The following is a 113,225-nucleotide window of genomic DNA, read 5'->3' on the forward strand; positions in this document are numbered from 1 at the left end:
TCTCCTCTGGTTGTGCTTCGACCACAACACGTCGACTGCTACCGCGGCAGCGTCGCTTGTGGGGTCTCACTGGGCGGGGGGCAGGTGCGGTCGATGATCTCATCACATGGCCGCAGAAGCCCGAATGGCGTAGTAGCGGAACCTATCTCGGGATCGGATTCGGGATTCTCATCTGTAGCGCGCCGCTGATCAAGCTGCTCCGTTCGATCTCCGAGGACGGACGGGAGTTCGGTGGGTTCGACATGGTGCTCGTGGGAGCCGGTGCCGTCATGACGGTGATCGTCCTGATCGTGTGGGCAGTGTCGGTCTTCTCCTGGCGGTCGCCGAGTCCTGAGGAACGAGCGCAGTTCGACCGGGATCTGAATCGCGCCCGCGGTGAGATTGTGGAACGCGTGCGACAGGGCAATGTTCTGGCAGCGGTCGAACTCTCGGCGTTCGATCAGCGGCTCTCTGAGGTCTCCGCTAGATCGGGTCCACCTCGAGTCGCGTGACGAGGTCGATGACCAACTGTATGCATTCGTCGATGGCCCCTGCCCCGACGCGGTCGTGGGCCTGCAGGCAGCCGATGCCGGTGTAGAGCAGCACGGAGGCCCGCGCTTGGGCGTCGGCGGCCGAGAACCCGATGTCGCGCAATGCGTCTGCACTGACGTCGAGGATTCGCTGATCCAGCAGTGCGACCGAGCCGGCGAGAATCGGGTCAACATCGGCCCATCGACGCAGGGCGGACTCGACTCGCCATCGATGCGGGTCGGCGAGCATCGTGCGCATCGCGTCGAGTCGATCCCCGGGCGGAAGAGTCGTGAGCCCGTCGAGCCGTGCGACGAACGCTTCGTGAGCGCCGGCGCACTGCTGCGCGAGTGCCGACTTCATTGCGGCGATGTCGGCGAAATGCCAGTAGAAGCTGCCTTTGGTCACGCCGAGGACCGAGCTGAGACGAGCCACCTTGAGGGCGTCGACCCCCTCCTCGACCAACAGACGCAGTCCGGCGTCGAGCCAGTCCTGGACGCCGAGACGGGTTGCCGGACGAGATCGCGTCACTTGCGGCGTGCTCCCTCCGGTGATCGGCCCGAGACGGGCAGAAATTTGCCAACGTGAACTAATCGATCACATCGGTTGATTACTTGTCATCGTTACACATTCTGGTCGGTTGTCCAGGATCTCTCAGCAAATCGACAGATTAGGTGACCCTAAGTAAATCGGCGGAAGAGCGTAAGGTGGTCGGCGAACAGGAGGTTTCATGGCCAAGCGCGTGAACACGATGACGGTGCTGCGCACCGAGCGGCTCAGCCCGCACTTTGTCCGGGTCTACCTCGGCGGCGAGGGTTTTGACGACTTCGCCCCGGCGATCGGGAAGTCCGGGAAACCGGATACCGACATGTACGTGAAGATCATCTTCACCCCGGACGGGGTCGAGTACCCCGAGCCGTTCGACCCGCAGGAACTTCGCAAGACACTGCCGCCCGAGCAGCAACCCATTCTCCGGACGTACACGGTCCGGTCGGTGGATTCCGAGCGCAGGGAACTCGCGATCGATTTCGTCGTGCACGGTGACGAGGGCATCGCCGGGCCGTGGGCCGCGTCGGTGCAGCCGGGCGAAACCGTGCGGTTCCTCGGGCCGGGTAGTGGGTACCAACCATCGGCCGACGCGCCCTGGCATCTGCTGGCCTGCGATGAGTCCGGCCTGCCCGCGGTGGCCGCGGCACTCGAGGCGCTGCCGTCGGAAGCGGTGGCCAAGGTGTTCATCGAGGTCGCCGGTCCCGATGATGAGATCCCGCTGACGGCTCCCGCGGGTGCCGAGGTCGTGTGGGTGCATCGCGGCGGTGCCGCGGGAGAGGTCGGCGACGAGGTGGCCGGGGATAACGCGCCGCTGGTGGCCGCGGTCCGCGCAGCCGAATGGCTCGACGGTGAGCCGCATGTCTTCATCCACGGTGAGGCGCAGGCCGTGATGCACAACCTGCGCGCCTATGTCCGCAAGGAACGCGGCGTCGGCGCCGCCAACGCGTCGATCTCGGGCTATTGGCGACGCGGACGGACCGAGGAGGGCTTCCGGCAGTGGAAGGCACAGCTGCGCGAGACCGAAGAAGGGGGCGGCCCGGTCAAGAAGCTCGCCGGCGTCTTCCGTCGCTGATCGGCGGGGCGTCAGAAACCTGTTGGCGTCCGGCATCGATCCGGTCACGCCGCGCGTGTGCGGTTGCGAATGACCGGTGGCGCGGGCAGCGTCGTCGGCGTGCTGGATGAGTTCGCCGACCATCTGCGGCTGGAGATGGGCCGCAGCCCGCACACCGTGCGTGCCTACGTCGGTGACGTGCGTGGGCTGATCGCCTTCGCCGGGGCCCGCGGTGTCGCGACCGCCGACATCGACCTGACGTTGCTGCGGGCCTGGCTGGCCGAACACACCCGCCGTGGCGCCGCGCGCACGACGATCGCCCGGCAGGTCTCGTCGGTGAAGACGTTCTGCGCGTGGGCGGTTCGCGAAGGGCTGATGTCCGATGACCCGTCGCACCGGTTGCGCGCGCCGAAAGCCCACCGCACGTTGCCCGCCGTGCTCGCGCCCGCTCAGGTACCCGACGTGATCGCCGCGGCAGCTGCGGAGCGTCCGCAAGGTGATCCGATCGCCCTGCGCGACACCGTGATCGTCGAGGTGCTCTACGCCGGCGGGATTCGGGTCGGTGAGCTGTGCGGACTCGACGTCGACGACGTCGATCGCGATCGCCGCGTGCTACGGGTGATCGGTAAAGGCGACAAGGAACGCACCGTGCCCTACGGGGCGCCTGCCGCAGTGGCCCTCGATGCCTGGCTGCGACACGGTCGCCCGGCGCTGGCCACTGAACGGTCCGGTGCCGCGCTGTTGCTCGGCGCACGCGGCGGACGCCTCGATCAACGGATGGCCCGCACCGTCGTCACCCGGGCGGTCGAGCAGGCCGGCGGCCCGGCGATGGGTCCGCACGGGTTGCGGCACAGCGCCGCGACCCACCTGCTCGAAGGTGGGGCGGACCTGCGCGTCGTGCAGGAACTTCTCGGGCACAGCTCACTTGCGACCACCCAGATCTACACGCATGTCAGCGTGGAACGGCTACGGGCGGTACACAATCAGGCTCACCCGCGGGCGTGAGGGTACCCGCGGCGCAGGCCGGGGGAGTTCAGGCCGGTTCATCGATCGGTTTGAGCCGTACCCGGACCGCGCCGATCAGCCCGAGCGGGTCCAGATAGCGCGCCGAGCGACCGGCGCCCACACGTGCGCCCCAGTGCAGGCAGGTCGCCACCGGACACCCGGGATGGCCGGTCACCAGGGTGCCGATCCGCTGGCCCCGGCGCACGTGGTCGCCATCGGCGACCGTCGGACGAACCGGCTCGTAGGTGGTGATCACCCCGTCGGCATGCTGAATCGACACGACCGTGCGCCCCGCGACGTCACCGGCGAAGCGCACGGTACCGCTGCCCGCGGCCAGGACGGCGACACCCGGACCGCCGGCGAGGTCGACCCCGCGGTGACCCGGCTGCCAGCGGCGTTCCGGATTCTCGAAGGCGCGCACCACGGTGGGCCGCGGGGCGAGCGGAACCGAATAGCGCTCGGCCGTGGCCATCGCGACCGGGGCCATGACCACGGCCGGAACCGCCCACAGCAGCGCGACGGTGATCAGGAGCTCGACGACGGTGCTCTGCAACCATCGGCGTAGCCACCGGGGGTGCACACCGGACGAGCGCAACGTCGTGATCGGTCCGAGCGGGGTCATCATACCGGTTTAGACGCACGTCGCCGGCATCCGGATCCGTCCGTCGGCGTTTTGGTTTTCACCGGCTGACCGGCGTAAAGTCGGGGCCGCACCTCATCGGCTTCGGTGAGGTGACTTCGCGCGCCTGAAACGCGCACCGCGAACACACCGAGTGAGCAGTCCCGGCCCGGGTTCGTCCCGGGTGGGTGTCACCGGTCTCAGGCGCCAGGGTCGATCACCGCCGGTGATCGACGTCAACTGCACACAAAGGAATGACTCATGGCTGTTGTGACCATGAAGCAGCTGCTCGACAGCGGCGCACACTTCGGGCATCAGACCCGCCGTTGGAACCCGAAGATGAAGCGATTCATCTTCACCGACCGCAACGGCATCTACATCATCGACCTGCAGCAGACGCTGACCTACATCGACAAGGCGTACGAATTCGTCAAGGAGACCGTCGCCCACGGCGGCACCATCCTGTTCGTCGGCACCAAGAAGCAGGCCCAGGAATCCATCGCCGGTGAGGCCACCCGCGTCGGCATGCCGTATGTCAATCAGCGTTGGCTCGGCGGCATGCTCACCAACTTCTCCACCGTCCACAAGCGTCTGCAGCGTCTCAAGGAACTCGAGACCATGGAGCAGACCGGTGGCTTCGAGGGTCGCACCAAGAAGGAAATCCTGATGCTGACCCGCGAGAAGAACAAGCTCGAGCGGACCCTCGGCGGTATCCGCGACATGGCCAAGGTGCCGTCCGCGGTGTGGGTCGTCGACACCAACAAAGAGCACATCGCCGTCGGCGAGGCCCGCAAGCTGGGCATCCCGGTCATCGCGATCCTCGACACCAACTGCGATCCCGACCTCGTCGACTACCCGATCCCGGGCAACGACGACGCGATCCGCAGCGCCGCCCTGCTCACCCGCGTGGTGGCCTCGGCGGTCGCCGAAGGTGTGCAGGCCCGCGCCGGCCAGGCGTCCGACGACTCCAAGCCGGAGGCCGGGGGCGGCGAGCCGCTCGCCGAGTGGGAGCAGGAGTTGCTGACCCAGGCCGCGGCGCCCGCGGGCGACGCCGGCACGGAGTCGACCCCCGCTCAGTAGTCGCCCGCGACCGAACAGCACACCACTTTCTCTGACAAGGAGGCTCGCCGACGATGGCGAACTACACCGCAGCCGATGTGAAGCGACTTCGCGAACTCACCGGCGCTGGAATGCTGGACTGCAAGAACGCGCTGGCCAACAACGACGGCGACTTCGACAAGGCCGTCGAGGAACTGCGCATCAAGGGTGCCAAGGACGTCGGCAAGCGTGCCGAGCGGTCGACGGCCGAAGGTCTCGTGGCCGCCAAGGACGGCGCGCTCGTCGAGATCAACTCGGAGACCGACTTCGTCGCCAAGAACGCCGAGTTCCAGGCGCTCGCCGATCAGATCGTCGAGGCCGCCGCGGTGGCCAAGACCAACGATGTCGACGAGCTGAAGAAGGCTCCGCTCGGTTCCGGCACCGTCGATGAGGCGGTTGCCGCGCTGTCGGCCAAGATCGGCGAGAAGCTCGAACTGCGCCGGGTGGCGTACTTCGACGGCCCGGTCGCGGTCTACCTGCACAAGCGGGCGTCGGATCTGCCGCCCGCCGTGGGCGTGCTGGTGTCCTACTCGGGTGACGGCGATGCCGCAGCGGAGGCCGCTCGCGGCGCCGCGATGCAGGTCGCCGCGCTCAAGGCCCGTTACGCGACCCGCGAGGAGGTGCCGGCCGACGTCGTCGAGAACGAACGCCGCATCGCCGAGCAGACCGCCAAGGAAGAGGGCAAGCCGGAGAAGGCTCTCCCGAAGATCGTGGAAGGCCGCGTGAACGGCTTCTACAAGGACGTCGTCCTTCTCGACCAGCCGTCGGTCCAGGACTCCAAGAAGACCGTCAAGGCGCTGCTCGACGAGGCCGGAGCGACCGTCGACGGATTCGTCCGGTTCGAGGTCGGCCAGGCCTGATCGGCCACCCACCGACAAGCGACCCCGCATCACCCGAGGTGATGCGGGGTCGCTTGGTTTCGGTCGCACGCGCCGGGTTCGGTCCGCCCGCAGAGCTCAGCCCGCCGTCGGCGGTCTGGTTCGCGTCATGCTCAGCGCGAGAACCGCGATCACTGCGGTGGCGCCGGCCAGGGCCCAGAGGGTCGTGCGAAAGGCGCTGAGAAAAGTGCGTGCGGCCACCGAGCGGCCGGCGGCATGGAGTTGATCTCGCGCCTCGTGTGCGATTCTCGCGGCCACAGCAGACTCGCCGGCGGGTGATTCACCGGTATTCGAGTTGCCGGCGTCCGGGGCCACCGCATCCCGGGGCCGGCCGGTCGGGATGGGCCGAGGTGAGCTGCGCGGTCGCGCAGTCGGCGAACCGCGCGCCGACGGCACCGCGGAACATCGGATCGACTGACGAATTGTTCAGGGACACAGCGAGTTCGGCGGTCGTGGTCGATACCGCGGGAGCCGCCTGGGCGGACACCTGGGTGAAGAAGAACAGCGTCACCACGGCGAGGCCGATGGATGCGCCGATCTGCTGCACCGTGGGCACACACCCCGAGGCGGAGCCCATGTTCGGCTCGGAGGTACCCGACAGAATCGCCGCTTGCAGCGGGGCGACGAACAGGCCGGTGCCGATTCCGCCGAGTACGGAGGGGGCGATCACCATCGGGAACGACATGGTCGCGGTCTGCGGGTCCAGTGTCATCGCGAGCCAGGCAAAACCGAGCGCGGTGCCCAGTGCCCGGCACTCAGGGTCGGACCGGGACCGACACGCGTGACGAGGAACGGCGAGAGCAGCGAACCGACGGCCGCGCCGACGGCGAACGGGAGCATCAGCAGACCGGTGTGCAATGGCGAGAAGCCCAGACCGAATTGCGTGGAGACCGACACGGTGAAGAAGAATCCCGCGAACACGCTGAAGAACAGCAGTGACAGCACCAGCCCGGTGGTGAACCGGCGCGAGGTGAACAGATCCAATCGCAGCATCGGCGTCCCGCCGCGTGCCGCGACGCGATGTTCCACAAGGACGAACGCCGACAACGCCACCCCGGACGACGCCATCATCGCCCAGAGGTGCCATCCCCAGCCCTGCTCGCGCCCGACGGCCAGCGGGTACAGGAGCAGGAACAACCCTGCCGTCGAGAGAGCGGCGCCGATCAGATCAGGGGCAGCCGGGTCGGTGACCCGCAGCTCGGGCAGCCGCCGGCCGGCGAGGATGCACGCGATCATCCCGAGCGGCACGTTGACGAAGAAGATCGTCCGCCATCCCCAGCCCAGCAGGTCGGCGCTGATCAGCAAGCCTCCGACGAGCGGTCCGAGGATCGCGGCCAGTCCGGCGACCGCACCGTAGATTCCGAAGACGACGCCGTGGCGGGAGCGATCGAACAGTCCGGCGACGAGCGCGAGCGTCTGCGCCGACATCAGGGCGGCGCTCACCCCCTGCGCGGCACGCCATCCGATCAGCTCGACCGGCGATTGCGCGAGGCCGCACAGCGCCGAGGTCACCACGAAGGCGATCATGGCGATCAGGAACAACCGACGACGCCCGAACCTGCCACCCAGGCTCGCCCCGATGAGAAGCGTGCACGCGAAGGCCAGCGTGTACACGCTGAGCACGAACAGCTGCTCAGCGGTGGAGGCGCCCAACTCGGTGGTGAGGCCGGGGAGCGCGATGTTGACGATGGTGGTGTCGAGCATCTGCATGAACACCCCGAGCAGGCAGCCGAGAAACGGCGTCCAGGCCGATCCCGCGATCGCCACCGGAGCGGCCGCTCCGGACGAGGTGTCGACGCTGCTCATCCGGTCAGGGCAGGAGTTGCGGGGGTGTGATCTCCGTGGGTCGCGACGTCGGTCAGGATCTCGATGAACCGCTCGGCGTATGTGCGCACCGATGAATGTGCGATCTCGGTGTCGGGGTAGAGGTAGGTGAGTGAGGTGACGTCGTTGAAGCGGTTCACCCACATGAAGACCTCCTCGCTGCTGCCGCGGTTGCCGTACAGGCACCCGTTGATCGCGTCGAACATGTCCACGCCCGGCAGCTTGCGGACGTCGACGTAGGAGATCATCGGCACCGACCAGCCGGCAGGGATGTGCACGTCGTCGGCCGGCGTGAGGAGTTCGGCCACCCGGTGCAGGGAGACATCGGTGAGCTCCTTGCCTGCCTCGTAACTCGTCGCGGCCTCGCGCAGCGCCGAGGTGAAGGTGGTCCGGTCGTCGATGGTCACCGGCACCGGGATCAGACTCGTGAACCAGCCGACCGAGTTCAGCTCGGGACCGGGCGCCCGGGTGCTCTTCGGGGTCATCCCGAGATAGCCGGTGGCGGAGGTGAGTTCGTGATAGGTGAGGGCCGCGACCGCCATCAGCCCGGCGGTGACGTTGGCGCCCTGGGAGCGGCAGACCTGCTCGAAGGCCAGCGCTGAGGTCTCGTCGCACACCGTCGTCGAGAAGTGTGCGCTGCGGGTATGACCTGCGGTGTCGCCGCCGAGCGGGAGCGGGAACCGCGGGAGGTGGCCGCCGTGCGCGGTGAGCAACTCGATCCAGCGTTCGACCTCCGGGGAATGTCGATCCAGGGCGCGAGACACCGCGCGTTCGCGTTCGCAGTACCCGAGATAGCTGCCCACCTCGGGCAGCGGATTGTCCATCCCGAACGCCTCGTTCATGTACAGCGTCACGAGTTCGACGCACGACAGCGCCTGGGAGATGCCGTCGGTGTTGAGGTGGTCGACCGCGCCGTAGAGAGTGAACCGTCGTCGGTCTCGATGGCGCCGAAGGTGAAACAGTCCCAGTCGAAGGGGCCCGGTGTCTGCGCCTGGACATGGGCGCGGATCTCGGCGGGGTCGGCGTAATCTCCGTGCTGCTGCGGGCGAAACTCGATGACCTCGGGGTCGACGATGTGCCGGACGATCGCACCGTCGTCATCGGCGCGGAACCAGGTCCAGAAGGTGTCATGCCGCCGGACGAATGCCGTCACCGCGCGGGTGAGCGCATCGACGTCGAGCGGGGCCTGGAAATCGAAGCCTCCAGGCACAGACGGGAGAATCGGAACTGTGCGTCGGTGTTGCGCAGATACTCCTCCTGTTGGTGCGACGGTGGGATGGAACTGACCGGCGCTTGGCGCCCTTGGGCTTTCGCTTCGGGTGACATCGTCCAGCTGGTCAATCGACCGGGACGCGGGTTCCACTCCTCGATGAGTCCGAAACTGACCATGCGCCTACCTCGATTTGTCAAAGTTGTTGCACAGCGGATATTTCCGCCGGCTCTGATCGCGGATCTGCTCTCGGTGAACACTCTCCGAGAGGGCGATGCGGGCTTGCCGCTGCCGGGTTGCGCTACGGTAACCTAAGCTGGACCGCAACAGGTTTCGGCAAGTTTTCTCATCGAAAAGCGTTGGAAAGCAACCATTTATATGGTCAATCGACCAACTGGGTGCTCCAGTGAGCTGGTGGTTGACCCCGTCGACGAGGTGCGGCACACTCTCCCCATCGCGGGGGTGATACTCAATCGGATTCTGGGGGAAGAGCAGTGCGCGACAACGTGTCGAACTCGGGTGAATCAAATCCTCGCGCAACGGGTCATGGTCGTTTGTCCCACTGACGATCGACGATCCTCGGATGTGTCTCGGGGGTGCTGCTGTTGTGTATTACAGTTCCCGGCAACGCATTTGGTGACAACTCCGTTCGAATAGAATCGGAACACGTTGTCTCGCAACGAGAGTTGATACTGTCGGTTCATTCGGCGGCGATGGGCAAGGCGATCGAGGTTCGGGTCATCCCGGCCGTCGGTGGCCGGTCGGCACCCACCCTGTACCTGCTCAATGGCGCCGCCGGTGGCGAGGGTGCCAGTAGCTGGTTCGACCAGACCGACATTCGGTCGTACTTCGCGCGGGAGAACGTCAACGTGGTCGTCCCCATGGGCGGCGCCGCGAGCTACTTCGCCGACTGGCGTCGAGCGGATCCCGTTCTCGGGGTGCAGAAGTGGGCAACCTTTCTGTCCCAGGAACTGCCGCGGGTCATCGATCGCCGGTTCGACGCCAACGGCCGCAACGCGATTGCCGGTATCTCGATGGCCGGCACGTCGGTCTTCCAGTTGTCGATGCGTGCGCCGTCGCTCTATCGCGCCATCGGGTCGTTCAGTGGGTGCGCGCAGACGAGTGACCCGGTGGGCCAAGCCGTGGTGCGACTGGTCGTCGAAGGCCGCGGCGGTGGCAACACGATGAACATGTGGGGTCCGCCCACGGATACCGCCTGGCGCCGCAACGATCCACTACTGCACATCGACCAGTTCCGTGGCAAGGCCGTCTACGTGTCCAACGGCACCGGCTCGCCCGGTCGATACGACACCCTCGATGGCCCCGGTATCGACGGCAACACCAGCAAACTCGCCGAGCAGATCGCGGTGGGGCGGTCATCGAGCGGGCGACCCTGGCCTGCACGATCACCCTGCGGCAGAGCATGATCGCCCACGGCATCCCGGCGACCTTCCACCTCTACCAGGGCGGAACGCACGCCTGGCCGTACTGGCAGGACGAACTGCACCGAGCATGGCCTGAGTTCCGCACCGCGCTCGGGGCGTGACGGGGTGACCTGCACGATCTCATGACCCGTGTGCCCTAACAGCAGACCGCAACGGCAGACCGCAACGGCAGACGACCAACAGAGAGGCCGATACATGACCATCGCCGCGATGTCGGGATCTGCGACCTGGCTCGAATCCAACACGTGGGATCACCCGGCGTGGACGGTGGACGAGTTGTGCGCACTCAAGCGCGGCCGGCGGGTGTCGGTGGTCCTGCCGGCGCTCGACGAGGAGGAGACCGTCGGGTCGGTGGTGTCGAGCATCATGGGCCACGTCGGCTCGCTGGTCGACGAGATCGTGGTGGTGGACTCGGGTTCACGGGATGCGACGATCACGCGAGCACGGGCCGCCGGTGCGCGTGTCGTGACCCGGGAGTCGGCCCTGCCGAAGGTGGCCGTCCGGCCGGGAAAGGGCGAGGTGCTGTGGCGGTCACTCGCCGTCACCTCGGGTGACGTCGTCGCCTTCGTCGACAGCGATCTGATCGACCCCGACCCGATGTACGTTCCCCGTCTGATCGGTCCGCTGCTGCGGGATCGGGCGCTGCAGTTGGTGAAGGGCTACTACCAGCGGCCGCTGACCGGCTCCCACGGCGAGGACGCGCTGGGCGGCGGTCGCGTCACCGAGCTTCTCGTCCGGCCCCTCGTGGCGGCGCTGCGACCCGAACTCGGTGGGGTCATCCAGCCGCTGGCGGGTGAGTACGCCGGCACCCGCGAACTGCTGACCTCGATTCCGTTCGCACCGGGGTACGGGGTCGAGATCGGATTGCTCATCGACACGGTGAACAGAAGCGGGATCGATGCGGTCGGTCAGGTGGATCTCGGTGTGCGCCGCCACCGCAACCGGCCGATCCACGAACTCGGCGTGATGTCCCGGCAGATCGTCGCGACATTGCTGGACCGGCTGGGGATCGGCGATTCGGGTGAACCGCTGACACAGTTCCGGCTGCACGAGCAGGGCATGACACTGCAGCGCACCTACCCGGTTCTCGACGACCGTCCGCCGATCCGGCAGATCGTCACCGATCTGGTGGCCTCTTCGCGCTGATCGCGGGGACTCGCCTGCGGGTGTCCCACCAGTGACCGTCGTCCGCCGACTCCCGATCGATGTGCTCCGTGAATGACGCCGTGTGCTGCGCGGTTCGTCGATCGTGCACCGTTTGGCCATGCACTCCCCGGAAGTGTTCACCCGGGGACATAAGATGTGAGCGGACCCGACCAGTGAGGATGTTGATGAGCGAGATCCCCGAGCCGCAGCCGTCGAAACGCCCCGGCTACAGCCGAGTGCTTCTCAAGCTGGGCGGCGAGATGTTCGGTGGCGGGGGGGTCGGTCTGGACCCCGATGTGGTCGCCACCGTCGCTGATCAGATCGGTGAGGTTGTCGCGACCGGCGTGCAGATTGCCGTCGTCATCGGCGGCGGGAACTTCTTCCGGGGCGCCGAACTGCAGCAACGCGGCCTCGACCGGGCCCGCTCGGATTACATGGGCATGCTCGGGACCGTGATGAACTGCCTGGCCCTGCAGGACTTCCTGGAGAAGCGGGGCGTGACCACGCGTGTGCAGACCGCCATCACGATGGGTCAGGTGGCCGAGCCGTACCTGCCCCTGCGGGCGCAGCGGCATCTGGAGAAGGGGCGCGTGGTGATCTTCGGCGCCGGAATGGGTATGCCGTACTTCTCCACCGACACCACCGCGGCCCAACGGGCACTTGAGATCAAGGCGGAGGTGGTGCTGATGGCCAAGGCGGTCGACGGCGTGTACAGCGCCGACCCCCGGATCGACCCGGACGCGACGCTCTACACCGAGATCTCCCACCGCGAAGCGTTGGACAAGGAACTCAAGGTGGCCGACGCGACCGCCTTCAGTCTGTGTATGGACAACAAGATGCCGATGCTGGTGTTCAATCTCTTGGAGCAGGGAAACATCGCCCGCGCGGTCGCGGGCGATCGGATCGGGACCCTGGTGCGCACCTGACATGCCGCACCGCATCCCAACAGACCCACACAACCTGGAACGGGGAAGAGCATGATCGACGACGCTTTGTTCGATGCCGAGGAGAAGATGGAAAAGGCGGTGAGTGTCGCCAAGGATGACATGGGTTCCATCCGCACCGGTCGCGCCAACCCGGCCATGTTCAACAAGGTGGTCATCGAGTACTACGGCGCGATGACCCCGGTCACCCAGGTCGCCAGCATCAATACCCCGGAGCCGCGGCTCGTCGTCATCAAACCGTATGAGGCGTCGACGCTGCGGGACATCGAGACCGCCATCCGCAATTCGGACCTCGGGGTCAATCCGACCAACGACGGAAACGTGATCCGGGTGGCCGTTCCGCAGCTCACCGAGGAACGACGCCGCGACCTGGTCAAGCAGGCCAAGGGCAAGGGTGAGGACGCCAAGGTCTCCATCCGCAACATCCGTCGCAAGGCCGTCGACGAACTCAAGCGTATCCAGAAGGACGGGGAGGCCGGCGAGGACGAGGTCACGCGCGCGGAGAAAGAACTCGACAAGACCACCGCCGGGTATGTGCAACAGGTCGATGAACTCGTGAAGCACAAAGAAAACGAATTGCTCGAGGTGTGAGCGCGGCCCCGCAACGACGCGGCGATCGCCGGACACCGCCGACGTCACCGGACTCCTCGGAGGAGCCGAAGAAGTCGCGAGCCGGGAGAGACCTCCCGGCCGCGCTCGCGGTCGGTTTCTCGCTCGGCATCGGGATCATCCTGATTCTGCTGTTTGCTCCGCTGCTCTGGTATCCGCTTGTCGCCATCGCCTTCCTGGTCGCCACCTGGGAGGTCACCAAACGTCTCCGCGACGGTGGTTACGACGTCGCCTTCTGGCCGTTGCTGGTGGGCGGGCAGGCCGTCATCTGGGCGAGCTGGCCGTGGGGACAGACTGGGTCGATAGCCGCCTTTGCTGCCACCGTGCTTGTGGTGATGGTGTGGAAGTTGTTGTCGCAGGGGCTTTCTCATGCCCCGCAGAACTATCTCAAGGACCTGGCGGCGTCGGTGCTGGTGCTGGCCTGGCTACCGCTGCTGGCATCGTTCGGTGCCAACCTGGTGATGGCCGACGACGGTGCCGCCCGGGTGGCCACGCTGATGGTGGTGGTGGTCTGCTCCGACGTCGGGGGTTATGCAGCCGGCGTGCTGTTCGGCAAACATCCGATGGCGCCGGCGATCAGCCCCAAGAAATCGTGGGAGGGGCTGGTCGGTTCGCTGGTCGTCGGGACCACCGGCGCGGTGTGCTGCGTGATATTCCTGCTCGGCAGCCACTGGTGGATCGGAGCGGTGCTGGGCCCGATCCTGGTGGTCTGCGCCACTCTCGGCGACCTGGTGGAGTCGCAGGTCAAACGCGACCTGGGCATCAAGGACATGGGCACGTTGCTGCCCGGCCACGGCGGCATCATGGATCGCCTGGACTCACTGCTGCCGTCGGCTTTCGTCGTCTGGGCGGTCCTCACCGCACTGTTGTGACGACCCTCAGGTGCGGGCCTTGCGCAGCGCGCGGCGCATCTGCAGCATCCGCAGCCCGCCGATGAGCGCCACCAGCAGTGCCCCGGCGATCGCCGCGATGAGCAGGCTCACCCCGACCGGGAGATTCACCTCCCAGAAGATCAGCATGATCTGCTGGGACTCCAGATTCTGCAGGATAAAGACCAGCAGCAGGATCAGGATGATCGCGCCGATCACCAACCCGAAGTAGGTGGCGCGCGTCCGGGTGTGTTCGACGTCGCGCACGGTGTCGCGCAGGGCGTCGCGCTCGGCGAGCAGTGCCTGGCGTTCGGCATCGGCATGCTCATCCGCCGACGGCACCGGGGGTCCCGGATCGACCGGATTCGCCGGGTCAGGGCCGGGGTATGCGGGATCTGGTGTCTTCATGGGTTCATCATGACATGCGACAATGGCTCCATGACGTCATTGCCACTCGTGTTCGACGCGCCTCGTCGAGGCCGCCCGCCGACACACTTCGCCGACCTGGATGCCCAGGCTCGGGTGGCCGCCGTCGCCGAACTCGGGCTGCCGAAGTTCCGGGCGAATCAGCTCGCCCGTCAGTACTACGCACGCCTCAACGGGGACGTCGCGGAGATGACCGATCTGCCCGCGTCGGCCCGCGATTCGGTGGGTGCGGCGCTGTTCCCACCGCTGCTCACGCCGGTCCGCCACATCTCGTGCGACGACGGCAGCACCCGAAAGACCCTGTGGCGCCTGCACGACGGGACGCTGCTGGAGAGCGTGCTGATGCGCTACCCCGACCGCAACACGCTGTGCATCTCCAGTCAGGCCGGGTGCGGGATGGCCTGCCCGTTCTGCGCCACCGGCCAGGGCGGACTCGACCGCAACCTGTCGACCGCGGAGATCGTAGACCAGGTGCGTTGCGCTGCACGGTCATTGCGGGACGGCGAGTTCGGGGAACCGGGCCGGCTGTCGAACGTCGTCTTCATGGGTATGGGTGAGCCGCTGGCCAACTACACGCGGGTGGTGAGTGCGGTGCGCCAGATCACCTCACCGGCGCCCGACGGCCTGGGCATCTCGGCGCGGTCGGTCACGGTCTCCACCGTGGGTCTGGCGCCGTCGATTCGGCGGCTCGCCGACGAGGGTCTCGCGGTGACGCTCGCGGTGTCGCTGCACACCCCCGACGACGAGCTGCGCGACACCCTGGTCCCGGTGAACAACCGCTGGTCGGTCCAGGAGGTGCTCGACGCGGCCCGCTACTACGCCGACACCACGGGTCGTCGGGTGTCCATCGAGTACGCACTGATCCGCGACGTCAACGACCAGCCGTGGCGGGCGGACATGCTGGGCAAGAAGCTGCACAAGGCACTGGGGTCACGAGTCCACGTGAATCTGATCCCACTCAATCCCACCCCGGGGTCAGAATGGGACGCCAGTCCCAAACCAGTCGAGCGGGAATTCGTCCGGCGGGTGCGCGAACAGGGTGTGTCGTGCACGGTGCGCGACACCCGCGGTCAGGAGATCGCGGCGGCCTGCGGTCAGCTCGCGGCCGAGGAACGCTGAGCCCGACGGCGCGTTGCGAGAGGTCAGGACCACTTGTTTCGGTTCATGACCACGCCGCGCACCACGAAGTAGATCAGCACCGCTGCGAAGCCGATGAGGTAGATGTCCTCGATGTGGCCGTGATGATTGCCGATGATCATCGCCACCAGGGCCAGGGCGCAGAACACGGCGGCGATGTAGGAGGTCTTCATGCCCACGCCGTGCCAGCCGAAGCGGGCCGAGGGAGCGTCGGCGGGTTCGCGAACCCAGCCGGTGTCGACGGTGTCGTGATGCTCCACCTCGGTGCTTGCCACGATGACTCCTCGCTGCACGGATGTCAGAACTCTGACGATCGGTAGTAGTTCGGAGATCAGCATAGCGGTAGCGACCTTCACGCGGTGCGGGTGGCTCGCCGGCCAGCACGACGACTCGCGTCGCCCGGGCCATCATTCGGTGACAGAATGCGCGCATGTTCGAGTCCCCCCGAGCGCTGTCGGATTACCGCGCGGAGAACTACCCGCGGGACATGATCGGCTACGGCGAGCACACCCCTGACCCGCACTGGCCCGGCGATGCCCGGATCGCGGTGCAGTTCGTCCTCAACTACGAGGAGGGTTCGGAGAACAACGTCCTCGAAAACGACCGGGGGAGTGAGACTTTCCTCTCCGAGATGATCGGGGCGCAGTCGTTTCCCAACCGGCACATGAGCATGGAGTCGCTCTACGAGTACGGGTCGCGCGCCGGGGTCTGGCGCATTCTGCGACTGTTCACGCGGCGGGGACTGCCACTGACGATCTTCGCCGTCGCCCAGGCGATGGCCCGCAATCCGGAGGTCGCCGCGGCCTTCGTCGCCCGCGGCGACGAGATCGCCTGCCACGGGTACCGGTGGCTGAGTTATCAGATGGTCGACCCGACGGTGGAGGCCGAACACATGGCGGCGGCGGTGTCGTTGCTGACCGAGATCACCGGCGCCGCCCCGCTGGGGTGGTACACCGGCCGCGACTCACCCAACACCCGGCGGCTCGTCGTCGAACACGGTGGTTTCGTCTACGACTCGGACAGCTACGCCGACGATCTGCCCTACTGGGTGCGGGTTGGCCGTCAGACCGCTGGTGTGCTCGAGGCGGTCGATCACCTGGTGGTGCCCTACACACTCGACACCAACGACATGCGCTTCGCCTCACCCGGCGGCTTCCCGTCGGGCGAGCAGTTCTTCACCCACCTCCGCGACGCCTTCGACGTCCTCTACCGGGAGGGAATGGAGGGTTCACCCAAGATGCTGTCGGTGGGGTTGCACTGCCGACTGGTCGGCAGGCCGGCGCGGCTGGCCGCCCTGGAACGATTCCTCGACCACCTGCAAGCCCATGAGGGTGTGTGGATCGCGCGCCGCATCGACATCGCCGAACACTGGCGCAGGGTACATCCGGCGGGCGAATGACGTCGGCGTCGGCGCGAGGGGCCCCGTGGTCCAGAATGGAGGGGTGCCAACTCGTGTGCTCATCCTCGGTTCGACGGGTTCGATCGGCGTGCAGGCGCTCGAGGTCATCCGCGAGCATCCGGATCGGTTTCGCGTCGTCGGACTCGGTGCGGGCGGCTCGAACGCGGCCCTGCTGACCGCCCAGGCGACCGAGTTCGGGATCGGGCCCGACCGGATCGCGGTTGCCGATCCGGTGGCCGCGCACCAACTCGCGGACGATCTCGGCGGTCCGGTGATCGCGGGCCCCGACGCCATGTGTGAGCTGATCGACAGCGTCGAGGCCGACGTGATTCTCAACGCCGTCGTCGGGTCGATCGGACTCGCACCGAGCCTCGCCGCGTTGCGGACCGGGGCCCGCCTGGCGCTGGCGAACAAGGAATCTCTGGTGGCGGGCGGGTCGCTGGTGCTCGACGCCGCCGCGCCCGGTCAGATCGTCCCGGTGGACTCCGAACACTCCGCCATCGCCCAGTGTCTGCGGGCCGGCAGTGCCGACGAGGTCGACCGGCTGGTCCTCACCGCGTCGGGCGGGCCCTTCCGGGGCTGGACCCGCGCTCAGCTCGAGGACGTGACACCTGAACAGGCAGGCCGGCATCCGACGTGGTCGATGGGCCCGATGATCACCCTCAACTCGGCGACGCTGGTCAACAAGGCACTCGAGGTCATCGAGGCACATCTGCTGTTCGGAGTGGATTACGACCACATCGACGTGACGGTTCACCCGCACTCGATCGTGCACTCGATGGTGACCTTCGTCGATGGTGCAACCGTCGCCAAGGCGTCGCCGCCGTCGATGAAACTGCCGATCGCGCTCGCCCTCGGCTGGCCCGACCGGGTCCCCGGCTCGTCGTCGGCGTGCGACTTCTCGACGGCCGCGCAGTGGACCTTCGAACCGGTCGACAACGAGGTGTTCCCGGCGATCGACCTCGCCCGAGATGCCGGACGGGCCGGCGGCAGCATGACCGCGGTGTTCAACGCCGCCAACGAGGCCGCTGCGGCCGGCTTCTTCGACGGCGTCATCCGCTTCCCGCGCATCGTCGAGATCGTTGCCGAGGTGCTCGGCGAGGCCGATCAGTGGTCGTCTGCGCCGGGTAGTGTGGAGGAGGTCTTCGCAGCCGATCAATGGGCCCGTGATCGCGCCGCGGTCCTGGTGCTGGATGGAGTGAGTACGTGAGTTTCGCGATCGGTGTCACCTTGTTCGCGGTGACACTGCTGCTGTCGGTCGCCTGGCACGAATGCGGCCACATGTGGGCGGCGCAGGCGACGGGCATGAAGGTCCGCCGCTACTTCGTCGGCTTCGGGCCCACGCTCTGGTCCATCCGGCGCGGAGAAACCGAGTACGGCGTCAAGGCCCTTCCGTTCGGCGGCTTCTGCGACATCGCCGGCATGACCCCGCACGAAGACCTCGCCCCCGACGAACGCGACCGGGCGATGTACAAGCAGAAGGCGTGGAAACGTCTCGTCGTACTCGCCGCGGGACCCGCCCAGAACCTGATCCTCGGGTTCGTGCTGATCATCATCGTCGGCCTCAGTTTCGGGTTGCCCGACCTGAGCCCACCGCCGGTACCCGCCCGGGTGGCCGAGACCCAGTGCGTGTCGTCAGCCATCGACATCAAGAACAACAAGCAGACCCAATCGCCGTGTACCGGAACAGGTCCCGCGGGTGCCGCCGGGCTGCTACCCGGTGACCAGATCGTCGCGGTCGGCGGCCGTCCGGTCGAGAAGGCCGCCGACCTCACCCCGGTCATCCGGGAGAGCACCGGGCCCATCGTGCTCACCGTGGAACGCGACGGGCGCCGCTTCGACGCGACGATGACCCCGCAGCCGGTGACGGTGACCGCCACCGACTCGAAGGGCAAGGTCGAGTCGCAGACCTACAACATGGTCGGCATCGCCTACGACGTCCCGCCGGCGATGAAGCAATACGACGCGCTCAGCATCGTGCCCGGCGCGGTGGTGTTCACCGGAGACCTGTTCCGTGAGACCTGGAACGCGCTGCTGCGGCTGCCCACCAAGATCGGTGCGCTGTGGACCGCGGTCACCGGTGGTGAACGCTCGCTGGACACCCCGGTCAGCGTGTACGGGGCGTCGGTGCTCGGCGGTCAGGCCGTCGAACGCGGACTCTGGGACATGTTCTGGATTCTGCTGATCTCGATCAACTTCTTCCTGGCCCTGTTCAACCTGATCCCGCTGCTGCCGCTCGACGGCGGACACATGGCCATCGTCGGCTACGAGAAGGGCCGCGACACGGTGCGGCGCTGGTTCGGCCGGGCGCCCGGCGGTGCCGTCGACTACTTCAAACTGTTGCCGGTCACCTACGCCGTGGTGCTCGTCATGGGCGGATTCATGGTCCTGACCCTGACCGCCGACATCATCAACCCCATCAACCCCTGGTGAGGATCAGCCCCCACTCATCAGCCGCTCAACCAGTCACCCGAGGTGAAACGATGAACGCGCCCACTGATTCCGCAGTCCCGATCGGGCTCGGTATGCCCGCGGGACCGCCGCCGGTCCTGGCGCCGCGCCGCACGACCCGGCAGATCCAGGTCGGCTCCGTCGGTGTCGGGAGTGACCACCCGATCTCGGTGCAGTCGATGACCACCACCAAGACCCACGACATCAATGCGACCCTGCAGCAGATAGCCGAGCTCACCGCGTCCGGCTGTGACATCGTCCGCGTGGCCTGCCCACGCCAGGAGGACGCCGACGCGCTGCCGATCATCGCGAAGAAGTCGAAGATCCCGGTGATCGCCGACATCCACTTCCAGCCGAAGTACATCTTCGCCGCGATCGACGCCGGCTGCGCCGCGGTCCGCGTCAACCCGGGCAACATCAAGGAATTCGACGGACGCGTCAAAGAGGTGGCCAAGGCCGCGGGTGACGCCGGGATTCCGATCCGCATCGGCGTCAACGCCGGTTCGCTCGACAAACGACTCATGCAGAAGTACGGCAAGGCGACCCCGGAGGCGCTCGTCGAATCGGCGCTCTGGGAGGCGAGCCTGTTCGAGGAACACGGCTTCGGCGACATCAAGATCTCGGTGAAGCACAACGATCCGGTGATCATGGTCGAGGCCTACCGCCAGCTGGCCGCGCAGTGCGACTACCCGCTGCACCTCGGGGTGACCGAGGCCGGACCGGCCTTCCAGGGCACCATCAAGTCCTCGGTGGCCTTCGGCGCCCTGCTGAGTCAGGGGATCGGCGACACGATCCGCGTCTCGCTCTCGGCGCCGCCCGCCGAGGAGATCAAGGTCGGCGACGCCATCCTGCAGTCGCTGAACCTGCGGCCCCGCAAACTCGAGATCGTGTCCTGCCCGTCCTGCGGACGCGCTCAGGTGGACGTCTACAAACTCGCCGATGCGGTCACCGCCGGGCTCGAGGGCATGGAGGTCCCGCTGCGTGTCGCCGTGATGGGCTGTGTGGTCAACGGTCCCGGCGAAGCCCGCGAAGCAGACCTCGGAGTCGCCTCCGGAAACGGCAAGGGCCAGATCTTCGTCAAGGGTGAGGTCATCAAAACGGTCCCCGAAGCCGAGATCGTGGAGACATTGATCGAAGAAGCGCTGCGGATCGCGGCCGAATCGGGAGAAACTGGTGACGGGTCGCAGGTCGGGTCACCGGTGGTGACCGTCTCGTAAGACCCCGACGACAGTGAAGGAGCGGTGGTGCTGAAGCTTCTGGGCGACAAGCCGCTCGGTGCGCGTGACGCACCCGTCGTCGATCGTGTCCTGACCACCGACCCGGTGGCGATGTGCATGGTCGCAGCCCGTTTCGAGGTGCACGGCATCACCCCACGCCTTCTCGGTGGCGAACTGTGGACCGCCCACGACCCGACCACCTCGCTGTGCTTCTCGGGGGCCAATCTCATCCCGTTGCTCGGCGCCCCGGGTGACCTCGATTACTTCGCCGACCGTGCGATCGCCGCGCCACGGCTCTGCTCGTCTATCGTCGGGCGAGCCGAGCTGGTCATGCCCATGTGGGACCAGCTCGAACCGGCGTGGGGCCCGGCTCGCGAAGTCCGTTCGGTGCAGCCGTTGCTCGCACTGCCCGGTCCGCCTGAGGTCGCCGCCGATCCGGGCGTGCGGATGGTCACCATCGACGACCTCGATGTCTACCTGCCTGCCGCGATCGACATGTTCATCGGCGAGGTCGGGGTCGATCCGACCGCGGGCGACGGCGGACGGTCCTATCGTCGTCGTCTTACGTCGCTCATCAATGCGCAACGCGTCTTCGCCCGCTTCGACGACGGGCGAGTGGTCTTCAAAGCCGAGATCGGCTCACTGTCGCGGCGGGTCGGGCAGATCCAGGGTGTGTGGGTGGCACCAGACCGGCGCGGTGAGGGACTCGGGATCGCGGGCACCGCAGCGGTGGCGCAAGCGGTGAAGTCGCACGGACGCATCCCGAGCCTGTACGTCAACAGCTTCAACCTGACCGCGCGCGCCGCCTATGAGCGCGTCGGATTCACCGAGGTCGGGACCTTCGCGACGATCCTCGTCGACTGACTGCACGCTGTCCCCGCGAGCCGTGCTCGTCGTGGGTACGGCCGAGACTCGTCGATGCCTCGACCACCCTGCCTTCCGCGTGGCATCCGGGTATCGGCAGCGGCGGGCCATAGGATTCCAGATTGATGTGGCAACAGCGGTGGCGCGGGATACGGGCGGTGAGTGTGGCCGTCTGTGCGCTCGTGGTGCTCGGAATCGCCGGTTGCACAACCGATGAGGACGACGGACCACGTCGCGCCGCTGATCGCTTTCTCAGCGCCTTCGGGGCCCACGACGTTGCCGCTGCCGCGGGAATGACGGACGACCCGCAGACGGCCGCCGCCGCGATGAACAGTGCGTGGGAGGGGTTGGCCGCGCAGTCGATGCAGGCCGATGCCGGGCGGGTGCGGATCACCGGAGACACCGCCGACGTCGACGTCAACTATCACTGGCGCCTGCCACGCGGACGGGACTGGACCTATCCGGCGACCGTGCGGCTCGTCCGCTCCGACAGCGGCTGGGGTGTGCGCTGGATCTCCACTAACATCCATCCGGCACTCGGCGCCGATCAGCGCCTGGAACTGAATATCACCGAACCACCTCGCGCGACGGTCAACGAGGCCGACGGTTCCGAGGTGATGGTCAACGGAACGGTCATCGGGGTCACCTTCGACGCCCATGAGGCAGCCACACAGGGATCGGTCGCCGACTCGGTCACGCGCCTCGTCGACGTGCTGCGCCCGTACGACAGGTCCCTGTCCGCGCAGGTGATCGCCGAGGAATCGACCGCCGAGAACGGGCCGTACCCGATCACCCGGCTCAGTCGCGCCACATTCGATCGGCTACGCGACCAGTTGGCCATCCCCGGCGTGGAACACAACGAACAGGCCGAGCTGGTGGCCCGCGACCCCAGATTCGCGCCCGCTCTGCTCACCCAGGTCAAACGCGTCGTCGACGACGAGGTCGACGGGCGTGTCGGCTGGCGGGTGGCGACGGTGAATCCCAATGGACTCGACGCCGACATCCTCTCCGACCACGCGCCGCAGGCCGCGCCGTCGATCTCGCTGTCGCTGTCGCGTCAGGTGCAGAACGCGGCACAGCGAGCGGTCAACGCCTCTAACCGTTTTCAGATCGCGATGGTCGTCGTCCAACCGTCGACCGGCCGGATTCTGGCGGTCGCGCAGAATTCTGCTGCCGACCGCAACGGGCTGATCGCGACCACCGGTCTCTACCCACCGGGTTCGACCTTCAAGATGGTCACCGCCGCAGCAGCCATCGGTCGTAACCTCGCGCACCCGGACACGATGGTGCCGTGCCCCGGCGAGATCCAGATCGGGCCGCGCCTCATCCCGAACTACGATGCCTTCTCGCTCGGCACCGTGCCGATGCTCACCGCGTTTGCCCAGTCGTGCAACACCACGTTCGCGAAATTGGCCAGCGAGATGGGACCCTCGGATCTCGCCCATACCGCCGCTGCGATGGGCGTGGGTCCGCGGTACGGGATCGCGGGCCTCGAGAACGTGTCCGGCTCCGTACCGATTGCCAACGAACTGGTGGCACGCAGTGAGGACGGATTCGGTCAGGGCAAGGTGCTGGTGAGTCCGCTGGGCCTGTCGCTGGTGGCGGCCACCGTGGCCAACAACGGCAAAGCGCCTGTCCCACAACTGATCCTGGGCAAGCCGACGACGGTGCAGGGTCCCACGGCGCAGCTGGGGCCCGGCGTCGTCGGCCAGTTGCGTCCGATGATGCGCGCGGTGGTGACCAGCGGTACGGGTACGGCGATCGACGGTCTGGGGACCATCTTCGGCAAAACCGGTGAGGCCGAGTTCAACGGCGGGTCGCATGCCTGGTTCGCCGGTTACCGCGGCGACCTGGCGTTCGCGACACTTGTTGTGCGGGGCGGGGATTCGAACAACGCGGTCGGTGTGACGCGGGACTTCTTCAGCTTCCTGCCGCCGGGTTACGCCGCCTGATCGGCGCGCGGCTCATCGGTGCGGCAGGACCACCAGCCGGCCGTCGTGCTCGATCACCTGCACCGGATGATCGTAGGTCTCGGTGAGCAGTGCCGGAGTCATGACCTCCCGGGTGGGTCCGACCGCCAAGAGCCGGCCCTGTTTCATGACGGCGACGCGGTCGGCGTAGGCGGCGGCCAGCGACAGGTCATGCACCACGAGAAGCACCGCGGCGCCCGAATCCCGGTGGGCACACAGGATGTCGAGGACCTGTTCCTGATGGCGGATGTCGAGTGCGGCGGTCGGCTCGTCGAGCATCATCACCGGCGTGTCCTGGGCCACCGCCCGGGCCAGGGACACGCGCGCCTGCTGGCCCCCCGACAGCTGGGAGAACGGCCGGTCGGCGATGTCGGTGAGGTCGCACAGGCGGATGGCCTCGGCGATGATCTCGGGAGAGCGCTGGGCCTGCGGTGTCCGCAGCCACGGGTAGCGGCCCATCTCGACGACCTCGGCGACGGTGAAGGGGGTGTCGGTGCGGTTGTGCTGGGTGACCAGTGACCGGTGGCGGGCCAACTCGCGCACCGGGACCGATGCGAGGTCGTGACCGTCGATCCACACCCGGCCGCGGCGCAGCGCCCGGGTGCCCGAGAGGACCGACAGCAACGTCGATTTTCCGCACCCGTTGGGTCCGACCAGGGCGACCAGCTCACGCGGATGCACTTGCACGGACACCTCGCGGACCACGTCCCGACCGCCCAGTTCCACCGATACGTCCTGGGCCGCGATTCCCGCGGTCGCGGTCTCAGGAGTCACCAGCCCGCTCCGGCGTGGCGGCTGCGGCGCAGCAGGATGAAGAAGACCGGGCCGCCGATCAGTGCCGTGAACACGCCGAGTGGGAGTTCGCCGTCGCCGAGCACGGTGCGCGCTGCGAGGTCGGCCGCGGTGATCACCAGTGCGCCACCGATCACACTGGTGGGCAACAGGATCGAATGCCGCGGTCCGACGATCAGGCGCATCACGTGCGGGACCACCAGGCCGACGAACATGATGATCCCGGCGAAGGCGACTGCGGCCGCGGTCAGGATCGACACCAGGACGATTGCCTGGCGACGCACGAGCTCGACGTTCACGCCCAGCGAGGCGGCCTGGATCTCACCGAGGGCGAGCAGGTCCAGCTTGTGCACCAGCAGCAGTGCGGTCGCGATCCCCGCGACGATCAGCGGCGCCGACACCCAGACCTCGTTCCAGCCCTTGCCGGCCAGCGAACCCAACTGCCAGAACACGATCTGCTCGCGCTGCTCGGAGTTGGCCACCGAGGTGAGGTAGGCGATGATCCCCAGAGCGAAGGCGTTGACGGCAATGCCGGTGAGCACCAGCATGATCGCCGACGACGAGCCGTCCCGCAGGGACAGGATGTAGATCGCGAACGCGGTGAACAGGCCGGACACGAAGGCGGCACCGGCGATCGCCCAGTTCGCCGAGAGGCTGCCGGCACCGGCGCTGGAACCGCCGGTCAGCACGATCATCAGGCAGGCGCCCACCGCGGCACCCGAAGAGACCCCGATGACGCCGGGTTCGGCCAACGGGTTGGCGAGCACTCCCTGTAACAGGCATCCACCGGCGCCGAGCGCCGCGCCGACGAGGAGCCCGAGCACGATGCGTGGGAAACGCACATTCCACAGGGCCGCCTCACCGAGCGGATGGCTGGGCAGCGGTCCCACATCCAGATAGAAGTGGTGCAACAGGGAACCGAGAACCTCCACCGGTGGGATCACGACCTGGCCGGTGCCGGCCGAGATGATCGCCACCAGCGTGGTCGCGGCCACCATGATCGCGACCACGATGACGTTGCGGGTGCGGTGACGGTGCTGCCGGGCCGGTCGCGCGTCGGAGGCGGTGGGGGCGCTCACCGATAGACCGCCCGGGCCAGTGCGGCGAGCACTTCTCCGACGTCCGGGCCGAAGGCGAGGATCTTGGACTGATCCATCTGGACCACCCGCCGGTGGCGTCCGGCGTCGGTCTCGGCGATACCGGGGAGCGCCAGCACGCCATCGGGCCCGCCGACCGTCGCGGCACCCTGGGTCATCACGAGGATGACGTCGGGGTTGGCGGCCAGCATGACCTCGGCGTTCACCTGGGTGAGTGCGTCGGTGATGTGGGCCACCTCGGCGGCGTCGCGCCCGCCGAGCCCGGCGATGAGGTCGTCGGCACCCGAACCGGGTCCCAGCAGGTACAGGATCGACGGCCCGCGAATGTAGATGAACGCCATCACCGGGTCACCGGACGGCGTGGGAACCAGCCGTCGAGCCGCCGCGAGTTGGGCGTCGGTGCGGGCGGCGAGCGCCGCGCCCTGAGGAGCAACTCCCAGACTCGTGGCGACCGACCGGATCAGCGCGTCGTTGGAGGCGAGGTTGCGCGCACTCGGGAAGACGACGACGGTCACGCCGGAGTTGCGGATCTGATCGACGGTGGACTGGGGCACCGTGGCATCGGTGACCAGCAGGATCGTCGGGGCCAGGGCGAGGACCGCCTCGGCGTTCAGGGTGTGACCCCGGTTGGTGACGAGCGGCAGCTCGGCGGCCGAGGGAAAAGCTGTCGACATGTCGCGGCCCACGACATTGGCGCCGAGCCCCAGGGAGAACACGATGGTCCCGAGCGTTCCGTTGAGATCGACCGCGACGATGCGGCTGACGTCGGTGACGGTGACCTTGCCGTAGCGCAGCGAGTCGACGGTCACCGGCAGACGAGGAGGCGGATTCGTGGCGACCGGCTCGACGTCGGAGGAGGGGAGCGTCGCGGTCTGCGGGCCCTCGCGCAGATGCTCCGACGGCGACACCGTGGCGGACTGCTCGATGGGGGTGACAAAGCAGCCGGTGATGGTGAGTGCGATCGCGGCGAGAACGGCCACCACGGACAGCATTCGTGTCAGCTGCCCGATCCGCCTCATGAGTGTCACCTTAGTTCCCGGTGCCGGGCGCCTGGTGGCCGGGAGCTGACCGGTGGGCCCGCTCCGTTCACGACGTGGGAGATAGGCTGGGCAGCATGCCAGTCCGTGCTCCGCTGTCCCCGGGGGTCGTGTCACCGACCCGGCCGGTTCCCGATTCGATCGAACGACCCGAGTACGCGTGGAAGTCCACCGTCAACGAGGGCCACGAACCCTGGGTGCAGACGCCCGAGACCATCGAGAAGGTGCGGATCGCGGGGAAGATCGCGGCCAACGCGCTGGCCGAGGCCGGCAAGGCGGTCGCTCCCGGAGTCACCACCGATGAGCTGGACCGCATCGCCCACGAGTACATGATCGACCACGGCGCCTACCCGTCGACGCTGGGTTACAAGGGCTTTCCGAAGTCGTGCTGCACCTCCTTGAACGAGGTGATCTGCCACGGGATACCGGATTCGACGGTGATCGCCGACGGTGACATCGTCAACATCGACGTCACCGCCTACATCCATGGTGTGCACGGCGACACCAACGCGACCTTCCTCGCCGGTGATGTGTCATCGGAGGCCGCGGATCTGGTCGAACGCACCCGCATCGCCACCGAACGCGCCATCAAGGCGGTCAAACCCGGCCGGGAACTCAACGTCATCGGACGTGTCATCGAGTCCTACGCCAATCGCTTCGGCTACAACGTGGTCCGCGACTTCACCGGTCACGGGATCGGCGAGACCTTCCACAACGGACTCGTGGTGTTGCACTACGACGAACCCAACGTGGACACCGTCATCGAGCCGGGGATGGTCTTCACCATCGAGCCGATGATCAACCTCGGCGGGCTGCCCTGGGAGATGTGGGACGACGGTTGGACCGTCGTCACCGCCGACCGCAGGTGGACGGCGCAGTTCGAGCACACCCTGGTCGTGACCGACGACGGCGCGGAGATCCTCACTCTGCCCGACTCCTGACCGCGTCTGTCGATCGGCAGATCTTGCGTACACAATCCGCTGGTGACGCGCGTATCTGTCGTCCCTGGACGCCTGACGATGCGTAGAGTCACCGCTGATACCGGTCGGCGGAGCGTCGGTCGGGGGTGAACGACGACAGGGAGGATCGGACCGTGGGCAATCCTTACGACCCGAATCAGCAACAGCCGGGCCAGCCCCAGTATCCGGGCCAGCCCCAGTACCCGGGTCAACCCCAGTACCCGGGTCAGCCCCAGTACCCCGGTCAGCCGGGCGGTCAGCCGGACCCGTGGGCGACGCAGGCGGCACAGCCCGGTCAGTACCCACCCGGGCCCCAGCCCGGACAGCCCCAGCCCGGACAGCCCCAGCCCGGACAGTGGGCGGGTCAGCCGGGCGGGCCCGGATACCCGCCACCGCCGGCACCCCGAAAGAGCAAGAAGGCGTGGTGGATCGGCGGTGGTGTCGCGGCCGTCGTGATCGTGGCCGTCATCGCGGTGGTCCTCGCGTTCACGCTTGGCGGCGGTGATGATGACGCGCTTCCGACGCCGACCGCTGCTGCCAAGGACCTGATCCTGCCGGAGGCGGATTTCCCGCAGATCAGCGGTGGCAAGTTCACGCTCAAGTCCGGAGACGACGACAGTTCGACGGCGATCTCGGTGGACAAGCAGGAGTGCAAGGAACTCTTCAAGGACACCGACGACCCCGCGGTCGACAAGGTCACCCGGGAGTTGGAGGCCGACGACAGTTCGGCGGGCACCCTCGACAACGTCACCTACGGCGTCGACCTCAAGAAGGCGAAAGATCCCAGTTACACAACGGATTTCGGGACCATTCTGGAAAAGTGCGGCGATCTGACCCTGACCCTCACCGAGAGCGGTGAGCGACTGCCGGTGCAGGTCCACATGGAACGACTCACGGTGTCCGGTGTCGACGGCGACTACAACGGTGTCGCGATGACCGGGACCTTCGATGTCAGCGGTATCCAGGTGAAGATGCTGATGAACTTCCTGCTCGGCGTCGAGCGTGGGGTGTCGTTTCAGACGACCTACGTTCACCTGACCAACGGGAGCGGCACCGTCGGCGACGAGGTGAACAATAACCTTGTGAACATGTTCAACAAGCAGCGCACCCGCATCTCCTCGGCAGACTGATCAGGGGTTCGTCGCCCATTACCGTGGATCCGCCCGATCCTGTGGGCGGGTTGTGACAGCATCGATGGCGGACGACGATCCGACGAGAGGTCCGCGACATGATGGCACCGAAAAGCATGAATCAGTAACGCGCACCGCGTAACTCGATGAGACGCGCCTCGACGGTGTTCGTGGCTGTCGCCGCTCTCGGTGCGGCGCTGACCCTCGGTGCGTGTGGCGACGACAGTTCGTCGTCGTCGGCGTCGTCGTCGGTGTCGAGCACTCCCTCCGCGGAGACCTCGGCATCCTCGACCTCGACCTCAGCGTCGGTGGCCGCCGTCCCGACGGTGTCCGCGTCGGAACTGGTGTTGCCGGAGGGTGACTTCCCGCAGGTCAGCGGTGGCAAGTTTTCACTCGAGGCCGGCGCCGACAACGACAATGACGACGACGTGGCCGTCGACAAACCGGAATGCCGCGACCTGGTCGCGTCCTCCCACGAAGACGAACGCGGTGTCGATCAGGCCGAGCGCGAACTCGAACTGCCGCAGACCAACGGCACCTCACCGAGCTACAAGGCCAAGGTCAAGAAGCGTATCGATCCCGACTACACGGAGAATTTCGACCGCATCCTGGCAGCCTGCGGTTCGTACACGCTGACCGTGCGTGACGACGGCCGGGACATCCCGGTGCGGATGACGATGGAGCGGCTCTCCCCGGCGGGAGTCGACGGCGCGTTCAACGGAGTGCGCATGGTCGGCACGTTCACCCAGTCCGGCACGGAGATCTCACTGGTGCAGCATCTGCTGCTCGGCGTGGACCGCGGCACCTCCTTCCAGGTGTCCTACGACATCACCAGCACGGGTGGTTCCACCGTCGCCGCGGACGTCGAACGCAACCTCGTCCAGATGTTCAACGCCCAGCGCACGCGGATCACCGCCGCCAACTGAGCGTCCGCTCGTCGCATCCCCTGGCGCGCGGGCCGGTGCGGACCGTACGCTGACCGGCGTGGACGAACTCCGCGGGGCAGTGCTGATCGGTGGCACCAGCAGCGATGCGGGTAAGAGCCTCGTCGTCGCCGGATTGTGCCGTGCACTGGTCCGAGAGGGTGTCCGGGTGGCGCCGTTCAAGGCGCAGAACATGTCGAACAACTCGGTCGTCACACCCGACGGCGGTGAGATCGGTCGTGCCCAGGCGCTGCAGGCCTATGCCTGCGGGCTGGAGCCCTCCACCCGGTTCAACCCGGTGCTCCTCAAACCCGGCGGTGACCGCCGATCCCATGTGGTGCTTCGCGGTCAACCGGCCGGCGACGTCGGCGCCGCCGACTACCTGACCTGGCGGAACCGTCTGCGCGAGCTTGTTGTGGACGAATTCACTTCTCTCCGAGGTGAATACGATGTCGTCGTGGTCGAGGGGGCAGGGTCGGTCGCTGAGATCAACCTCCGCGACAGCGACATCGCCAACCTCGGATTGGCCCAGGGCTGCGGGCTGCCGGTACTGCTGGTCACCGACATCGATCGCGGCGGTTCGCTGGCGCATCTGTTCGGCACCACCGCCATCCTCGACCCCGCAGATCAGGCCCTGATCGCCGGATTCGTGATCAACAAGTTCCGCGGTGACCCGGCCATCCTGCAGCCGGGACTGGACCGGCTGGCCGAACTGACCGGACGACGCACCCTCGGGGTGGTGCCATACGCGACAGACCTGTGGATCGACGCGGAGGATTCGCTGGCCGCTCCGGTGGGGCGGCGGGTGGGACCGGCCCTCGCGGGTTCGGACCGCGACGACGCGGCGCCTTCCGGCTCGGGCCGCCTCACCGTGGCCGCGATCCGGCTGCCGCGGATCTCCAACTCGACCGACGTCGAGGCGCTGGCCTGTGAACCCGGTGTCGACGTCACCTGGGTCGACGACCCGGGCAGCGTGGCGGCAGCCGACCTGGTGGTGGTACCCGGCACGCGTGCCACCGTCGCCGACCTCACCTGGGTACGCGAACTCGGTATCGGGGACGCCCTGGCCGCCCGTGCGCGCCGGGGTGGTCCGATCGTGGCGATCTGCGGCGGCTTCCAGATGCTCGCCCGCACCATCGACGACCCGGTGGAATCCGGTACCGGCCGGGTGGACGGCCTCGGCCTCCTCGACATCGACATCGTCTTCGGAGAGCAGAAGACACTCCGGCAGGTACATGGGACGGTGGGCAGGCGTCGGGTCACCGGATACGAGATCCACCACGGTCAGGTGGTGGACTCGGCCGAACAGTCCTGGATCGATGCCGACGGTGCGGGAGAGGGCGCCGTACGCGGTGCGATTCGCGGCACCCACTGGCATGGATTGCTGGCCAACAACGACTTTCGCCGCGACCTGCTGATCTCGGTGGCCGCTGCGGCGGGTGCATCCGGCTTCCGGCCGGCGCCCGACACGGACGTCGACGCGATCCGCCAGGCACAGGTCGACCTCATCGCCGACCTCCTGACCACACACCTCGACATGGATGCCGTCGCGCAGATCATCAGCGGCCCGCCGGCTGCGATGCCGACCATCGTTCATCGGCTCGTCGGCTCCTGATCGGCTGCCGCCGCCTCGCTCACCGACGAGTCCGGATTGTGCACCCGGTGTCACCGCAGAGCCGGCGTCCGTCACCTATCGTGGGGCGGGTGGAGACAGAACTGCGGTCGGTGACCGTCGGAGACCTCACCTTCGATGTCCGGGTCGGCGGACCGGACCGGGGCCCCTGGGTCCTGTTATTGCACGGCTTCCCGGTCAACGGGAGTTGCTACGACGACGTCGTGCCGCGACTGCACGAATCGGGGCTGCGCACGATCGTGCCCGACCAGCGGGGGTACAGCCCGGGCGCGCGTCCCGAGGGCGTCGAGCCCTACCGGCTCGATCACCTCGTTGCCGACGCCATCGGCATCCTCGATGCGCTCGAGGTGCGCTATGCAATCCTCGTCGGGCATGACTGGGGTGGCATCGTGGCATGGCATCTCGCGGCTCGGCATCCGGACCGTTTCACCGGGCTGGTGGTGGCCTCCACCGGGCACCCGGTGGCCACCCGGGAGGCGTTGGCCAACAGCGATCAGCGTGAACGTTCTTCTTACATCAAGGATTTCGTGACCGACGGCTTCGAGGAGAAGCTCCTCGCCCGCGACGGCGTCCTGCTGCGACGGGCCGGGGTGACGGCCGAGGAGCTCGCACCGCTCACCGAGCCGGGTGCCCTGACCCCGCCGCTCAACTGGTACCGCGCCAACTTCCTCGGCGACATCAAGGCGACCATGTCGTGCCCGCCGGTGGAGATCCCGACGACGATGGTGTGGAGCGACGGCGATCCGGCCCTCGGCCGCGAACAGGCCGTGGGATCGGCGCGCTATGTCTACTCCGACTTCAGGTTCTGTGAGCTGCCCGGGATAGACCACTGGATTCCGCAGAAGGCCTCCGCGGCGTTGGCCAGCGAGATCGCTTTGCGCTCAGCGGTTTTCTGACCAGCACGAACTCGTCGTAGCAGGTCACTCCAGGCGTGACCGGCTACGACGAGTCGCGATCAGATCTCCAGACCCAGCAGGGCGTTCTCGAGAACCTCGGGCATCGCCGGGTGAATCCAGTACTGCCCGCGCGCCATGTCGGTGGCCCGCAGCCCGAAGTGCATCGCCTGGATGACCGGCTGGATGACCGTCGGTGCCTGCGGCCCGATGATATGACACCCCAGCAGCTCTCCGGTGCCGCGCTCGGCGATGATCTTGCAGAATCCGGAGGTGTCCTCCATCGCCCACCCGTAGGCCACGTCGCCGTATGCCTGCACCTTCACGGTGATGTCGCGTCCGGTGTCTCGGGCCTGCGCCTCGGTCATCCCGACGTAGGCGATCTGGGGGTGGGTGAACACCGCCGCCGGTACATACCGGTGATCGAAGCTCACCAGATCTGTTGCGTCCCAACCCTTCAGCAGGTTCTCCTGAACCACCCGCTCTTCGTGATTGGCGACGTGTTTGAGTTGATACGGCGAGCTCACGTCACCCAGCGTCCACACGCCACGGGCCGCGGTGCGGCCGTGCGCGTCGCACACCACGCGACCCTCGGCGTCGAGTTCGATGCCCACCGAGTCGAGATTGAGACGGTCGCCGTTGGGTTCGCGCCCGGTCGCGACCAGCAGCGCATCGGCCTCGAGTTCGGTGCCGTCGTCGAGGGCGAGGCATACCCCACCGCCGGGCCGGTCGGCCGCACCGGACACCTGCGCGTTCAGATGCAGGTCCCAGCGGTCGCCGGCCAGTTCGGTGAACCGCACGGAGACGTCGTCGTCGAGTTTGCGGAGCAACCGGCCGCCCCGCGCGACGATGGACACCCGACTCCCCAGCGCCCCGAAGACGTGCGCGAATTCGGCTGCGATGTAACCGCTTCCGACGATCACGAGGTGCTCGGGCAGTGCCGACAGACGCATCACGTCGTTGTTGGTGTGATAGGTGACATCCGAGTCGGCGATCGCCGACGGCACCGTGGCCCGCGAACCGGCCGCCAGCACCACCTCGCGGGCGAGGACCACGTCGTCGGCCGTCACCAGGCGGTACCGCCCCTGCTCGTCGCGGCCGTCGAACTCGACGTGCGCCGAGTAGACGGTGATGTTGTCGCACCGGTCCTCGCGGTACTCCTTGCCGCCCGCGGACAGCGGGTCGATCCGGCCGAAGACGCGGTCGACGATGGCGGGCCAGTCCACCGAATCGACGTGGGCATGCACCCCGAGACGGGCACTGTGCCGGGCGATCTCGGCGACCTCGGCGGCATAGACAAACATCTTGGTCGGAATGCAGCCGACATTCAGGCAGGTCCCGCCGTAGACACCTTCCTCGAAAATGGCGATCGAGGTGCCGGCGAACCGGTCGTCGGGGATGGAGTTCCCGCTGCCGGAGCCGATGATGGCCAGGTCGACGATCTGTGTCTCGCTCATGCCAGGGCCCCTTCATCCGTGGTGGCACGCTCGGCGCCGTCTCGATCGGTGGTCATCGGCGACGTGGCGCGCAGCCAGGCGGTCACCTCGCGGTAGGCCTGCTCACGGGCGGCCTCGACGGACAGGAACACGTCGTGGCGGGCGTCGGGAATCGGGACGCAACTGATTCGGTTGCCCAGGCAGCCGCACCAGCGTGCGATGTGCCGGACGTCGACCACCACGTCGGCGTTGTCCACCGTGCCGCGCCGGATGGGATCGAAGTAGGTCTTGTCCGACCGCAACACCAGCGACGGCACCCCGACGTCGATCCCGCGATGCAGCCGGGCATGCCCGCGCCGTACCGCGCCGAGGAAACCGAAGGTGACCGGAAAGCCGCCGAGCGGCTTGAGTGAGAGTTCGTAGCTCCATTCACCGTTGCCGCTCTCGTGGATGCTGCGGCCGTAACCGTCGGAGAGCCGGCGGGGGATCACCCGCCGCGGGCACAGCGCGGCGGCGCGAATGATTGCCGACACGATGGGTGTGCGCAGAACCGGATGGCCCTGCAGATCGAACCACGGGCTGTTGAGCACGAGTCCGCAGACATGTGCGTGTCGATGCGGATCGGTTGCCCGCAGGCGATCGAGCCACAGCGGGGCGATGAGCCCGCCGGTCGAGTGCGCGACCACCAGCACCGGGCCACCGGTCTCGGCGACCACCATGTCGAGGGCGGCGCCGAGTTCCTCGTCGTAGGCGCGCAGATCGGTGGTGAAGTGTGGCGTGTGGTGCCCGGCCAGCGAACGGCCGGATTTGCGCAGGTCCAGCGCGTAGAAGGCGTAGCCGTGTGCGTGGAAGTGCTCGGCGAGCGGTTCGTGGAAGAAGTAGTCGGTGAACCCGTGTACGTAGAGCACCGCGCCGTTGCGGGCGGGTTCCGGGCCGGCCTTGCGGACCAGGCTCGCGGTGATCGGATCCTCGTGGTCGGGGTCGTCGGCCAGCGCGATGGTGCGGGTCTCATAGCGGTCGAGCAGGCGGTCCGGACGCCAGTCGGGAGGCGCGGAATTCGTACCCAGTGCGGAGGTCACGGGCTCCACCTTAAACACCCGCGCGCGCCGGGACCGGTGTCGTCCAGCCCACAGTTGTCACGGTCGATTCCGTTCCCGCGGCATCGATGGGGAACAATGAACGTTGAGACGAAAGTCCTCACGCGACGAACGACCTCAGCGAAGTGGAGTCCAGGTGTCGAAAGCGACGATCAAAACGGATGTGGCCCTCGTGGGTGCGGGCATCATGAGCGCCACCCTCGGTGCCCTGATCAAGCAACTCCAGCCGGATTGGACGATCTCGCTGTTCGAGCGTCTCGACGCCGCCGCCGCTGAGTCCAGCGATCCGTGGAACAACGCAGGCACCGGTCACTCGGCGCTGTGTGAACTCAACTACACCCCGCAGACCGCCGACGGTGACGTGAACATCGACAAGGCGATCTCCATCAACGAGCAGTTCCAGGTGTCGCGCCAGTTCTGGGCTCACGCCGTCGACCAGGGCATCCTCGGCAGCCCGAGCGAGTTCATCAATCCGATCCCGCATGTCGCGTTCACCCACGGTGACGCCGGTGTGGAGTACCTGCGCAAACGCTACGACAAGCTGTCGCGGGAAACCCTCTTCGAGGGCATTGAGTTCATCGACGACCCGACCGAATTCACCAACCGCCTGCCGCTGATGTCGGCTGGGCGTGATTTCTCCGATCCGGTCGCGCTCAACTGGTTCACCCAGGGCACCGACGTCGACTTCGGCGCGCTCACCCAGCAGCTGCTGAACTTCGTCGGCCAGGGCGGGGACATCTTCTACGGCCACTCGGTGACCAACCTGTCCAAACAGTCCGACGGCAGTTGGATCGTGAAGGTCAAGAACCGTCGGACCGGCGAGAAACTCAAGGTGCACGCCAAGTTCGTGTTCGTCGGCGCCGGTGGTGGCGCACTCAACCTGCTGCAGCGTTCGGGCATCAAGGAGGCCAAGGGCTTCGGCGGCTTCCCGGTGTCCGGCGAGTTCTTCCGCTGCACCAACCCCGACCTCATCGACGAACACCACGCCAAGGTGTACGGGCAGGCCGCGGTCGGGGCACCGCCGATGTCGGTTCCGCACCTCGACACCCGCGTCATCAACCACAAGCCGGGTCTGCTGTTCGGCCCGTACGCCGGGTGGTCGCCGAAGTTCCTCAAGAGCGGCAAGGTCACCGACCTGCCCGCCTCGATCAAGCCCGGCAACCTGCTGCCGATGGTGTCGATCGCGCCCAAGGAATTCGGTCTCCTCAAATACCTGATCAGCGAACTCGCGGCGACGCGCGCCGATCGCGTGAACACGCTCTCGGAGTTCGTGCCGCGCGCCGACGGCGCCGACTGGGAGATCATCACCGCCGGTCAGCGCGTCCAGGTGATCCGCAAGACCGGTGTCGGCGGCACTCTCGAGTTCGGCACGGCGGTCGTCGCGGCCGCCGACGGCACCATCGCCGGACTGCTCGGCGCATCGCCGGGTGCGTCGACTGCGGTGCCCGCGATGCTGTCGGTGCTCGAGAAGTGTTTCCCCGCGCAGTACGGGGGCTGGTCGTCGAAGTTGTCGACCATGATCCCGTCGTTCGGGCAGAAACTGTCGGGCAACCGTGATCTCTACCGGCAGGTCTGGGACTGGACCAACGCGAGTCTGCAGCTCACCGAGGACAACGTCGCGCCGGCAACGTCGGAGACGCTGGCACCGGCGTCGGCGGGCTGATCCGTCGCGAGATGGGCAATCACCGGCGGGTGTGATAGTGACGACATCATGAGTCATCCCGTAGGGCAGGTGCACCGCGGCTGGACGGCCGACCTCGATCTGGCGACCTTCTACCGCATACTGCGGCTGCGAGTGGACGTTTTTGTCGTCGAGCAATCGTGTCCGTACCCCGAACTCGACGGCCGCGATCTGGAACCGACGACGCGTCAGCTGTGGATCGCCGACGACGACGGTGCCGTGCTGGCCACGCTGCGGCTCCTCGAGGACGGACCGGCGCCCGACGGTGATCCCACGTATCGGATCGGCCGCGTGTGCACCGATCGCGCCCACCGCGGCCAGGGGCAGAGTGCCCGCCTGATCGAGACCGCATTGGCCGAGGTGGGGCGGCGACCCTGCCGGATCGAGGCGCAGACCTACCTGACATCGATGTACGCCCGGTTCGGCTTCGTCGCCGAGGGCGAGGAGTATCTGGAGGACGGAATCCCGCATGTGTCCATGGTTCGGAACCCCCGGTCGTGACGGCGAGAAGCGATGACCGCCCCGGTGATCCGGTGACCGGCGAAGCGCGTTTCCCGTTCAGCGCGGTCGTCGGACAGGACCGGCTCAAGCTGGCGCTCATCCTGTCGGCCATCTCACCGGGGATCGGCGGCGTGCTTATCCGCGGTGAGAAGGGCACCGCGAAGTCGACCATCGTCCGTGGGCTCGGACCCCTGCTGGCCGCAGGCAATGACGAGCACGACGACGGACGCGGCCGGGTCGTCGAGTTGCCCATCGGCGCCACCGAGGACCGGGTGATCGGCTCATTGGATCTGACCTCGGTGCTGCGTGACGGCCGGGCCGAGTTCACCCCCGGTCTGCTCGCCCGGGCCGACGGTGGGGTCCTCTACATCGACGAGGTCAATCTGCTGGCCGACCATCTCGTCGACGTCCTGCTCGACGCCGCGGCCAGCGGGCGAGTGACGATCGAGCGAGAAGGTGTGTCGCACACCCAATCTGCGGTCTTCGTCCTCGTCGGAACCATGAATCCAGAAGAGGGTGAACTGCGTCCGCAGCTGCTGGACCGGTTCGGTCTGGCGGTGGACGTGGCGGCCGGCAAGGACATCGACGAACGGGTCGAGGTGGTTGCGCGGCGGATGGCGTTCGACGCCGACCCGCACGCCTTCGTCGCGGCCCACGCCGACGCCGAACGCGAACTGGCGGCCCGGATCGCGGCCGCGCGTACGGCACTTCCCTCGGTGACGGTGCCGACCTCGGAACTGCGCCGCATCGCCGGCATCTGTGCCCACCTCGTCGTCGACGGACTCCGCGGCGACATCGTCGTCGCACGGACCGCGGCCGCGCACGCCGCCTGGCGTGGGGCCACGAGTGTCGACGAGTCCGACGTCCGCGCCGCCGTGGAACTCGCGTTGCCGCATCGTCGGCGGCGCAACCCCTTCGACGAGTCCGGGCTCACCGACGAACAGCTCGACGACGCCATGAACGCCGGTGCCGAGGCCACCGGCCCGGACGACCCCGGTCCCGACGATCCCAACCCCGACGATCCCAACCCGGACGACCGCGGCCCCGATGACGACGGCCCCGGCGGGGACGGTCTCGATGGTGCAGCCGATGGTCCCGAGCCGTCGCCGAACACCGCGACCGACACCCCTGAACCGCCGGATTCGGCTGCCGGAGAAAATGATTCGTCATCGCAGCCGCAGACCGTGCCGGGCCCGAGGTTCGGCCCCGCCACCACCCCCACCGGTCGGCGCCTGCGGACCCTGCGAGTGGCGGGAGTCGGTGACGGCGAGCCGGGACGACGGTCGCGGGCCCGCAGTCGGCGTGGGCAGACCACCCACGCGATCGACTTCGAACGCGGACGTCCCGTCCATCTGTTCGCCACGGTGCTCGGCGCCGTCGTGCGAGGCGCACAGACGGCCGGGCCCACACCTGCGTTGACCGGCACGCTCGTCACCGAGGACGACCTGCGCGCCGCGCAACGCATCGGTCAGGAGTCCAATCTTGTTGTCTTCGTTGTCGATCTGAGTGGATCGATGACAGCCCGACGACGTCTCGCCGCGGTCTCCGAACTGTGCGTCGACCTGCTCCGTGACTCCTACACCCGACGTGACCGCGTCGCCGTCGTCGTCGCGCGCGGCTCGCGGGCATCCCTTGTGGTGCCGCCCACCAAGTCGGTCGACATCGCCGTCCGGTGCCTTGCCGACGTCCGGACCGGCGGCCGGACGCCGCTCGCCGAGGGGCTGCTGGCGGCAGCCGAGGTCATCGAGCGGTCGCGGCGCAGCGAGCCCGACCGGCGTCCGCTGCTGGTGGTGCTCACCGACGGTCGCGCGACCGCCGGGGCGGACGCCGCCGGCCGGGCGCGGCGCGCGGCGGGCCACATCGCCCGGCGCGGCGTGGACAGCGTCGTGGTCGATTGCGAGCAGGGGATGGTGCGTCTGGGAATGGCGGCGCAGCTGGCGGCGCACCTGTCCGCCGATCTCGTTGCCATCGACGACCTCTCGCTCTCGGCCCTGGCCCACCGATCCCGACCCGCCGCCTGACCGGCGCGATCAGTCACACCACAAGGGAGACACACTGTGCCGCAAGGCGTTCCGACAACCGTTCCGGACGACGGCCTGACCACCCGGCAGCGCCGCAACATGCCGGTCCTCGCTGTGCACACCGGTGAGGGCAAGGGCAAGTCGACGGCGGCCTTCGGGATGGCGATGCGTGCCTGGAACGCGGGTCTGCGGGTGGCGGTCTTCCAGTTCGTGAAGAGCGCCAAGTGGAAGGTGGGCGAGGAATCGGCGCTGCAGGCCCTCGGCGAGGTCCACGAGACCACCGGCCGCGGCGGACCGGTCGAATGGCACAAGATGGGGCAGGGCTGGTCGTGGTTGCGCTCCAACACCGAGCACGCCGAGGATCACGCGACCGCCGCCCGGGCCGGATGGTCGGAGATCGCGCGGCGCCTCGCCGCCGAGCAGCACGACTTCTACGTCCTCGACGAGTTCACCTATCCGCTGGACTGGGGGTGGGTGGACACCGCCGAGGTGATCGACACCCTGGCCGGCCGGCCCGGCCGTCAGCACGTGATCATCACCGGACGCCGCGCCCCGCAGGCCCTGACCGACGCCGCCGACCTTGTCACCGAGATGCGCAAGGTCCGTCACCCCATGGATGCCGGGCGCAAGGGACAGAAGGGGATCGAATGGTAACCGCGACGGTGGTACCGGCGCCGTGGTAGCCGCCCCCGCCGTGGTCATCGCCGCGCCCTCCTCGGGCAGCGGGAAGACGACGGTGACCACCGGCCTGATCGGCGCACTGCGTGCCGCCGGGCATCGCGTCGCGCCGTTCAAGGTCGGACCCGACTACATCGACCCCGGATATCATGCCGTCGCCGCCGGCCGGGTGGGCCGCAACCTCGACTCCAATCTCGTCGGCGCCGAACAGATTCCGGCCCTGTTCGCGGCCGGATCGGCCGGCGCCGACATCGCCGTCGTCGAGGGGGTGATGGGCCTGTTCGACGGCCGGATCACCGACGACGCCGATGCCGACTCGCTGGGTACCGGGTCCACCGCCCACGTGGCGACGCTGATCGGTGCCCCGGTGATCCTGGTGGTCGATGCCGCCGGACACAGTCAGTCGCTGGCCGCGGTGCTGCATGGATTCCTGGGCTACGAGCCGTCGGTCCGCATCGCCGGGGTCGTCCTCAACCGGGTCGGATCACCGCGACACGAGCAGGTGCTGCGACAGGCGTGCGCGCGGGTGGGGGTGCCCGTCTTCGGCGTCCTGCGCCGCGATCCGTCGTTGGCCGTGCCGTCCCGGCACCTCGGATTGATCCCGGCGGCCGAACGCACCACGGAGGCCGTCCTCGCCGTCGACGCGATGACCGCCGGGGTGGGGGCCGCGCTCGATCTGCCGGCCATCGTTGCGGCCGCCTCGAGCAGCACTCGGCGGATGGCGCCCGCGTGGTCGGCATCCGACGCTCTGAACGCGCAGGGCCCACCACCTGAGAACCGGCCGCTGATCGCGGTTGCCGCGGGCGCCGCGTTCACCTTCGGCTACGCCGAGCACACCGAGATGCTGCGCGCCGCAGGCGCCGACGTCGTCGAGTTCGATCCGCTCGCAGATCGTCTACCCGTCGGATGTGCCGGCGTGGTGATCGGCGGCGGATTCCCGGAGGAACATGCAGAAGCCCTGTCCGCCAACGATTCCCTGCGTCGTGATCTGCGTGAGCTGACGACCCGTGGCGGCCCCGTACATGCCGAGTGCGCCGGCCTGCTCTACCTGGCCGCCCGCCTCGACGGACATCCGATGAGCGGTGTCCTCGACGTCGACGGACACTTCGGGCCGACTCTCACCCTCGGTTACCGGGACGCGGTCGCGGTGACCGACTCGGTGTTGTACCGGTCGGGCGATCGGGTCACCGGTCACGAGTTCCATCGCAGCCAGGTGACCGCGCGGGCGGCGAGCCTGCCGCCGGCCTGGGGGTGGTCGGGAGCCGACGGGCGGCCGTCGGTGCACGGCGTGGCAACGGGGTCGGTGCACGCCTCCTACCTTCACGTCCATCCGGTCGCGGTGCCCGCGGCCATTCGGCGGTTCGTGCACCGTGCTGCGCAGACCGCGTCGATCGTCGCGCCCGGCGGCGACGCCGAGACGGTGAGGTGACGCCATGCGGGACAGCGGTTTACGTGATGCTCTGGACGCGGTTGCAAGGCACGGAGCCGACGACCCGAGCCTGATGCGCGACCTACTCGAGGCCGTCCTGGTGGTCGGGCAGGGACTCGATCTCGACGATGCGCTGCAACGGATCGTCGAGGTGGCCGTCGGGGTGGTCGATGCGCGCTATGGTGCGCTCGGTGTCCGCGGACCCGACGGCGACCTGCGCGCCTTCGTCTACACCGGCATCACCCCCGCGCAGCGGGCGCAGATGGGTCACCTGCCGGTCGGGCGCGGCGTGCTCGGGGTGTTGATGGACGATCCGCATATTCTCCGGATCCCGGACCTCGCACAGCATCCCGCCTCCGTCGGCTTCCCGCCGAACCACCCGCCGATGACCACGTTCCTGGGCGCTCCGGTCATCATCCGCGGGTCCATCTTCGGACGGCTGTACCTGACCGAGAAGCGATCGGCGGACGCGTTCACCGAACTCGACGAGACGCTGATCGCCGTGCTGGCCGTCGCCGCCGGCATCGCGGTGGACAACTCGCAACTCTTCGAGCGGGCCCGCACCCGGCACCGCTGGATGCAGGTGGTGGCCCGGCGGGGTTCGGAACCACTCGCCGGTATCGCCTTGTCCGACACCATGTCCCGGCTCTGTGACGACGTGGCCGAACTCGTCGGCGCGGTGGATGTGTTCATCGTCACCGACGAGGGGGGCACGGCGCAGATCCGGGGACACACCGGCGCGGCGACCGACCCGGAGACCTTCGACAGCCCGACGGTGACCTCGCTGACGGTACAACCCGCGGGGGAGATCTCACCGTCGCTGGTGCGCCGCGGTGCGCTGTGGACCACCGTGCAGCCGCTGCAACGGGCCGCCGGGGCGTTCGGCTGGATACTGATCACCCACCGCGATCGGCCGCACTGGGAGCCCGAGGAGATGGCGGGTCTCGCGGGTGTGGCCGAGGTGGCCTCGCTGGCCGTCGTCTACGCCGAGCAGCAGCAGGTGGCCCGCGACTTGGAAGTCCTGGAGGACCGGCACCGAATCGCCCGCGACCTGCACGACCACGTGATCCAGAGATTGTTCGCCGTCGGCATGTCGGTGCAGACGCTGCTGGCCCACGCCGCGGCCGGAACCGCCCCCGACCCCGATCAGGTCAACGAACGACTCGAACAGATCTCGACCGATCTCGACCGCACGATCGCGCAGATCCGGACGTCGATCTTCGACCTGCAGACCATTCCCGGACAGCACGACACCTCGACCCTGCGCCGCCGCGTCCTCGACATCGTCTCCGAACTGTCGGTGCACGCACCGATCTCGCCGAGCGTGTCCTTCGACGGGCCGGTGGACACCGTGGTCCCCGAATCGCTGGGCCCGCACATCGATGCCGTGCTGCGCGAAGGACTGAGCAACGCGCTGCGCCACGCGCACGCCGAACACATCGGGGTGTCGGTGAGCGCCGACGACGTCCTGACCGTCGAGATCACCGACGACGGTGTGGGTATCGGCACCGACGTCACCTACCGCGGGCTGGACAACCTGACCCGCCGCGCCGACGAGTGCGACGGGAACTTCACCGTCGTGACCACCCCGCGGCGCGCCCGCCACCCCGGCGGGACCACGCTGACGTGGTCGGTGCCGCTGGCGGCCGGTTGATCGCGCGATGGGCGTGATCACAACCACTTATGCTGGTGACATGAGTGTTTCGGCGCCGGGCGACACGACAACTCTCGCACGACGAGGGTGGACCTCGTATGCGCTCTTCGCGAAACTCTTTGTCGAGCGAGCCGAGATCGGCGACGACCCGTCGTTGGCGGTCCGTGTACTACGTGAAGTGGTCCGGGCAGCCCGAGCCCTGGATGCGCAGGCGGAGATCGACGCCTTTCATGCCGAGCCCCCGACCACCGGATCGGACGGGTGGGACGCCTTGCTCGCCGGTGTCGCCGTGCTGACCGGCGCCGGGCGGACGACCCCGGGAGTGCTGGACTGGTGCGACGCCCCAGGCCGGTGGTGCGTCGAACTCTTCGATCCCCTCGACTCCGGCAAGTACTTCCTGCTGGAGATGCTGCGAACGCCGGCGCCGATCCGCGAGCGCAATGTCGTGCTGGCAGCGGGCAATCTGCTAGGGGTGTGAGGACATGGTCGACGTGGTCCTCACCGCCGATGACATCGAAAAGCTGCTGACCGCGCTCGAGTCCGCACTTCGGCGAAAAGGGAGTGAGGGCCGCATCTTCATCGTCGGCGGTGCGGCGATGGTGCTGGCTTACAACGCGGGTCGTTCGACAGGCGACATCGACGGGGTCATGCAGCCGCGGGAGGTGGTGCTCGATGCGGCGCGTGAGGTTGCCGCGACGTATGGCCTGCCCCAGAACTGGCTGTCCGACGGGGTCCTCCAGATGCACATGCCCCCGCGTGCGGACGACCATCCGCTGTCGCGGCGCATCGGTCCTGCACTGACGATCGAGATCGCCTCGGCCGAGTACGTACTCGCCATGAAGGCGATGTCGACCAGATTGTCCGACGGTGACCTGAAGGACGCCGCACGGCTGTGTGCCATGCTGGGCTTCACCGACGAGGCGGAGATCGAGGCAGTCATCCGGCGCTACTATGGTTCAGCGGATGTCTTTGGGGCACAAGAGCTCTGGTTTGAGCGAATCATCGCGGCCGCCGCAGAAGGCGATTTCTAGTGTCCCGTGTTGGAGATTCGTTTGCGCGAGTCCGGCGATCCAGGTGGATGCATCGCAAGGCGGCGGAGGACGCAGCTACTGGTTGTACCTGCGACGACGCCAACGCAGCGAGGCGCCGCCTGGGCGTCGGAATCGTCAACGAATTTCCAACACGGGACACTAGGGCGTCTTCCCGTCGCGCAGCTTCGTCGCCATCACCGCGACCTGAGTGCGCCGCTGCATGTCCAGCTTGGCCAGGATGCGTGATACATAATTCTTGATCGTCTTCTCCGCCAAGAACATTCGCTCGGCGATCTGCCGGTTGGTCATGCCCTCGCCGATGAGGTTGAAGACCTCGCGCTCCTGACTCGTGAGTTCGGCGAGCGGGTCGGGCCGGTCCTTGCCGTCGCGGAGCTTGGCCAGCAGGGCGGCCGTACTCCGGTCGTCGAGCAGCGAACCGCCGCGTCCCACCGTGCGCACCGCGGCCACCAGGTTGTGGCCGAGGATCTGTTTGAGCACGAACCCGGAGGCGCCGGCCAGGACCGCGGCGAGCAGTGCGTCGTCGTCGGCGTAGCTGGTCAGCATCAGGCAGTGGATGGACGGATTGGCGGCGCGGACGTCACGGCACAGCTCGACACCGTTCCCGTCGGGCAGACGGACGTCGAGGACGGCCACATCGGGTGTGGTGGCGCTGATACCGACCTTCGCCTCGCGCACCGACGCGGCCTCGCCCACGACCTCGATGTCACCGGCCGTACCGAGCAGATCGCGTAGCCCGCGGCGGACCAGCTCGTGATCGTCGACGAGGAAGGCGCGCACGGGCGTATCGGCTGACATATCTCGAAAATACCCGAGGAGCCTGCGCGATTCGCGACGTCGGTCCCGGCGCATTCGGGACTTTGGCCCCACGATCATCAGCCGTCACACGCGCAGAGTGACGATCGCACCAGTAACAACTGACACAGGAGTGTGTGCGTTGACCATCCTCATCGGTTCGCCCGAACTCAATGACACGGGAATGACCGGCTCCGACCTCCTCCGGGAACTGCTCCCGGTCTGCGAGAGCGAAGTCGAACGGCACATGAAGATGACCAAGGACTGGCACCCGCACGACTACGTGCCGTGGGACGACGGACGCAACTTCGCGGCCCTCGGTGGTGAGGACTGGGACCCGTCACAGTCGCAGCTGTCGGAGACGGCCAAGGCCGCGATGATCACCAATCTGCTGACCGAGGACAACCTGCCGTCGTATCACCGGGTGATCGCCGACAACTTCAGCCTCGACGATGCGTGGGGATTCTGGGTCGGCCGGTGGACGGCCGAGGAGATGCGGCACTCGGTGGTGATGCGCGACTACCTCGTCGTGACCCGGGGGGTGGATCCGGTGGAGCTCGAGAACATCCGCATGGAGCACATGACCCACGGTTTCAACCCGCTGCCCGAGGACGACGGTCAGCGCGACCACAGCTTCGACATGCTCTACGCCGTCGCCTATGTGAGCTTCCAGGAGCTCGCCACCCGCGTCAGCCACCGCAACACCGGGAAGGCCTGCGGCGACCCGATCGCCGACCGCATGCTGCAGCGGGTGGCGGCCGACGAGAACCTGCACATGCTCTTCTACCGCAACATCGTCGCCGGCGCGCTGGACCTCGTGCCCGACCAGACGATGGCCGCCATCTACGCGATCGTCTCGAACTTCCAGATGCCCGGTGCCACCATGCCCAACTTCCGGCGCAACGCCGTCCTGATCGCCAAGGGCGGGATCTACGATCTGCCACAGCATCTTTCGGAGGTCGTCATGCCGGTGCTGCGTAAGTGGAGGATCTTCGAGCGCGACGACTTCGGTCCGCTCGGCGAGCACTACCGGGAACTCCTCGGCGAGTTCCTCGAGCAGATGAACGTCAAGGTCGAGAAGTTCGAAGCCGCCCGCGAACGCGCCATCGAGCGGGCCCGTGCGAAGGGGATGGCATGACCATCATGGAGCCGTTGAACCTGCAGGTGCTCACCGATCTTCCCGACGACGACGAGTGCACGGGATGCTGCGGAACCTGCGAGCAGCCGCGCGAGGACGCACCTGGGGTCCTCGCCGGGTTCGACACCGCCATCGCGATGGCCGAAGCGGCCGCCGACCACAACCCGACGTGGTGGAACGACATTCGCACGCGCGCGCAGGATGCGTCGGCGGCGGAGTACTGCTCGTCGATGCTCCTCGGCGCACTACTGCAGTCCGCGGCCCACCGCCTCGGCGTGCCGGCCGCCGATGTCTGGGCCCACATCCGCCGGACGGGTGAACTGCCTCTCTGAAGCTCTGTGCGACTCGGCCGCCGACCGGAGCGCTCGGTAAGGTCTCCGTATGCCTGAGACACCGCCTGTGAACGCGGGATTCGCCGCCGGAGAAGGCCACTATCTCGTCGGTCTCGACCTGGCCGGACGCAAGGTCGTGGTAGTCGGTGGCGGGTCGGTGGCGCAGCGCCGCCTGCCGAACCTGGTGTCCTCGGGTGCGCAGGTCCACGTCATCGCGATCGACCCGACGCCGGCCGTCGAATCCTTCGCCGGTGTGCACGTACATCAGCGTGCCTACGCCGACGGTGACCTCGACGGTGCCTGGTATGCGATGGCCTGCACGGACGATCCCGCGGTGAACGCGGCGGTGGTCGCCGAGGCCGAGCGCCGGCACACCTTCTGCGTCCGCGCCGACGACGCCCGGTTCGGCACCGCGGTCACCCCGGCGTCCGGGCGGCACCGCGACGTCCGGTTCGGAGTGCTGGCCGGCGGCGATCACCGGCTCTCGGCCGCTCTGCGCGCGGCCATCTCGCGGGCCCTCGCCGACGGTTCATTGACCGTTGAGGACGACACCCGCCGTCCCGCCGGGGTGGCGCTGGTCGGTGGTGGACCCGGCGACCCCGACCTCATCACGGTCCGCGGCCAACGTCTGCTCGCCGACGCCGATGTCGTCGTCGCCGACCGGCTGGCCCCGCCGGAGTTGCTCGCGGCCCTGGGACCGCAGGTCGAGATCATCGATGCTGCGAAGGTGCCCTACGGGCGGGCGATGAAGCAAGAGGCCATCAACGACGTCCTGGTGGCCAAGGCGCGGGAGGGCAAATTCGTCGTCCGACTCAAGGGCGGCGACCCCTATGTCTACGGCCGCGGCTTCGAGGAACTGCAGGCCTGCGTGGCCGCCGGTGTGCCGGTCACCGTGGTGCCCGGGATCAGCAGCTCGATCGCGGCGCCTGCCTCGGCCGGTATCCCGGTCACCCATCGCGGGGTCACCCACGAGGTGGTCATCGCGTCGGGACACGTACCGCCCGGACATCCCGATTCACTCATCGACTGGGCGGCGCTGGCCAAGCTGCGCGGGACGCTGGTGCTGATGATGGCGGTCGAGCGGGTCGAGGTGTTCGCCGACGCCCTCCTCGACGGCGGACGTCCGCCCGCCACGCCGGTCGCGATGATCGAGAACGGCTCACTGCCCACCCAGCGGGTGTTGCGCACCGATCTCGCGCACGCCGGCGAGGTTGCCGCGCAGGAAGGACTGCGGCCGCCGGCCATCGTCGTCATCGGCGAGGTCGCCGGCTTCACCGACGCCGCCGGCTGACCCCCGGATAGGCACGCAGTGGAACAAGCGATCAGAACAATGAGGATTGGCATATGACCGCCGTCGCCCGGTAGCGTCGTCCGTTATGGCGACATCCGGAACGTGGCAGCATCACGCGCCCACGGCTGGCCCGGAGTACCGCAAAGTGTTCGGTCCCGCGATCCTCGTGCTGTCCGGGATGCAGTTGCTCATGGTGCTCGACGGCACGGTCGCGGCGCTCGCCCTCCCGCGCATCCGGGAGGCCCTCTCGCTGTCGGAGGCCGGCGCCAACTGGATCATCAGCAGCTATGTTCTCGCCTTCGGCGGCCTCATGCTGCTCGGTGGGCGTCTCGGCGACACCTTCGGCCGCAAACGCATGTTCATCGTCGGCGTGTGGGCGTTCACCCTTACCTCGCTGCTCTGCGGGGTCGCGCAGAACGAGGCGATGCTCATCGTCGGACGCGCCCTGCAGGGCGCATCGGCGGCAATCGCCGCGCCGACTGCGATGGCGCTGGTGGCGACCACCTTCGCACCCGGCAAGCCGCGCAGTCAGGCGTTCGCGATCTACGCCGCGATGACCGGTGTCGGGTCGGTGGCCGGACTCATCCTCGGAGGCGTCCTGACCGAGGTGTCGTGGCGGCTGGTGTTCCTCATCAACGTCCCGATCGGCATCATCGTCGCCTTCGGCGCGATGCTGGTGCTGCGTGAGGCGCAGGGTGAGCGGCTGTCGCTGGACATCCCGGGCGCGGTCCTCGGCACGCTCGGGTGCACGCTGCTGGTCCTGGCCGTCAACGAGGGCCCCAACGGCTGGGGACGGCCGATCGTGGTCGGTTCGTTCGTGCTCGGTGCCCTCGCGCTGATCGCCTTCGTCGTCGTCGAACGGCGCGCGGCCAACCCGATCCTCCCATTCTCTCTGTTCGACAACACCAGTCGGGTCGCCGCGCTGGTGGCCATCCTGCTGGCCAGCATGATCATGATGTGTATGGCGGTGTTCATATCGCTGTACCTGCAGGGCATTCTCAAGTACTCACCCATCCAGAGCGGTCTGGCCGTGGTGCCGTTCGCCTTCGGGCTCGGGATCGCCGCCGCCATCGCCTCCAAGGTGTCGCTGATGATCCAGCCGCGCTGGCTGGTGCTGACCGGCGGGGCGGTCATCCTCGCCGGGTGTCTGTACGCGGCGTCGATCGCCACCGACATGCCCGGGTACTTCCCGAACATCGCGCTGCCGGTCGTGGTCATCGGGTTCGGCGTCGGCCTGGCCGTCATCCCGTTGACGCTGTCGGTGGTGGCGGGGGTGGGACCCAACGAGATCGGTCCGCTGACCGCGCTGGCTCAGGTTGCCCAGAACCTCGGTGGCGCCATCGGCCTCGTCGCGGTGGGCGCCATGGTGACCTCACGCGCCCTTTCGCAGGGTGGCACCACCGGCCCGGTGGAAGACATGAATCCCGCACAGCTGGCCGCGCAGGCCGACGGCTACGGTCTCGCCTTCGCCTGCTGCGCCGGGATCGCCGTGCTCGCCGCGGTCGTGGTGATGTTCATGCGCTTCACCCCGGAACAGGTCGCCGAGGGCCAGGCCGCCCAGGAGGCCGCCGACGCCGGACTCGACGCCGATCCCGGACAACATCGCTGAATCGTCCTGTCTGCTGACCGCCGCCGGGCCGGTGGCCGGTGCGGCCCTCACATCCGGACGTGCCGTAGCCCGACGGCAAGGCGACGCAGCTCGTATCGGGCAGGCCGAAGTCGTCCGGACGTCAGGGTGAGTCCGGCGTCGCGGGCGATCGTCTCGACCACCTCGTGGACGGAGAGGTCGTCGGTGTCGATGTGGGTGGCGAAACGATCGGTGGCAAGTGCCGAGACACACCGGTCGATCTGTGCCATCGCCCACGATTCCGATCGGCCGGTCATCCGGGCGGCCAGATGGCCGCTGCGTACCGACAATCGTCGCCGCAACGTGTCGGGCGACGCGGTCAGCGCGTAATGCCGGACGTCGACGCCGGATGCCGCCAACCCGGCCATGACCTCGTCGAAGTAGGCCGGTTTCACCAAGGTCATCGGCACGATGACCGGCCCGTCCGACACCGACACCGCGTCGGTGAGGGTCGCGACAACTGCGCTACGCCACTGCGGGCGGTCCTGGAAGTCGCCACGCGCCGACGCAGGCAGCATCTTGTGGATGCCGAAGCCGATGAGTTCTGGGTCGGCGACGTGTGATGTGTGCACGCGTCTGTGCAGTTCGAATGCGGTGTGTGTCTTACCGGCGCCGAACGCCCCGTTGATCCAGACCAGCACGGTGCCCAGCGTAGCCGTCGTGGGAGCGGTCTCAGGCTTCGGTGAGAACGACTATCTGGTCGTCGCGCACGATCTCCACCCGCTGGCCGGCGTCGGTGAGCACCGCCGCCAGACCGTTGACGTCACGAACGTTGCGTCGGGTGCGGACGAGTTCGCGGGCAACGAGTCCTTTGTGGTGCTTGTTGAAGTGGCTCACCACTTTTCGCGTGCCGTCGGGTTGCTCGGTCATCACCGTCGCGGTCACCGCACCACGCACCGGGCCGAGCTGGAGGTAGGCGCCGGAACGGAGATCCACGACGAAGTCGTCGACGGCGTCGAGCGCATCGGACAGCTCCGGTTTCCACACCGAGGTCAGCGTTGGCATCGCCGGCAGCTTGGAGCCGCCAGAGAGCCGATAGGCGGGAATCATGTCGCCTGCCCGCACCACCCCGAAGAGCGCCGACCCGATGGCCAGACGATCGGCCGCCTTGCTCTTGGCCGCCCGGGTCAGCGAGGCGTGGTCGAGGGCGTCGTAGAGCACGCCGGTGTAGCGCTCGACGGCCGGCCGGGTTGGGGCGAGCCAGAGGTCGGCGTTGCGGTCGATCTCGGCGAGCTGCGTGACCCCGAGTCCCAGGGCGGCGCGACTGGCGTCCAGATCGGTGGCCAACTCGACGATGGCCTCACCGAGGCGCTTGCGGATCGGGTTCAGTTCGGTGAACGAGAGGGTGTCGAGGTCCAGTGGGGCACCACGCCCGCCGTCGGACTTGGTCTCGGAGGGAGGGAGGATGACGAGCACCGCACCACCCTAGCCAGTGGTCCGTCGCAGAAATATGCGCCGGTCGCTCCACCGGATACCGGTCACCTCCTTCTGAGACAGGCCACTAGACTCCACAGTCGTGATCACACGCATGTCGACCCTGTTTCTGCGGACCCTGCGCGACGACCCGGCTGATGCCGAGGTACCCAGCCACAAGCTGCTGGTCCGCGGCGGTTACGTGCGCCGCGCCGCGCCTGGGGTGTACACCTGGCTGCCGCTGGGACTGCGGGTGCTCAAGGCGATCGAGAACGTGGTGCGCGAGGAGATGGACGCCATCGGTGCGCAGGAAATCCTGCTGCCGGCGCTGCTGCCGCGCGACCCGTATGAGACCACCGGCCGCTGGACCGAATACGGCGACGCCCTGTTCCGTCTCAAGGACCGCAAGGGTGCCGACATGTTGCTCGGCCCGACCCACGAGGAGCTGTTCGCCAACCTGGTGAAGGGTGAGTACTCGTCGTACAAGGACCTGCCGGTCATCCTGTATCAGATTCAGACGAAGTACCGCGACGAGGAACGCCCACGGGCCGGGATTCTGCGCGGACGTGAGTTCGTGATGAAGGACGCCTACTCCTTCGACCTCGACGACGACGGACTCAAGGTCTCCTATCAGGCGCACCGCGAGGCCTACCAGCGACTCTTCGCACGGCTCGGCGTGAAGTACGTGATCGTCGCCGCCACCTCCGGCGCGATGGGCGGCAGCGCGTCCGAGGAGTTCCTGGCCGAGAGCGAGGTCGGCGAGGACACCTTTGTGCGGTGCCTGGAATCGGGGTACGCGGCGAACGTGGAGGCGGTCATCACGCCTGCGCCCGAACCGATCCCGTTCGACGGACTGCCCGTGGCGACGACCTACGACACCGGTGACACGCCGACCATCGACACGCTGGTCGCCTGGGCCAACGATGCTCTGGACGGCGAGTTCACCGGCGCGGACACGCTGAAGAACGTGCTGGTGAAGGTGCGTGAACCGGGTGGCGACTGGGAACTGCTCGGTGTAGGTGTCCCCGGTGACCGGGAAGTGGATTTCAAACGCCTCGAGGCGTCCGTCGAACCCGCCGAGGTGGAGTTGCTCACCGAGGCCGACTTCGCCGCCAACCCCTTCCTCGTCAAGGGTTACATCGGACCGAAGGGATTGCAGGACAACGGGGTTCGCTACCTCGTCGACCCGCGGGTCGTCGACGGCACATCGTGGATCACCGGTGCCGACGAACCCGGCAAACATGTCGTGAACCTCGTCGCCGGTCGCGATTTCACGCCCGACGGCACCATCGAGGCAGCCGAGGTTCGCGACGGCGACCCGTCGCCGGACGGCAAGGGTCCGCTGGTGTCCGCCAAGGGAATCGAGATCGGCCACATCTTCCAGCTCGGCCAGAAGTACACCGACGCCTTCGAGGTGGACGTCCTCGGTGAGAGCGGCAAACCGGTACGTCTGACGATGGGGTCCTACGGGGTCGGGGTGTCCCGACTGGTGGCGGTCATCGCCGAGCAGTGCCACGACGACAAGGGCCTGCGGTGGCCGCGCGAGGTGGCCCCGTTCGCCGTGCACCTGGTGATCGCGAACAAGGACGACGCCGCCGTCACCGGTGCGGGCGAACTCGCCGAGGACCTCGATGCCGCCGGCGTGTCGGTGCTGCTCGACGACCGCAAGGCGTCACCCGGGGTGAAGTTCAAGGACGCCGAACTCCTCGGCATGCCCACCGTCGTCGTGGTGGGACGCGGATATGCCAACGGCACCATCGAGATTCGCGACCGCTTCACCGGCGAGACCACCGAGGTGGCCGTGGACAGTGCCGTCGACGCGATCGTCGCGGCGACCCGCGGCTGAGACGCGGCACCGTCTCACTCGCCTCCGTCAACCGCGTCAACCAGGTGACGCGGAAGCGGGTCAGCGCGTGCGGCTGCCCGGAAAGGCCAGCGTCACCGGCGACATGTTGAGTGCGGCCCGCCAGTACGCGATCCGCCCGGCCGACTCGGTCAGTCCGTCGACACCGGTGCCGCGCAGCGCCGCGGAGTCCCCGCGTTCGATGAGCGATCGGTAGGCGACGGCGCAGTCGGTCTCGGCCGCGAGCGCAGCCCGCGCCGACGACACCGGATCGGTCACGTTGACCGGCAGGGTGTAGCCGGCCGCGGCCGGCGGCGGCGTGTCACCTGCGGCCACGATGGCCGCGTTGATCTCGTCGCGTCGTGCGCGGTGTGCGGCAAGTTGATCGGCGATCGTGGAGCGCCTGGCGGCCGACACATAGGCGCTGATGACGCCATAGGTGAAGATCGCCGCGTTCTCCGCATCCGCGACGGCGTTGCGGGCATCGGACGTCTCGCTCACGACAACTGCACCTCGATCATCGATGTCACCGACGCACTGACCGCGCCGGCGAGACCCGCCGGATACCCGCTGTGCGCCACCGCCGTGTCCCGGGCCTGACGCGCGGAGGCGCGCAGCTGGCCACGCAGTCCGTCGACCGACATCGTCGAGGTCGGATCGCCGCCGCCCGGTGCCGGCGTGACGCTCCCCGAGGCCGGTGTGTCCAGCTGAGCCGCGGTGTCGCGGTGTAACCGGGTGATCTCCTCGCGCAGGGCCCGGGCATGCGCGCCACGCTGATCGGCGACCACGGTCAGCGCCGCGGAGTAGGTGGGGTTGGTGGCCGTCATCCCGCGCGCGGTGGTCTCGTCGGCGAGTGCGGTGCGCGCCAACGGAATCAGTGCCTGCGCGGTCAGCTGCTGTGGGTCCGGCCCGTCGTCACCGCAGGCGGACACACCGGCCAGCGCAACACCGGCGGTCACGGCGAGACCGCCGCGTAGGACGGCTCGTCGGCTGAGGGCTTGTCTCACCCGACACATGATGCCAGTTGCACGATGGTCACCGGCGCCGGGTGAATCCACTACGATGTGATCCAGCGTTGTGGCCGACCGCCGCGACCGGCAGTGTCCACAACCGACGAGCGCACGCCGCAGGACCCACAAGTGAAGACGAGGAGAGTGACATGCCGATCGGTTCGCCCGAACTGAACGACCTCGTCGAAAAGGTGGTCACCGACCGGGGTTTCGACCTCGAGGACGTGGTCGTCCGGCGCCGTGACGGGCGCGATGAGTTCTCGGTCGTCGTCGACCGTGACGGGGGAAGCGACCTCGACGTCCTCGCCGAACTGAGCACCGAGATCGGTGAGGTGCTCGACGCCGTACCCGCGCTTGCCGACGCCGCCTACACACTCGAGGTCACCTCACCCGGGATCGACCGCCCGCTCACCGCACCACGCCACTGGCGCCGGGCACTCGGACGCCGGGTCCGGATCGAGCGCGACGGGTCAGACGCCGTCGTCGGGCGCGTCGGGCAGGTATCCGGGGACGACGTCGCGATCGTCGTCAACCACAAGGGCCGCCTCGCCGTCGAGACGGTCGGCTTCGACTCGGTGACGCGGGCCGTGGTTCAGGTGGAGTTCTCCCGCCCGAGCGTCGCGGAACTCGAGATGTGCGGCCTCGGTCCCGACGAGATCGCCGCCCGCCGCGCCGACGCCGGACACTAGGCGAGACCGACCGGACCCAAGCGACACACCTGACCATGCGACACAAATGAATACGACAGCCGACAAGTGAATAGGAGCGCAGCCCGCATGAACATCGACATCAACGCCCTTCGGATGATCGAGGCCGACAAGGGAATCTCGATCGACACCGTCATCACCGCGATCGAGACGGCCCTGCTGACGGCCTACCGGCACACCGAGGGATTTGCGCCCCACGCCCGCATCGATGTGAACCGCAAGACCGGTGCCGTGCGCGTGATGGCTCAGGAACTCGACGACAACGGCGACGTCGTGCACGAGTGGGACGACACGCCGGAAGGCTTCGGGCGCATCGCCGCGACCACCGCCCGCCAGGTCATCCTGCAGCGCCTGCGCGACGCGGAAAACGAGAAGAACTTCGGCGACCTGGTGACCCACGAGGGCGAGATCGTCGGCGGCGTGGTCCAGCAGGACGCCCGGGCCAATGCGCGCGGGATGATCGTGGTGCAGATCGGCAGTGACGCCAACAGCACCGAGGGAATCATCCCGCCCGCCGAGCAGGTCCCAGGGGAGAGCTACACCCACGGCGACCGCATCAAGTGCTACGTGGTCGGTGTCTCCCGCGGGGCCCGCGGCCCGCAGATCACGCTGTCGCGAACCCACCCGAACCTCGTCCGCAAACTGTTCTCGCTCGAGGTGCCCGAGATCGAGGACGGGTCGGTCGAGATCGTGGCCGTCGCGCGTGAGGCCGGACACCGGTCCAAGATCGCGGTCCATACCGGGGTGGCCGGACTCAATGCGAAGGGCGCGTGCATCGGCCCGATGGGACAGCGCGTCCGCAATGTGATGAGCGAGCTGGCGGGGGAGAAGATCGACATCATCGACTTCGACACCGATCCGGCCGTCTTCGTCGGGAATGCACTCTCGCCCGCGAAGGTTGTGTCCGTCAGTGTGGTCGACCCGACCGCCAAGGCCGCCCGCGTGGTGGTCCCCGACTACCAGTTGTCGCTGGCGATCGGCAAGGAAGGGCAGAACGCCCGCCTCGCCGCCCGACTCACCGGGTGGCGTATCGACATCCGGTCCGACGCCGATCCCGCGCCGGAGTCCGACGTGGCCGCACAAGCGCGGTGACGGCCGATTGTCCCGGACGGACCGATGCAGGCTAGACTGATCGATGGTTCAGCGAAAGTCGTCGGCACCACCCGGTGCCGACCGACATGATCGTCCCGCCCGCCGCGGGCCCGTCCGGACATGTATCGGATGCCGGCAGCGGGCGCAGGCCTCGGAACTGGTCCGGATCGTTGCGGAAGTACGTGACGACTCGCCGGTGATCGTGGTCGATCCAGCGAAGACCATGCCGGGACGTGGCGCCTGGTTGCATCCCCGCGCGGACTGCGTGTCCGCGGCGATGCGACGCAGAGCGTTTGCTCCGGCACTTCGGGTGCACGGCCTGGCCGTGGACCCGAGCGACCTCACCGAACAGCTCGGCGTGGTCACCGACACAGAAGGCTCCGCCCGGAGCCGGAACAGGTAGCAGAAGACATGAGCACACCGTGAAGTCTCCACGATGAGCACGTTTCGGACGTAAACCGAGGTCGTAGCGGGCAGCCCGCTCGACCTCCAAGTGAGGAGAGCAGTGGCAGGCAAGGCCCGCGTGCATGAATTGGCCAAAGAACTCGGCGTGACGAGCAAGCAGGTGCTCGAGCGGCTGAAGGAACAGGGCGAATTCGTCAAATCAGCGTCGTCGACAGTGGAGGCCCCCGTGGCCCGTCGACTCCGCGAATCCTTCCCCCAGAAAGACGGGGGTTCCCCCAAAGACGGCGGTCAGCCGTCCCCATCCGGAGCCAAGCCCGGCCCACGTGCCACCGGCTCCGCACCCAAGCCCGGCGCGTCGGCGCGTCCGGCTCCCGGTCCCAAACCCGGCGCACCCAAGCCCGCACCGGTTGCCGAGGCACCGGCCCCCACGCCGGCACCGGCTCCGGCCGCCCCGGCCCCTGCGGCTCCCGCCCCGGCGGCTGCCGAGGCGACCCCGGCCAGTGCACCGGCCGCCCAGGCGGCTCCGGCGCCGACGGCCAAACCGGCCGGCGGTGCCGCTCCGGGTCCGCGCCCCGGCCCCAAGCCGGGTCCGCGCGCACCTCGCGTCGGCAACAATCCCTACTCGTCGGCTCCGGCTCCCGCGCCGCGTCCGGCACCCCGTCCCGGCCCCGGCCAGGGCGGACCCCGCCCCGGCGGCGGCCGTCCCGCGCCCGGTCAGGGCGGTCCGCGACCCGCTGCGGGACGCGGCGCCCCAGGTCAGGGTGGGCCTCGCCCCAGCCCCGGCAGCATGCCACCGCGCCCCAACCCGGGCGCGATGCCCAGCCGTGCCGCACGTCCCGATGCCGGTCGTCCCGGTCGCGGCGGACCGGGTGGCGGTCGTGGCGGCGGAGGCGGCGGTTACCGCGGTGGCGGTGCACCCGGTGGAGCTCCGGGCGGACCTCCCGCCGGTGGCTTCCGCGGACGTCCCGGTGGTGGCGGCGGTGGCCGCGGTCGCGGTGGCGCTGCAGGTGCCTTCGGTCGTCCGGGTGGTGCGCCCCGCAAGGGCCGCAAATCCAAGCGCCAGAAGCGTCAGGAATACGACTCGATGCAGGCGCCCGCCGTCGGCGGTGTCCGTCTGCCGCGCGGCAACGGCGAGACCATCCGGCTCGCGCGCGGTGCGTCCCTGTCGGACTTCGCGGAGAAGATCGATGCCAACCCGGCATCGCTGGTCCAGGCGTTGTTCAACCTCGGCGAGATGGTCACGGCCACCGAGTCGGTGAACGACGAGACGCTCGAGCTGCTCGGCTCGGAGATGAACTACTCCGTGCAGGTCGTCAGCCCCGAAGACGAGGATCGTGAGCTGCTCGAGAGCTTCGATCTGTCCTACGGCGAAGACGAGGGCGACGAGGAAGACCTCGAGCAGCGTCCGCCGGTGGTGACCGTCATGGGTCACGTCGATCACGGTAAGACCCGACTGCTCGACACCATCCGTAAGGAGAACGTCCGCGAGGGTGAGGCCGGCGGCATCACCCAGCACATCGGTGCCTACCAGGTGAACACCCACCTCAACGGTGAGGATCGCCTGATCACCTTCATCGACACCCCGGGTCACGAGGCGTTCACCGCCATGCGTGCCCGTGGTGCCAAGGCCACCGACATCGCGATCCTGGTGGTCGCCGCCGACGACGGCGTCATGCCGCAGACGGTGGAGGCCATCAACCACGCGCAGGCAGCGGATGTGCCGATCGTGGTGGCGGTCAACAAGATCGACAAGGAAGGCGCCGACCCGCAGAAGATTCGCGGTCAGCTCACCGAGTACGGCCTGATCCCCGAGGAGTACGGCGGCGAGGCCATGTTCGTCGACATCTCGGCCAAGCAGGGCACCAACATCGATGCGCTGCTCGAGGCCGTGCTGCTGACCGCCGACGCATCACTGGATCTGCGGGCCAACCCGGACATGGACGCCCAGGGTGTGGCCATCGAGGCCCACCTCGACCGCGGCCGTGGCCCGGTGGCCACCGTGCTGGTGCAGCGCGGAACGCTGAAGGTCGGCGACTCGATCGTCGCGGGCGACGCCTACGGACGCGTCCGGCGCATGGTCGACGAGCACGGCGACGACGTGCCCGAGGCACTGCCGTCGCGTCCGGTGCAGGTCATCGGCTTCACGTCGGTGCCCGGCGCGGGTGACAACCTGCTCGTCGTCGAGGAGGACCGCACCGCCCGGCAGATCGCCGACCGGCGCAACGCGCGCAAGCGCAACGCGCTGGCCGCACGCAGCCGCAAGCGCATCAGCCTCGAGGACCTGGATTCGGCGCTCAAGGAGACGAGCCAGCTCAACCTGATCCTCAAGGGTGACAATGCCGGTACCGTCGAGGCGCTCGAGGAGTCGCTGCTCGGCATCGAAATCGACGACGAGGTGCAGTTGCGCGTCATCGGTCGCGGTGTCGGTGGCGTCACCGAAACCGACGTCAACCTGGCGGCGGCCTCGGATGCGATCATCATCGGCTTCAACGTGCGCGCGGAGGGCAAGGCCACCGAGCTGGCCAATCGCGAAGGCGTGGAGATCCGGTACTACTCGGTCATCTACCAGGCGATCGACGAGGTGGAGGCAGCGCTCAAGGGTCTGCTCAAGCCGATCTACGAGGAGGTCGAGCTCGGCCGTGCCGAGATCCGGGCGATCTTCAAGTCGTCGAAGGTCGGCAACATCGCCGGCTGCCTGGTCCAGTCCGGGATCATGAAGCGCAACGCCAAGGCACGGCTGCTCCGCGACAACGTCGTGGTCGCCGAGAACGTCACCGTCTCGTCGCTCCGGCGCGAGAAGGACGACGTCACCGAGGTTCGCGAAGGTTACGAATGTGGTCTCACCCTGACGTATTCGGACATCAAGATCGACGACGTCATCGAGACCTACGAGCTCCGCGAGAAGCCGCGCGACTGATCACAACGCGCTGACTCCCCTTCCCGGCGCGGGCGTGCCAACCGGCCGCACCGCGTCGGGAAGGGGAGTACTTTTTGACACATTCGTGTGCGCCGCGCGGGCGTAGGCTCGGCGAGCGGCACCGCCAGGAAGGACAAGGACATGGCTGATCCGGCGAGGGCACAGCGCCTGGCCAAACGGATCTCGTCGATCGTCGCCACGGCGATCGCCCACGAGATCAAGGACCCGCGGCTGGCCTATGTGACGATCACCGACGCGAAGGTCACGGGAGACCTGCACGACGCCACCCTGTACTACACGGTGATGGGCGAATCCCTGGACACCGAACCGGATTTCGAGGCAGCGGCGGCCGGATTGGCCAAGGCGACCGGCGTCCTGCGTTCCAAGGTCGGCGCGGGCACCGGCGTGCGGTTCACGCCGACGCTGCGATTCGTCCTCGACACCGTTCCCGACGCGGCACGGCAGATGGAAGAACTCGTTGCTCGTGCACGCGCCAGCGACGAACTCGTCGCCCGGCAGGCGCGTGACGCCCAGCCGGCGGGGGAGCCCGACCCCTACCGTGCGCCCGAGGGGGCCGAGGGCGGTAACGACGAGTGACTGCCTCCACCGCCGCGGCCATCGCCGCCGAATTGTCCGCGGCCAGCGCTGTGACGATCCTGTGTCACGTGCGCCCGGACGCGGACACGATCGGCAGTGGACTCGCACTCGGACTCGCGCTCGATCGGATGGGCACCGACGTCGAGGTCGCCTACCCCGGCAACGAGGCGTTGCCTGCGGTCCTCGGCGAATTGCCGGGACGCAAGCTGCTCGTCGGTGAGAGCGAGGTGCGTGGTCATCCGGTGGTGGTGTCGGTGGACGCGGCCACCGTGGACCGGTTGGAGTCGCTGGCGTCGGTGTTCGGGTCCGCGCGCAAGACCATCACCATCGACCATCACGCGTCGAACGTGGGGTTCGGTGATCTGGACTTCATCGACCCCCATGCGGATTGCACCGCAACCCTCGTGCTGCAGGTCCTCGACGGCCTGCGCGTCGACCTCGACGTGGACGTCGCGACCTGTCTCTACGCGGGGTTGACCACCGACACCGGATCGTTCAAATGGGCTCGGCCGGAATCGTTTCGGATCGCCGCGCGGCTGCTCGACACCGGGGTCGACGCCCGGCGGTGGAGTCGGGCACTGTTCGACACCCACCCCTTCGCCTGGTTCGGGATGATGTCGGAGGTGCTCGGGTCGGCACGACTCGAACCGTCCGCCTGCAACGGTGAGGGACTTGTCTACGCCGTCGTCGACCAGCACTCGCTGGCCGGAATGAGCTGGTCGGAGTCGGAGAGCGTCGTCGACATCGTGCGCACGGCCGTCGAGGCCGAGGTGGCCGCGGTGTTCAAGGAGATCGCGCCGGGCCGGTGGACCGTGTCCCTGCGATCCAAGGACATCGTCGACCTCGTCCCGATCGCCCGCGCACACGGTGGGGGCGGTCATCGGCAGGCCTCCGGCTACAGCGATGAGGGAACCGCCGACGAGGTCGTGGCGCGGCTCGTGGAGTCTCTGCGACCGTGACCGACACCCGGTCGGACTCCGATCCGGGAAAGCTGGACGCCGGCGTTCGACGGATCGCGACGCTCACGGTCTCGGCTCTGGCCGTACTCATCGCGCCGCCGCTCTACCTGCTGCTCGATCTCGCGGTCGTCGGGCGGCTCGGTGGTGATGAACTCGCCGCGCTGGCCGTGGCGACGCTGGTTCTGTCCATCATCAGTACCCAGCTCACCTTTCTGTCCTACGGAACCACCGCGCGTTCGGCGCGGCGGTTCGGTGCCGGTGACCGCCCGGGCGCGATACGCGAGGGCCTGCAGGCGAGTTGGATCGCACTCGGGGCGGGCGTGCTCATCGTCGCGGTGGCCTATCCGCTTGCGCCGCCGGTGATGCGGGCGCTGGTCGGGACGTCGTCGCCGGATGCCGGCGTGGTGGCCGCCGACGCCGCCGAGTGGGTGCGCATCGCGGTCTTCGGGGTACCGCTCATCCTGTTGTCGATGGCCGGCAACGGCTGGATGCGTGGTGTCCAGGACACGCGTCGGCCGGTGATCTACGTGGTCCTCGGGCTGAGTGTTGCGGCGGTTCTGGTCGTCGGGTTGGTTCATGGTGTCGGTCCGTTCCCGCGTCTCGGACTCCCCGGCAGCGCCATCGCCAACGTGATCGGGCAGTCGGTGACCGGCCTGTTGTTCGCCGCCCGCGTCCTACGCGAAAGCCGTTCCGCAGCAGGAGAATCGGCGGCCGACGAGTCTGCGACCGGCTGGCTTCGTCCTCAGTGGTCGGTGATCCGCGCGCAACTGGTGATGGCCCGCGACCTCATCGTGCGCAGCCTGTCGTTCCAGATCTGCTTCATCTCCGCGGCCGCGGTCGCCGCGCGGTTCGGCGTCGCCGAGGTCGCCGCCCATCAACTCGTGTTGCAGCTATGGGAGTTCATGTCGCTGTTCCTGGACTCCCTCGCGATCGCCGCGCAGGCACTCGTCGGTGCGGCGCTGGGGGCCGGCACGGTCCGCGTCGCCGGATCGGTGGCCCGCCGGGTCACCGTCGTGTCCCTCGTGGCGGCCGCCGTCGCGGCCGGGGTCTTCGCGGCCGGGGCGACACTTATCCCGCGAATCTTCACCTCCGACGACGCGATACTCGACGCCATCGGCGTGCCCTGGTGGTTCTTCGTCGCGATGCTGCCGATCGCCGGAATCGTCTTCGCCCTCGATGGCGTGCTGCTGGGTGCCGGGGACGCCGCCTTCCTGCGCACCGCGACCCTCGCCGCTGCGCTCCTCGGCTTCCTGCCGCTGATCTGGCTCTCCCTGGCCTTCGACTGGGGCCTGGCCGGGATCTGGTCGGGGCTCGTGGTGTTCATGCTCGTCCGGCTGGTGACGGTGGCGTGGCGGATCCGGTCGGGACGATGGCGCAGGGTCGGGGTCGGCACCACCTGACCGCACTCACCAGCGTGCGCGCGGGCGATTCAGGACGCGCTCGGGTCGTCTCGAGGTGTCCTGGCGGGTCATTCAGGTGACCGGCCGAGTACCCGCATCTTCTCGGCTGCGAACTGGGCGTCGGTGAGTCCGGCGCGAACCACATCGCCACCGTAGAAGACGAGGGCGATCACCGCCCCCCGTGACCAGTACGAACACGAATCCACTGATACCTGGTCCCGGCGCCCGCGCCCGTTCTGGCACGATGGATCCTCGTGGCAACTCTGTGGGCGATCAGCGATCTGCACATCGCGCATCGAGGCAACGAGCACATCATCGACATGATCCGGCCCGCCTCACCCGACGACTGGCTGATCGTCGCCGGCGATGTGGCCGAACGCACCGACGACATCATCGACACCCTGCGCAGGCTGCGTACCCGCTTCCATACGGTGATCTGGGTGCCGGGCAATCACGAGCTCTACACCACGGCCAAGGACCCGCTGCAGATCTTCGGGGTGGCCCGCTACGACTATCTGGTGCAGGCGTGCCGAGACCTGGGTGTCATCACGCCGGAGGACATCTACCCGCGCTTCGATCCCGGTGACGGGACACCGCCGGTCCGCGTCGTGCCGATGTTCCTGCTCTACGACTACACCTTCCGGCCCGAGGGCACCGCGAACAAGCTGACCGCGCTCGCGCTGGCCCGGGAACGCAACGTGGTGGCAACCGACGAGTTCCTGCTCTCCCCGGAGCCGTTCGGAACCCGCGACGCCTGGGGGCGTGCTCGCATCGAGGCCACGCGCAAGCGGCTCGAAGCGCTCGACCCGGCCGAGCAGACCGTCCTGATCAACCACTGGCCGCTGCGCCGCGAGCCCACCGATGCGCTCTTCTACCCGGAGTTCGCGCTCTGGTGCGGCAGCGAACTCACCGCCGACTGGCACACCCGGTTCAACGCGGCCTGCTGCGTCTACGGGCACCTGCACATTCCCCGCACCACCTGGTACGACGACGTCCGGTTCGAGGAGGTCTCGGTCGGCTATCCCCGTGAGTGGAAGCGTCGGGGCCTGCCGGAACCGTTGCTGCGCAAGATCATCCCCGACGACGGACTACGCGAATCCGACCTTCCCGAACACGGCGCCCGATTCGAGTTGCCGCCGGACTACGCCGAACGCGCAGCCGAGTTCCGGCGCCGCATCGAAGAACGACGAGCACGACGGACCGGAGGTGAGAGCACGTGATCGAGCAACTGATGCCCGCGGGGGTCGCCACGGCCGAGGCCTTCGAGGATCCGCCCGGCATCGAACCCCTGCCCGCCGAGCGCAGCCTGATCGAACGCGCCGTCGAGAAGCGTCGCAAGGAGTTCACCACCGCGCGCCACTGTGCCCGACAAGCGCTGGGGGAGTTGGGCTTCGAGCCGGTGCCGATCCTTCGTGGTGACAGGGGTGCGCCGGTGTGGCCGAACGGGATCGTCGGGAGCCTCACCCACTGTGATGGGTATCGGGCGGCGGTCGTCGCCTACGCGATGCAGGTTCGATCCCTCGGCATCGACGCCGAACCGCACGACACCCTGCCCGACGGTGTCCTCGAACACACCAGCATTCCCGCGGAACGCGACGTCCTCGCGACTCGGTCGTCGGACCTGCACTGGGACCGACTTCTGTTCTGCGCCAAGGAAGCCACCTACAAGGCCTGGTTCCCGATCACCGGTCGGTGGCTCGGATTCGAAGACGCGCACATCACCTTCGAGCAGACCGGCCCGGCGTCGGGCACCTTTGTCTCGCGAATCCTGATCGATCCGGCCGCATCCGACGGGGGAGCGCCGCTGCTGGAACTGCCCGGTCGCTGGCTCATCGAACGAGATCTGATCACGACGACGATCGCGCTGGTCTGAGATGGCCGATTCGTCCATCGAGAACGCCGGTCTGCTCATCGTGGACAAGCAAGCCGGTATCACGAGCCACGACGTCGTCTCACGATGCCGCAAGATCTTCAACACCCGCCGGGTCGGTCACGCCGGCACCCTCGACCCGATGGCCACCGGCGTCCTCGTGATCGGAATCGAGAGGGCCACAAAACTGTTGGGGCTGCTGTCGCTGACCACCAAGTCGTATGAAGCGACCATTCGGCTGGGTGCGGCGACCACCACCGACGACCTTGAGGGCGAGATCATCGCGAGCGCCGACGCGTCGGCGGTCACCGACGAACAGATCCATTCGGTGGTCGCCGGCCTGACCGGTGACATCGAGCAGGTACCCGCCAAGGTGAGTGCCATCAAGGTCGATGGTCGCCGCGCACACGCTCTGGTGCGCACGGGTGCTGAGTTCGATCTTGCCGCCCGGCCGGTCACCGTGCGGCGATTCGACGTCGTCGACACCCGCCGCGACGGGCACTTCGTCGACCTCGACGTGGTGGTGGACTGTTCGGCTGGGACCTACATCCGTTCGCTCGCACGCGATCTCGGAGCCGAGCTGGGTGTGGGTGGGCACCTCACGGCGTTGCGTCGCACAGCCGTCGGGCCGTTCACCCTCGAGCACGCCCTGACCCTCGACGAGGTCCGGGAACGCCCGCACGTGAGCCTCGACATCGACGAGGCGGTGAAGATCTCCTTCCCGCACCGCGACATCGACGACGACGAGGCCGAGTCGATCAGTCAGGGACGCTGGCTCGACCCGATCGGGATGAAGGGGATCTACATGGTCGTCGACCCCGCTCAGCGGGCCATTGCGCTGGTACAGGAGAAGGGCCGCCGGGCGAGTTCGGTGATGGTGGTACGCCCGGCGACCCTGCGGTGATACCGCGCGGGGGATCCCGCGCGCGTCGTTTTCAGCTCGTCAGGCGACCTTGTTGAACGGATCGTGCTCGGCCATGAGCTTGTCCACGCGGGCCTCGTCGATACGCGCACGGACCGTGGTCTGTTCCTGACGATCTCGCACCACCTTCGCGAGCGTGAACGTACTCGACGTCAGGAACAACAAGGTGATGCCGAGGAATCCGCGCTGCCACGCGTCGATGGGCAGGTAGAGGATCCCGATGATCGCAGTGCCCAGGCTGACGCCGAAGGCGATCGCGGCCTGGATGAAATAGGCGACGGTGGTGGGGGACTGGGGAATCTCAGCTGTCATGCCGATCACTCTCGCCCGTCACCGGAAACCGCACATGGGTGGATCCACGCACGGCCGCTGCGTAATGGCGCTTGCCGCACCGACGACCTATCGCGGGTCGGCGAGGTAGATGGCGCGGGCCGCGATGTCGCCCAGATCGATCGACGGGTTCCCGTCGACCGAGATCGAGATGGTCCCGGCAAACGGGCGCTTCTCGGCGACCCTCACCTCGCAGTCCAGTGCCACGCCCACCTCGTCGAAGTATCGGAGCATTTCTGGGTCGTCGTCGGAAATCCTTGCCACCCTGCCGGATTCGCCGGAGTCCAAATCGGAGAGGAGTCGTAGGTCGGGGCTGGGAACCGAACCGTCGAGCGCCGGGATGGGGTCGCCGTGCGGATCCCGGTCGGGATGGCCGAGTTTCGCGTCGAGACGTGCCATCAGACGGTCGGATACCGCGTGTTCGAGGATTTCGGCCTCGTCGTGCACCTCGTCCCACCCGTAGCCGAGTTCACGCACCAGGAAGGTCTCGAGCAGCCGGTGGCGTCGAACCATCAGGATGGCGGCGGTGCGACCTTCTTCGGTGAGCGAGACCGCGCCGTACTTTTCATGCGACACCAGGCCCTGATCGGCGAGTTTGCGGATCGCCTCCGACGCGGTCGACGGTGAGACGGCGAGCTTTTCGGCCAGCATCTTGGTGGTCACCTTGACGTCGGCCCATTCCTGCGTCGTCCAGATCACTTTCAGGTAGTCCTGGGTGACCGAGGTGAGCTCGGTCACGGGTCGCACGGTGCCGGCCGAGGCCGTGATCGACGACGTGCGGGATTGCGGCATGTGTTGACTCTATCGTCCCGGCCGGGGCCTGGCCCGCTGCTGTCCCTCCGGTGGCGCGCGGTGGGGAGCGAACCATGGGTGCGCGACCGACGAGTCGGTGACGTCGCGGAGAACTGTTCGCCAACCGCGCCGGGCCGACGGTGGTTTGCGGCGCGTCGTGGTCGTAGGCTGGTGCGCGTGTTGCGATGGCGAGGTCTCGACGACATCCCGGCGGACTGGGGACGATGCGTGGTCACCATCGGCGTCTTCGATGGTGTCCATCGCGGTCACGCCCAGTTGATCAGTGCGGCCACGTCGGCTGCCCGGGAACGTGGCGTGCCGTCGGTGCTGATGACCTTCGATCCGCATCCGGCAGAAGTGGTCCGGCCGGGGTCGCATCCGCCGCAATTGACCACGCTGACCCGGCGCGCCGAACTCGCCGAGGAACTCGGCATCGACGTGTTCTGCGTGATGCCGTTCACGCCCGCGCTGGCCGCTCGATCGCCCAAGGACTTTGCCCACGACGTCCTCGTGGAGAGCCTGCACGCTGCCGACGTGGTGGTCGGCTCCAACTTCACCTTCGGCAAGAAGGCGGCCGGTGACGTCGCGAAACTGCGTGAGCTCGGCGGCAAATTCGGCTTCGAGGTGCAGGACGTGTCGCTGTTTGGAGAGCACGCGGTCACCTTCAGCTCCACCTACATTCGCTCGTGCGTGGCCGCCGGCGACGTCGAACTCGCTGCCGAGGCTCTCGGGCGGCCGCACCGCGTCGAGGGTGTGGTGGTTCGTGGCGACGGTCGTGGTCGCGAATTGGGTTATCCGACAGCCAATGTCGCACCGCCCATGCATGCGGCGATACCGGCCGACGGTGTGTATGCCGCCTGGTTCACCGTCCTGGGCGCCGGGCCCGTCGTGGGGCAGGTGGAGCCGGGGGAGCGTTATCAGGCGGCCGTCTCGGTGGGCACCAACCCGACCTTTTCCGGCCGCACCCGCACCGTCGAGGCGTTCGTCCTCGACACGAGCGCCGACCTCTATGGCCAGCACGTCGCCGTCGACTTCGTCGGGCGCATCCGCGCCATGGAGAACTTCAGCAGCGTCGACGCACTCCTCGACGCCATGGCCGCCGACGTGGAGAAGGCGCGGGCCATTCTGTCGGCCGAACAGTGAGGGCGCCGAGGTCGGCTCCGGCGCAGATCGCGACGGGCGTCGTGACCGTCGTACTCGGAATCGCAGCGGTGATCGCGAGCACCCTGGAATGGGTCGATCTGTCCGAGATCGGTCTGGCACCGCTGAATCCCTCGGGTATCGGGGTCGACTACTCGACGTTCGGTCTGACATTCGGGCTGGGGTGGTTCACCATCGGGCTCGGTTGTCTCCTGGCCTGCGCGGGGGTTCTGATGGCCGTCGGCCTGCGGTGGGCCGGCCATCTGGTTATCGGATGTGGGGTGGCGATCCTGTGCATCGCCATCGCTGTGTGTCTTCGTCCGCTGCGATTGACGTGGCGTGTCGCGCAGCTCGGAGCCGAGTCCGCGACGGACGGCTCCTACGGTGCACCCTCGACGGCGATCTATGCGCTTCTGGTGACCGGGGGATTGGCGCTGGTTGCCGGTGCCGTGTCGGTGTCGCTGCCCCGACGCACATCGAAGCGGCCGTTCGTGGCGCCGGCAGCGGCGATCGTGGCGGGGCTGGTGGTCGGGGTGATCGCTGTTGCCGTGGTGGGGTGGTGGAACGGACGTCCGTTGTCCTACACCCCGCTGGGCGGGCTGAGCGATTTGGCCGCCCTTCCGGGCCGCTGGTAGCCTGGTCAATCGGCGTTGCTGCAGTCCGCGGCGGCACGCCCGAGTTGCGAACGCGGCACTGAGAAGTTCAGGAGAACACCATGGCATTGACTGCTGCCGAGAAGAAGGAAATCCTCACCGAGTACGGCCTCCACGAGACCGACACCGGTTCCCCCGAGGCCCAGGTCGCGCTGCTGACCAAGCGCATCACCGACCTGACCGAGCACCTCAAGCAGCACAAGCACGATCACCACAGCCGGCGCGGTCTGCTGCTGCTCGTCGGCCGTCGTCGTCGCCTGCTGAAGTACGTCGCGAAGGTCGACATCAACCGCTACCGCTCGCTCATCGAGCGCCTCGGGCTGCGTCGCTGACGTCGTCTCCGACATCGCGTTCTACCCACCGGCCACGTCGCCCCGGATCACCCGGGCAACGTGGCCGGTGGTGTTTGTCCAGAAGCACGGGTGCGCGATGATAAACTGACAGACGGATCGTTGCCATGGGAGTCCCGACGGATGTGACGACGAGCCAGATCGGTCCTCGGTAGTGGCCGCCGGAACCCGCACGGTGTTCCGGCCGCTTCGATCGAAGGCCGTCTGAGCATTTCACTCCGGTCGTCGAATCTCATTGCTCGTTCTGGGCTGGTCATCGTCGTGCGCCAGGCGCGCGATAGCCGACGTCGTCGGTTGTGGCCTGCCCATATCCACATAACCCGGCTGCATGGTGCAGCCATGATCGCGGCTGCACCGTGCGGCCGCCACGAAGGGATCACCACCCCACATGACAGATGTGACCACCACCGAAGGCCTCGACGACTACGACGAGGCCATCACCGAGGCGACCGCCGTCATCGACAACGGCAGCTTCGGCACCCGCACCATCCGTTTCGAGACGGGCCGTCTGGCCCTGCAGGCCGCCGGATCGGTGACCGCCTACCTCGACGACGAGAACATGTTGCTCTCGACCACCGCAGCGTCGAAGCACCCCAAGGAGCATTTCGACTTCTTCCCGCTCACCGTGGACGTCGAGGAGCGGATGTACGCCGCCGGACGCATCCCCGGATCGTTCTTCCGCCGTGAGGGACGCCCGTCGACCGACGCCATCCTCACCTGCCGCCTGATCGACCGTCCGCTGCGCCCGTCCTTCGTCGACGGCCTGCGCAACGAGATCCAGGTCGTGGTGACGGTGATGAGCCTCAACCCCAACGACCTCTACGACGTCGTCGCCATCAACGCGGCGTCGGCCTCCACGCAGCTCGCGGGCCTGCCGTTCTCCGGCCCGGTCGGCGGTGTGCGCGTGGCGCTCATCCCCACCGAGGAGAACAAGGCCGGCCAGTGGGTCGCGTTCCCGACTGTCGAGCAGCTCGAAGGCGCAGTCTTCGACATGGTCGTCGCGGGTCGCATCGTCTCCGGCGAGGGGGATGCCGCTGACGTCGCGATCATGATGGTCGAGGCCGAGGCCACCGACAAGGTCCTCGAGATCATCGCCGGCGGCGCGCAGGCGCCGACCGAGGCCATCGTCGCCGAAGGTCTCGAGGCCGCCAAGCCGTTCATCGCCCGCCTGTGTGAGGCCCAGAAGTCGCTGGCTGCGGCCGCGGCCAAGGAGACCGGCGAGTTCCCGCTGTTCCCGCCGTATGCCTCCGACGCCTACGACGCCGTCGAGGCCGCCGCGAAGGATCGGCTCTCGGAGATCCTGACGATCCCCGGCAAGCAGGAGCGCGACGAGAAGACCGACGAGCTCAAGGACGACATCCTCGCCCAGCTCGGCGAGCAGTTCGAAGGACGCGAGAAGGAGATCGGTGCGGCTTACCGTTCGGTCACCAAAAAGCTTGTGCGCCAGCGCATTCTGACCGATCACTTCCGCATCGACGGTCGCGGCATCACCGACATCCGGTCGCTGTCGGCCGAGGTCGCGGTCATCCCACGCGCCCACGGCAGCGCCCTGTTCGAGCGCGGCGAGACCCAGATCCTGGGCGTCACCACCCTCGACATGGTCAAGATGGCCCAGCAGATCGACTCACTCGGGCCGGAGACCTCCAAGCGCTACATGCACCACTACAACTTCCCGCCGTATTCGACCGGTGAGACCGGCCGGGTGGGCTCGCCCAAGCGTCGCGAGATCGGTCACGGCGCGCTCGCCGAGCGTGCCCTGGTTCCGGTGTTGCCGAGCGTCGAGGAGTTCCCGTACGCAATCCGCCAGGTGTCGGAGGCACTCAGCTCCAACGGCTCGACCTCGATGGGTTCGGTCTGCGCGTCGACCATGTCGCTGCTGAATGCCGGTGTGCCGCTGAAGGCCCCGGTCGCCGGTATCGCCATGGGACTGGTCTCCGACACTGTCGACGGGGAAACCCGCTATGTGGCGCTGACCGACATCCTCGGTGCGGAGGACGCTTTCGGCGACATGGACTTCAAGGTCGCCGGCACCAAGGACTTCGTCACCGCGCTGCAGCTCGACACCAAGCTCGACGGTATTCCGTCGCAGGTGCTCGCGGGTGCGCTCAGCCAGGCCAAGGACGCCCGGCTGACCATCCTCGACGTGATGGCCGAGGCCATCGACGAGCCCGACGAGATGAGCCCGTACGCGCCGCGGATCACCACCGTGAAGATCCCGATGGACAAGATCGGTGAGCTGATCGGGCCCAAGGGCAAGACGATCAACGGCATCACCGAGGACACCGGCGCCAACATCTCCATCGAGGACGACGGCACCGTGTTCGTCGGCGCCACCGATGGACCGTCGGCGCAGGCGGCGATTGATCGCATCAACGCGATCGCCAACCCGCAGCTGCCCAAGGTGGGCGAGCGTTTCCTGGGCACAATCGTCAAGACGACCGCCTTCGGTGCGTTCGTGTCGCTGCTCCCGGGTCGCGACGGCCTGGTGCACATCTCCAAGCTCGGTAAGGGCAAGCGCATCAACAAGGTCGAAGACGTGGTGAACGTCGGCTCCAAGCTCCGCGTGGAGATCGCCGACATCGACGACCGCGGCAAGATCAGCCTGGTGCCGGTCGACGACGACGCCGCGGCCGAGGCTCAGGCGGAGGCTGCCACCGCCGACGCCTGATCGGCAGCGTCAACAGACAGCGGCCCGCCATCCGATTCCCGGATGGCGGGCCGCTGTCGTTTGTCCTACTTGATGAGGATCCCAGAACGGTCTCTAGGGGGCGGTCAGGTGAAATCCCCTGTGGCTGTTGAACGGTGATGTTGTCGGGTTGGAATGCCCACGGGTGGGGAGAGTTCCTGGTCTCGGCAACGTCGGTTGGGCGGCGGACGGGACGCTGTCGGCGGAAGGGACCGAGCGAGACGACCGAGTCGAAGGTCCGGATAGGATCGGAGATCATGAGCGGCCCGGACAAGACGGACAAGTTGACGGTGCCCCTCCGGCGTGACAGCGCCGATGCCGTCGACGGAACGGTCGCCGACCTCATCCATACCGCGCCTGTCGTCGGCCGGGTCGGTATGACCGTTCGCGAAGCCGCAGCGCTGATGACCGACCGCGAACAGGACTATCTCGTGGTCCCACTCGCCGACGGGCAGCACGCGGTGCTCACCGATGCCGACATCCGCGCCCGGGTGGTGGCGGCCGGCCGCGGCACGGACACACCGGTCACCGACGTTCTCACCGGCCCTGCCTACGTCCTCCACCGGGCAACTCCGGCAGTCGAGGCGCTGACCGAGTTGCTCGAGCGCAACCTGACGGTGATCCCCGTCGTCGCCGACGGCGAGGTGATCGGTGTGGTGGCTCCCGCCGACTTCGTGTCGGTACCGGTAGGAACAGGCATGGCACTGCGGGGGCAGATCGTCGGTGCGGCAACGGATTCGGAGTTGACGAAGCATGGTCGACGCATCCCCGCGCTGATCGCCGATCTCGTTCGACGTGGTCGTCCGGTCCACGAGATCACCCGCACGCATTCGCTTCTCAACGATGCGGTGGTGAAGCGCGGTCTGGACCTGGTGGTCGCCGAGCACCCCGAAGTTGATGGTGAACGGATCACCTGGCTATCGCTCGGCAGCAACGCGAGGCGTGAACCGGTCCTGAGTTCCGACGTCGATTCCGCTGTCTCGCTGGCTGATTCGGTACCCGACGAGGAGGTGCCAGCGTATCGTCGGGCGTTCGCGGGCCTCGACGAGATGTTGCGTGGCGCGGGTATGCGCATCGACACCAACGGTGCGCTGGCGTCGATGCCCCTGTTCTGTCGCACCCATGCGCGATGGCGGGCGGCGGCACACCAATGGATCGACGATCCGTTGGAGAACAAGGGGATGATCTTCACGTCGCTCATGCTGGACGCCCGGGCGATCTGGGGCCGGCCGGGAACCGGCGGGGCAGGGGAGATGCTCGCGGACCTGCGGTCCCATCCGCGGACACTGAGCCTGCTGTTATCCGAGTCGCTGGCCACTCGGGCGCGGGTGAGGTCGATACGGGACGTGGTGACCCGCAACGACATCGTCGACATCAAACATCAGGCGCTGACGCCGCTGGTGAACATCGCGCGCTGGGCAGCGCTGAGCGTCGGTGCAGCGGAGGTGGACACCCGCTCGCGCCTGCGGGCGGCGTCGGGAAGCGAGATGATGTCCGATGATCAGGCGAGCACGCTCATCGAGGTCTTCGACGTATTGCAGCGCGTTCGGCTGACCTATCAGGTGGCGCAGTTCGATCGCGGCGAGGAGATCACCGATGAGGTCTCCATGAAGAGGCTCTCGCCGCTGGATCGCAGTCTCGTGGGGCAGGCGGTTCGCGAGGTGGCCGGTGCCCAGCGGCGTCTGGCAAATCTCAAGCAGTACGTCCCCGTCGCCGATCAGAACGGTTGATATCGCATGTGCCTCATCCTGTTCGCGTGGAACTCCCACCCGCGATACCGGCTCGTGGTGGCGGCCAACCGTGACGAGTTCCATCGTCGGCGGACGCGCGCGTTGTCCCGATGGTCCGACGACCCGGTCATCGCCGGGCGTGATGTATTGGCCGGTGGAACCTGGATGGGAGTGCACGCCGGCGCCCTTAACCGCGTCGCGATGGTGACCAATGTTCGTGAGGGCATTGCCCAACGCTCGGGCGTGCGATCACGCGGTGCGCTGCCCGTCGACTTTCTGCTCGGCGGTCAATCACCGGAAGAGTTCGCGCGCCGGGCCGCAGCCGACGCGGGGGACTTCGATCCCGTCAATCTGCTCGTCGCCGACAGTGGGTCGATGTGGTGGATGACCAACCGCCCGCAGCCGACGGCACAACGCGTCACCGATGGCGTGCACGGCTTGTCCAACGGAGCCCTCGACAGCGACTGGCCCAAGGTCACCGACGGGTCCGAACGAATGGCGCAGCTGGTATCCGCCGACGCGGGCGCAGGCTCGAGCGTCGAACCCTACCTGGATCTGCTCGCCGATCAGCACCGGCCGGCGGCCGACCGTCTTCCGGACACCGGAGTGTCCGCAGCCTTCGAAGCCGACCTCTCACCGATCTTCGTGAACATGCCGGGATACGGTACACGGGCGTCGACGGTGCTCCGCGTCGGCTATGACGGCCACGGCGAGATCACCGAACGTCGGTATGGATGGCGAGGGCGACGCCGCGGAACCACGACGATCCGCTTCTGACCGTCTCCCTACGCCGGCTGACGTGACCCCTCCCGCCGGCTGACGTGACCCCTACGCCGGCTGAGGTGCGAGGAGCGCTAGCGACGAGCCTCGAAGCCCCTCGTGACACACCCAATCCACGCAACCACCACCCTGAGAGCACTCGAAGAAATCAGGGGTTGCACAACTCGACAAACCCGCCTAACATCGAATACACGTTCGACGAACACCAGTTCGACACCAGGGGGGTGACCAGATGAGCGTCCAGGCCCAACCACAGTCACCGGCCGCTGAGCTGGTCGCACAGCTGCATGCCCTGACCGACCGACTTCAGGCCGTCGACCTCGCCGTCTGCTCCGACGAGGAACTGGTCGAGGTCGCCGCCGCCCATGAACGTGCGATCACCCGCCTGACCTTTGCCGGGGATCGTCAGTTGGTGGAGATCACCGAGCGTGATCTGCCCCGCCAGATGGGGTTTCGGTCGGTGCCCAATTTCTTCAACCAGCGTCTGCGGATCTCGAATCCGCAGCGCCGCCGCACCCAGTTGGCCGCGACGGCCTCGATGCGGCAACTCACGGGTGATAGCTGTGAGCCGAAGTTCCCGGTGCTGGCCGAGGCGTTCGCCGCTGGGGCGGTCGGGACCGGGCACATCACCACGGTGTTGAGTGTGCTGGACCAGATTCCCGCGGCTGTGCCCTACGACAAGCGTGTTGCCGCCGAACGGCAGATGGTCGACATCGCCACCGAGTTCACGCCCGACGAGATCGGCACCGCCGGTCAGCGTTTGTTGGGGCATCTCGACCCCGATGGCACCCTGACCGATGAGACCGATCGGGCGCGGCGGCGCGGGATCTGGATCGGTAAGACCCGCGCGGATGGCACCGCGCACCTGTCGGGGACGGTGACTCCGGAATTGGCGGCGCGGCTGTCGATGATGATGGCCGTGTTCGGTCAACCCGGGTTGAACAATCCCGACGACCCCGACGCGCCGGCCGGTGCGCATGAACACGCTGATGCCGACCAGCTTGCCGAGGCGGTGCAACGCGACCTGCGCACCCCCACCCAACGCAACCACGACGCCCTGAATGCGGCACTGGAAGCCATGTTTGCCGACGGGACGTTGGGTACCTCGCATCGTGGTCTGCCGGTGCAGCTGATCATCAAAGCCGACCTGTCGGACCTGATCGCCGAGGCCGGGTTCGGGGTGAGCGCCACCAACACGCTGCTGCCCATGGCTGATGTCATCCGGTTGGCGGCGCAGGCCCAGCCGTGGTTGGCCGTGTTCGAGGACTCGACGCCGGTCTGAACCGTCCTGGGTCTGGTGGAGACCGTGATCTCACCAGGAGAATGCTGTTATGGGAGCACCACGGAAGTTTGACCAGGAGACGCGTGAGCGTGCCGTGCGGATGTATCAGGATCGGCTCGGCGAGGTGGGCGGGTCGAAGTCGGCGGCGCGCCGGCATGTCGCCGAGATGCTCGATATCAATCAGGCGACGCTGCGTAACTGGATCGAGAAGGACACGCCGGTGGTCTCCTCGGGGGTGAGTACGACCAGTGGGGAGTTGGATGCCCAGGTGCGTGAGCTGCGTCGTGAGAATTCCGAATTGCGCAGAGCCAATGAGATTTTGAAGACGGCGTCGGCGTTTTTCGCCGCGGCGGAGATCGACCGCCGACTTCGTTGATCGTCGAGTACATCGACGATCACAGGGACAGGTTCGGGGTCGATCCGATCTGCCGGGTACTCACCGAGTACGGAATGCAGATTGCCCCATCCACCTACTATGCCCACAAGCAGCGTGGCCTGGTCTCGGCAGCGATGCTCGAGGAGGCCTACGCCGCTCATGCCGTCTACCAGCAGTTCGAGAAGAACCGCGGTGTGTACGGGGTGCGCAAGATGTATCACACGATGTGGCGCGCCGGTCACGTGATGGGTCGTGATCAGGTCGGCCGGCTGATGGGGATCTGCGGCATCTCCGGTGCTGTACGCGGCAGCCATCGCACCACCACGACCCACCGAGACGATAGGGCGCCACGATTCCCTGATCATGTTGAACGACAATGGGATACACCGACACATCCGGATCAGTGGTGGGTGGCCGACTTCACGTATGTGTGGACATTGGCGGGGTTTGTCTACGTCGCGTTCCTCGTGGATGTGTTTTCGCGACGCATCCTCGGGTGGCGAGTCATGGCGAGCAAGCACACACCGTTGGTGACGAGTGTTGTCGAGCAAGCGTTGTTCGCCCGCCGCCGATCCGGATTCGACTTCACCGCAACCGGTTTGGTTCATCACAGCGATGCGGGCAGTCAGTACACATCGTTGGCATTCACCGCTGCGCTGACCGAGGCCAACATCACCGGATCCATAGGATCGGTCGGCGATGCGCTCGACAACGCGCTCATGGAGTCGGCGATCGGCTTGTACAAGACCGAACTGATCGACACCGGCCGCGCCTGGAAGGACCGCGGCGAGGTCGAACGAGAGACCGCCGCCTACGTGCACTGGTTCAACGCCGAGAGGCTGCACTCCTCCCTGGGCTACTGCTCACCCGTCGAGTACGAGACGCGCTATCGTGACAGCGTCGCCTCCGTGGCGGAGGTGGCCTGAACCAGGTCTCTATCCGATCCAGGACGGTTCAGTCCCGTTGTTTTTCGGGAAAGGCAAACGGTTTGCCACCCAAGCCCAGCGCATGGTGAACTTCGCGCGCCCCGACGGGCATGTGTGCTCGGCCCACGGTTGTGATCAGGCGGCGGCATATCTGGAAATGCATCACGCCCAACTGGATTGGGCCGATGGCGGACTCACCGATATCGTGGACATGACCGGGGCGTGTCCGAAACACAATCGGATGGTGGGCCCCAATCCCGGGCAGTACACCACCCGCATGATCGGTGATGGGCCCGACCACGGCCGGTGTGGGTGGCGCCTGAACACTCGCCCCGGGGCACCCCCGAATCCGGAACGGGTCAATCGCGGGCCCGACATCGCCGCCGGCTACCGCCGCCACCTGGAACAGGTGCGGGCCGAGATCTACGGCCCACCTGGCGATGACCCACGCCCCGGCACTGATGACACCACCGGGAGCATCGTCGGGCCGTCGGCCCTGCCTGCCGATCGGGCTGCGATCGACGCGCAGGTTCGCGAACTGGCCCGCCTCCAACTCCGCCAGACCATCAACCCCGATTCCGTCGTCGAGAACCGGCTCGCCGGGCTCCTCACCAACCACCTCGGACTGCACAACTAACTGTGCGTGCGGTGGCGCTACCAACCGGCCGGCTGAGGTGCGAGCTTGCGAGCCTCGAAGCCCCTGCCGCGCTGATGATGTCATTCTCACCAGGCCCTTCGAGGCCCACCGCCTGCGCTCCGGGCGCCTCAGGGAGCGGGGGGTGGCTTTGCGTGTCCACTCTGGGTGGGTCAGAAGGGGGAGGATGAGGCAACCGGAAGATCCAGTGCTGCACCGACTTCCGGGCTGAATAGTTCTCCGCGGTGAGTGCTGAGTCCGGCTGCCAGTGCCGGGTCGGTGGCGCACGCGTTCGCCCAACCCGTGTCGGCGATGCGGAGTACATAGGGGAGAGTGGCGCCGGTCAGCGCCTGCGTCGACGTGCGTGCCACGGTTCCCGGCATGTTGGCGACACAGTAGAAGACGGTGTCGTGGACGGTGAACGTCGGGTCATCGTGGGTGGTGGGACGGGAATCCTCGAAACAGCCGCCCTGGTCGATGGCGATGTCAACCAGCACCGCACCCGACTTCATCTGTGCCACCAGCGAATTGGGGACCAGAACCGGTGCTTTGGCGCCGGGCACGAGGACCGCGCCGATCACCAGGTCGGCCTGGACCACGGCCTCGGACAGCGCCAATGCGGTGCTGTAGCGGGTGTGCACGCGGCCACCGAAGCGGGCGTCGATAGCGCGGAGTTTGGCTATGTCGAGGTCGAACACGGTGACCTGAGCGCCCATGCCGACGGCAATCGTCGCGGCATTGACCCCGCTGACACCGCCGCCGATGATGACGACCTCCGCCGGCTCGGTGCCGGGGACGCCGCCCATCAGGACACCGCGCCCGCCGGCCGAACGCATCAGATGGTAGGCGCCCACCTGCGGTGCGAGACGTCCGGCGACCTCACTCATCGGTGCGAGCAACGGCAGCGATCCGTCGGGGGTGCGTACCGTCTCGTAGGCGATCGCCGTGGTGCCCGAGGCCAGCAGCGCTTGCGTGCACTCTCGGCCGGCAGCCAGATGCAGGTAGGTGAACAGGACCTGGTCCTCGCGCATCAGGGCGTATTCGGGCTCGATCGGCTCCTTCACCTTCAGGAGCAGATCCGCCTGCTCCCACACCTCCGTCGCCGTACCGAGGATCTGGGCGCCCGCGGCCTTGTAGTCGTTGTCGTCGATGGCCGACCCGTCGCCCGCACCCGCCTGCACGATGACGTCGTGTCCGTGGCGGTGCAACTCGGCGACACCGGCCGGTGTGGCCGCGACCCGGCACTCGTTGTTCTTGATCTCGGTGGGGATTCCGACGCGCATGGTGGGCTCCGATCATCGTGGCGTGGTGCGGTTGAGCCGCAGTGGCGCTCGTCACTGAACGTATTTCCAGCGTGAAGGAACATCGAATCTGACACAATGGGGCTGTCGAGAATTCTCCGATATGCGAAAATGTCTGAAGAATAGTCAGTAGCGAGGGGCGTCGAAGTCACCATGCCGAAGGATATTCGCCCCGTCGAACTCGACACCACCGATCGAGAACTGCTCCGACTGCTCCAGGGCGATGCCCGGATGACCAACAACGAGTTGGCCCAACGAGTCGGCATCGCACCGTCCACCTGTCACGGACGTGTCCGCAGGCTGATCGACACCGGCGTGATCCGCGGATTCTTCGCCGACGTCGATCCCGCCGCCGTCGGGCGCCCGCTACGCGCCATGGTGGCGGTCAGCCTGCAATCCGATGCTCGCGGTCAGATCCGGCGTTTCGTGGGCGAGATCGCGGCCCACGACGAGGTGATCGACGTCTTCTTTCTCGCCGGCACCGACGATTACCTCCTGCATGTCGCGACCGCTGACACCGAGACCCTGCGCCAGTTTGTCGAGATGCTCAACGGTCGTCGGGAGGTGGCCGGCACCACCACGTCGCTCGTCTTCGACCATCGCCGCGGCGGGGCGCCGATCTTCTGATCGAGCGGGCTCGCGATCCGCCCCCGTGGCGCCGGAAGATACGCCCTAGACTCGACACCTGATGCGGCCGGAGGTTCGAGAAGCGACGAGAGGGTGACATGAGCGGAATCAAGGTGGGCGTGCTCGGGAGCGCGGGCAAGGTGGGCCAGGCGATCGTCGCCGCGGTCGAGGCCGCCGACGATCTGACCTACACCGTCGGCGTCGACAAGGGCGACGCGTTGGAGTTCCTCACCGACACCGACACTCAGGTCGTCGTCGACTTCACCCACCCCGACGTGGTGATGGACAACCTGAAGTTCCTCATCGGCAACGGGATTCATGCCGTGGTGGGTACCACGGGCTTCACCGACGAACGCCTGGACACCGTGCGCGGATGGCTCGCCGATAGTCCCGGGACCGGGGTGCTGATCGCGCCGAATTTCGCGATCGGCGCGGTGTTGTCCATGAAGTTCGCGGCGCAGGCGGCGCGCTTCTATGACTCCGTCGAAGTGATCGAACTGCACCATCCGCACAAGGCGGATGCCCCGTCGGGCACCGCCTATCGCACGGCGGCGCTGGTCGCGCAGGCGCGCGCCGCCGCCGGCGTCGGGCCCAGCCCCGACGCGACGAGTGAGGAACTCGACGGCGCTCGCGGAGCGACGGTCGACGGCGTGCGCGTGCACTCGGTGCGCCTGGCGGGGCTGGTGGCCCACCAGGAGGTGTTGCTCGGTACCGAGGGCGAGACCCTCACCATTCGGCACGATTCGCTCGACCGGTCGTCGTTCGCGCCCGGCGTCCTGCTCGGTGTGCGGGAGATCGCGTCGCGTCCCGGTTTGACGGTCGGTCTCGAAGAACTGATGGATCTGTAGCCGGTGGCGCGAGAGTTGAAGGGCGACAAGGGTCCCCACGCACGTGATGCCCGTCCGATCGTGTGGACGATCGGATTGCTCGTGGTAGCGCTGGTGGTCTACTTCGTCTTGCTCGGTTGGCGCGGCATCGGCCTCATCATGACGGGCAGCGCCGCCGGGATCGGTCTGGGTCTCGGCATGATCGTGCTGCCGATCATCGGGGCCTGGCTGGTGTATGCGACGCTGCGCGCCGGCATCGAACACCAGAGACTCGCCGCGATCATGGCCGACGAGGGTCGTGAGCTCGACGTGTCGTCGTTGCCGCGCCGTCCGTCCGGCCGGATCGAGCGCGACGCCGCCGACGAGCTGTTCGCGCAGGTGAAGGCCGAGTGGGAGGCCGACCCTTCGGACTGGCACAACACCTACCGGATCGCCCGCGCCTATGACTACGCGGGTGACCGCAGCAGGGCTCGCGCCATGATGAAACGTGCTGTCGCGCAGTACCGAGGTGAGGACGCGGTCGAGGAGTCATGAGCACGCTGTTGATCGTCCACCATACCCCGTCGCCGTACTGTCAGGCGATGTTCGAGGCGGTGATCTCCGGTGCGACCGACCCGGAGATCGAGGGGGTCGACGTGGTGCGGCGCGCGGCGTTGTCGGTGTCGGCGTCGGACTTCCTTGATGCGGACGGCTACGTACTCGGCAGCCCGGCCAATCTCGGCTACATCTCCGGCGCGCTCAAACACGCCTTCGACGTCTGCTACTACCAGATACTCGACTCCACGCGAGGCCGCCCGTTCGGGCTGTACCTGCACGGCAACGAGGGGACCGAAGGTGCCGAGCGTGCCGTCGACGCGATCACCACAGGTCTCGGCTGGTCGAAAGCGGCCGAATACATCACGGTTTCCGGTAAGCCGGAGAAGAGTGACCTCGAAAGGTGTTGGGAACTCGGGGCGACGGTGGCCGCACAGTTGATGGCGTGACAAGCGGCCGGACCGCTATCCACCCGCCACCTCCGCGAGCAATTGCGCAATCTCGAGCTGCCGCACCAGGAATGCGCGCTCGTCGAGCTTTTTGCGGCGCAGCCACGTGGTGACCTCGGTGTTGCATTTGCTGGCGTTGCAGGAGCCGCAGCACGGCACCACATTCGCCAGCGTGTAGCTCCCGCCGCGGGAGATCGCGAGCATGCAGTCGCGCTGCAGGGAGCCGTCGGCGCGACCGCAGTACGCGCACCCGTCCCACGCCGACTTCAGTGCGGACCATTGCGCATCGGTGAGGTCGTTGTCCCGCGCGGCGAGGCGCAGGCGACGGCGACGGGCATACCGGTTGGCGCGGGTACGGCTGCGGGGCGGCACGCCGGGGATGATACCCACGATTCACTCGAACCCCACGCGTCACACGCTGCTCGCTCGGTCGCCGAGCAGGGTGAGTCGACGCTGCCCAGTGGCCGATCACCCCTACACTGGGCAGCGTGAGTACGGCTATCCGCGACATGTCAGCGACCGGGACGATCCCGACTCCGTACGAGGACCTTCTGGCGTTGGTCCTGGAGACCGGCACCCCCAAGGACGACCGCACCGGGACGGGAACGCGCAGCCTCTTCGGGCATCAGTTGCGTTATGACCTCGCTGCCGGATTCCCGCTCATCACCACCAAGAAGGTGCACCTCAAGTCGATCATCTACGAACTGCTGTGGTTCCTGCGCGGCGACTCCAACGTGCGCTGGCTGCAGGAACGCGGCGTCACCATCTGGGATGAATGGGCCGACGACAACGGGGAGCTCGGGCCCGTGTACGGCGTGCAGTGGCGCAGCTGGCCGACGCCGTCGGGGGAGCACATCGATCAGATCGCAGGCGCACTCCGCCTCCTGCGGACCGACCCCGACTCCCGCCGCAACATCGTCTCGGCCTGGAATGTCGGCGAGATCCCGCAGATGGCACTGCCGCCCTGCCACGCGTTCTTCCAGTTCTACGTCGCCGACGGCAAGCTCTCGTGTCAGCTCTATCAGCGCAGTGCCGACCTGTTTCTCGGGGTGCCGTTCAACATCGCCTCCTACGCACTGCTCACCCACATGATGGCGCAGCAGGCGGGACTCGGCGTCGGCGAGTTCGTGTGGACCGGCGGTGACTGCCATATCTACGACAACCACGTCGACCAGGTGCGCCTGCAGCTCTCGCGAGATCCATATCCGTATCCGAAACTCGAACTCCGCCATCGCGATTCGATCTTCGGCTACGAGTTCGACGACATCGCAGTGGTGGACTACCGGTCGCACCCGCCGATCAAGGCTCCGGTGGCGGTATAGCCATGCCGCGCAGCATCGTGCTCGTCTGGGCCCAGGACCGTGCGGGCGCAATCGGACGGGCCAACACCATTCCGTGGCACGTCCCTGAAGACATGGCCCGGTTCCGCCAGATCACCGGCACCGATCCGGTGGTCATGGGTCGACGAACGTGGGAGTCCCTGCCCGATCGCTTCCGGCCGCTACCGCGACGACGCAACATCGTCGTCACCCGTTCGGTGGGCTTCGTCGCCGACGGCGCCGAGGTGGTGCACTCCGTCGATGCGGCCGTGGCCCTCCCCGATGAGCGTCTGGTCGTCATCGGTGGCGGCGAGATCTATTCGGCTGTCATGGAATCGGCGACCCACCTGAAAGTGACCGAGCTCGATCTGCTGGTGCCCGAGGCGGATGCCTTTGCACCCGAGGTCGACGAATATGTGTGGGAAGTGGAGAACGCCGGCGACTGGGAGATGTCCAGTGGCGGAGTCCGTTACCGGTTTGTCGACTACCGCAGGCACCGGGCTGCGCCATGACCACTGAACGTATGGCTGCTGAACGGCAATGACCCCGCAACGCCTATCGCCGGCCGCGGCGCGTCGAATCGCGCTGGCTGCACAGGGATTCGCCGATCGTCGCCCCTCGGGCGTGCCCACCGCGGCGCACCTGGCCCGGGTGATCGGACGGCAGAAACTCATCCAGATGGACTCGGTCAACATCGTTGCTCGTGCGCACTACCTGCCGATGTTCAGCCGCGTGGGTCCCTACGACACGGCCATACTGCACCGGGCCGCGTGGGGGACCCCCAGGGGCCGCCGACTCGTGGAGTACTGGGCGCATGAGGCCGCGTTGATCCCGGTGGCGGACTGGCCCCTGTTCCGCTGGCGTATGCAGGAATTCGCCGACGGCCGATACCGCTACACGCGAGAGGTCATGCGGCGCAACCGGACCCTCGCCGAAGACGTCCGAGGCGTGATCGCCGACAATGGGGCGAGTACACCCCGAGCCATCGAGGAATCGCTCGGAATCACGCGCGAGCCCGGGCGCGCCGGCAGTTGGTGGCAACGCGGCGAGGTCAAGCATGTGTGCGAGGCGATGTTCGCAGCCGGTGATCTCGCCGCGGTCCGTAACGACAACTTCGTCCGGCACTACGATCTGACCGCCCGGGTGGTCGGGGAGGATCTCGTCGGTGCGCTGGTGGATAGGGCAGAAGCCCACCGCGAGTTGACCATTCGTGCCGCGGAGGCGCTCGGAGTGGCGACGGTCGCCGATCTCGCCGACTACTACCGACTCAAGCCGGCCGAGGTCCGGCCGGTCGTCGCCGATCTCGTCGCCGACGGCATATTGCTTCCGGTCGCCGTCGACGGTTGGCGCGACGAGGCCTTTCTGCACGCGACGGCGCGGACCCCGCGTCGGGTGAGCATCGGCGCGATCCTGTCCCCGTTCGACCCGCTGGTGTTCTTCCGTCCGCGGGCCGAGCGTCTCTTCGGCTTTCGGTACCGCATCGAAATCTATGTACCCCAACACAAACGGGTACACGGCTATTACGTGTTGCCCTATCTGCTCGGTACCGACATCGCTGCACGTGTCGACCTCAAGGCCGACCGCAAGGCCGGTGTCCTGCAGGTGCTCGGCTCGTATCTGGAACCGGGACAGCAGGGCACCGAGGTTGCCGAGCGACTGGCCGCCGACCTACGGTCGATGGCCGACTGGCTCGGCCTCGAGCGGGTGCAGGTGGGCCGCCGCGGCGACTTCGCGTCGACCCTTCGCTCGGCGGTCTGACCGGCTCACCTCTGCGTGCGCACGACCATCTTGCCGCGATTGACACCGCGCATCAGTCCGAGGAACGCATCCACCGCGTTCTCCACGCCGTCGACGACGGTCTCGTCGTGGACGACGCTTCCGTCGGTGAGCCATCCGCCCATCTCGCGGTTGAACTCCGCCGTCTGATCGAGGTAGTTGCCGACGGTGAAGCCGGTCAGGGTGAGCCCGCGAGTGACGATGTTGGTCATGTTGGTCGGCCCGGGGGTACGAGAGGTGTTGTTGTACTGGGCGATTGCGCCACACAGCGTGGCCCGCCCGCCGTCGTTGAAGGAATCGAGGGCGGCTTCGAGGTGATCGCCGCCCACGTTGTCGAAGTAGACGTCGATGCCGTCGGGTGCGGCGTCGCGGAGCTGAGTGCGCACCGGACCGTCCTTGTAATTGAAGGCGGCGTCGAAGCCGTACCGCTCGGTGAGCAGTGCGACCTTCTCGGCGCTGCCCGCCGAACCGATGACGCGCGAAGCGCCCTTGCGTCGGGCGATCTGACCGACCGCAGTGCCCACGGCGCCGGCGGCGCCGGACACGAAGACGGTGTCGCCGGGTTGCATGGCGGCGACGGTCAGCAGGCCGACATAGGCGGTGAGACCGGTCATCCCGAGCATGCCCAGGTAAACCGATGACGCCATGCCCTCCGGGGGTTCGGGCAGGAGGCGAAAGTCGGACGCTTCGCCCTGGGCGATGTCACGCCAGCCGAACTGGTGCAGAACCAGGCTGCCCACCGGAAGGGCGTCCACGGTGGAGGTGACGACCCGGCCGACCGCACCGCCGGTCATCGTCGCACCCAGCGCGAACGGCGGGATGTAGCTGCGGGTGTCGATCATCCGGCCCCGCATGTACGGATCGACCGAGATGAACTCGTTGGCCACCCGCACCTGTCCCGGTGCGAGTTGGTCGAGTTCGACGTCGACGGTGCGGAAGTCGTCCTGCGTGGGCCAGCCGTGCGGGCGATTGACGAGTTGAATCTGGGTGCTGACGTCGGACATCGGTGTCCACCTTTCGGTCGGTTGTCGGATAGAGCTGTCGATGTGCTGTGCGGCCTGGTGCTTTCAGGGCGGCCGCGGCTATCAGGCCAGGGCCACGGTGAGTGCGGCGATCGCGAGCAGCGGGGGAGTCAGTTGCACGAGCGCCGGGCGCGCCTTTGAGCGATCGGAGCTGATCAGGACGATGCCGGCCAGGGCCATCGCGCCGCATCCGGCATACACGAGGGCGGCCCCGACGGCATGTCGGTCGGCGAGCAGCAGTACGGCGCCGATCGCGGCGATCGCAGCCAGGAACAGGTTGTAGAAGCCCTGGTTGAAAGCGAGCGCCCGCGTGTGTGCTGCCTCGGTCTCCGTGGTGCCGAAGACGGCGCGGCCCCGCGGGGTCGACCACCAGAACGCCTCGAGCACGAAGATGTAGCAGTGAATGGCCACGGCGACGAACGCGACGAGGGCTGTGATGAGAAACATCGCTCTCCGATCATTGTGTAACGACCGGTCCAATATATGATCGTGGTGGCCACAAGACAACCGAACGTGAGGTGCATCATGGGGCGCAGGCCGGGTTTCGACGCCGCGCAGGTCATTGCCGTGTCCCGAAATCTGTTCTGGAGCAGAGGTTTCGACGCAGTATCGGTGTCCGACGTGGAGGCTGCGACCGGGCTGTCGCGCTCGAGCCTGTACCACGCCTTCGGCAGCATGCGCGGATTGTTCGACGCCGCGGTGAACGACTATCTCGACAACGTGGTGCGACCGCGGCTGAGTGCGCTGCGCGGTGACGACGTCGACGGCGACGCACTGCCCGACTATCTGCGGGGCCTGTCGGCGGCGATCGAACACCTCGAGAGGTCCGACGCCCCGACCGGATGCCTCCTGATCGGCACGGCCTCGGGCACGCTCGCCACCGACGACACCATCCGCCGCGTCATCGCGGACTACCATGCCGAGCTCTTGGCCGCGATCACCCGCGGTGTGCGAGCGCGTTACCCGTCGGACACCGATCCCGAGGTCTCCGCGCGCGCCACCGCGATCACCGGGGCCGTTGTGGCCGCCATGACGCTGGCCAGGGTCGACAGCGCGGCCGCCGTCGATCTCGTCGATGTGACGCTGGCGACGCTGCGCTGAGCGGCACGTGTGGACCCGGTCACCCGGGACCTCCGCGCAACGTCGAGGATGGGATGCTGGCTACCGGAGGAAGCGGGTGCTTCGCGAAAGGGGACAAGGATGTCGGTCAGCTACCAGGGACGTGACTATCGACTGGTCATGTTCGATCTCGACGACACACTCGCGCCGTCGAAGAGCCCCCTGGCCGACAACATGGTGGCGCTGCTGCGTCGCATGCTCGGCGACACGCTGGGATGCATCATCTCCGGCGGTCGCTTCGGCCAGTTCCAGTCGCAGGTCCTCGACCGGCTCGGCGTGTTCGAGACGATGGGTAATCTGCACCTCATGCCGACCTGCGGCACCCAGTACGTCCGCTGGTCGGGTGAGGCGTGGGAGACCGTCTACGCGGAGTACCTCAGCGACGACGAGAAGAAGCGCACCCTCGACGTACTGGAGACCGGGGCCCGTGAGCTGGGGCTCTGGGAGTCGCAGACCTGGGGGCCGATCCTGGAGGATCGCGGCAGTCAGATCACTTTCAGCGCGCTGGGACAGTCGGCTCCGGTCGACGCCAAGTCGGCCTGGGATCCCGACGGTGCCAAGAAGGAGTCGCTGCGCGCGTACGCGGCCCAGCGATTGCCCGACCTCGAGATCCGCAGCGGCGGGTCCACGTCGGTCGACGTCACCAAGAAGGGCATCGACAAGGCCTACGGCGCCAACAAACTCATGCACATCCTCGACCTCGGCATCGACGACATCCTGTTCTTCGGTGACCGACTCGACGAGGGTGGCAACGACTACCCGGTCAAGGCGCTGGGCATCACGTCGATTGCGGTCCACGGCTGGGAGGACACCTTCGCCAAGTTGTCGGAAATCGTCGACAACTGAGGCGGCGTTCGGAACGAGATCAGGCTTCGGTGCCCCAGCGCAGCACACTGAACGTCGTGTGCGGGGCGGTGGACAGCAGGTTCTTCTTCAGGGCGGCGACGTCGCTCATGCTCAGTCCGAGCCCTCGGTGCACGTAGTTGTCGAAGCTGCCGTAGGTGCTGTTCGCGGTGGCGAAGGCGGTACGCAGCCAGGCGATATTCACCCCGTTGAGCGGATCGTTCGCGCTGGCGTGCCGGAATGTGTTGCTGGCCAAGAAGTCTCGCTCGACGGCGGTGCGGTCGACACCCAGAATGGTCAGCAGGATCGCCGCGGTCCAGCCGGTGCGATCCTTACCCGCGCTGCAATGGAACAGCACCGAGCGACCGGTCGCGGCGACGTTCTTGATCTCCAGCAACGTGTCGCGGAAAGCTCGTCGGGCGTTGGCGTCGGTGACAAATGCGCGGTAGGCGCTCGGCAGGTCGACGAGTGTCGAGGGCGGTGTGGCGCCGAGGACGTCGAAAACCTCGGTGTGTGCGCCGGGGACGGGACGGTCGGGCTGTAGCGCACGTTCGATGCCGGTGCGCAGATCGATGATCGTCGCGAGTCGCCGCTGTGTCAGGGCCCGCTGGTCGGCGGGCGTCAGCCGGGACAGATTGTCGCTGCGGAGCACCAGGTCGCGGACCAGCCGGCCGTCGCCGGTGCGGTACGCCTCGAAGGTGCGCGTGTTCTCGGTGCCCGCCAGGGCCACCGCGACGGGACCGGCGGGAGCCGGTGCGGCGGTGGCGATCCCGGATGTGGCGGACGCCACCAGCGCGGGAGCGGTGGCCAGGGTGACCGCCGTGGTGACGGCGGCCGCGGCACGGATGAGACGGTGAAGTGACATGATTTCTCCTCGGTTTGGTCGACCGGTCAGTCGACCGGCCGACTGACCGGTTGGACGCGTTGCGAGCCGCTCGGCACCCGGAACGAACGCGCGTGACGCTGCCCGGTCTTCGGGTCGGCCTTCTCGTCGACGAAGTACCAATCCATCTGGGTGGCGGCGGGGGTGACCGTCAGTACGGCATACCCGTGGGAGTCGAACTCGTTCCAGCGCACGTGATGATTCGCGGTCATGATCGCCGGCGGGACAGCGGCGCCGAGAGTGTTCGCGGGCACCTTCAGGATGTCGTCGATGTTGCTCGAGGTGACCGACGTGACGACGAGTTCGGTTGCCAGCGAGCCACTTCCGGGATAGGACGCCACCTCGGCGGGGATGTCACACGCCCAGGACGAGTGGATGTCGCCGGTGATGAACACGACGTTGTCGATGTTGTTGCGACGCACCGCGTCGAGCAGCCGGCGCCGGTCGGCGGTGTAGCCGTCCCACTGGTCGGGGTTGTAGGGCACACCCCGCGTGGGAACGCCCAGCAACTCGGTGAGGGCAGCGGTGGTCCGCGGATCCAACGGCGGGATCACCACCGGCGTGATCATCACCGGGTTGCCGACGATGCGCCAGCGGGTCTCCGAGCTGACGAGGCCGTGGGTGAGCCAGTTCATCTGGGCCGCACCGGTGATGGTGCGGGCCGGGTCGTCGATGGCGCGCGAGGTCGAGGAGACCTGGCGGTCGCGGTAGGTGCGCAGGTCCAGCATCGACAGTTCCAGCAGCCGGCCGAAACGCAGGCGGCGGTACAGGTGCCGGCCGTTGGCGTCGACACCCGGCCGCACCGGCATCCACTCGTAGTAGGCGCGTTCGGATGCCGCCTTGCGGGTGACCCACGAGCCTTCGTCCGGTTGATGATTCTCCGCGCCGCCCGACCATGCGTCATTCGCCGATTCGTGATCGTCCCAGGTGCAGATCCACGGATGCGCCCGATGAAGCCGGGCCAGATCGGGGTCGGTCTTGTACTGGGCGTGCCGAATCCGGTAGTCGCGCAGGGTGATGATCTCGTTGCGCGGGCGGTGAGTCCGTACCGGTCCGGTCTTGCCGGTGTACCCGCCGGCTTCGTACTCGTAGAGGTAATCGCCGAGGTGCACGATCGCGGTGAGGTCGGGCTGTGCCGCGAGGTGACGGTAGGCGCCGAAGTATCCGGCTTCCCAGTTGGCGCACGACACCACCCCGAACCTGACCTTGCCGACGTCGGCACCGGACGCGGGTGCGGTACGGGTGCGTCCGATCGGCGACACCGCTCCCGCCGCCGGTCCCGAGGTGACCCGGAAACGGTAGTGGTACACCGAATCCGGCGACAGTCCGGTGGCGTCGACCTTGACCGTGAAGTCGGCGTCGGCGGTCGTGATGTGACGCCCGGCGGCCACCGGTGCGGCGAACCCGGTGTCGGTGGCGACCTCCCAGGCCACCTCGGTCGCCGGGCCGACACCCGAGCCCGGCGTCGCCGAGTCCGTCGGGGTGATCCGAGTCCACAGGATCACGCGGTCGGGGAGCGGGTCGCCGGACGCGACGCCGTGTGCGAAGACACGGCTCGGCCTCGGCGCGGCGGTCGCGGTCGCGACGTGACCGAGCGCGACCGCGCCACCGGCCACCATCCCGGACCGCAGAAAGGTCCGTCGGGTGGTGGATGACGAGATGTGTGTCCCCGGACGCTCTCCGGCGTCGGGTGTGTGTCCCGGAATGCTGACCCCCGAACGATGTCTGTCACCGATTCGATGATCGGTGGGCTGGAAGAACTGCGCGCTCATGATGCGCCATCACGACGCCCCCGGCGAGCGTGTGCTGCGTCACGTCTTCGGTGGCGCCTGGGACTTTACCGTCCCGTCGCCAAGCCTTCACCGGGGGCTTGCCTGCCTCGGGGGAGTCCGCCGAACCACGTGTGTGCGGTGCGGTCGAGGAGGACGATGAGACCTATGGCCATCGCGATGGACACATTCTCGATGTCGACTCTCGGCGACCTTCGATGGTCGGACATGCGCCGCCGGGTCCGCGGCTCGGTGGGCGGCCGCACACTGGTCGACTCCACGCGCGTCCGGCAGGTGTGGGAGCCCCACCGTGTGGTCGGCCAGTATGCCCTGCCCACCGACGACATCGCGGAGGTCCTGGTCGGCGGACAGCACATCGATGCGGTGACCGAATCGCCCGCGATCCTCACTCCGGAGGACGATTTCGCGATCCACACCTGCCCCGGACGGGTATGGGGAATTCGCACCGCCGCCGGCGAGCTACCCGGTGCCGGATTCACCCCCGACGACCCGGATCTCGCCGACCACGTCATCCTGGACTGGGCCGCCTTCGACGAATGGACCGAAGAGGAACAGGTGGTCGTCGGCCATCCGCACGATCCGTTCAAGCGGATCGACTGCCTGACCACGAGCCGTCACGTCATCGTGACGGCGGGCGGCGTCGTCCTGGCGGACACCACCTCGCCGACGCTTCTGCTCGAAACCTTCCTTCCGCCACGCCATTACGTGCCGCGCGCGGATGTACGCCTGGACCTGCTGGTACCCAGCGAGACCATCACCACGTGCGCCTACAAGGGCCATGCGCAGTACTGGTCGGCGGTCATCGGCGACCGCGTGATCGAGGACGTGGCCTGGACCTACACCGACCCGCTTCTCGACGCCCTGCCGGTGCGCGACCTGATCTGCTTCTACGACGAGCGAGTCGACGTCCGCGTGGCGGCCACGTCCGGTTGAGGGATGCAGGCCGCGGTTCACCTTCCGCAGGTCCCGTTCGCGGGCCCGGCCACCGAGTTGCCGGCTCGGGCACGCGACGTCGTCGACGCCGCGGGTGATCTCGGGTTCGTCGCGGTCAGTGCCAACGACCATTTCACCTTCTCGACGCAGTGGGTCGACGGGCTCATGCTGCTCGCGTCCATCGCGGAGCGTGCCGGCCCGCTGGAATTGATGACCACGGTCGCGCTGCCCGCTCTGCGTGGGCCGGTCGCCTTCGCCTCGTCGATCACGGCGCTCGCGGCAATGTCAAAAGGTCGTGTCGTGGCCGGGGTCGGTCCCGGCTCGTCGGCTGCCGACCATGGACTGGCCGGCCTCGACTGGTCGCGTCGATGGCAACGGTACGACGAGACCCTCCAGGTTCTGCGCTCGTTGTTGGGCGGTGACGGAGTGCCGGCCGGGTTGCGCTTCTACGCCCCCGCCGACCAGCCGACTGCGGTGCTCACCGACGTTCCGCATGTGCAGCTCTGGCCGGCGTCGTGGGGGTCGGAGGCCGGGTTGCGGCGGGTGGCCGCTCACGGTGAGGGCTGGCTGGCCTCGGCATATCACACGTCACCGGACGAATTCGGCTTGGCGCGTACACGACTCGAGGCGGCGCTGCGGCGGCGTGGCGCGGACCCGGGCGGGTTCGGACATGCGGTCGTGACGATGTGGACCTACGTCAGCGACCGGCCGGAGACGACCCGTCGAATACTGGCCGACGTGCTGGCACCGGCCCTCGGCCGTGCGCCCGACGCCTTGCGGGGACGGGTGTGTGTGGGCAGCCCCGCCGAGTGCACCCGACTCGTCGGGGCCTACGCGGCGCAGGGCTGCCGGCGCATGCATTTCTGGCCGATCGCCGACGAGGTCGAACAGCTCGAACTGCTTGCCCACCATGTCCTGCCGGGTGTGGTGCAGTGAGCCGGACCGGTCTCGCGGTCAGGTCCGGCGGTCGGTGCCGAACCTGACCGTCGCGGCCCGCAACGCCTCGATCATTGCGTCGGAGGCGTGGGGCCGAAAGGCGCTCATCGGCCGCGCGACGCCGACGACACGGGCCGGGGCGCCACCGGAGAGTTCGCGTGCGACGACGCCGGGTATGCGCCGCGCCGCGACCAGTCCGGGCACGACGGCGATCCCGAGTCCCGCCGCGACAAAGGACTGCACGGCCAGGTAGTCATCGGAGGTGAGTGCCACATTCGGCTCGAAACCCACTGCGCGACAGGCGGTACGGGTGATCGAGAACCACGTGCTCGAGGGAGTCCCGCCCACCCAGCGTTCGTCGGCCAACTCGGTGAGTCGGGGAGCCGCGGCGCGTTTGGCCAACCGATGCCCGCCGGGCACCAGGAGACGGTAGCTGTCGGTGAACAGTGTGGTCAGCTCGATGCCGCGATCGGCGCCAGGCAGTGTGGGCGCACTCGGGTCGTCGAAGACCAGACACACGTCCAGGCGACGCTCGAGTAGCCGGGGCAGCAATCCCTGCAGATGGTCGTCGACGATGTCGATCCGCGCATCGGGGACGGCTGCGGCGACCTGCCGGATTGCTCGCGGGACGAAAGTGGCCAGCGCCGTGGGGAATCCGCCGACGCGCAGGTGGCGGTGGTGACGTCCGGCCAGGGCGTCGAGGTCGCGCTGTGCCTCGGACAGGCGGTCGGCAACCGCGGCGCCGTGTTCGGCGAGGACCCGGCCGGCCCGCGTCAACTCGACCGGACGTGAACCGCGGGTGACCAATTCGAGCCCGACGTGACGTTCGAGCGTCGCGACGTGCTGACTGACCGCCGACTGAGTGATGCCGAGGGCGGCGGCCGCAGCGGAGAACGACTCGGCACCGTCGAGGGCGACGAGGACGCGGATCGACACGACCGACCGCATAAGTTCCACTTATCGAATTGTAGTCGTCTGTCTTGTGACTGATGTGCCGGACGCGTGATCGTTGAATCCCGTACCTGCAACGAAAGGCCGGCCGATGACCGCCCAGCACCGCACAATCGCCGCCGACTCCATCGCCGACTCGGAAGAACCGGAGCAGACCCGCACGTCGGAGGACGCGTTGATGTCCTTCGTCTTCCGGGCGGTCGACGAGGTCGGCGCCACCTTGAACACCGCGCTGGTGGTCCTGGGGGACAAACTCGGCTACTACCGGGCCATGACCGGTGGTCCGGTCACCGCCGCGCAACTGGCGGAATCGACGGCGACTGGGCTGCCGTACGCGCGTGAATGGCTCAACGCGCAGGCAGCAGGCGGCTTTGTCGACTACGCGCCCGCCACCGGCCGGTACACGCTGCCACCCGAGCATGCGGTGGCGCTGACCGACGAGTCGAGTCCGGCGTTCGTCGGCGGGCTCTATCAGATCGCGTTGGGTACCGTCGCCGATTCCGCTCGCGTCGTCGAGGCCGTCCGGAACCGCGGCGGGCTCGGGTGGCATGAGCGCAACGCGGATGTCCACCTCGGCTGTGAGCGGTTCTTCACACCGTCGTACGCGGCCCATCTGGTCGGGGAGTGGCTGCCGGCGGCCGGAGTCGCCGACGCAATGACGGCGGGTATCCGCGTGGTGGACATCGGATGCGGCCACGGCTCGTCGACGATCCTGATGGCCGGTGGCCACCCGGCCTCCACCTTCATCGGAGTGGACTCTCACCCCGAGTCCATAGCCCTGGCCCGGCGCAGGGCGATCGACGCCGGCGTCGCGGACCGGGTCGACTTCGAGATCGCCTCCGCGAGCGAGGATTCGACACATCGCTGCGAGCTCGTCACCACCTTCGACGCCCTGCACGACATGGGTGACCCCGATGGTGCCGCGGCCCGCGTCCACGAGATGCTCGTCGCCGGTGGCCACTGGATGATCGTGGAACCGATGGCCGGTGACCGCGTGGAGGACAACCTCACCCCGGTGGGTCGCGCCTACTACGGGTTCTCCACCCTGCTGTGCACCCCGGCCTCGTTGTCACAGCCGGTCGGCACGGCCATCGGCACGCAGGCGGGGCCCGCCCGGATCGCCGAGATCGTGACCGGCGCCGGCTTCGCTTCCTGTCGCACGGTCGCGCAGACACCGTTTCATCGCGTCCTGGTCGCCGAACGCGGGTGAGCACCCGGCGCCCACCCCCGCGTTCACCCACGGCCACACGCAGAGTCACCCTGAGCACGACTCCCTCGTCTCGGTGGGGGACAATCGTTGCCGGAGAAATCACGGGTGGGATGCGAAACGGAGGAGTCGACGTGTCGGAACTGGTGCCACTGAAGGTGCAGATGGTGGCCATGACCCAGTTCACGCCACCCGCCGACGTGCCGTGGAGCACCGACGCGGACGGCGGTGAGGCGCTGGTGGAGTTCGCCGGTCGTGCCTGCTATCAGAGCTGGGACAAGCCCAACCCCCGCACCGCGACCAACGCGGGGTACCTCCGGCACATCCTCGAGGTGGGACACCTATCACTGCTGGAACACGCATCGGTCACCTTCTACATCAGCGGCATCTCCCGCTCGTGCACGCACGAACTGATCCGGCACCGGCATTTCTCCTACTCCCAGCTGTCCCAGCGATTTGTGCCCGAACACGACTCCAACGTCGTGGCGCCGCCGGCGATCGTCGGAGATCCCGAGCTCGAGGCGATGTTCACCGCGGCCACCGACGCGAGCCGCGCGGCCTACACCGAACTGCTCGCCGCGCTCGAGGCGAAGTTCGCGGACGTACCGAACGCGATCCTGCGTCGCAAACAGGCACGGCAGGCGGCGCGCTCGGTCCTGCCGAATGCCACCGAGACCAAGATCGTCGTCACCGGCAACTACCGGGCCTGGCGGCACTTCGTGGGGATGCGGGCCACCGAGCACGCCGACGTGGAGATCCGGCAGCTCGCGGTCGAGTGCCTGCGCCAGCTGATGCGGGTGGCGCCGACGGTGTTCGGCGATTTCGAGATCGGCACGCTGGCCGACGGTACCGAGGTCGCGACGTCGCCGTTCGTCCTCGAGGGCTGAGCGGCTCACCTGCGCCGATCACCCGATTCCCGGACGGCGGGTGCGGTGGGCGACACCCCTCTGACGTGGTGACGGCCGATGCGGGATTACGAGGTCGGAGGCGGTAGCCTGAGCACCATGAACGCAGTCGAAGAACAACTGCACTCGCATCCCTTCGGGACCAATGCGGTGGCGATGGTGACCCCGTTCACGCCCGATGGCGCAGTCGACTTCGACAAGGCCGCCGAGCTCGCCGAGCACCTCGTCGCGAAGGGATGCGACGGTCTCGTCGTGTCCGGCACCACCGGTGAGTCACCCACCACCACGGTGCGCGAGAAACTCGACCTGCTGCGCGTCGCCCTCGACGCCGTCGGCGACCGGGCGCGGATCACCCAGGGGGCCGGTAGTTACGACACCGCCGAGAGCGTCCGGTTCGCCATCGAATCCGAAAAGGTCGGTGCGCATGGGCTTCTCGTCGTGACGCCGTACTACTCGAAGCCGCCCCAGGCCGGTCTGCTCGCGCACTTCCGGACCATCGCCGACGCCACCGAACTGCCCGTCCTCCTCTATGACATCCCGCCACGCTCGGTGGTGCCGATCGCCAACGACACGATGCTCGCGCTCGCCGAACATCCGCGGATCAAGGGTGTCAAGGATGCCAAGGGTGATCTGCACTCCGCGGCCGGGATCATCGCGAGCACCGACCTGGAGTACCTGTCCGGCGAGGACGCCCTCAATCTGCCGTGGCTGGCGGTCGGTGCCACCGGATTCGTCAGCGTCATCGGGCATCTCGTCGCGGACCGGATGCGGGATATGCAGATCGCGGTCGAAAAGGGTGACCTCAAGACGGCCCGGCAACTCAACACCTCGATGTTGCCGCTGGTCAATGCGATGGGCCGGCTCGGTGGGGTGACGATGGTGAAGGCGTCGCTGCGCATTCTCGGTTTCGAGGTCGGTGACCCCCGCCTGCCGCAGGTCCCCGCGAGCGGCCCGCAGATCGAAGAGCTGATCGTGGACCTCCGCGCCGCGGGGCTGCTGTCCTGATGGCCGGCCCCGATCGTCAGCCGCCTGTCCGTCGACGCGCCGCGAGCCGCAAGGCCGGGCCGCCGGAACCCGCGCCCGAGACACCGCCCGCCGCCCCGGCCGCGGATACCACGCCAGAGGTGTCCACCCCAGAGGCGTCCACCCCGTCCGGCGGCTCCGGACGTCGAGGTGACGCGACTCCGAAACACGCTGTGAAGCAACAGGATCAGAGCAGTCCGGCAAAGTCGGGACGGCGCAAGGGACGACACGAGCGCGGGGAGTCCCGGCCGGCCGTCGCGCGAGCGGCGGATCCCGCGGCCCAGCGGCTGGGCACGCCCCGTCGGTTGCCGCGGGGCGCGCTGCGGGTGGTGGCTCTCGGCGGGATCGGCGAGATCGGCCGCAACATGACCGTCTTCGAATACGACGGCCGACTGCTCATCGTCGACTGCGGTGTCCTGTTCCCCGAGGACGCCCAGCCCGGCGTCGACCTGATCCTGCCGGACTTCCGCTATATCGAGGACCGGATGGACGACGTCGACGCCGTGGTCCTCACCCACGGCCACGAGGACCACATCGGCGCGATCCCGTTTCTGCTGCGGCTGCGCGGGGACATCCCGGTGGTCGGATCGAAGTTCACGCTCGCGCTGGTCGAAGCCAAATGCCGCGAACACCGGCTGCGTCCCCGGCTCGTGGAGGTCCGCGAGGGCGAACGCACGACGCACGGACCGTTCGACTGTGAGTACTTCGCCGTCAACCACTCGATCCCGGATGCGATCGCGGTCGCGATCCGCACACCCGCCGGTCTCGCGCTGCACACCGGTGACATCAAACTCGACCAGCTGCCCCTCGACGGCCGGCTGACCGACCTCGCCGGTTTCAGCAGACTGGGCGACGAGGGCGTGGACCTGTTCCTGGTGGACTCCACCAACGCCGAGGTGCCCGGCTTCGTCACCCCCGAACGACAGATCGGCGGCGTGCTCGATCAGGTCATCGGCAAGGCGCGCGGACGGGTCATCGTCGCGTCCTTTGCCAGCCACGTGCACCGTATCCAGCAGATCATCGACGTCGCGCACACCCACAACCGCCGGATCACGTTCGTCGGGCGGTCGATGGTGCGCAACATGCAGATCGCCCAGGACCTCGGGTACCTGCACGTACCCGACGGCGTCGAGGTCGACATGGACACCGCCGCCACCCTGCCCGATCACCGGGTGGTGCTCATCTCCACCGGCTCTCAGGGCGAACCGCTCTCGGCGCTGTCGCGGATGGCCCGCGGTGAGCACCGTCAGATCAACATCCGTCCGGCCGACCTGGTGGTGCTCGCATCCTCGCTGATCCCTGGCAACGAGAACTCGGTGTTCGCCGTGGTCAACGGGTTGGCGAAGCTGGGGGCCACGGTCATCACCCAGCAGAGCGCCAAGGTGCACGTGTCGGGTCATGCCTCGGCCGGCGAACTGCTCTATCTCTACAACGCGGTCCGGCCGTCCAATGCGATGCCCGTGCACGGCGAATGGCGTCACCTTCGGGCCAACGCGGCCCTGGCCGTCGCGACCGGGGTGCCCGAGGACCGGGTGGTCCTCGCCGAGGACGGCGTGGTGGTCGACCTGGTCGACGGGCGCGCCGAGATCGTGGGTCGGGTGCCCGTGGGTCACGTGTACGTCGACGGGCTCTCCGTCGGTGATGTGGGTGAGTCGACGCTGTCCGAACGTCTCGTGCTCGGCGAGGGCGGATTCATCGCGATCACCGTCGCGGTGAACACCGCAACCGGCAAGGCGGTGAGCACTCCCGAGGTGTCTGGTCGCGGATTCTCCGACGATCCGGGTGCTCTGAAGGAAGCGGCCGAACTGGTGAACCAGACCCTCGACGCGCTTGCCGCCGAAGGCGTCACCGATACCCATCGCATCGCACAGACGATCCGCCGTGCCGTCGGTCGCTGGGTGGCCGACACGTATCGACGCCGGCCGATGATCGTGCCGACGGTTCTCGCGGTGAACGGTTGACCTCACGGCTGGGACATGAACCCGCAGGCGTTCCTTCGCGGCGATAGGCTGGCAGGGTGACTTGCGCCCAAGATGAACGAGCAGCCCTGGTCGAGACGTTCCGCTCGGTCGGTCCCGATGCGCCCACCCTGTGCGAGGGCTGGACGACCCGAGACCTGCTCGCGCATCTGGTGGTCCGTGAGCGTCGACCCGACACCGGTCCGGGGATCCTGATCAAGCAGTTCGCCGGCCACACCGAGAAGGTGCGTCGTGCGGCCGCCGAGAAGGACTGGGACGAGTTACTCGGCCAGCTCGCCGACGGACCGCCGCTGTACTCACCGTTCAAGCTGGTCGACAAGTGGGTCAACCTGGCCGAGATGTACGTCCACCACGAGGACGTGCTGCGCGGGGGAGCGGATCCCGACGGACCATGGGTGCCCCGAAAGCTCTCCGACCGGCTCCAGGCCGAACTGAAGACCTCGGTCCGCTCGGTCGGCAAGATGGCGCTGAAGAAGACGCCGGCGACCGTGACCCTGCGTACCGACGCCGGAGAGGACCTCCTCACCGCGGGTGAGGGACCACCGGTCACTATCACGGGCACCCCTGGCGAGCTGGTGCTCTTCGCCTTCGGTCGCGACCCGGTGGATCTGCAGTTCGCCGGCGACCCGGATGCGGTGGCCGCGGTCCGCGGTTCCGACCGCGGTCTCTGACCCGAGCGGGCTTCGGGCTCGTCGGAGCGCCAGCGGCTCCTCGCGGATGTCACGAATTCGATACACGATCGTGGTACCGGTGTTGCTCATGTGACTGAGGGGACCGTCGGATACTAGGCTGTCCTCATGGCTTCGAGAGCGAGCACGGGTTCACGCGCGTCCGCGTCGCGTGGCAGGACGACCGGTTCCGCCGGCACGTCCCGGGGGAAGACGTCGGGCGCGAAGTCCGGTCGGGGTGGTTCGGCGAGTACGTCCAAGCGTTCGTCGGCGGGATCGGCGCGCACGACCGCGCAGCGGGGTACGTCGTCTGGTCGTGGCCGGCAGAGCCGTCCCCAGAGCGCCCGCACCCAGGCGAATCGAGGTGCTGTCGCCGAATCCGCCGATCTGCACCGCCGTTCGATCGCCGCCTCCGGTGCGGCCGCGGTGGGCAAGGGCATCGGCGCGGGATGGTCGTTGCTGGCCAAGGGGGTCGGCAGTGCCGCACGCGCCGGATCGGGCGTCGGACGCGGTCCGCGCGTCGAGGGCAGGGCCGGCCGGGCCGGCGAGATCTCAGCCCGCCTCGACGAGGAGGACGTCTTCGACGACGACTACGACGACTTTGACGACGCCGAATACGACTCAGACTTCGCCGACGCCGGTACGGCCGGCGACGATGCCGAACCGGCAGCGCGTCGGGTAGCCCGGCAAGGCGCCGATCGCGGGCGCCCGGCAGGCCATTCGCATCGGCGCGACGGAGTCGCCCTGGGCCTGTTGGCCTTCGCCCTGGTGGTGGGTGCCAGTGTCTGGTTCGGCGCGGCCGGACCGGTCGGAGCCTTCGTCGACGCCCTGGTCCGAGCCGTGATCGGATCGCTCGCGGTCGTGACCCCGGTGGCGCTCGTCGCTCTTGCCATCATGCTGATGCGTCGGCCGCCGGCGCCGGAGAGCCGCGCGCGCTATATCGGCGGCGGACTCCTCGTGGTGTTGCCGGTACTGGGGCTCATACATCTCATCGCCGGTGCGCCGGTGGACCTGCCCGGCCGTTCGCACGCTGCCGGGTTCCTCGGCTTTGCGATGGGGACACCGCTGACAAACGGGGTCTCGCCGTGGGTGTCGGTTCCGATTCTGTTGCTGTGCACGGCTTTCGGTGTTCTGATCTTGAGTGGCCGAACTGTTCGTGAGGTCGTCGACGGGGTCGCGGGCTACCTGGGTCTCGGCGTCGGGCCCGGCGGTGATCGGGCCTGGGACGCCGATCCGGCTGATGACGACTTTCCCGAAAACGACTACTCCGCCGACCCCGACGACGATTACGACGACCCGCGGTGGGCAGATGCTCCCCGTACCCCGCTCACCGCCGGAGAGGTGCGTGACCGGGCACGGTCAAGCGACCCCTATGAGAACTATCCGCCCGATGTGCCGGCGTCCCGCCGCCGGTCGTCCTCGCGACGTCCGGCAGCCCCGTCGTCGGCCGCGGGCGATGCACTCACCGAGGACCTCTTCGGTCAGATGGGCGACGCGACAACCGAACAGCTCGCCGGTGGACCGGCCGCGTCGGCACCGACCGATCCGATCGTCGACGACTCCGACACCGGTGCGGGCCGGAGCACGCCCGCGCGCCGAACGCCTCGTACCCCGCGGTCACCGTCGAAGCCGCGTGCCAGCGCCGAACCCGAGCCGCAACCGGCCGTACCCGAGGCCGAGGGCGACTATCGATTGCCACCGTCGTCGCTGCTGCTCGACGGTGACCCGCCCAAGCAGGGCAGCCGGTCCAACGACGACATGATCGACCGCATCACCGGCGTACTCGAACAGTTCAAGATCGACGCCGCGGTCACCGGCTACACGCGTGGTCCGACGGTCACCCGCTACGAGGTCGAGCTGGGGCCCGGCGTCAAGGTCGAGAAGATCACCGCGCTGCAGCGCAACATCGCCTACGCGGTCGCCACCGACAACGTGCGGCTGCTCGCGCCGATCCCGGGTAAGTCCGCGGTCGGCATCGAGGTGCCGAACTCCGATCGGGAAATGGTCCGGTTGGCCGACGTGCTCAACGCGTCGTCGACCCGAAAAGACAAGCATCCGTTGGTGATCGGCCTCGGCAAGGACATCGAGGGCGACTTCGTCAGCGCCAACCTGGCCAAGATGCCGCACCTGCTGGTGGCCGGATCGACCGGTTCGGGCAAATCCAGCTTCGTCAACTCGATGCTGGTGTCGCTGCTCACCCGCGCCACCCCCGATCAGGTCCGGATGATCCTGATCGACCCGAAGATGGTGGAACTGACCCCGTATGAGGGCATCCCGCATCTCATCACACCGATCATCACACAGCCGAAGAAGGCCGCGGCCGCACTCGCCTGGCTCGTGGAGGAGATGGAGCAGCGCTACCAGGACATGAAGGCGTCGCGGGTCCGGCACATCGACGACTTCAACACCAAGGTGCGGTCGGGCGAGATCACCACACCGCTGGGCTCGGAGCGGGTCTACAAGCCGTATCCCTACATCCTGGCCATCGTCGACGAGCTGGCCGACCTGATGATGACCGCACCCCGCGACGTCGAGGACGCGATCGTGCGGATCACCCAGAAGGCGCGTGCCGCCGGTATCCATCTGGTGCTCGCGACCCAGCGCCCGTCGGTGGATGTCGTCACCGGTCTGATCAAGACGAACGTGCCCTCGCGGCTGGCGTTCGCGACGTCGTCGCTGACCGACTCCCGGGTCATCCTCGATCAGCCCGGTGCGGAGAAGCTCATCGGCATGGGTGACGGACTGTTCCTGCCGATGGGTGCCAACAAGCCCATCCGTATGCAGGGCGCCTACATCACCGACGAGGAGATCACCGCGGTGGTCGACTTCAGCCGGGAGCAGGCCGATCCCGAGTACACCGAAGGAGTCACCACCGCGAAGGCCGGCGACAAGAAGGAGATCGACGGCGACATCGGCGGCGATCTCGATGACCTGCTGCAGGCCATCGAACTCGTGGTGTCCAGCCAGTTCGGCTCGACGTCGATGCTGCAACGCAAGCTGCGCGTCGGCTTCGCAAAGGCCGGCCGCCTGATGGACCTGATGGAGACCCGAGGCGTCGTCGGACCCAGCGAGGGTTCCAAGGCGCGTGAGGTTCTGGTGAAGCCGGAGGATCTCGCCGGGGTGATCGCCTCGATCACCGGTGGCGGCGACGACCAAGCGGGCGACTCGCCGGACTGATACGGCTGCGGCGAGTGCCGGGTATGTCCGAATCGGTGTTCATGGGTTACTCTGGTCGAGATCGAAGAGGGGAGTATCCCCGACCTCGCGGTGTTTCCGTCAATACGGTCGAGCGGTCATACGATGCAGATCATCGTCTGGCACACACGGCCCGGAACGCCGGTCCAGCCCGCTGACGCTTGCGTCGGCTCACCGGACGGGAGAGACCTCTGGCATCGCACCATTTGTGTTGCGCGCTGGAGGTAGATCGCACTCATGCATGTCTCACCGACCATCTGGATCATCACCTGCCTGGTGATCCTGGGTCTATTCGTCTTCGACTTCTTTGCCCACGTGCGTGTGCCGCACGCACCCTCGCTCAAGGAATCGGGCGCCTGGTCGGCCGTCTACATCACCATCGCGCTGATCTTCGGCGGGTTCGTGTGGTGGCAATGGGGCGGCACTTACGGCGGTGAATACTTCGCCGGCTACGTCACCGAGAAAGCGCTCTCGGTGGACAACCTGTTCGTCTTCGTCATCATCATGGCGAAATTCGCGGTGCCGCGGGAGTACCAGCAGAAGGTGTTGCTGCTGGGCATCGTGATGGCGCTGGTGATGCGCGGTGCGTTCATCGCCGTCGGCGCTGCCGCGATCAACGCCTACAGCTGGGTGTTCTATCTGTTCGGCGCATTCCTGATCTTCACCGCCGTCAAACTGCTGCGGGAGAGCGACGACCCGGTCACCCACGAGGAAGAGCGTGAGTCGCGACTCGAACGATTCGTCAAGCGCTACCTGCGCAGTCACGATCAGTACGACGGCGACCGCTTGTTCACCAAGGTCAACGGCAAGCGCTTGGCCACGCCGATGCTGATGGTGCTGATCGTCATCGGGTTCACCGACGTCCTGTTCGCGCTGGACTCGATCCCGGCGATCTACGGGCTCACGCAGGAGCCGTACCTGGTGTTCACTGCCAACGCCTTTGCGCTGATGGGTCTGCGCCAGCTGTTCTTCTTGCTCAGTGGACTACTCGACCGGCTGGTCTACCTGTCCTTCGGGCTCTCGTTCATCCTCGCGTTCATCGGTGTGAAGCTGGTTCTGCACGCACTACACGAGAACACCCTGCCGTTCATCAACGGCGGTGAGCACGTGAGCGTGCCCGAGATCAGTACGCCGCTGTCGCTCGGGGTCATCATCGGCACGTTGGTGATCACGACCGTGGCCAGCCTGCTCAGCTCCAAGAAGTCGGACGCCGAGAAGGCCGCTTCGGAGAAGTCAGGGTCGGAGAAGTCAGGGTCGGAGGAGTCGGGGTCGGAGAAGCCGGCGGAGTAGGCCGGTCTAGTCGCCGAACGGACCGAAGATGTTGGTCCACTCCTTCACCTCGACGGCGTCGACGGCCCGGTGTGCGTTGAACGGGTCGTTGGCCAGGAATGCCTCGGCGCCGTCGAGGTCGTCGGCGCGGACGAGGATCAGGGCACCGGAACCATCCGGATAGGGGCCGGCGAGCAGCACGTTGCCTGCGGAGTGTTCTTCACCGAGCCACTCGCGGTGCAGCTTTCGATGCTGATCGCGGAGCTCCGCCTTCTCGGGCCGGTAGGTGTAGTGGACGGCGAAGATCGCCATGGTCTGCTCCTTTGTTCGGCAGGGACTCGCGTTTGTCGGTGGTCAGGTCTGGTCGAGGTAGGCCAGCATGCGGGTGTTGCCGAGAGTGTTCGGCTTGACGTAGCTGAGGTCGAGGAACTCGGCGACACCGGTGTCGTAGGACCGGCACATCTCCTCGAAGACCTCGCGGGTCACCGGGGTGCCCTCGATCTCGGTGAAACCGTGCCGGGCGAAGAACGCCGTCTCGAAGGTCAGCACGAAGACGCGCGACAATTGCAACTCGCGGGCCACATCCATCAGGCGTCGCACCAACTGATGTCCGATCCCGCGGCCGGCGTGGGCGTTGTCCACGGCGACGGTGCGGACCTCACCGAGATCGGCCCACAGCACGTGCAGGGCGCCGCATCCCACCACCGCTCCGTCGAGATCGGCGACCCAGAACTCCTGCACCGACTCGTAGAGCGTGACCAGGTTCTTCTCGAGCAGGATGCGTCCGGCGTACTGGTCGATGAGTTCCTTGATCCGCGGAACGTCGGAGGTCCGGGCGCGGCGGATCGAGACGGTGTCACCGGGCATATGCACATCTTGCCCTCTCCCGGCCGCGTGGGCGCAGCAGGTGCCACCGGTGTCCCGAACGACCTCGTCGTCAGAGCCGGTGGGACGGGCCGATACCCTGGGCAGGTGCGGACCAATGACCTCTCGGCGACTGGGCGGGCGCGCTCATGACCGATCGGATGAGACGAGCGGTCAACGAGAACGGCATCGCGAATGCCGGACGGGGCCCCGATCACATCACCGACCCGGTGAATCCGGTCCCGGTGGTCAACATCGCGAATGCGCTGACCGTCTTCCGGATCATGCTCGTCCCGGTGTTTCTGGTGGCGCTCTTCGTCGACGACGGCGAGAGCACGGCATGGCGGATAACCGCTGCGGCGATCTTCGCGGTCGCGGCGCTGACCGACCGCTATGACGGATACGTGGCTCGTGCGCGCGGCCTCATCACCGACTTCGGCAAGATGGCCGACCCGATCGCCGACAAGGCGCTCATCGGTGCCGCCCTGATCGGATTGTCGATCCTCGAGATCCTGCCGTGGTGGGTGACCGCGGTGATCCTGGCCCGGGAGATCTGGGTGACCGCACTCCGATTCTGGGTGCTTCGCCATCGCGTCATCCCGGCGAGTCGCGGCGGCAAACTGAAGACCTTGCTGCAAGCCGTGTCGATCGGTCTCTACCTGTTGCCGCTCGACGGTGGATGGCAGGTGGCCGCGGGCGTCATCATGGCGCTTGCACTCGTCATCACCGTGGTCACCGGTGTCGACTACACGTGGCAGGCGATCAAGGCGCGCGACGGCGGGGCCGATGACGGCACGCCGGCCGAGGGACAGACGAGCACGTCCGGTGCCGATGATCCGCGTGATACGTCACCGGCCGAGAACGGGGTCTCCCTGCGGGAACGTGATCGGCGTACCTCGGAGGCATGACACGTCGCCGGGCTGTGCGGCGTGGTCGCTGATCTTCGACTACTGTCGTGCAAACGGATCGGCCGACCGCGGTATCCGGATGCACTCCGTCTCGGTGGGGGAACGGATCGGGCCGTCGACGCGTTGTTGATCAAGAGTGCTGTCGGTCGCGATCACGGGTGGCCGATGGAGGTCGGTCCGGGGAACGGCACGGAGGAACGGAGAGGAGTCTCGATGGCGATGCTTCTGCGCGAGGCGCTCGGCGACAGCCTGCGTCGTGTGCGCACAGATCAGGGCCGCACGCTGCGTGAGGTCTCCACCGATGCCCGCGTCAGCCTCGGCTACCTCTCGGAGGTCGAACGTGGCCAGAAGGAGGCGTCGAGCGAACTGCTCGCGGCCATCTGCGACGCACTCGACGTGGAGATCGCCGATCTCCTCCTCGACGCCGGTAACGCCATGCGACCGGTGGAACTGAGCGGAACCGGTTTCGACACCCCGGCCGAGGCCGAGGCCGGCCTGTCGACCAAGGTGGTCATCCCGGCGCCGGCGGAACGTCGCGACGCCACCGCACTCGCGGCGGCCTGACGCGTCGGTGCCGCGGTTGCCGTTCACGGTGGTCGTCCGCCGACCGTGATCGCTCACATCGTGGCCCGGTCGAGTGGATGACGGTCGTCACCACGGCCACCACGTATGCCCTAGATTGGTGTGCAAAGCTTTCAACCGCTGAATGGAGTGACGACGAGCATGGCGAACCCGTTCGTGAAGATGTGGCGCTACCTGATGGCCCTCGGTAACGCGAAGATCGATGAGAACGCGGACCCGAAGATCCAGATCCAGCAGGCCATCGAGGATGCGCAGCGCCAGCATCAGGCACTGAGCCAGCAGGCCGCGTCGGTGATCGGCAATCAGCGGCAGCTGGAGATGAAGCTGAACCGCCAGCTCGAGGAGATCGAGAAGCTCCAGGCCAACACGCGTCAGGCACTGACGCTCGCCGATCAGGCCGCTGCTGCCGGTGACACCCAGAAGGCCACCGAATACACCAATGCCGCCGAGGCTTTCGCCGCTCAGCTGGTCACCGCCGAGCAGAGCGTCGAGGATCTCAAGGCGCTGCACGACCAGTCGTTGCAGGCGGCCGCGCAGGCGAAGAAGGCCGTCGAACGCAATGCGCTCGTGCTGCAGCAGAAGCTCGCGGAGCGGTCCAAGCTGCTCAGCCAGCTCGAGCAGGCCAAGATGCAGGAGCAGGTCAGCGCCTCGCTCAATCAGATGAGTGAGCTCTCGGTGCCCGGGAACACGCCCAATCTCGATCAGGTCCGCGAAAAGATCGAACGTCGCTACGCCAATGCGCTCGGCTCGGCCGAACTGGCGCAGAACTCGGTGCAGGGTCGGATGGCGGAAGTCGAGCAGGCCGGTATCCAGATGGCGGGTCATTCCCGGCTCGAACAGATCCGGGCGAGTATGCGCGGGGAGGCACTGCCGTCCGCGGGTGCCACCGGCGCCGTGGCCCCGCCGGTCAAGCAGCCGGCGCCGCCGACTGCAGCACCGAACACCGAGCCCCCGCAGCCGGGTAGCTGATTCCCGCCGCATGCGGGTCGCCATCGTCGCGGGTTCGGATGCGGGACATGCCTTTCCGGCCTTCGCGTTGGCCGAGCGGTTCATCGCCGCCGGCGATGAACCAACCGTGTACACCGGTCTGCGCTGGTCTGCTGCCGCGCGGCGTCGGGGAATAGAGATCGCCGAACTGCCGGAACTGGTCGCGGTCGACACCGACGACGACGCGGACGCGGGGCAGAAGCTCTCCGTACGCGCGGCGCGCATGGCTCGTGCTCTCGCGCCGGTGATCGCCGCCGCCCATCACGATCTGGTGATCTCGGACGTGATCACCGTGGCCGGTGGCTGGGCGGCCGAGCTCTGTGCGCTGCCGTGGATCGAGTTGTCGCCGCACCCGCTGTATCAGCCGTCCCGCGGGTTGCCGCCCATCGGTTCCGGACTGGCCGTCGGAACCGGTCTCCGTGGACGCTGCCGAGATGCCGTGATGCGCGCGCTCAGCGCCACCTCGGTCCGCGCGGGTGAACGTCAGCGTGCGGCGGCGCGCGCGACGTTGCACCTGCCGGGACCGGGGTCGACGCCGGACGCACGATTCGTGGCGACGCTGCCCGGACTGGAGGTGTATCGGCCGGACTGGCCGGTCGCGACGCATCTGATCGGTCCACTGTTGTGGGAACCCACCGACGAGGTGTTCGACCGGCCGGACGGAACGGGACCGCTGATCGTCATCGCACCGTCGACCGCGGTGACCGGTGCCGCCGACATGGTGTCCTCGGCGCTGGCGGCCCTGGCTCCGGAGAAGATGGGTTGTACTGTGCGCGTGGTGATCTCGGCGTTGGACCGGCCCGATGTCGAGGCCGCCGGCCTCGGCGCGTCGCTGATCGCGGGCCTCGGTCGGCAGGACGAGATCCTCACCCACGCCGACCTCGCGATCTGCGGTGCTGGGCACGGCATGCTCGCGAAGGCGCTCGTCGCCGGGGTGCCGGTGGTGACCGTGCCCGGCGGCGGCGATCAGTGGGAGCTGGCCAACCGGGTGGCCCGGACCGGTGCGGGCACGGTGGTCCGACCGGTGACGCCCGACTCGATCCGGGAGGCGGTACGCACGATTCTGACCGCCCGCCGATACCGTGCTGCCGCGCGTCGGGTCGCCGATTCGGCACACGATGTCGTCGATCCGGTGGCGGTGGCTCGACGCGTGGTGCACCGGAATCGGCCCGGACGCCGGGTACGTAAGGTGGGATCGTGCGACTGACCGAGTTCTCCGAGCTGATGACCGCGGAATTCGGGGTCTCGGCGGCGGATTCGATCCTCGTCGACCACGTGCTGACCGACTTCGGCGGGCGCACCGGAGCCCAGGCCATCGACGACGGGATCGATCCGCGGGATGTGTGGGTGGCCATCTGCCGGGACTTCGACGTCCCGCGCGAACGTTGGTGACCACCGGCGAATCGGGGACCTATCCGAGTCCGGCGATCTGAGTCCGGGACCGGACCGAATCCGAGCCGACGCGACTGGCGACACGCGGCGTGTCACACTTGCCATCGAACATCTGTTCACCCATGCTGGATGCCATAGGGAACCAGAAACGACGCCGCCGCGTCCAAGACAACGCCGCCCCGTGAGGGCGCACACACGATCGGATACCGGAATTGTCAGAGGCGCTCGATAGCGTGCAGACGTGAAAAGCCGGACCCCGAGACCACCAGCCGCACAACGGAGGAGAAATTCCATGGCACCCGCCCCGCAAGATCGCGAGAAGGCACTGGACCTGGCGCTCGCGCAGATCGACAAGAACTTCGGCAAGGGATCGGTGATGCGGCTCGGCGAGGAGACCCGTCAGCCGATCGAGGTCATCCCGACCGGTTCCATCGCCCTCGACGTCGCTCTCGGTATCGGCGGTCTGCCGCGTGGCCGCATCGTCGAGGTGTACGGCCCGGAATCCTCCGGTAAGACCACCGTCGCGCTGCATGCGGTGGCCAATGCCCAGGCGCAGGGCGGCATCGCCGCGTTCATCGACGCCGAGCACGCGCTGGATCCCGATTACGCCGCCCGGCTCGGCGTGGACACCGATGCACTGCTCGTCTCCCAGCCGGACACCGGTGAACAGGCGCTGGAGATCGCCGACATGCTGATCCGCTCCGGTGCGCTGGACATCCTCGTCATCGACTCGGTCGCCGCCCTCGTGCCGCGCGCCGAGATCGAGGGGGAGATGGGCGACAGCCACGTCGGTTTGCAGGCCCGCCTGATGAGCCAGGCGCTGCGCAAGATGACCTCCGCGCTGAGCAACTCCAAGACCACTGCCATCTTCATCAACCAGCTGCGCGAGAAGATCGGCGTCATGTTCGGCTCGCCGGAGACCACCACCGGCGGCAAGGCGCTGAAGTTCTATTCGTCGGTGCGACTGGATGTCCGGCGGATCGAGACCCTCAAGGACGGTACCGATGCGGTCGGTAACCGGACCCGGGTCAAGGTCGTCAAGAACAAGGTCGCCCCGCCGTTCAAGCAGGCCGAGTTCGACATCCTCTACGGCCAGGGCATCTCCAAGGAGGGTTCCCTCATCGACATGGGGGTGGCCGAGGGCTTCATCCGCAAGTCCGGTTCGTGGTTCACCTATGAGGGTGACCAGCTCGGTCAGGGCAAGGAGAACGCCCGCAAGTTCCTGCTCGAGAACGAGGACGTCCGCGACGAGATCGAGAAGAAGATCAAGGAGAAGCTCGGTATCGGCGCCGTCGTCGACGCCGACGACGTCGCCCCGGCTCCGGTCGAATTCTGACCACCTCACCGATGAACGACGACGCGGACCCCGGACAGGACGAGCGGTCGGGTCCCAGCGCATGGGACACCGCACTCCGCCTGCTCGGGGTTCGCGCGCGTTCCCGGCAGGAGATGCTGCAACGCCTCGAGCGCCGGGGATTCGATCCCGACACCATCGACGAGGTCATGGCGCGGCTCGAGAATCATCGGCTCCTCGACGACGCCGACTTCGCCGCGCAGTGGGTGCACTCCCGGCACACCCACTCGGGGCGGGGCCGGGTGGCGCTGCGACATGAACTGCGGGCCAAAGGCATCGACGAGACCACCATCAGTGCCACCCTGTCCGAGGTGGATCCCGAGGACGAACGCGAGATCGCGGCGAATCTCGTCGCCCGCAAGCTGACCGTCGCGATGGCGGAGCGCGCGAAGGCCGATCCGGCCGAGCGGGACAAGATCAAACGCCGGTTGCTCGGCATGCTGGTTCGTCGTGGCTATCCGCAGTCGATGGCTCTGGACGTCGTCTCGGAGGCACTGGTCGGCTGATCGCCGCGTCGGCCGTGCGCCCCGAACCCGTCGACCGTGCATCTGCAGTCGCAAGGAGCGCACAGTCAACGATTTCGGGCGCACGGCAGGCTCAAGTGGTCAACGCGGCGGCGCGGGGATCAGCGCGCGCCGAACGGCATGTTCTCCGACGCCGCGAGGTCCGCGTCCCCGGGGTCGACTGCCTCGACCTTGCGGCGGCCCACCCGTAGGCGCTTCTCGAGCCAGGTGGCAAAGGAGGAGAGCCCGAAGTTGATCAGGATCATGATGACCGCCACCACGAACAGCGCCGGAATGTAATTGCCGTAGCGGGCTGACGAGAGCAGCGCGGACCGGATGATCTCCGAGTACCCGATGATGTATCCGAGCGCGCTGTCCTTGAGTGCGACGACCATCTGCGACACCAGCGCAGGCATCATCGCGGTGACGGCCTGCGGCAGCAGGATCAGGCGCATCATGTGACTCTTGCGCAGGCCCAACGCTTTCGACGCCTCGGTCTGGCCCTTGGGCAGCGAGTTGATGCCCGAGCGCAGGATCTCGGCCATCACCGAGCCGTTGTACAGCGTGAGTCCGGTGACCACCGCCGCGAAAGCCAGCTGGGAGGCGGGCACGACGCCGTAGAGGGCGAACAGGAACCAGGTGAACACCATCAGGATCAGCACCGGGATGGCGCGGAAGACCTCGACGAAGAAGCCGGCGATCATTCGGACCCAGAGATGGTCCGACAGCCGCCCGATGCCGAGGACCGCACCGAGGATCAACGCCAGCACGATCGAGACCACCGCAGCGGCCAGGGTCCGGAACAGACCCGGGAAGATATAGCCCGACCACGTGCTCCACTTGGTGAACGGTTCCCATTTCTCGCCGGCGAACTGATCGTTGCCGGCCAGGATGACGATCACATAGGCGGCGATCGCGACGACGATCGCGATGAACACCACCGCGGTGATCCGGTTGCGCAACTGGGCCTTCGGGCCGGGCGCGTCGTACAGGACGGTTGCCGTGTCGCTCATCGCTTCACTCCCAGCCGCTTGGCGAGGTAGCCGAAGATGGCCCCCTCGGTCAGTGTGATGATCATGAAGCCGACCGCGATGATGCCGAAGATCACGAACAGCTGATCGGAGTAGGTCTCGATCTCGGTCTTCATGAGCAACGATGCCTCGGCCACACCGATCGCCGACGCGATCGTCGTGTTCTTGGTCAGTGCGATCAGGACGCTTCCGAGCGGGCCGATCACCGACCGGATGGCCTGCGGCAACACGATGATGCCGAAGACCTGGGTGAATGACAGACCCAGCGAGCGCGCGGCCTCGGCCTGCCCGATCGGCACGGTGTTGAAGCCGGACCGCAATGTCTCGCAGACGAAGGTCGCGGTGTAGACGATGAAGCCGAGCACCGCGAGCCAGAAGTTGTTGGTCTTGAGCGTCGAGGAGAACGTGACGCCCAGGTTGTAGGAGAGGCCGATGGCGCAGAACAAGATGATCAGCGTCAGCGGGGTGTTGCGCACGATGTTGACGTAGGCGGTCGCGAAGCCGCGCATGACCGGCACCGGTGAGACCTTCATGCCGGCCAGGATGACGCCCCAGATCAGCGCGCCGATCGCCGAGAAGAAGGTCAACTGGATGGTCACCCAGAAGGCCGGCCACAGCTGTGGCCCCATGCTGTCCCAGAGTTCACTCATGTCGGTTCACCCTCCTCACTGCAGATCTGCGGGGCACGGCGTGGACGGCGAGTCGAGGAACTCCAGGTTCCCCGGGTCGGGTTTGTACGAGAATTTCGAATTCTGTTCCGCGCGTTGCTGAATCATGTCGACGTAGGAGGCGCCGAGGTTGCCCTGCAGGGCCTTGGTCCACGCGGACGTCCCGTCGGGGCCGGGTGCGAGCATGGCGTCGAGCGCGGAGTTGACCGCGTTGCGCGAGGCGGTGTCGCCCTTGCCGAGGCCGATGCCGTACCGCTCGGTGGAGAACGGCGCGCCGGCCTTCTTCAGCGTCTTCTTGCCGCTGCTGGTGACGCACGCGTCCTTCAGATAGGTCATCTCGACGAGTTTGAACTCGCCGCCCCAGAAGTTGTTGTAGCCGGCCAGGATCGCCTCGTCGGTGGTCAGGGCATCCACCTTGCCGCGACGCAGTCCCTCCACACACGCCGAATACGAGTCGTACTCCTGCAACTGCACAGAGGGCAGCTGGGCCTTGACGTTCTGGGCCGAGGTCGAGCCGGACACCGAACACAGCTTCTTGCCCTTGTTGAGGTCGGTGAGGGTGTCGATCGAGGTGTCGTCCTTACGGACCAGCAGCCCCTGATAGGTCGTCAGGTACGGTCCGCCGAAGTCGACCTTCTTCGACCGGGCGGTGTTGATCGAGTAGGTGGCCGCGATGACGTCGACCTCACCGTTCTCGATCATCGCCTCGCGCCGGGCCGACGGCGTCTCCCGCCAGGTGATCTTCGGGGGGTCGACTCGCAGCTGCTGCTTGGCGATGTAGTTGACGACGTACGTCGAGACGGCGGCGTCGAATCCGTCGACACTGCCGTTCTCGGGGTTGTAGAGACCGAGCCCGGGCTGATCGAACTTCACCCCGAGCACCACCTCGCCGTTACGGATGGAATCCAGGAGGTTGCGGGGGTCGGTGCTGCCGCAGGCCGAGACCAGCCCGGCGATCAGCAGGGCGGCCAGGCCGAGCACTCCGAGGGTGCCCAGGCGCCGGATGCGTGTGTGCCGGATGGGTGTGTGGTTGATGCCGGACGTCGATGCGCTGGGTGAAGTCATCAGTGCCCCAGGATCTTCCCGAGGAAGTCGCGGGCTCGTTCCGAACGCGGCTGGGTGAAGAAGGATTCGGGGTCGGTGTCCTCCACGATGGCGCCGTCGGCCATGAAGATGATGCGATCGGCCGCTTTGCGCGCGAAACCCATCTCGTGGGTGACCACGAGCATCGTCATGCCTTCCTTGGCCAGCGAGACCATCACGTCGAGGACCTCGTTGACCATCTCGGGGTCGAGCGCCGAGGTGGGCTCGTCGAAGAGCATCACCTTGGGTTCCATCGCCAATGACCGGGCGATCGCGACACGTTGCTGCTGTCCGCCGGAGAGCTGGGCGGGGTACTTGTCCTTTTGGCTGGCGATGCCGACGCGTTCGAGCAGCGCCAGCGCCTGCTTGTTGGCCTCGGCCTTGCTCTTCTTGCGGACCTTGATCGGTGCCAGACTCACATTGTCGAGAATCGTCTTGTGCGAGAACAGGTTGAACGACTGGAATACCATCCCGACGTCGGCCCGCAGGTTCGCGAGATCCTTGCCCTCGGCGGGCAACAGCTTGCCCTCGATGTAGATCTCGCCGCTGTCGATCGGTTCGAGCCGGTTGATGGTGCGGCACAGCGTGGACTTACCCGACCCCGACGGGCCGAGCACCACGACGACCTGACCGGCCTGCACCTCGAGATCGATGTCCTTGAGGACATGCAGCGAGCCGAAATGTTTCTGCACGTTCTTCATGACGATCATCGGGGAACCCGAGGCGTGAGGAGTTGTCGGCGTCGAAGACGCGTCGTTGGGCGAAACGGTCATAAGGCACCCTAACCGTGGCGGGGCCCGTCGGCGCGGTGGATCGCGAATCGGTGAGTCGCGTCGCGGTCCGAGTGCGCGGGAGTCGATTTGCGCCGGTCCGTACCCTGGTAGGAGTGAGTATCGACGTTTCGCAGCGCCACGCACCGGTCGGATCGCCCGATGGTACGACGCTCGATGGTGTTCAGCACGGGGGTGTCCGGCGCAGCTATCAGGTGCGCACCTACGGATGTCAGATGAACGTGCACGATTCCGAGCGGATCGCGGGTTTGCTGGAGGACGCGGGTTACGTGCGGGCCGCCGAGGACGACGCCGCCGATCTGGTGGTGTTCAACACCTGCGCCATCCGAGAGAACGCCGACAACAAGCTCTACGGCAATCTGTCGCATCTCGCGCCGGTCAAATCCCGGCGGCCCGGCATGCAGATCGCGGTCGGCGGCTGCCTGGCGCAGAAGGACAAGGACACCGTTCTCAAGCGCGCGCCGTGGGTCGACGTGGTGTTCGGCACCCACAACATCGGGTCGCTGCCGGCACTGCTGGACCGGGCCCGGCACAACGATGCCGCCGAGGTGGAGATCCTCGACGCCCTGGAACGTTTCCCGTCGACGCTGCCCGCCAAGCGTGACTCGGCCTACTCGGGCTGGGTGTCGGTGTCGGTCGGCTGCAACAACACCTGCACCTTCTGCATCGTGCCGTCACTGCGCGGCAAGGAGGTCGATCGTCGGCCCGGTGACATCCTGGCCGAGGTGACGGCATTGGTCGATCAGGGTGTGCTGGAGGTGACGCTGCTGGGCCAGAACGTGAACGCCTACGGGATGTCCTTCGCGGATCCGGAATTGCCGCGCGATCGCGGCGCCTTCGCCGATCTGTTGCGGGCCTGCGGGCGGATCGACGGACTCGAACGGGTCCGGTTCACCTCGCCGCATCCGGCCGAGTTCACCGACGACGTCATCGACGCGATGGCGCAGACCCCCAACGTGTGCCCCCAGCTGCACATGCCGCTGCAGTCCGGTTCCGATCGGGTCCTGCGCGCCATGCGTCGCAGCTACCGGCGGACGAGGTTCCTCGGCATTCTCGACAAGGTGCGCGCCGCGATGCCGCACGCAGCGATCACCACCGACATCATCGTCGGATTCCCGGGGGAGACCGAGGAGGACTTCGCCGAGACCCTCGACGTAGTGGAGCAGGCCCGATTCTCCAGCGCGTTCACCTTCCAGTACTCACCGCGGCCGGGAACGCCGGCCGCGACCATGCCTGATCAGGTCCCGCCGGAGGTCGTGTCGGAGCGCTATCAGCGGCTGATCGCACTGCAGGAACGAATCTGCTTGTCCGAGAACGAGTCGTTGGTCGGGTCCGCGGTGGAGCTGCTGGTCGTCGACGACGACGGACGCAAATCGGCACGCACCGGGCGGCTGACCGGACGTGCACGCGACGGTCGGCTCGTGCACTTCACCGTCGACGACGAGGGCCGGACCCGGATTCGTCCCGGTGACGTGGTCCACACGACAGTCACCGCGGCCGCACCCCACCACTTGATCGCCGACGCCGGGGTGAGCGCGCACCGCACCACCCGCGCCGGTGATGCACACGAGCAGCAGCGGACCCCGACCACGGCCCCGGTCGGGGTAGGTCTCGGACTGCCGGGCATCGGTGCGCCCGCACCCGAGCCGGCCGTCGGCTGCGCGACCGGGTGCGGCGGCTGACGCCGCACCGCTCGTGCCGGCCCCACCGGGGCACCATGGATGTCGACGACGGCGCACGAGCCGTCGGTGAAGGAAGGCGGCGACGATGACCGACGCAACCCACCCGCGTGACCGTGGGACAGATGGCGGGGGGACAAATGGCGGGGGAGCAGGCAGCGGCGATACAGCCGGCGGCGGGGCACCGCGCCCGCAGGAGAGCAACGTCGACGCCGATTTCGCGCAGTATGCCGGTGATCTGCGCAAAGCGGAGAAAAAGGTCGCCGGGGAGATCGATCCCGGCGCGCGGGCACTGGTGGTGGCGGTCGCCGTCCTGGTGGCGATGTTGTCACTGATCCTCCCGCATACCGGGTCGGCCAGCGGGATCGAGGTGCTGACCAACGCACCCGACGCCAAGGCCGAGTTGGTGACCATCACCTCCAAGGTCTTCGTCTACCTGCTCACGATCTTCGGCATCGGCGCATCCATGCTCGCGTTGCTCACCCGCCGCTGGTTCATCGCCTGGGTCGCGCTCTGCGGCAACGCCATCGCCTGTGTCGCCGGCATGCTCGCCTGGTGGTCACGCAACACGCCCGGCGTGGGCAACGTGCAGCCGCCGTCGG

109 protein-coding genes, 4 pseudogenes and 1 other annotated feature (2 of these 114 cut by a window edge) are annotated in these 113,225 nt (G+C 67.5%); of the genes and pseudogenes, 81 read left to right on the plus strand and 32 right to left on the minus strand.

All coding sequences use genetic code 11. From position 1 onward, the window contains the following. Positions 1–97: the 3' end of a hypothetical protein gene (locus tag GBRO_RS10395; protein WP_012833907.1), read on the plus strand. Its footprint begins 695 nt before the window's first position; 97 of the gene's 792 nt are visible here — the last part of the coding sequence; its start codon lies beyond the left edge, outside the window; its stop codon occupies positions 95–97. A 365-nt stretch (positions 98–462) separates the two neighbouring features. Here the strand turns inward: GBRO_RS10395 and GBRO_RS10405 are convergent, their stop codons facing one another. Beyond that, on the minus strand, positions 463–1,038 hold the full coding sequence (locus tag GBRO_RS10405) for a TetR/AcrR family transcriptional regulator (protein WP_012833909.1): 576 nt from the start codon (positions 1,036–1,038) through the stop codon (positions 463–465). A 199-nt stretch (positions 1,039–1,237) separates the two neighbouring features. Between GBRO_RS10405 and GBRO_RS10410 the strand changes: the two genes are divergently transcribed. Together GBRO_RS10410 and GBRO_RS10415 are read left to right on the plus strand one after the other, a co-directional pair. Next, positions 1,238–2,128 carry a siderophore-interacting protein gene (locus GBRO_RS10410; RefSeq protein WP_012833910.1) on the plus strand — a complete coding sequence of 297 codons (891 nt, stop codon included), beginning with the start codon at positions 1,238–1,240 and terminating at the stop codon, positions 2,126–2,128. A gap of 69 nt (positions 2,129–2,197) precedes the next feature. Further along, entirely contained in the window at positions 2,198–3,112 is a 915-nt protein-coding gene (locus GBRO_RS10415) for a tyrosine recombinase XerC (protein ID WP_012833911.1), read from the plus strand. A 28-nt stretch (positions 3,113–3,140) separates the two neighbouring features. On the opposite strand, the gene GBRO_RS10420 is transcribed toward GBRO_RS10415, so the two are convergent. Then, complete coding sequence (locus GBRO_RS10420) at positions 3,141–3,737, minus strand: M23 family metallopeptidase (protein WP_407636624.1); 597 nt, start codon at positions 3,735–3,737, stop codon at positions 3,141–3,143. Positions 3,738–3,992: 255 nt separating this feature from the next. On the opposite strand from GBRO_RS10420, the gene rpsB reads away from it, so the two are divergent. Further along, positions 3,993–4,811: a 30S ribosomal protein S2 gene (rpsB, locus tag GBRO_RS10425; RefSeq protein WP_012833913.1), complete on the plus strand. Its 819-nt coding sequence runs from the start codon at positions 3,993–3,995 to the stop codon at positions 4,809–4,811. Between the two features lie 53 nt (positions 4,812–4,864). Then, positions 4,865–5,689 (plus strand): translation elongation factor Ts, encoded by an 825-nt coding sequence (tsf, locus tag GBRO_RS10430; RefSeq protein ID WP_012833914.1) that lies wholly within the window; start codon positions 4,865–4,867, stop codon positions 5,687–5,689. 298 nt (positions 5,690–5,987) lie between these two features. On the opposite strand, the gene GBRO_RS27700 is transcribed toward tsf, so the two are convergent. The 3 genes and pseudogenes from GBRO_RS27700 to GBRO_RS10445 form a co-directional block, all read right to left on the minus strand. Further along, positions 5,988–6,419, minus strand: coding sequence for an MFS transporter (locus GBRO_RS27700; protein ID WP_370452896.1), 432 nt, complete (start codon positions 6,417–6,419; stop codon positions 5,988–5,990). Then, a complete protein-coding gene (locus tag GBRO_RS27705) occupies positions 6,416–7,513 on the minus strand; it encodes an MFS transporter (RefSeq protein ID WP_370452897.1) in 1,098 nt (365 codons plus the stop codon). Before GBRO_RS27705 ends, GBRO_RS27700 begins: the two co-directional genes overlap by 4 nt. After that, positions 7,510–8,920: pseudogene (locus GBRO_RS10445) on the minus strand (condensation domain-containing protein). The gene GBRO_RS27705 and the pseudogene GBRO_RS10445 overlap by 4 nt, the downstream one beginning before the upstream one ends. 534 nt (positions 8,921–9,454) lie before the next feature. Here GBRO_RS10445 and GBRO_RS10450 point away from each other — a divergent pair. The 5 genes and pseudogenes from GBRO_RS10450 (at position 9,455) to GBRO_RS10470 (ending at position 13,757) form a co-directional block, all read left to right on the plus strand. After that, positions 9,455–10,287, plus strand: a pseudogene (locus GBRO_RS10450) (alpha/beta hydrolase). A gap of 94 nt (positions 10,288–10,381) precedes the next feature. Continuing rightward, the gene (locus GBRO_RS10455; RefSeq protein ID WP_012833915.1) at positions 10,382–11,332 is read left to right on the plus strand and encodes a glucosyl-3-phosphoglycerate synthase; all 951 of its coding nucleotides are present in this window, start codon (positions 10,382–10,384) and stop codon (positions 11,330–11,332) included. 185 nt (positions 11,333–11,517) lie between these two features. Next, a complete protein-coding gene (pyrH, locus tag GBRO_RS10460) occupies positions 11,518–12,258 on the plus strand; it encodes a UMP kinase (RefSeq protein WP_012833916.1) in 741 nt (246 codons plus the stop codon). 51 nt (positions 12,259–12,309) lie between these two features. Next, positions 12,310–12,867: a ribosome recycling factor gene (gene frr, locus GBRO_RS10465; RefSeq protein ID WP_012833917.1), complete on the plus strand. Its 558-nt coding sequence runs from the start codon at positions 12,310–12,312 to the stop codon at positions 12,865–12,867. Then, the gene (locus tag GBRO_RS10470; protein WP_012833918.1) at positions 12,864–13,757 is read left to right on the plus strand and encodes a phosphatidate cytidylyltransferase; all 894 of its coding nucleotides are present in this window, start codon (positions 12,864–12,866) and stop codon (positions 13,755–13,757) included. The genes frr and GBRO_RS10470 overlap by 4 nt, the downstream gene beginning before the upstream one ends. A 6-nt stretch (positions 13,758–13,763) precedes the next feature. On the opposite strand, the gene GBRO_RS10475 is transcribed toward GBRO_RS10470, so the two are convergent. Continuing rightward, complete coding sequence (locus tag GBRO_RS10475; RefSeq protein WP_012833919.1) at positions 13,764–14,162, minus strand: LapA family protein; 399 nt, start codon at positions 14,160–14,162, stop codon at positions 13,764–13,766. A gap of 30 nt (positions 14,163–14,192) precedes the next feature. Between GBRO_RS10475 and rlmN the strand changes: the two genes are divergently transcribed. Beyond that, positions 14,193–15,299 (plus strand): 23S rRNA (adenine(2503)-C(2))-methyltransferase RlmN, encoded by a 1,107-nt coding sequence (rlmN, locus tag GBRO_RS10480; protein ID WP_012833920.1) that lies wholly within the window; start codon positions 14,193–14,195, stop codon positions 15,297–15,299. 23 nt (positions 15,300–15,322) lie between these two features. On the opposite strand, the gene GBRO_RS10485 is transcribed toward rlmN, so the two are convergent. Further along, entirely contained in the window at positions 15,323–15,592 is a 270-nt protein-coding gene (locus tag GBRO_RS10485) for a DUF2631 domain-containing protein (protein WP_012833921.1), read from the minus strand. 155 nt (positions 15,593–15,747) lie between these two features. Here GBRO_RS10485 and puuE point away from each other — a divergent pair, with 155 nt between their 5' ends. From puuE to GBRO_RS10515, 6 genes are all read left to right on the plus strand, one after another. Next, positions 15,748–16,716: an allantoinase PuuE gene (puuE, locus tag GBRO_RS10490; RefSeq protein ID WP_012833922.1), complete on the plus strand. Its 969-nt coding sequence runs from the start codon at positions 15,748–15,750 to the stop codon at positions 16,714–16,716. A 43-nt stretch (positions 16,717–16,759) separates the two neighbouring features. Further along, entirely contained in the window at positions 16,760–17,926 is a 1,167-nt protein-coding gene (gene dxr, locus GBRO_RS10495) for a 1-deoxy-D-xylulose-5-phosphate reductoisomerase (protein WP_041919847.1), read from the plus strand. Next, positions 17,923–19,149 carry a M50 family metallopeptidase gene (locus GBRO_RS10500; RefSeq protein WP_012833924.1) on the plus strand — a complete coding sequence of 409 codons (1,227 nt, stop codon included), beginning with the start codon at positions 17,923–17,925 and terminating at the stop codon, positions 19,147–19,149. The genes dxr and GBRO_RS10500 overlap by 4 nt, the downstream gene beginning before the upstream one ends. A gap of 50 nt (positions 19,150–19,199) precedes the next feature. Further along, positions 19,200–20,384 carry a flavodoxin-dependent (E)-4-hydroxy-3-methylbut-2-enyl-diphosphate synthase gene (gene ispG, locus GBRO_RS10505; protein WP_012833925.1) on the plus strand — a complete coding sequence of 395 codons (1,185 nt, stop codon included), beginning with the start codon at positions 19,200–19,202 and terminating at the stop codon, positions 20,382–20,384. Between the two features lie 27 nt (positions 20,385–20,411). After that, the gene (locus GBRO_RS10510; protein ID WP_012833926.1) at positions 20,412–21,248 is read left to right on the plus strand and encodes a GNAT family N-acetyltransferase; all 837 of its coding nucleotides are present in this window, start codon (positions 20,412–20,414) and stop codon (positions 21,246–21,248) included. A gap of 125 nt (positions 21,249–21,373) precedes the next feature. Beyond that, a complete protein-coding gene (locus GBRO_RS10515; protein WP_012833927.1) occupies positions 21,374–23,200 on the plus strand; it encodes a penicillin-binding transpeptidase domain-containing protein in 1,827 nt (608 codons plus the stop codon). A 12-nt stretch (positions 23,201–23,212) separates the two neighbouring features. Here GBRO_RS10515 and GBRO_RS10520 read toward each other — a convergent pair whose 3' ends face one another. From GBRO_RS10520 to GBRO_RS10530, 3 genes are read right to left on the minus strand one after another with little or no spacing between them, the layout of a single operon-like run. Beyond that, complete coding sequence (locus GBRO_RS10520; RefSeq protein WP_012833928.1) at positions 23,213–23,992, minus strand: heme ABC transporter ATP-binding protein; 780 nt, start codon at positions 23,990–23,992, stop codon at positions 23,213–23,215. Then, positions 23,989–25,089 carry a FecCD family ABC transporter permease gene (locus GBRO_RS10525; RefSeq protein WP_012833929.1) on the minus strand — a complete coding sequence of 367 codons (1,101 nt, stop codon included), beginning with the start codon at positions 25,087–25,089 and terminating at the stop codon, positions 23,989–23,991. Before GBRO_RS10525 ends, GBRO_RS10520 begins: the two co-directional genes overlap by 4 nt. After that, positions 25,086–26,099 (minus strand): heme/hemin ABC transporter substrate-binding protein, encoded by a 1,014-nt coding sequence (locus GBRO_RS10530; protein ID WP_370452951.1) that lies wholly within the window; start codon positions 26,097–26,099, stop codon positions 25,086–25,088. The genes GBRO_RS10525 and GBRO_RS10530 overlap by 4 nt, the downstream gene beginning before the upstream one ends. A gap of 122 nt (positions 26,100–26,221) precedes the next feature. On the opposite strand from GBRO_RS10530, the gene map reads away from it, so the two are divergent. From map to GBRO_RS10555, 5 genes are all read left to right on the plus strand, one after another. Further along, entirely contained in the window at positions 26,222–27,085 is an 864-nt protein-coding gene (gene map, locus GBRO_RS10535; protein ID WP_012833931.1) for a type I methionyl aminopeptidase, read from the plus strand. Between the two features lie 152 nt (positions 27,086–27,237). Next, positions 27,238–28,233 (plus strand): hypothetical protein, encoded by a 996-nt coding sequence (locus GBRO_RS10540; RefSeq protein ID WP_012833932.1) that lies wholly within the window; start codon positions 27,238–27,240, stop codon positions 28,231–28,233. 170 nt (positions 28,234–28,403) lie between these two features. Further along, on the plus strand, positions 28,404–29,159 hold the full coding sequence (locus GBRO_RS10545) for a hypothetical protein (protein WP_147290649.1): 756 nt from the start codon (positions 28,404–28,406) through the stop codon (positions 29,157–29,159). A 58-nt stretch (positions 29,160–29,217) separates the two neighbouring features. Then, on the plus strand, positions 29,218–30,771 hold the full coding sequence (locus tag GBRO_RS10550) for a cobyric acid synthase (RefSeq protein ID WP_012833934.1): 1,554 nt from the start codon (positions 29,218–29,220) through the stop codon (positions 30,769–30,771). A gap of 110 nt (positions 30,772–30,881) precedes the next feature. Beyond that, positions 30,882–31,685, plus strand: coding sequence for an alpha/beta fold hydrolase (locus GBRO_RS10555; protein ID WP_041920406.1), 804 nt, complete (start codon positions 30,882–30,884; stop codon positions 31,683–31,685). A gap of 59 nt (positions 31,686–31,744) precedes the next feature. Here GBRO_RS10555 and GBRO_RS10560 read toward each other — a convergent pair whose 3' ends face one another. After that, positions 31,745–33,139 (minus strand): mycothione reductase, encoded by a 1,395-nt coding sequence (locus tag GBRO_RS10560; RefSeq protein WP_012833936.1) that lies wholly within the window; start codon positions 33,137–33,139, stop codon positions 31,745–31,747. Then, a complete protein-coding gene (locus tag GBRO_RS10565) occupies positions 33,136–34,197 on the minus strand; it encodes an alpha/beta hydrolase (protein WP_012833937.1) in 1,062 nt (353 codons plus the stop codon). The genes GBRO_RS10560 and GBRO_RS10565 overlap by 4 nt, the downstream gene beginning before the upstream one ends. A gap of 154 nt (positions 34,198–34,351) precedes the next feature. Between GBRO_RS10565 and mqo the strand changes: the two genes are divergently transcribed. Genes mqo through GBRO_RS10605 form a run of 8 tightly spaced genes read left to right on the plus strand, consistent with a single transcriptional unit; the run spans position 34,352 to position 43,210 of the window. Then, complete coding sequence (gene mqo / locus GBRO_RS10570) at positions 34,352–35,878, plus strand: malate dehydrogenase (quinone) (RefSeq protein ID WP_012833938.1); 1,527 nt, start codon at positions 34,352–34,354, stop codon at positions 35,876–35,878. A 48-nt stretch (positions 35,879–35,926) separates the two neighbouring features. Further along, positions 35,927–36,397 (plus strand): GNAT family N-acetyltransferase, encoded by a 471-nt coding sequence (locus GBRO_RS10575; protein WP_012833939.1) that lies wholly within the window; start codon positions 35,927–35,929, stop codon positions 36,395–36,397. Further along, positions 36,394–38,418 (plus strand): VWA domain-containing protein, encoded by a 2,025-nt coding sequence (locus GBRO_RS10580; RefSeq protein ID WP_012833940.1) that lies wholly within the window; start codon positions 36,394–36,396, stop codon positions 38,416–38,418. The genes GBRO_RS10575 and GBRO_RS10580 overlap by 4 nt, the downstream gene beginning before the upstream one ends. A gap of 36 nt (positions 38,419–38,454) precedes the next feature. Further along, positions 38,455–39,072, plus strand: coding sequence for a cob(I)yrinic acid a,c-diamide adenosyltransferase (gene cobO / locus GBRO_RS10585; protein ID WP_012833941.1), 618 nt, complete (start codon positions 38,455–38,457; stop codon positions 39,070–39,072). A 22-nt stretch (positions 39,073–39,094) separates the two neighbouring features. After that, a complete protein-coding gene (locus GBRO_RS10590; protein ID WP_012833942.1) occupies positions 39,095–40,525 on the plus strand; it encodes a cobyrinate a,c-diamide synthase in 1,431 nt (476 codons plus the stop codon). A 4-nt stretch (positions 40,526–40,529) separates the two neighbouring features. Then, positions 40,530–42,179 carry a GAF domain-containing sensor histidine kinase gene (locus GBRO_RS10595; RefSeq protein WP_012833943.1) on the plus strand — a complete coding sequence of 550 codons (1,650 nt, stop codon included), beginning with the start codon at positions 40,530–40,532 and terminating at the stop codon, positions 42,177–42,179. A 40-nt stretch (positions 42,180–42,219) separates the two neighbouring features. Next, the gene (locus GBRO_RS10600) at positions 42,220–42,657 is read left to right on the plus strand and encodes a hypothetical protein (protein ID WP_115311812.1); all 438 of its coding nucleotides are present in this window, start codon (positions 42,220–42,222) and stop codon (positions 42,655–42,657) included. Between the two features lie 4 nt (positions 42,658–42,661). Beyond that, a complete protein-coding gene (locus GBRO_RS10605) occupies positions 42,662–43,210 on the plus strand; it encodes a DUF6036 family nucleotidyltransferase (RefSeq protein WP_041919849.1) in 549 nt (182 codons plus the stop codon). Between the two features lie 159 nt (positions 43,211–43,369). Here GBRO_RS10605 and GBRO_RS10610 read toward each other — a convergent pair whose 3' ends face one another. Continuing rightward, positions 43,370–44,026: a response regulator gene (locus GBRO_RS10610; RefSeq protein ID WP_012833946.1), complete on the minus strand. Its 657-nt coding sequence runs from the start codon at positions 44,024–44,026 to the stop codon at positions 43,370–43,372. A gap of 139 nt (positions 44,027–44,165) precedes the next feature. Here GBRO_RS10610 and GBRO_RS10615 point away from each other — a divergent pair, with 139 nt between their 5' ends. The 4 genes from GBRO_RS10615 (at position 44,166) to GBRO_RS10630 (ending at position 48,393) form a co-directional block, all read left to right on the plus strand. Then, on the plus strand, positions 44,166–45,161 hold the full coding sequence (locus GBRO_RS10615) for an acyl-ACP desaturase (RefSeq protein WP_012833947.1): 996 nt from the start codon (positions 44,166–44,168) through the stop codon (positions 45,159–45,161). Next, complete coding sequence (locus GBRO_RS10620) at positions 45,158–45,493, plus strand: hypothetical protein (protein ID WP_012833948.1); 336 nt, start codon at positions 45,158–45,160, stop codon at positions 45,491–45,493. Before GBRO_RS10615 ends, GBRO_RS10620 begins: the two co-directional genes overlap by 4 nt. A 49-nt stretch (positions 45,494–45,542) precedes the next feature. Further along, positions 45,543–46,784: a uroporphyrinogen-III C-methyltransferase gene (cobA, locus tag GBRO_RS10625; RefSeq protein WP_012833949.1), complete on the plus strand. Its 1,242-nt coding sequence runs from the start codon at positions 45,543–45,545 to the stop codon at positions 46,782–46,784. A gap of 85 nt (positions 46,785–46,869) precedes the next feature. Continuing rightward, a complete protein-coding gene (locus GBRO_RS10630) occupies positions 46,870–48,393 on the plus strand; it encodes a DHA2 family efflux MFS transporter permease subunit (protein WP_052298259.1) in 1,524 nt (507 codons plus the stop codon). Between the two features lie 47 nt (positions 48,394–48,440). Here GBRO_RS10630 and GBRO_RS10635 read toward each other — a convergent pair whose 3' ends face one another. Both GBRO_RS10635 and yaaA read right to left on the minus strand, forming a co-directional pair. Next, a complete protein-coding gene (locus tag GBRO_RS10635; protein WP_012833951.1) occupies positions 48,441–49,052 on the minus strand; it encodes an AAA family ATPase in 612 nt (203 codons plus the stop codon). A 31-nt stretch (positions 49,053–49,083) separates the two neighbouring features. Continuing rightward, positions 49,084–49,827 carry a peroxide stress protein YaaA gene (gene yaaA / locus GBRO_RS10640; protein WP_012833952.1) on the minus strand — a complete coding sequence of 248 codons (744 nt, stop codon included), beginning with the start codon at positions 49,825–49,827 and terminating at the stop codon, positions 49,084–49,086. A 112-nt stretch (positions 49,828–49,939) separates the two neighbouring features. Here yaaA and GBRO_RS10645 point away from each other — a divergent pair, with 112 nt between their 5' ends. After that, entirely contained in the window at positions 49,940–51,670 is a 1,731-nt protein-coding gene (locus GBRO_RS10645) for a proline--tRNA ligase (protein ID WP_012833953.1), read from the plus strand. A gap of 60 nt (positions 51,671–51,730) precedes the next feature. On the opposite strand, the gene GBRO_RS10650 is transcribed toward GBRO_RS10645, so the two are convergent. Next, positions 51,731–52,168: a ferritin-like domain-containing protein gene (locus GBRO_RS10650; protein ID WP_012833954.1), complete on the minus strand. Its 438-nt coding sequence runs from the start codon at positions 52,166–52,168 to the stop codon at positions 51,731–51,733. After that, the gene (locus GBRO_RS10655; RefSeq protein ID WP_012833955.1) at positions 52,165–52,683 is read right to left on the minus strand and encodes a hypothetical protein; all 519 of its coding nucleotides are present in this window, start codon (positions 52,681–52,683) and stop codon (positions 52,165–52,167) included. The genes GBRO_RS10650 and GBRO_RS10655 overlap by 4 nt, the downstream gene beginning before the upstream one ends. A 143-nt stretch (positions 52,684–52,826) precedes the next feature. Here GBRO_RS10655 and rimP point away from each other — a divergent pair, with 143 nt between their 5' ends. From rimP to truB, 10 genes are all read left to right on the plus strand, one after another. Beyond that, complete coding sequence (rimP, locus tag GBRO_RS10660; RefSeq protein WP_012833956.1) at positions 52,827–53,366, plus strand: ribosome maturation factor RimP; 540 nt, start codon at positions 52,827–52,829, stop codon at positions 53,364–53,366. An 87-nt stretch (positions 53,367–53,453) separates the two neighbouring features. Then, positions 53,454–54,476 carry a transcription termination factor NusA gene (nusA, locus tag GBRO_RS10665; RefSeq protein WP_012833957.1) on the plus strand — a complete coding sequence of 341 codons (1,023 nt, stop codon included), beginning with the start codon at positions 53,454–53,456 and terminating at the stop codon, positions 54,474–54,476. Between the two features lie 43 nt (positions 54,477–54,519). Next, entirely contained in the window at positions 54,520–54,879 is a 360-nt protein-coding gene (locus GBRO_RS10670) for a YlxR family protein (protein ID WP_083775571.1), read from the plus strand. 102 nt (positions 54,880–54,981) lie between these two features. Next, complete coding sequence (infB, locus tag GBRO_RS10675; RefSeq protein WP_012833958.1) at positions 54,982–57,798, plus strand: translation initiation factor IF-2; 2,817 nt, start codon at positions 54,982–54,984, stop codon at positions 57,796–57,798. A 141-nt stretch (positions 57,799–57,939) separates the two neighbouring features. Continuing rightward, a complete protein-coding gene (rbfA, locus tag GBRO_RS10680) occupies positions 57,940–58,395 on the plus strand; it encodes a 30S ribosome-binding factor RbfA (RefSeq protein ID WP_012833959.1) in 456 nt (151 codons plus the stop codon). Continuing rightward, a complete protein-coding gene (locus GBRO_RS10685) occupies positions 58,392–59,354 on the plus strand; it encodes a DHH family phosphoesterase (protein WP_012833960.1) in 963 nt (320 codons plus the stop codon). Before rbfA ends, GBRO_RS10685 begins: the two co-directional genes overlap by 4 nt. Beyond that, positions 59,351–60,754, plus strand: a complete 1,404-nt coding sequence (locus tag GBRO_RS10690; RefSeq protein ID WP_012833961.1) for an MATE family efflux transporter — start codon at positions 59,351–59,353, stop codon at positions 60,752–60,754. Before GBRO_RS10685 ends, GBRO_RS10690 begins: the two co-directional genes overlap by 4 nt. A gap of 254 nt (positions 60,755–61,008) precedes the next feature. Then, positions 61,009–61,974, plus strand: a complete 966-nt coding sequence (locus GBRO_RS10695) for a metallophosphoesterase family protein (protein WP_012833962.1) — start codon at positions 61,009–61,011, stop codon at positions 61,972–61,974. After that, the gene (locus tag GBRO_RS10700) at positions 61,971–62,627 is read left to right on the plus strand and encodes a 4'-phosphopantetheinyl transferase family protein (RefSeq protein WP_012833963.1); all 657 of its coding nucleotides are present in this window, start codon (positions 61,971–61,973) and stop codon (positions 62,625–62,627) included. Before GBRO_RS10695 ends, GBRO_RS10700 begins: the two co-directional genes overlap by 4 nt. A gap of 1 nt (position 62,628) precedes the next feature. Further along, complete coding sequence (gene truB / locus GBRO_RS10705; protein WP_012833964.1) at positions 62,629–63,528, plus strand: tRNA pseudouridine(55) synthase TruB; 900 nt, start codon at positions 62,629–62,631, stop codon at positions 63,526–63,528. A 39-nt stretch (positions 63,529–63,567) separates the two neighbouring features. Here truB and GBRO_RS10710 read toward each other — a convergent pair whose 3' ends face one another. Beyond that, positions 63,568–63,858, minus strand: coding sequence for a YiaA/YiaB family inner membrane protein (locus tag GBRO_RS10710; RefSeq protein WP_012833965.1), 291 nt, complete (start codon positions 63,856–63,858; stop codon positions 63,568–63,570). An 87-nt stretch (positions 63,859–63,945) separates the two neighbouring features. Further along, the gene (locus GBRO_RS10715) at positions 63,946–64,668 is read right to left on the minus strand and encodes a metal-dependent transcriptional regulator (RefSeq protein WP_012833966.1); all 723 of its coding nucleotides are present in this window, start codon (positions 64,666–64,668) and stop codon (positions 63,946–63,948) included. A 177-nt stretch (positions 64,669–64,845) separates the two neighbouring features. Here GBRO_RS10715 and GBRO_RS10720 point away from each other — a divergent pair, with 177 nt between their 5' ends. The 9 genes and pseudogenes from GBRO_RS10720 to GBRO_RS10765 all read left to right on the plus strand — a co-directional run. Continuing rightward, positions 64,846–65,811: a bifunctional riboflavin kinase/FAD synthetase gene (locus tag GBRO_RS10720; protein WP_083775688.1), complete on the plus strand. Its 966-nt coding sequence runs from the start codon at positions 64,846–64,848 to the stop codon at positions 65,809–65,811. A gap of 41 nt (positions 65,812–65,852) precedes the next feature. Next, entirely contained in the window at positions 65,853–66,443 is a 591-nt protein-coding gene (locus tag GBRO_RS10725; RefSeq protein ID WP_115311688.1) for a hypothetical protein, read from the plus strand. A gap of 80 nt (positions 66,444–66,523) precedes the next feature. Then, positions 66,524–66,793 (plus strand): 30S ribosomal protein S15, encoded by a 270-nt coding sequence (rpsO, locus tag GBRO_RS10730; protein ID WP_012833969.1) that lies wholly within the window; start codon positions 66,524–66,526, stop codon positions 66,791–66,793. Positions 66,794–67,199: 406 nt separating this feature from the next. Further along, positions 67,200–69,479 (plus strand): polyribonucleotide nucleotidyltransferase, encoded by a 2,280-nt coding sequence (locus GBRO_RS10735; RefSeq protein WP_012833970.1) that lies wholly within the window; start codon positions 67,200–67,202, stop codon positions 69,477–69,479. A 275-nt stretch (positions 69,480–69,754) separates the two neighbouring features. Further along, positions 69,755–71,227: a putative nucleotidyltransferase substrate binding domain-containing protein gene (locus GBRO_RS10740; RefSeq protein ID WP_012833971.1), complete on the plus strand. Its 1,473-nt coding sequence runs from the start codon at positions 69,755–69,757 to the stop codon at positions 71,225–71,227. A gap of 6 nt (positions 71,228–71,233) precedes the next feature. Continuing rightward, positions 71,234–72,004, plus strand: coding sequence for an NRDE family protein (locus GBRO_RS10745; protein ID WP_012833972.1), 771 nt, complete (start codon positions 71,234–71,236; stop codon positions 72,002–72,004). A gap of 235 nt (positions 72,005–72,239) precedes the next feature. Further along, positions 72,240–73,286: pseudogene (locus GBRO_RS10750) on the plus strand (DUF222 domain-containing protein); the annotation flags it as partial. 52 nt (positions 73,287–73,338) lie between these two features. Continuing rightward, positions 73,339–74,591 (plus strand): IS3 family transposase gene (locus GBRO_RS10760; protein ID WP_085948627.1). Its coding sequence is split into 2 segments (ribosomal slippage): positions 73,339–73,633 and positions 73,633–74,591, totalling 1,254 coding nucleotides; the frame shifts between segments, so codons are not numbered across the junction. Further along, positions 73,623–73,754 (plus strand) — a sequence feature (AL1L pseudoknot). (Overlaps the previous gene by 132 nt.) A gap of 28 nt (positions 74,592–74,619) precedes the next feature. After that, positions 74,620–75,228 (plus strand): annotated as a pseudogene (locus GBRO_RS10765) (HNH endonuclease signature motif containing protein); the annotation flags it as partial. A gap of 170 nt (positions 75,229–75,398) precedes the next feature. Here GBRO_RS10765 and ald read toward each other — a convergent pair. Next, complete coding sequence (gene ald / locus GBRO_RS10770) at positions 75,399–76,508, minus strand: alanine dehydrogenase (RefSeq protein WP_012833973.1); 1,110 nt, start codon at positions 76,506–76,508, stop codon at positions 75,399–75,401. Positions 76,509–76,679: 171 nt separating this feature from the next. On the opposite strand from ald, the gene GBRO_RS10775 reads away from it, so the two are divergent. From GBRO_RS10775 to GBRO_RS10790, 4 genes are all read left to right on the plus strand, one after another. Then, positions 76,680–77,153 (plus strand): Lrp/AsnC family transcriptional regulator, encoded by a 474-nt coding sequence (locus GBRO_RS10775; RefSeq protein WP_012833974.1) that lies wholly within the window; start codon positions 76,680–76,682, stop codon positions 77,151–77,153. A gap of 98 nt (positions 77,154–77,251) precedes the next feature. Beyond that, the gene (gene dapB, locus GBRO_RS10780; protein WP_012833975.1) at positions 77,252–78,001 is read left to right on the plus strand and encodes a 4-hydroxy-tetrahydrodipicolinate reductase; all 750 of its coding nucleotides are present in this window, start codon (positions 77,252–77,254) and stop codon (positions 77,999–78,001) included. A 3-nt stretch (positions 78,002–78,004) separates the two neighbouring features. Beyond that, positions 78,005–78,514 carry a membrane protein gene (locus tag GBRO_RS10785; RefSeq protein ID WP_012833976.1) on the plus strand — a complete coding sequence of 170 codons (510 nt, stop codon included), beginning with the start codon at positions 78,005–78,007 and terminating at the stop codon, positions 78,512–78,514. Next, positions 78,511–78,963, plus strand: a complete 453-nt coding sequence (locus GBRO_RS10790; RefSeq protein WP_012833977.1) for a flavodoxin family protein — start codon at positions 78,511–78,513, stop codon at positions 78,961–78,963. Before GBRO_RS10785 ends, GBRO_RS10790 begins: the two co-directional genes overlap by 4 nt. Before the next feature lie 15 nt (positions 78,964–78,978). Here GBRO_RS10790 and GBRO_RS10795 read toward each other — a convergent pair whose 3' ends face one another. Further along, a complete protein-coding gene (locus GBRO_RS10795; protein ID WP_041920415.1) occupies positions 78,979–79,335 on the minus strand; it encodes an HNH endonuclease in 357 nt (118 codons plus the stop codon). A gap of 116 nt (positions 79,336–79,451) precedes the next feature. Here GBRO_RS10795 and GBRO_RS10800 point away from each other — a divergent pair, with 116 nt between their 5' ends. The 3 genes from GBRO_RS10800 to GBRO_RS10810 are packed head-to-tail and all read left to right on the plus strand — an operon-like array spanning position 79,452 to position 82,040. Next, complete coding sequence (locus GBRO_RS10800) at positions 79,452–80,285, plus strand: thymidylate synthase (protein WP_041919851.1); 834 nt, start codon at positions 79,452–79,454, stop codon at positions 80,283–80,285. 2 nt (positions 80,286–80,287) lie between these two features. Beyond that, complete coding sequence (locus GBRO_RS10805; RefSeq protein ID WP_012833980.1) at positions 80,288–80,794, plus strand: dihydrofolate reductase; 507 nt, start codon at positions 80,288–80,290, stop codon at positions 80,792–80,794. 28 nt (positions 80,795–80,822) lie between these two features. Further along, complete coding sequence (locus GBRO_RS10810) at positions 80,823–82,040, plus strand: winged helix-turn-helix domain-containing protein (RefSeq protein WP_012833981.1); 1,218 nt, start codon at positions 80,823–80,825, stop codon at positions 82,038–82,040. A 5-nt stretch (positions 82,041–82,045) separates the two neighbouring features. On the opposite strand, the gene GBRO_RS10815 is transcribed toward GBRO_RS10810, so the two are convergent. Together GBRO_RS10815 and GBRO_RS10820 are read right to left on the minus strand one after the other, a co-directional pair. Then, entirely contained in the window at positions 82,046–83,062 is a 1,017-nt protein-coding gene (locus GBRO_RS10815; protein ID WP_012833982.1) for an NADP-dependent oxidoreductase, read from the minus strand. A gap of 81 nt (positions 83,063–83,143) precedes the next feature. Continuing rightward, the gene (locus GBRO_RS10820; protein ID WP_012833983.1) at positions 83,144–83,527 is read right to left on the minus strand and encodes a DUF1304 domain-containing protein; all 384 of its coding nucleotides are present in this window, start codon (positions 83,525–83,527) and stop codon (positions 83,144–83,146) included. Positions 83,528–83,605: 78 nt separating this feature from the next. On the opposite strand from GBRO_RS10820, the gene GBRO_RS10825 reads away from it, so the two are divergent. Continuing rightward, entirely contained in the window at positions 83,606–84,181 is a 576-nt protein-coding gene (locus GBRO_RS10825; protein ID WP_012833984.1) for a TetR/AcrR family transcriptional regulator, read from the plus strand. A gap of 99 nt (positions 84,182–84,280) precedes the next feature. Further along, positions 84,281–85,045, plus strand: coding sequence for an HAD-IIB family hydrolase (locus GBRO_RS10830; RefSeq protein WP_012833985.1), 765 nt, complete (start codon positions 84,281–84,283; stop codon positions 85,043–85,045). Between the two features lie 19 nt (positions 85,046–85,064). Here the strand turns inward: GBRO_RS10830 and GBRO_RS10835 are convergent, their stop codons facing one another. Together GBRO_RS10835 and GBRO_RS10840 are read right to left on the minus strand one after the other, a co-directional pair. Continuing rightward, positions 85,065–85,907 carry a tyrosine-protein phosphatase gene (locus tag GBRO_RS10835; protein ID WP_012833986.1) on the minus strand — a complete coding sequence of 281 codons (843 nt, stop codon included), beginning with the start codon at positions 85,905–85,907 and terminating at the stop codon, positions 85,065–85,067. Positions 85,908–85,933: 26 nt separating this feature from the next. Next, positions 85,934–87,697 carry an alkaline phosphatase D family protein gene (locus tag GBRO_RS10840; protein WP_012833987.1) on the minus strand — a complete coding sequence of 588 codons (1,764 nt, stop codon included), beginning with the start codon at positions 87,695–87,697 and terminating at the stop codon, positions 85,934–85,936. 165 nt (positions 87,698–87,862) lie between these two features. Between GBRO_RS10840 and GBRO_RS10845 the strand changes: the two genes are divergently transcribed. Beyond that, positions 87,863–88,648: a DUF427 domain-containing protein gene (locus GBRO_RS10845; RefSeq protein WP_041919852.1), complete on the plus strand. Its 786-nt coding sequence runs from the start codon at positions 87,863–87,865 to the stop codon at positions 88,646–88,648. Positions 88,649–88,651: 3 nt separating this feature from the next. After that, positions 88,652–89,584 (plus strand): LLM class flavin-dependent oxidoreductase, encoded by a 933-nt coding sequence (locus GBRO_RS10850; RefSeq protein ID WP_012833989.1) that lies wholly within the window; start codon positions 88,652–88,654, stop codon positions 89,582–89,584. 18 nt (positions 89,585–89,602) lie between these two features. Here the strand turns inward: GBRO_RS10850 and GBRO_RS10855 are convergent, their stop codons facing one another. Beyond that, complete coding sequence (locus tag GBRO_RS10855; RefSeq protein ID WP_012833990.1) at positions 89,603–90,532, minus strand: LysR family transcriptional regulator; 930 nt, start codon at positions 90,530–90,532, stop codon at positions 89,603–89,605. A gap of 94 nt (positions 90,533–90,626) precedes the next feature. On the opposite strand from GBRO_RS10855, the gene GBRO_RS10860 reads away from it, so the two are divergent. From GBRO_RS10860 to GBRO_RS10890, 7 genes are all read left to right on the plus strand, one after another. Beyond that, positions 90,627–91,745: a class I SAM-dependent methyltransferase gene (locus GBRO_RS10860; RefSeq protein ID WP_115311689.1), complete on the plus strand. Its 1,119-nt coding sequence runs from the start codon at positions 90,627–90,629 to the stop codon at positions 91,743–91,745. A gap of 131 nt (positions 91,746–91,876) precedes the next feature. After that, positions 91,877–92,629: an FAD-dependent thymidylate synthase gene (thyX, locus tag GBRO_RS10865; RefSeq protein ID WP_012833992.1), complete on the plus strand. Its 753-nt coding sequence runs from the start codon at positions 91,877–91,879 to the stop codon at positions 92,627–92,629. Between the two features lie 117 nt (positions 92,630–92,746). Next, on the plus strand, positions 92,747–93,652 hold the full coding sequence (gene dapA, locus GBRO_RS10870) for a 4-hydroxy-tetrahydrodipicolinate synthase (RefSeq protein WP_041920419.1): 906 nt from the start codon (positions 92,747–92,749) through the stop codon (positions 93,650–93,652). Next, positions 93,652–95,631, plus strand: a complete 1,980-nt coding sequence (locus tag GBRO_RS10875) for a ribonuclease J (protein WP_083775573.1) — start codon at positions 93,652–93,654, stop codon at positions 95,629–95,631. Before dapA ends, GBRO_RS10875 begins: the two co-directional genes overlap by 1 nt. A gap of 56 nt (positions 95,632–95,687) precedes the next feature. Further along, entirely contained in the window at positions 95,688–96,320 is a 633-nt protein-coding gene (locus GBRO_RS10880; RefSeq protein ID WP_012833995.1) for a TIGR03085 family metal-binding protein, read from the plus strand. Positions 96,321–96,446: 126 nt separating this feature from the next. Then, a complete protein-coding gene (locus GBRO_RS10885) occupies positions 96,447–99,494 on the plus strand; it encodes a DNA translocase FtsK 4TM domain-containing protein (RefSeq protein WP_012833996.1) in 3,048 nt (1,015 codons plus the stop codon). A 255-nt stretch (positions 99,495–99,749) separates the two neighbouring features. After that, positions 99,750–100,802 carry a TerC family protein gene (locus GBRO_RS10890; protein ID WP_012833997.1) on the plus strand — a complete coding sequence of 351 codons (1,053 nt, stop codon included), beginning with the start codon at positions 99,750–99,752 and terminating at the stop codon, positions 100,800–100,802. Between the two features lie 6 nt (positions 100,803–100,808). Here GBRO_RS10890 and GBRO_RS10895 read toward each other — a convergent pair whose 3' ends face one another. Continuing rightward, the gene (locus GBRO_RS10895; protein ID WP_012833998.1) at positions 100,809–101,093 is read right to left on the minus strand and encodes a YciI family protein; all 285 of its coding nucleotides are present in this window, start codon (positions 101,091–101,093) and stop codon (positions 100,809–100,811) included. Positions 101,094–101,135: 42 nt separating this feature from the next. Then, entirely contained in the window at positions 101,136–101,648 is a 513-nt protein-coding gene (locus tag GBRO_RS10900) for an amino-acid N-acetyltransferase (protein ID WP_041919854.1), read from the minus strand. 146 nt (positions 101,649–101,794) lie between these two features. On the opposite strand from GBRO_RS10900, the gene pgsA reads away from it, so the two are divergent. The 7 genes from pgsA to GBRO_RS10935 all read left to right on the plus strand — a co-directional run bounded on the left by pgsA (position 101,795) and on the right by GBRO_RS10935 (position 107,374). Continuing rightward, on the plus strand, positions 101,795–102,553 hold the full coding sequence (gene pgsA / locus GBRO_RS10905; protein WP_012834000.1) for a CDP-diacylglycerol--glycerol-3-phosphate 3-phosphatidyltransferase: 759 nt from the start codon (positions 101,795–101,797) through the stop codon (positions 102,551–102,553). A gap of 213 nt (positions 102,554–102,766) precedes the next feature. Beyond that, positions 102,767–103,117 carry a helix-turn-helix domain-containing protein gene (locus GBRO_RS10910; protein ID WP_012834001.1) on the plus strand — a complete coding sequence of 117 codons (351 nt, stop codon included), beginning with the start codon at positions 102,767–102,769 and terminating at the stop codon, positions 103,115–103,117. 159 nt (positions 103,118–103,276) lie between these two features. Further along, positions 103,277–104,104, plus strand: a complete 828-nt coding sequence (gene pspA, locus GBRO_RS10915; RefSeq protein ID WP_012834002.1) for a phage shock protein PspA — start codon at positions 103,277–103,279, stop codon at positions 104,102–104,104. Positions 104,105–104,114: 10 nt separating this feature from the next. Then, complete coding sequence (locus GBRO_RS10920; RefSeq protein ID WP_012834003.1) at positions 104,115–105,329, plus strand: glycosyltransferase; 1,215 nt, start codon at positions 104,115–104,117, stop codon at positions 105,327–105,329. Continuing rightward, complete coding sequence (locus GBRO_RS10925; RefSeq protein WP_012834004.1) at positions 105,320–105,514, plus strand: DUF3046 domain-containing protein; 195 nt, start codon at positions 105,320–105,322, stop codon at positions 105,512–105,514. Before GBRO_RS10920 ends, GBRO_RS10925 begins: the two co-directional genes overlap by 10 nt. 292 nt (positions 105,515–105,806) lie before the next feature. Next, positions 105,807–106,850 (plus strand): recombinase RecA, encoded by a 1,044-nt coding sequence (gene recA, locus GBRO_RS10930; RefSeq protein ID WP_012834005.1) that lies wholly within the window; start codon positions 105,807–105,809, stop codon positions 106,848–106,850. An 11-nt stretch (positions 106,851–106,861) separates the two neighbouring features. After that, on the plus strand, positions 106,862–107,374 hold the full coding sequence (locus GBRO_RS10935) for a regulatory protein RecX (RefSeq protein ID WP_012834006.1): 513 nt from the start codon (positions 106,862–106,864) through the stop codon (positions 107,372–107,374). A 119-nt stretch (positions 107,375–107,493) separates the two neighbouring features. On the opposite strand, the gene GBRO_RS10940 is transcribed toward GBRO_RS10935, so the two are convergent. From GBRO_RS10940 to GBRO_RS10955, 4 genes are read right to left on the minus strand one after another with little or no spacing between them, the layout of a single operon-like run. Beyond that, positions 107,494–108,384, minus strand: coding sequence for an amino acid ABC transporter permease (locus GBRO_RS10940; RefSeq protein ID WP_012834007.1), 891 nt, complete (start codon positions 108,382–108,384; stop codon positions 107,494–107,496). After that, positions 108,381–109,052 carry an amino acid ABC transporter permease gene (locus tag GBRO_RS10945; RefSeq protein WP_012834008.1) on the minus strand — a complete coding sequence of 224 codons (672 nt, stop codon included), beginning with the start codon at positions 109,050–109,052 and terminating at the stop codon, positions 108,381–108,383. The genes GBRO_RS10940 and GBRO_RS10945 overlap by 4 nt, the downstream gene beginning before the upstream one ends. 15 nt (positions 109,053–109,067) lie before the next feature. Then, positions 109,068–110,135 carry a glutamate ABC transporter substrate-binding protein gene (locus GBRO_RS10950; RefSeq protein ID WP_012834009.1) on the minus strand — a complete coding sequence of 356 codons (1,068 nt, stop codon included), beginning with the start codon at positions 110,133–110,135 and terminating at the stop codon, positions 109,068–109,070. After that, the gene (locus tag GBRO_RS10955; protein ID WP_012834010.1) at positions 110,135–110,863 is read right to left on the minus strand and encodes an amino acid ABC transporter ATP-binding protein; all 729 of its coding nucleotides are present in this window, start codon (positions 110,861–110,863) and stop codon (positions 110,135–110,137) included. The genes GBRO_RS10950 and GBRO_RS10955 overlap by 1 nt, the downstream gene beginning before the upstream one ends. A gap of 176 nt (positions 110,864–111,039) precedes the next feature. Here GBRO_RS10955 and miaB point away from each other — a divergent pair, with 176 nt between their 5' ends. Together miaB and GBRO_RS10965 are read left to right on the plus strand one after the other, a co-directional pair. Further along, positions 111,040–112,626 carry a tRNA (N6-isopentenyl adenosine(37)-C2)-methylthiotransferase MiaB gene (gene miaB / locus GBRO_RS10960; RefSeq protein ID WP_012834011.1) on the plus strand — a complete coding sequence of 529 codons (1,587 nt, stop codon included), beginning with the start codon at positions 111,040–111,042 and terminating at the stop codon, positions 112,624–112,626. 85 nt (positions 112,627–112,711) lie between these two features. Next, positions 112,712–113,225: the 5' portion of an Rv2732c family membrane protein gene (locus GBRO_RS10965; RefSeq protein WP_012834012.1), read on the plus strand. The gene runs 197 nt beyond the window's last position; the window shows 514 of its 711 coding nt (coding positions 1–514); its start codon is at positions 112,712–112,714; its stop codon lies beyond the right edge, outside the window.

It is taken from the genome of Gordonia bronchialis DSM 43247, assembly GCF_000024785.1.
GTDB lineage: Bacteria > Actinomycetota > Actinomycetes > Mycobacteriales > Mycobacteriaceae > Gordonia > Gordonia bronchialis.

What these genes read in the sequence shown, in the direction of transcription:
- GBRO_RS10515 (WP_012833927.1), top strand. Translation starts at nt 21,374, where the DNA reads ATGTGGCAACAGCGGTGGCGCGGGATACGGGCGGTGAGTGTGGCCGTC.
- GBRO_RS10715 (WP_012833966.1), bottom strand. Translation starts at nt 64,668, where the DNA reads ATGCCGCAATCCCGCACGTCGTCGATCACGGCCTCGGCCGGCACCGTG.
- GBRO_RS10735 (WP_012833970.1), top strand. Translation starts at nt 67,200, where the DNA reads ATGACAGATGTGACCACCACCGAAGGCCTCGACGACTACGACGAGGCC.
- GBRO_RS10895 (WP_012833998.1), bottom strand. Translation starts at nt 101,093, where the DNA reads ATGGCGATCTTCGCCGTCCACTACACCTACCGGCCCGAGAAGGCGGAG.
- GBRO_RS10900 (WP_041919854.1), bottom strand. Translation starts at nt 101,648, where the DNA reads ATGCCCGGTGACACCGTCTCGATCCGCCGCGCCCGGACCTCCGACGTT.
- GBRO_RS10790 (WP_012833977.1), top strand. Translation starts at nt 78,511, where the DNA reads ATGAGCACGCTGTTGATCGTCCACCATACCCCGTCGCCGTACTGTCAG.
- GBRO_RS10840 (WP_012833987.1), bottom strand. Translation starts at nt 87,697, where the DNA reads ATGAGCGCGCAGTTCTTCCAGCCCACCGATCATCGAATCGGTGACAGA.
- GBRO_RS10935 (WP_012834006.1), top strand. Translation starts at nt 106,862, where the DNA reads ATGAACGACGACGCGGACCCCGGACAGGACGAGCGGTCGGGTCCCAGC.
- GBRO_RS10815 (WP_012833982.1), bottom strand. Translation starts at nt 83,062, where the DNA reads ATGTCCGACGTCAGCACCCAGATTCAACTCGTCAATCGCCCGCACGGC.
- GBRO_RS10890 (WP_012833997.1), top strand. Translation starts at nt 99,750, where the DNA reads ATGCATGTCTCACCGACCATCTGGATCATCACCTGCCTGGTGATCCTG.
- GBRO_RS10530 (WP_370452951.1), bottom strand. Translation starts at nt 26,099, where the DNA reads ATGCTGTCCGTGGTGGCCGTTCTCGCCGCGATCGCACTCACCATCACC.
- rimP (WP_012833956.1), top strand. Translation starts at nt 52,827, where the DNA reads ATGCCGATCGGTTCGCCCGAACTGAACGACCTCGTCGAAAAGGTGGTC.
- GBRO_RS10830 (WP_012833985.1), top strand. Translation starts at nt 84,281, where the DNA reads ATGTCGGTCAGCTACCAGGGACGTGACTATCGACTGGTCATGTTCGAT.
- GBRO_RS10655 (WP_012833955.1), bottom strand. Translation starts at nt 52,683, where the DNA reads ATGTGTCGGGTGAGACAAGCCCTCAGCCGACGAGCCGTCCTACGCGGC.
- dapB (WP_012833975.1), top strand. Translation starts at nt 77,252, where the DNA reads ATGAGCGGAATCAAGGTGGGCGTGCTCGGGAGCGCGGGCAAGGTGGGC.
- GBRO_RS10845 (WP_041919852.1), top strand. Translation starts at nt 87,863, where the DNA reads ATGGCCATCGCGATGGACACATTCTCGATGTCGACTCTCGGCGACCTT.
- GBRO_RS10475 (WP_012833919.1), bottom strand. Translation starts at nt 14,162, where the DNA reads ATGAAGACACCAGATCCCGCATACCCCGGCCCTGACCCGGCGAATCCG.
- GBRO_RS10940 (WP_012834007.1), bottom strand. Translation starts at nt 108,384, where the DNA reads ATGAGCGACACGGCAACCGTCCTGTACGACGCGCCCGGCCCGAAGGCC.
- GBRO_RS27705 (WP_370452897.1), bottom strand. Translation starts at nt 7,513, where the DNA reads ATGAGCAGCGTCGACACCTCGTCCGGAGCGGCCGCTCCGGTGGCGATC.
- GBRO_RS10415 (WP_012833911.1), top strand. Translation starts at nt 2,198, where the DNA reads ATGACCGGTGGCGCGGGCAGCGTCGTCGGCGTGCTGGATGAGTTCGCC.
- GBRO_RS10820 (WP_012833983.1), bottom strand. Translation starts at nt 83,527, where the DNA reads ATGTTTCTCATCACAGCCCTCGTCGCGTTCGTCGCCGTGGCCATTCAC.
- rlmN (WP_012833920.1), top strand. Translation starts at nt 14,193, where the DNA reads ATGACGTCATTGCCACTCGTGTTCGACGCGCCTCGTCGAGGCCGCCCG.
- GBRO_RS10645 (WP_012833953.1), top strand. Translation starts at nt 49,940, where the DNA reads ATGTCGACCCTGTTTCTGCGGACCCTGCGCGACGACCCGGCTGATGCC.
- GBRO_RS10810 (WP_012833981.1), top strand. Translation starts at nt 80,823, where the DNA reads ATGACCCCGCAACGCCTATCGCCGGCCGCGGCGCGTCGAATCGCGCTG.
- GBRO_RS10410 (WP_012833910.1), top strand. Translation starts at nt 1,238, where the DNA reads ATGGCCAAGCGCGTGAACACGATGACGGTGCTGCGCACCGAGCGGCTC.
- GBRO_RS10875 (WP_083775573.1), top strand. Translation starts at nt 93,652, where the DNA reads ATGGCCGGCCCCGATCGTCAGCCGCCTGTCCGTCGACGCGCCGCGAGC.
- GBRO_RS27700 (WP_370452896.1), bottom strand. Translation starts at nt 6,419, where the DNA reads ATGACACTGGACCCGCAGACCGCGACCATGTCGTTCCCGATGGTGATC.
- GBRO_RS10855 (WP_012833990.1), bottom strand. Translation starts at nt 90,532, where the DNA reads ATGCGGTCGGTCGTGTCGATCCGCGTCCTCGTCGCCCTCGACGGTGCC.
- rpsO (WP_012833969.1), top strand. Translation starts at nt 66,524, where the DNA reads ATGGCATTGACTGCTGCCGAGAAGAAGGAAATCCTCACCGAGTACGGC.
- GBRO_RS10805 (WP_012833980.1), top strand. Translation starts at nt 80,288, where the DNA reads ATGCCGCGCAGCATCGTGCTCGTCTGGGCCCAGGACCGTGCGGGCGCA.
- GBRO_RS10825 (WP_012833984.1), top strand. Translation starts at nt 83,606, where the DNA reads ATGGGGCGCAGGCCGGGTTTCGACGCCGCGCAGGTCATTGCCGTGTCC.
- pgsA (WP_012834000.1), top strand. Translation starts at nt 101,795, where the DNA reads ATGACCGATCGGATGAGACGAGCGGTCAACGAGAACGGCATCGCGAAT.
- GBRO_RS10745 (WP_012833972.1), top strand. Translation starts at nt 71,234, where the DNA reads ATGTGCCTCATCCTGTTCGCGTGGAACTCCCACCCGCGATACCGGCTC.
- dapA (WP_041920419.1), top strand. Translation starts at nt 92,747, where the DNA reads ATGAACGCAGTCGAAGAACAACTGCACTCGCATCCCTTCGGGACCAAT.
- frr (WP_012833917.1), top strand. Translation starts at nt 12,310, where the DNA reads ATGATCGACGACGCTTTGTTCGATGCCGAGGAGAAGATGGAAAAGGCG.
- GBRO_RS10740 (WP_012833971.1), top strand. Translation starts at nt 69,755, where the DNA reads ATGAGCGGCCCGGACAAGACGGACAAGTTGACGGTGCCCCTCCGGCGT.
- pyrH (WP_012833916.1), top strand. Translation starts at nt 11,518, where the DNA reads ATGAGCGAGATCCCCGAGCCGCAGCCGTCGAAACGCCCCGGCTACAGC.
- GBRO_RS10835 (WP_012833986.1), bottom strand. Translation starts at nt 85,907, where the DNA reads ATGTCACTTCACCGTCTCATCCGTGCCGCGGCCGCCGTCACCACGGCG.
- GBRO_RS10620 (WP_012833948.1), top strand. Translation starts at nt 45,158, where the DNA reads ATGACCATCATGGAGCCGTTGAACCTGCAGGTGCTCACCGATCTTCCC.
- GBRO_RS10885 (WP_012833996.1), top strand. Translation starts at nt 96,447, where the DNA reads ATGGCTTCGAGAGCGAGCACGGGTTCACGCGCGTCCGCGTCGCGTGGC.
- rpsB (WP_012833913.1), top strand. Translation starts at nt 3,993, where the DNA reads ATGGCTGTTGTGACCATGAAGCAGCTGCTCGACAGCGGCGCACACTTC.
- GBRO_RS10420 (WP_407636624.1), bottom strand. Translation starts at nt 3,737, where the DNA reads ATGATGACCCCGCTCGGACCGATCACGACGTTGCGCTCGTCCGGTGTG.
- cobA (WP_012833949.1), top strand. Translation starts at nt 45,543, where the DNA reads ATGCCTGAGACACCGCCTGTGAACGCGGGATTCGCCGCCGGAGAAGGC.
- GBRO_RS10710 (WP_012833965.1), bottom strand. Translation starts at nt 63,858, where the DNA reads ATGACAGCTGAGATTCCCCAGTCCCCCACCACCGTCGCCTATTTCATC.
- GBRO_RS10595 (WP_012833943.1), top strand. Translation starts at nt 40,530, where the DNA reads ATGCGGGACAGCGGTTTACGTGATGCTCTGGACGCGGTTGCAAGGCAC.
- GBRO_RS10670 (WP_083775571.1), top strand. Translation starts at nt 54,520, where the DNA reads ATGGTTCAGCGAAAGTCGTCGGCACCACCCGGTGCCGACCGACATGAT.
- rbfA (WP_012833959.1), top strand. Translation starts at nt 57,940, where the DNA reads ATGGCTGATCCGGCGAGGGCACAGCGCCTGGCCAAACGGATCTCGTCG.
- GBRO_RS10575 (WP_012833939.1), top strand. Translation starts at nt 35,927, where the DNA reads ATGAGTCATCCCGTAGGGCAGGTGCACCGCGGCTGGACGGCCGACCTC.
- truB (WP_012833964.1), top strand. Translation starts at nt 62,629, where the DNA reads ATGGCCGATTCGTCCATCGAGAACGCCGGTCTGCTCATCGTGGACAAG.
- GBRO_RS10920 (WP_012834003.1), top strand. Translation starts at nt 104,115, where the DNA reads ATGCGGGTCGCCATCGTCGCGGGTTCGGATGCGGGACATGCCTTTCCG.
- ispG (WP_012833925.1), top strand. Translation starts at nt 19,200, where the DNA reads ATGAACGCGCCCACTGATTCCGCAGTCCCGATCGGGCTCGGTATGCCC.
- GBRO_RS10605 (WP_041919849.1), top strand. Translation starts at nt 42,662, where the DNA reads ATGGTCGACGTGGTCCTCACCGCCGATGACATCGAAAAGCTGCTGACC.
- GBRO_RS10950 (WP_012834009.1), bottom strand. Translation starts at nt 110,135, where the DNA reads ATGACTTCACCCAGCGCATCGACGTCCGGCATCAACCACACACCCATC.
- map (WP_012833931.1), top strand. Translation starts at nt 26,222, where the DNA reads ATGCCAGTCCGTGCTCCGCTGTCCCCGGGGGTCGTGTCACCGACCCGG.
- GBRO_RS10910 (WP_012834001.1), top strand. Translation starts at nt 102,767, where the DNA reads ATGGCGATGCTTCTGCGCGAGGCGCTCGGCGACAGCCTGCGTCGTGTG.
- puuE (WP_012833922.1), top strand. Translation starts at nt 15,748, where the DNA reads ATGTTCGAGTCCCCCCGAGCGCTGTCGGATTACCGCGCGGAGAACTAC.
- GBRO_RS10630 (WP_052298259.1), top strand. Translation starts at nt 46,870, where the DNA reads ATGGCGACATCCGGAACGTGGCAGCATCACGCGCCCACGGCTGGCCCG.
- pspA (WP_012834002.1), top strand. Translation starts at nt 103,277, where the DNA reads ATGGCGAACCCGTTCGTGAAGATGTGGCGCTACCTGATGGCCCTCGGT.
- GBRO_RS10945 (WP_012834008.1), bottom strand. Translation starts at nt 109,052, where the DNA reads ATGAGTGAACTCTGGGACAGCATGGGGCCACAGCTGTGGCCGGCCTTC.
- recA (WP_012834005.1), top strand. Translation starts at nt 105,807, where the DNA reads ATGGCACCCGCCCCGCAAGATCGCGAGAAGGCACTGGACCTGGCGCTC.
- tsf (WP_012833914.1), top strand. Translation starts at nt 4,865, where the DNA reads ATGGCGAACTACACCGCAGCCGATGTGAAGCGACTTCGCGAACTCACC.
- GBRO_RS10560 (WP_012833936.1), bottom strand. Translation starts at nt 33,139, where the DNA reads ATGAGCGAGACACAGATCGTCGACCTGGCCATCATCGGCTCCGGCAGC.
- nusA (WP_012833957.1), top strand. Translation starts at nt 53,454, where the DNA reads ATGAACATCGACATCAACGCCCTTCGGATGATCGAGGCCGACAAGGGA.
- GBRO_RS10610 (WP_012833946.1), bottom strand. Translation starts at nt 44,026, where the DNA reads ATGTCAGCCGATACGCCCGTGCGCGCCTTCCTCGTCGACGATCACGAG.
- GBRO_RS10850 (WP_012833989.1), top strand. Translation starts at nt 88,652, where the DNA reads ATGCAGGCCGCGGTTCACCTTCCGCAGGTCCCGTTCGCGGGCCCGGCC.
- GBRO_RS10600 (WP_115311812.1), top strand. Translation starts at nt 42,220, where the DNA reads ATGAGTGTTTCGGCGCCGGGCGACACGACAACTCTCGCACGACGAGGG.
- GBRO_RS10455 (WP_012833915.1), top strand. Translation starts at nt 10,382, where the DNA reads ATGACCATCGCCGCGATGTCGGGATCTGCGACCTGGCTCGAATCCAAC.
- GBRO_RS10860 (WP_115311689.1), top strand. Translation starts at nt 90,627, where the DNA reads ATGACCGCCCAGCACCGCACAATCGCCGCCGACTCCATCGCCGACTCG.
- GBRO_RS10775 (WP_012833974.1), top strand. Translation starts at nt 76,680, where the DNA reads ATGCCGAAGGATATTCGCCCCGTCGAACTCGACACCACCGATCGAGAA.
- ald (WP_012833973.1), bottom strand. Translation starts at nt 76,508, where the DNA reads ATGCGCGTCGGAATCCCCACCGAGATCAAGAACAACGAGTGCCGGGTC.
- GBRO_RS10955 (WP_012834010.1), bottom strand. Translation starts at nt 110,863, where the DNA reads ATGATCGTCATGAAGAACGTGCAGAAACATTTCGGCTCGCTGCATGTC.